Consider the following 88,980-nt stretch of genomic DNA (forward strand, 5'->3'; position numbering starts at 1 on the left):
TAGCATTGAGTTTCGGTATTGTCTGTACAGGATAGGTGGGAGGCTGAGAAGTAGCGTCGCCAGGCGCTATGGAGCCGCCGTTGGGATACCACCCTGATGATACTGAAGCTCTAACCGGAGGCCATGAAGCTGGTCACGGGACATTGTTAGGCGGGCAGTTTGACTGGGGCGGTCGCCTCCTAAAGAGTAACGGAGGCGCCCAAAGGTTCCCTCAGTGCGGTTGGAAATCGCGCGTAGAGTGCAAAGGCAGAAGGGAGCCTAACTGTGAGACTGACAAGTCGAGCAGTGACGAAAGTCGGGCTTAGTGATCCGGTGGTACCGAGTGGAAGGGCCATCGCTCAACGGATAAAAGCTACCTCGGGGATAACAGGCTGATCTCCCCCAAGAGTCCACATCGACGGGGAGGTTTGGCACCTCGATGTCGGCTCGTCGCATCCTGGGGCTGAAGTAGGTCCCAAGGGTTGGGCTGTTCGCCCATTAAAGCGGCACGCGAGCTGGGTTCAGAACGTCGTGAGACAATATAAAATATAATAGCTAGGGTGGGCGGAGGGTTTATGATTGAAAGGAGAAAGGAGCATTGAAGGAGGCAAAGCTTGTAGTATTATCACTGCTTACAGGAATGATTGTTGGATTTATATTCCAAAAGCTTTCCCTACCTGTGCCAGCACCACCAACTATTGATGCCTTCATGGGTATCTTTGGTGTATGGCTTGGTTCAGTTGTAATTGATAAGATTTCAAGATAATTAAAGGAGGGAAAGTGAAATGATGACAATACTATTAGCAACAGTTGCAGGTATGATATTAGGTGCTCTATTTAAGAAGATGAATTTACCACTACCAGCACCACCAACATTACCTGGTGTAGTAGGGGTACTTGGAGTGCTTCTTGGAAGTATGTTAGCAAAAATGCTATAAGAGAAAAGAGGGTAGAAATACCCTCTTTTTTAATTTATTTTGTGATATAATATTAAAAAAGATATTGGGGGTGATAGGATGAAGGAGCTTAAATTTCACGGAAAAAGTATTATAATTGGTGAAAATTCAATTGAATATATAAAGAATATAGATTTTAAAAGGGTGTTTATTGTAACTGGTGGTAGGTCAATGTTTGAAAATGGAGCTATAGATAAACTTATGAGTATATTAAAAGAAAAAAGTGCAGAAGTACACATTTTTAAAGGAGTTAATAAAAACCCTACAACAGAAGTTGTAAAATTAGGAGTAGAAGAAATGAAAAAATTTAACCCAGATACTGTAATTGGTATAGGGGGAGGCTCTCCTATAGATGCAGCAAAGTCTATGGCACTGTTTTATGAATATGATTTAGACATAGAAAAAGTAGAGGGAATAACTTTACCACAGGTAAGATATAAGACAAAGTTTATTGCAGTACCTTCAACTTCAGGAACAGGAACAGAGGTTACAAGGGCATCAGTTATAACGTATAAAGACAAGGATATAAAGATAGGTCTAAAATCAGATGCCTTTATACCTGATTATGCAATATTAGATTCTACTTTGACATATTCAATGCCAAAGGAAGTTGTTGCTGAAACAGGAATGGATGCATTAACACACGCTGTAGAATGTTACATAAACAAAAATATAGATGAGTTTACAGAGGTTTTAGCAGAGGGTGCAGTAAAGGGAATATTTAAATATTTAGTCCTATCTTACAACGGTGATAAAAAAGCACGAGATAAGGTACATAAATATCAGTGTATGGCTGGATGTGCCTTTTCAAATGTAGGGCTTGGTATGGCACACGGTATATCCCACGCAATAGGCGGAAAATATAATCTATCACACGGCCTTTTAAATGCAATATGCCTACCCTATGTTTTAAAGTATAATTCTAGGGATTTTGAGGTAGATCAAAGATTAAACTATTTAGCTAGCTTAATAGGTTCAGATAGTTTTATAAATAGTGTTATTGATTTAAATAAAAGCTTAAATATACCATTATCCTTTAAAGATTTAGGGATAGACGAAAATGATTTTTTTGAAAACATAGAAGAAATTACATCAAATTCATTAAAGGGATCTACAAGGGTAAACCCAGTAAAAGTTAGTTTTGATGAAATGAAAAATATATTAAAATGTATTTTTTATGGGGATATGGGTTTATAATGTTTAATAACAGGATTGTTAAAAAGTGCACAAATATAATATGGAGAAAAACAAAACTATAGTGAGATATATTATATATAACTATAATAGAACATAACAATTTATATAAATAGCGTTTTTTAATAGTTTGTCTAGTTTTTTAACCTCTTTTGGATGTGGCAATATTTTAAGATATATCATATAATCTCTTTGTTAAACTTAGAGAGAAGGAGATAGATATGGGGTATTTATACAGAGAAGTAGTTGAATACAAACAAAAGAGGTTTGCGAAAATTTTGTTACCATTAATTACTATTTTGTGTATACTTAACTTTGTGGTTATATTAAGTGATTTAAGAAAGTACTTAAATAATTTTCATTATGTTATTACTCTTTTGGTATCAGCACTAATATTTGTTCAATTTAAGATATGGAGAAAGTGTAAAAGACGCTATAGATATCAAATAATAGATGATGAACTTATTATAGAAAGATTTGATGGAGATAAAAGAAGAGTGGAGTTAAGCATAGATATAAAGCAAATAATAAAGGTTGAAAAAATTATAGATAAGATTTGTGACGACATAGAATATAAAGAATTCTGTTTTTCAAATAAACAAAACAATATATATAGAGTTATTTATAAAATGGATGGTAAGATGTATAGCTTTTGTTTTGAACCAAGTACAAAATTTATAAATAAGGTTAATAGCCTTTTGAAGAAAAAGCCACTAGCTAGCTAGTGGCTTATTATTTTTGTATTTTCAATTATATCTATTCCAGTAAGGGCAAGGGCACTTGCAGTTTTAACTAACTGTTCAATTGCAAAGTCCTTTATTGTTGCATCTGCAAATTCCTTGGAATAGAATTCAATGTTATCCTGTGTTATGCCAATGTATGGGTGTATACATGGTATCTTGTAGCTAAGATTAGCCATGTCTAAGCTTTGGCTCATAATCATAGGACCGTGTATATCAACAATTCCCTTTTCCTTAAGATTGTGGCAGAAAATCTTAGAAAGTTCTGAATGAGTTTTAAATGGTACATATCTTGCCAAAGTAGAGTATTCAAAGTCACATCTATATATTTTAGAATAAAGCCTTGCTATATCTAAAATATCGTCTTGAGCAAAGTCTATTAGTTTATCTTGATCAGACTTAATTAATATCTTTACGCAGCTTTTTTCTGCAACCTTGCATATATCATCCATACAATCAGTGATGGTATAGTTTATGTATATATGTTCTTTGTACTTAGATTTTATTGCTTCAATTGAGGAAATAGTAACTGCTGCAGGTGTTATTGGATTTATGCCTTTATCAAAATTAACAAGTGCAGATGAAGAATATCCCTTAAATTGCATATTGGATATAAGCATTGAAAGTGAAGAACCACTTTCAAGTGTTTTTGTGTATGGATGTGCACAAAGTGCTGCATCTATATTATTAAAATAATTATTCTCAAGAAGTTTTATTTTTGTTGGATTTTTTTCTTCTGACGGACAGCCAAATACTGTACAACTTCCACCAATTTCATTTATGGCCCTTTTTAAACCTATTGCACCTAAAACATTCATAGTACATTGTATATTATGTCCGTTTATGTAACCATGACCTTCAACTGTATCATATTCGCATAGATAAGCTATATTTGGAGCAGAACTACCATATTTTGCAACAAACCCATTTGGTATCTCAGGTATATCTGAAACTTCAAAACCTTCCTCCTTAAGCAGATTAACAAGTGATGTATATGCAATACCTTCACATTTTTGTGCGTCGCTACATTTATATAATTCAAGAACAATTGAGCGTATCCTTTCTTTAAGATTTTCAACATAACCTGTAACAAGTTCACGTATTACAGTTTTACTCATAATACCACTCCTCAAACTTTTTATATTATTTTTTGATATTTGTTAATAAATTATGTAAGAGTATTACTTTATTATATTTTGATATTTCTGCTATAATATAAATAATAATTTAAAGGAGGAATAGAGTTGTCTTTAATAGATGATTTAATTAAATATAAACAAGAAGTTGATGTAAGGTTTCACATGCCTGGACATAAAGGAAATACCTTTGAATTTGATGAACTTGAAAGGCTTAGAGAACATTTATTTTCAATAGATGTGACAGAGGTTGAGGGAACAGATAATCTTCATGTTCCAAATGGTATAATAAAAAATGCACAGGATAGAGCAAAGGAGTTTTATGGAGCAGAACACAGCTTTTTTTTAGTTAATGGCTCTACAGCAGGTATATATAGTATGATTTTAGGTCTTTTAAAGCCAAAAGATAAAATAATAGTACAGAGAAATTGTCATAGGTCTGTATATTCAGCCTGTATGTTAGGAGATTTAGATGTTGTATATGTTAATCCTGTTATAGATGAAGAATTTCATATACCTGTTTCATTGGATATTGAACAAATTTTAGATGTAATGGATAGCAACTTAGATGCAAAGGCTATTGTACTTACATATCCTACATATTATGGTACATGTTTTGATTTAAAGAGGGTTATACAAGAGGCTAAAAAAAGAGGGATGTACGTTTTAATAGATTCTGCCCATGGTGCTCATTTTAAATGTTCAAGCAAACTACCAGAGGATGCAATTGAACTTGGTGCAGATGCAGTAGTTTATAGCCTTCATAAGACAACTCCAGCACTTACGCAATGTTCAATTTTAAATGTGAATAATGTGGATATTACAGGAATAAAATTTATGCTTAGTATATTTCAAACAACAAGTCCTTCTTATGTACTTATGTCATCAATAGATGCAGCAGTTAATATTATGAACAAAAAAGGCACTGAACTTATAGAAAGGACAATTTTAAGTGCAAATAAATTAAGAGAACGATTAAAAATTATTGGTTTTGATTCAATTAATTTAGATAGAATAGGAAGATATAATATAAAAGATATAGACACAACAAGAATAGTTATATCATCAAATATAGGTGGATATTTGTTAGATGAGATATTAAGAAAAAAATATAAAATTCAAGTTGAGATGTCAGATAATAAAAACATTGTATTAATAGGAAGTATGTTTGATAAGGAAGACTATTATGAGTATCTATATAAGGCTCTTTGTGATATAAAAAATAAATATTTAGAAGGCAATAAACAAAATATAAATTACGCAGATGTTAAATATAAAATTCGCATGAACATGAGAAGTGCATATTACAGTAAAAAGGAGAGGGTTTTATTAAAGAATGCCAAGGGATTAGTTAGTGCAGAGATGATTGTACCATATCCGCCAGGGGTTCCAATATTAATGCCAGGAGAAGAAATAACAGAAGATATAATACATTTTATTAATGAAAATAGAGGGAAGATAGCTTTAAATGGGATTAGTGATAAAAATGCAGAGTATATTTATGTTGTTAAGGAGTGATTTGTTTGAAGGGACTTTTTATAACATTTGAGGGACCAGATGGTGCAGGAAAAACAACACAGATAAATATGCTTAAGGAGTATTTAACTTCTAAAGGTTATGATGTAGTTTTGACTAGAGAACCAGGGGGAACAGCTATAGGGGAGAAGATAAGGAATGTTATACTTGATGTAGAAAATAAAGAGATGGATGATATATGTGAAGCACTTTTATATGCAGCCTCAAGGGCGCAACATGTAAAGCAGTTAATTCTTCCAAGTATAGATCAAGGTAAGATTGTTATTTGTGATAGATTTGTAGAATCTTCTATTGTTTATCAAGGATATGCAAGAGGTTTAGGAGAAGATAAGATAGAAGCTATAAATAATATAGCAACTAGAGGATTAGTTCCAGATGTGGTATTTCTTCTTATGCTTACTCCAGAGGAAGGTATAAAGAGGAAAAAGAAGTCAGGAGAGCTTGATAGGTTAGAAATGGAAAAGTTAGAGTTTCACAATAGGGTGTATGAAGGATATAATAGATTAAAGGAGAGACGAAAAAACATATTTGAAATTGATGCTACTTTAGATATCGATGATATACATAATAGAATAGTTAGGGTAGTTGAGAGTTTATTGAGGGAGGAATAATTATGAAGCTTGTTATTGCTATTGTACATGATGAGGATGCTATGGAACTTATAGATAATTTAACTGAGGGAGGATTTAAGGTTACAAAGCTTGCAACAACAGGGGGATTTTTAAAGGCTGGTAATACTACTCTTTTAATAGGAGTTGAAAAGGAAAGTGTAGATAGTGTATTATCAATAATACAGGACGTATGCAAAACAAGAAAGGGAGTAGTTTCTATGCCATCTCCAATGGTTGGGGCAACAGGAGTATTTGTTCCAACGCCTGTTGAGGTAACAATTGGAGGTGCAACTGTTTTTGTTTTAGATGTTGAAAGATTTGAGAGAATATAATGGAGTGATTGTATGATAAAGGTTGTAGGGCAGGATGCTCAAATTGAACTTTTTTTAAAAACAGCTGATAAAGGCATGCTTGCCCATTCTTTTATAATAACAGGGCCAGATGGTGTGGGCAAAAGTGTATTTGCAAGGTTTATGGCTTCTTATATACTTTGTACTTCTAAAAATAAACCATGTGGTGTGTGTTCAAATTGTATCAGAGTAAAAAATAAAAATCATCCAGATGTAATTGAAATTGCACCTAAAAACAGTATAGGTGTTGATGATATAAGAGGTTTAAGTGAAAAGATAAATACTAAACCTTATGAAGGAGACAGAAAAGTTGTAATAATTAAAGGAGCTGACTTTATAACTATTCAAGGGCAGAATGCATTTTTAAAAACTTTAGAGGAACCACCATTAGATACAACTATTATAATGCTTGCAGAGAATATAAATTTAATATTAGACACAATAAAATCAAGATGCCAGATATATAAATTAAACAGAATTCCAATAGAGAAGGTTAAAAATTATTTAATTAGTATAAATGTTGAAGAAAAAAAGGCAGAGCTATTTTCAAATTTAAGTGATGGTATAATAGGAAATGCTCTTAAAATGCTTGATAACAGGTATCAAATTTTAAGAGATGAAACATGTAGTGTGTTTACCAAAATGGTTCAGTTTAATCCATTAGATTTTATGATGATAGAGGATTTTTTTACTGCAAACAAAGATAATATTGAGGCTGTGTTTGATATTATAATATCACTTATTAGGGATATATCTGTATTTAAAAACACTTTAAAAGAAACTCACTGTTTAAATATAGACAAGATTGATCTAATTAGAAACTTAAGTGAAGTTTTATCAAATGAAAAATTAAATAGACTATTAGAAATCATTTTAAATACAAAGGGTAACATAGATAAAAATGCAAATTTTCAAATGGCCATAACATCGCTACTTTTGTCAATGCAGGAGGTTTAATATGGTTACAGTAGTAGGAGTAAGATTTAAAAGAGCTGGTAAGATATATTATTTTGATCCAGATGGGCTTGACATAAATAAAGGTGATTTTGCAATTGTTGAAACAGCAAGAGGTATAGAATTTGGAGAAGTTGTTATAGGAAAAAGAGATGTTCCAGAAGAGGAAATAGTTGCACCATTAAAGAAGGTGATAAGGGTTGCAACAGAGGAGGATAAGCTTAAAAATCTTCAAAATAAAGCAAAGGAAGAGGATGCTTTTAATATTTGTCTTAAAAAAATACAAGAGCATGGCCTTCCAATGAAGTTAATTGATGTTGAGTATACCTTTGACAACAATAAAGTTATATTTTACTTTGTTGCAGACGGAAGAATTGACTTTAGAGAGCTTGTGAAGGATTTGGCTGCAATATTTAGAACAAGAATAGAATTAAGGCAGATTGGAGTAAGAGATGAATCAAAAATGGTAGGAGGACTTGGACCTTGTGGAAGGCCAATGTGCTGTGCAACATTTTTAGGAGAGTTTGAGCCAGTTTCTATAAAAATGGCAAAGGAACAAAACTTATCTTTAAATCCATCAAAGATATCTGGAGTATGTGGTAGATTGATGTGCTGTCTAAACTATGAACAGGAAACGTATGAAGAAATAAGAAAGATAACTCCTGTTGTAGGTTCTATAGTGAAAACTCCTGATGGAGAGGGAGAAGTTATAGAAAATAGCATAATTAGAGAAAGTGTAAAAGTTAAACTAAGGACACCTGATGATGTTGAAATTAAAACCTACTCTATCCACGATATAGAGTTAATAGAAGGACAGTATGAACATAGAGAAATATCTGATGATGAAATTAAGTCAGAAATTGAAGAATTAGATGAATCTGATGTAGATATTAATAGTCTTTTAGATGAATAATGCCAATAATTAGTGATATATGTACTTTTCAGATTTAAAAATTAGTGTTAAAATAGGAATAGAAGTTTGCGGGAGGTGAAACTTATGGCATACAAGATTACTGACGCTTGTGTTAACTGTGGAGCATGCGCTTCAGAATGCCCAGTTAACTGCATAAGCCAAGGAGATTCAATCTATGTAATTGATGCAGATGCTTGCATCGACTGCGGAAACTGTGCTAATGTTTGCCCAGTAGGAGCACCTGTTCAAGAATAATCTACATACTAAAAAAGGCCGAAAGGCCTTTTTTAATTTTATAGCAGGTATCTAAAAGATGCCTGCTATTTTTTTAATAAAATTAAAAGTTTTTACTATGATATGAATATGGATTTATAAATATAAATATGATAATATATAAATATACCGTACAAGGGTATATATAAATCTGATGGAGGTGTGTTATGGAAAGGCTGTCAACTTTAATTGTATTTTCACAGGGTTTACTATCATTTCTTTCCCCATGCTTTTTACCACTTATCCCTATTTATTTAAGCTACATTTCAGGAGAGGCAGCAAACAAAAAAAGAACTATTTACAATACAATGGCATTCATTTTAGGATTTACAATAATGTTTACAAGTTTAGGAGCTTTATCAGGATCTATAGGACGATTTTTGTTAATTAATAGAAGTATTATAAATAAAGTATTGGGTATTTTTATAATAATAATGGGATTATTTTACACAGGTATTATTAAATTTGAATTTCTTAACAGAGAATTTAAACTAGATTTTAATTACAAAAGAGGAAGTTTAGTTTCTTCCTTTTTATTAGGGGTAAGCCTTTCTGTTGGGTGGACTCCCTGTATAAGTCCTATACTTTCAAGTGTTTTAATGCTTGCAGCAAGTAGGCAGTCAAGTTTAATAGGGGCTTATTATCTTTTAGTTTATTCTTTAGGTCTTCTTGCACCATTTTTAATTTTTTCAATCTTTGCTGATAAATCTAAGAATTTTTCACGTTATATATTAAGAAGGGCTAATATTATAAAAATAATTACAGGAACAATATTAGTGTTAACAGGAGTATTGTTGTTTACTGGTAAACTATATATACTATCAAATATATTAGGAGGTTTTTAATTATGAAAAGGACAATAGCGATAATATTATCAATATTAGTTTTATTTTTAGCGGGATGTTCATATAAAGGAGATACTGATAATACAAACAAACAAGAGACAGAAAAAGTTGTAGTAGCAAAGGATAGTGCAAAAGATTTTAAACTTAAAGATATAGAAGGAAAAGAAATAAAGCTTTCCGATTATAAAGGAAAAGTTATAATACTAAATTTCTTTGCTACATGGTGTCCACCTTGTAGAGCGGAATTTCCAGGTTTTATACAAATGGTGGATGAATATAAAAATAATACTGATGTAGAATTTGTATTTGTTAATTTGGGAGAGGATAAAGATACGGTTATAAAGTTTTTAAATGAAAGAAACTATAATATAAAACCTCTTTTAGATTTACAGACAGATGTGGCAGCACTTTATGGTGTGACAGGAATACCAACAACTGTTATAATAGATAAGGAGTTTAAAATAGATACTATACATGTAGGATTTATGGAGAAGGGGGATTTAAAAAATCATATAGAAAATTTAAAATAAAGGAGGACATATGCTTAAAGCTGGTGAGAGACTGGATGATCTTGAATTAAAGGGACTTAAGATAATACAAAATCCTGACTGGTTTTGCTTTGGAATTGATGCAGTGCTTTTATCGTCCTATGCAGTTATAAGAAAAAAAGATAGAGTAGTAGATTTAGGAACAGGGACAGGGATTATACCTCTTCTTGTGTATGGGAAGTATGAACCTAAAGAAATTATAGGTGTTGAAATACAAAAAGATGTTGCCGACATGGCAAGAAGAAGTATTGAATTAAATGGATTAACAGATATAATTAAGATATATGAAGGAGATATTAAAGATTGCTTTAAATACATTGGAATAAACCAATTTGATGTTGTGGTATCAAATCCCCCATATAAAAAAGGAAGCTCTGGTATTTTAAATATGTCAGATACAAAGGCTATATCAAGGCATGAGGTATTAATAAATATAGATGAATTATGTTTTTCTGCTTCAAGGCTTTTAAAGGGCGGCGGTCGTTTCTATATGATACACAGACCAGAAAGACTAAAAGATATAATACTTGCACTAAATAATAATAAATTTACTCCAAAGAGGATAAGATTTGTGCATCCGAAGATAAATAAAGCGCCTAATATGGTTTTAATTGAATCTGTAAAGGCAGGGGGAGACTTTTTAAAGATAGAAGAGCCACTTTATGTTTATAACGATGATGGAACCTATACACAAGAAATTTTAAAGATTTATGGAAGGTGTTAAAAATGGCAGGTACTCTTTATTTAGTTGCAACACCAATAGGGAACTTAGACGACATAACCTTTAGAGCAATAAATACATTGAAGGAAGTGGATTTTATAGCTGCAGAGGATACAAGGCAGACACTAAAGCTTTTAAATCATTTTGAGATTAAAAAACCTCTCTTAAGCTATCATGAACACAATAAATATGAAGTTGGGCCTAAAATAATAGAAAGATTAATAAAGGGTGAAAGTGTAGCACTTGTAACTGATGCTGGAACTCCAGGCATTTCAGATCCTGGAGAAGATTTAGTAAAGCTTGCAATTGAGAATTTTATAAATGTAGTACACATTCCAGGTGCATCAGCCTTTTTATATGCACTTGTTGTTTCAGGACTTGCTACAAGAAGATTTGTTTTTGAAGGTTTTTTAGAAAGAGAAGGAAAACAAAGAAGAGAAAGACTAGAAGAATTAAAAAATGAAACAAGAACTATTGTATTTTACGAAGCACCACATAGATTAGTAAAAACACTGAATGATTTATATGAGTATTTTGGTAATAGAAAAATTGCTATATGTAGAGAATTAACCAAAAGATTTGAGGAGATTACAAGGTGTACGTTGCTTGAGGCAATAGAAATTTATAAAGAAAAAGAACCAAAGGGAGAGTATGTTTTGGTCTTAGAAGGAAAAAGCCAAGAGGAGATAGAAGAAGAAAAAAGACAGGAATTTAGCGACTTAGATATAAGAGAGCATATACAAAAATATGTTGATGAAGGATTAAGCAAAAAGGAAGCTATAAAAAGGGTTGCAAAGGAAAGGGGATTAAAGAAGTCTGAGGTTTATAAATACACAATAGAATAGAAAAAGTGCCACCCAGGTGAAATGTGACATTAGGAAATCAACTGGAAAATGTCACATTTCACCTGGGTGGCACCTATTTTATTATTCAGCCTTTATTTCAGCTAAGCAGTTTTTGCAAATGTTCTTACCCTTGAAGTTTACAACGTCTCTTGCGTCTCCGCAGAAGATGCAAGCTGGTTGGTATTTCTTAAGGATAATCATTTCTCCGTCTACGTAGATTTCAAGAGCGTCCTTTTCTGCTATATCTAGTGTTCTTCTTAGCTCGATTGGAATTACTACTCTACCTAGTTCGTCTACTCTTCTAACTACTCCTGTGGACTTCATATGTACTCCCTCCTTCAACAAACTTCGACATTTCTTAATTAGATAATAACAAAGTTACCAGTAAAAGTCAATAACAGGGTATAAGAATTTCTAATTAATTTAATAAAATAATTTAATTAACAAATAGGTAAGCTCTTACCTATATTTTCTCCCTTATTTTAAATATTATGAATATAGTGTAGAATATTTAAAGGGGTGAGTTAATATGTTTAATGATATTAAAAAGAAATTGGAGGATTTAAATGTTATATTGAAGGATAAAAATAAATCTTTAAATAAATTAGAAATAAGAGAGTATCTTATAAAAAATGATATTGCAAATATTAAAAGTGCGAAAAAGTTGAGTGATGAAGAAATAAAAGGTGTATCATGTGATAAAGGTATAGTTGCTGTTGATGGTAGTATAAACAATTTTGGAGGACTGTATCCACACTATATTTCTCTTATAAGGGCAGTTGCACTATGTACAAAGGGTTATAAGGCTGAGTATGAGGATGTTTATACACCTCTTTTAGAGGAGAAGATGACTCAGGAAGAGGATGCAATAAAAAGAAGATCAAGTATGTCTAAACTAGAGATAAAGGCTGCTGTTGATGCTATAAATAATTGTGAGGCAAATATTATATTAATGGATGGTTCACTTTTACACTATAAAATAGACTGTCCGTATGAATGGGAGGAGCTTAAAAAAATAGCTATAGAGAGTGGTAAGATAATAGTAGGGGTAACTGAAGAGGTAAAAACAAAGGATATTGCAGAAATATTAAAAACATCTGGAAAGATTAATGATGAGGTTGTTTACGATAGAGAAATATTATTTAACATGTTAAATATAGGCGAATATCTTTACTTTAAAAAAGAAATAAAAACAAGCAAAAAAGATAGTGGTATAAAGAGTTTTTATGCAAGATTTTCGGAAGATCCACAGGCAATTGGTGTTGATTTTTTAAAGGAACAGGAGCTTTACGCTGATAGTTTGCTTAGTTTAATATATACTATTACATTTTGTAAATCTAGAGGACTACCTTATATAATTGATTTGGTTGATGTTGAGGCAAAGATGACAGATGAAAAGGTGAAGGCTCTAGTAGAGGGATATTTAGACAAGGATGTAGTTGAAGTTTATTTTAATCCTAAGAGAAATAAAAGGGGGTATTAATTATGCAAGTTGTTGGAATCACAAATCAACAGGAAGTGTATGTTGTTTCAGATAAAAATCCTTTCAAGATAAACCAAATTTTAGTTATAAATGATGAAAGACAGGGGTTGTTAAGAGGTGAGGTAGTAGAAACAAGTGCATATAATAGGTTTATTCCGCTTGATATAAATGGGGATTTTGTTGATAAAAACGTTATAGCATCACTAAAGGCATTAGGATATAGTATTGATGATAATACCATATATATTGCAAAGGTAAGGCTTATGGTGGAAGCTGATTATCCAATTCAAGTTGGTTCAGAAGTAAGAGTACCAGAATTTTATGAGGTTAAGGATCTTCTTTTAAAATCAAAGTTAGATTCAGGACTTATATTAGGGGTTATTAAAAGTTCAGAAGAACTTTATGATTCTATGGATGATGAGTTAAAGGATAGATTTTTATTATACCAAGATGGAAAGATACTAAAACAAAATGGAGTTCCATTTATTTTTGATATTTCATCTATGCAGCAGTATCCTCATATAGGTATATTTGGAGGTTCAGGTTCAGGAAAGTCCTTTGGTCTTAGGGTTATATTAGAAGAATTAATGAAGAAAAATATACCAACTGTTGTATTAGATCCCCATTTTGAAATGAACTTTAAAGATAATCAACAGGGCATTGAAAAGGAATATCAATATAATTTTATAGGAAAATTTGAATGCTTAGAAATAGGTAAAGATGTTGGAGTAAAATTTGAAAATTTAACTACTAGAGATCTAATTAATTTAATTGGAGCAGCATCTGCAGGTACATTAACTGATTCTATGACAAATGTTATAGAGCAGATTCATAAAAATAGAGACACTTATTTTAGTTTTGAGAGAAAACTGTCATTATTAAAAGAGGCACAGGAGATTGGAAGCGAGAAGAAGATATTAGATAGAAAAGCTAAGTGCGACGAAGATATGGATGCAAGTAGATTTGATGAAATGCTAGATTTGTTTAGAGAGTATGGTAGCCTTCCAACTCAATCAATTAATGGTGTTCTATGGAGACTTCAAAGGCTTCAGAAGGATGGTATATTTACAAACGATATTACAAAAGTAGAAAAATGTTTACAGGCAGGTAAGCTTGCAGTTGTACAAGGTCCAATTAAGATATTAAATGTATTTTCAACATATTTAATTTCAAATCTTTACTATAAAAGAAGAGAGTATAGAGATGCTCTTCAAAGGGGAGATGCAAAGGACTTTTTCCCACCATTTATAATAGCCTTTGATGAGAGTCATAATTTTGCACCAAAGGGCTATGATACACCATCTAAGTCAATCATAAAGGAAATTGCACAAGAGGGTAGAAAATATGGAGTGTTTTTAATACTAGCAACACAGCGCCCAACTCTTTTAGATGAAACAGTTACAGCACAGTTAAATACAAAATTAGTATTTAGAACAGTAAGGGCATCTGATATTGCAACAATAAAGGAGGAGACCGACATAACAAACGAAGAAGCAAAAAGACTTCCATATTTAAGAAGTGGAGATGTATTTATATCCTCTGCATTATTTGGACGAACAGTACCAGTTAGAATTAGGCTTTCTCATACAACTACAAGTCATACTCAAAATCCTTTTGATGAGCTTTTAAGCTTTAGAGATCAAAAGTATGAAGAAATTTATAATGAGATAGAAAAGTTTTTACCAATATATTCAACTGATTTGATGAGTATATTATCTAATGTAAATAAGGAAAAAATAAAAGATATAGAGGATTTAAAAAGTTCATTAGATACTTTGGTAGAAAAGGGTTATATTGTAAAAGGAAGAGCACCGTTTGGAGATTACTATGATAGAAAGTAGGAGATGTGTATGAGGTATTTGGACGAAATAAAAGCATACAGCCTTAAAAATAATATTCCAATATATTTAGTTGGTGGTGCAGTTAGAGACATACTGTTACAAAGAGAAATTTCAGATTATGATTTTGTAAGTAAATACTTTAAAGATGTTTCTGAATATTTTAGTAAGTTAGTAGATGGCAATTTAATTAAACTGCATGATGATGTATACAGAGTGGTAGTAGATGGGGTTGTTTTTGACTTTACAAATTTTAAAGGTGATAGTATTGAAGAAGATTTAAAAAATAGGGATTTTACCATAAATGCAATAGCCTATGATTTTATAAAGGATGAATATATCGATATTTTAGGTGGAATGGATGATTTAAGGAGGGGAATTATAAAACACACATCCGATAATATAGTAAAGCAGGATGCCTTAAGAATATTGAGGGCCTATAGGTTAAAGGGTGAATTAAACTTTAATATACATGATGATACATTAAGATTATTTAAAAGGGATGTGGATTACCTAAACAATATAAAGGGCGAAAGGATTGTTGATGAGCTTTTTAAGATCTTAAAGTTTAAAAACAGCTATGATTATATACAGATGTTAGATGACATAGGTGTTATAGATAGTATTTTCCCTATAATGAAGGAAATGAAAAAGATAGGTAAATGCAAATACCATCTTGTTGATGCCTACACCCATTCTACACTTGCACTTAAATTTTTGGAGGACAGATATAAAGAACTATATAGTACAAAATGGGGAAATAAGATAGAGGAATATTTAGAAGAACAGGTTGGAACATCGAAAAGAATAGAAGTGTTGAAGCTTGCAATATTTTTACATGACATTGGAAAGGTAAAGGCCTTTAAAGAGATTGACGGAAAAATTACATTTAGAGGACATGATTTAACAGGGGTGGATGAATTTAATTTGATTTTAAAAAGGCTTCCTCTATCTAATGCAAAGGCATCCATAATTAAATCGGTTATAACAGGGCATATGAGAATACTTGGACTTTTTAAGCAGGGAGCAAGTGATAAAGCAGTATATAAACTTATAAAGGATTATAAAACAAACCTACCAAGCGTTTTAATTTCTTCGTTATATGATGTTCTTGCAACAAGAAGTCTACTGGATGAAAATGGAGAAAGCCAAAGGTACTTTGAATTCGTACTAAATCTATTTGATAGATATTATACTTTTTTAGAAAAAAGAGATAGTTTTATTTCAGGTGATGATGTCTGCAAAATATTAGATATTAGAGGGCCAAAGGTTGGGGAAGTTTTAGAGAATATACATGAGCTTATATTTAAGGGTAAGATAAACTCACGTGAAGAAGCAATAAAAATGCTGAGGAGTCAAGCGAAAGCTTGATTCCTCAGCTTACTTTCTTTATTTTTTCAAATGGCTCTTTAGAGATGTTTATAGTATAACCTTCCGAACTTGTTACAATTTGGAATTCGCATGTACATACATCTGAATAGGATGACCAAGTATAGTAATCTATCCTTTCACTATCTATGTTAATTGATTTTTTTAACTTAACTTCACCATAGTTGGAGAACCACTTTAGAAGAGATGGTAGATCTAATTTTTCTGCGACTATATAAATATCAAACCTCTGCTTTGATATGTTTATTAGAGGGAATTTTTTCACAAGTGTGCCGTATCTGATTTTGAATAGTTGTAGATCATTAAAGTATTCTACTTTTCTAGGGTTATCTTTTGAAAATAGTTCGTATACTCCACAGTAATTTCTTCTAAGTACACGCACGTCTCCTTCAGCAATCTCCACATCAATCCATTTTCCCTTTTTAAGATTTTTAACTTCCATTGGTCTAAAAATCATTTAAACCACCTCCAAGGTTTTCATGAGGTTTCTAGTAATATATTAACATGCTATATGTAAGTGGTGGTTAATGTTATGTTAATTTTAAGATAAGTCAAAATATTTGTCAATTAAATTTTATACTAAATTTGTTAATTTTAGTATATATTTTAGAGAGAGTAAAGTGTAAGGGGAGTCGTATGATTAATTTAATTTGGTTTTTTATGATTTTTATTGGTATAATAACAAGCTTTTTATACAATCCGATTGATTTTTCAACTATCATTGCACAGTCTGCTGAAAGTACAGTAAAGCTTTGTATTAGCTTATTAGGTATTATGGCAATATGGTCAGGTATAATGAAACTTTGTGAAAAATCAGGTCTTATTAAGATATTTTATGCTGTATTGAAACTACCTATGAAGATACTTTTCCCTAAACTTGAATATAAAAACGAGAGGGCTCTTTACTATATAGTAATGAATTTAGCTAGTAACATGCTTGGACTTTCTAATGCAGCTACTCCCTTTGGAATAAAGGCAATGGAGGAGTTGCAAAGGATAAACACTAATAAGGATACAGCATCGGATTATATGGTTAAATTTATTATAATCAACAGTGCATGTATTCAATTAATACCTGCAACGGTAATTTCAATAAGGGCTAATTTAGGTGCAACATCCCCCTCTAGCATAGTAATTCCAACAATAATAACAAGTGCAATAACACTTATAATAGCTTTGGTTCTTGAGAAAGTATTTAGAAGGTGGTTTATATGATTTCAAAATATTTTATACCCCTTTTTATTTTATTTGTTTTAATTTATTCAGTTTTTAAGGGAATAAAGGTATATGAAGTATTTGTTGAGGGTGCAAAGGAAGGTTTAAAAACAGTATTTAATATTGCACCATATCTTTTAACTATGCTGTTTGCTATAGATGTTTTTAGACGTTCAGGAGCATTGAATGGTTTTATAAATTTACTCGCTCCTGTTACTAAGTTTTTAAACATACCAGATGGTGTACTGCCTATGATTTTAATTAAGCCCCTATCTGGAAGTGGAGCAATTTCTGTTATGACAGATATTATGAAGACATATGGAGTTGATTCTACTGAGGGATTAATTGCTGCAATTATAATGGGTTCAAGTGAAACTATTTTCTATACCATATCCCTTTATTTTGGAAGTATAGGGGTGAAAAAAATAAGACATGCATTAATTGTTGCATTAATAGCACATTTTATAAGCAGTGTTATTGTATGTAACTTTATTTTAAATTTTTTATAATACAGATCTATTTACATTACAATCATGTAATATTTTGATATAATAAAATACGAAGGAGGAGTTAAAATGAGGGATTTAACTAAAGGAAATGAAGCAAAACAGATAGTATATTTTGCAATACCAATGCTTTTGGGCAATCTACTTCAAACACTCTATAATACAGTTGACAGTATTTGGGTTGGAAAAGGTGTTGGTGAAAAGGGGCTTGCAGCAGTTACAGTAAGTTTCCCAATAATGTTTATGTTGATTTCTTTAATTATGGGAATTACTATGGGAAGCAGTATTGTAATATCTCAGTATTTTGGAGCAAAAGACTATGAAAATGTTACAAAATCCATTAATACTACATTGTATTTTTTATTAATATCTTCGATTGTAGTTACAGTATTAGGTATTGCAGTTTCAAAACCTATTTTAATTTTGATAAATACTTCAAAGGATATATTAAATGAGGCTAATAACTATTTAGTTATTATGTTTTTGGGCATAATATTTATGTTTGGATATAACGGGGTTACAGCAATTTTAAGAGGATTAGGAGACTCTAAAACACCATTATATTTTCTTTTAATAGCAACAATAATTAATATAATACTTGATCCAATATTCATATTTGCATTTAAACTTGGTGTTGTAGGTGCTGCCGTAGCAACAGTTATAGCTCAGGCTGTATCTTTTATATTTAGCATAAATTACATAAATAGAAAGCATGAATTATTTAAAATTAAATTAAGTAAAATAAAAGAGGCCGATAAGGATTTATTAAAAAAGATAATTAAGATAGGAATTCCTATGGGTATACAACAAACTTTAGTTTCATTAGCTATGGTATTTTTAAATTCAATAATTAACTTATTTGGAGTTGATGCTATGGCTGCATATGGTGCAGCAGGAAGGATAGATTCCTTTATGTCAATGCCAATAATGAGTTTAAGTGCTGCAGTTTCATCCTTTACAGGTCAAAACTTGGGTGCTAACAAAAAAGATAGAGTGGTAAAGGGGTTTAGAGCAACTCTTGTAATTGCTGTAGGTATATCAATATTAATTGCAATGCTTGCGATAATATTTTCAAGTCAATTAATAAGCATATTTAATACAAAAAAAGAGGTTATAGATTACGGAATAGGTTACTTAAAAATTGTAGGCATGTTTTATTTTACATTTGCAATTATGTTTATAGTATCAGGTGTAATAAGAGGTTCGGGAGATACTATGGTACCAATGCTCACTACTCTAATTGGCCTTTGGGGAGTTAGAGTTCCACTTGCACAATATTTATCAAAAAAGATAGGTATAGAAGGAGTTTGGTGGTCTATAGGAATTGGATGGGTAATAGGAAGCACGCTTAATTATATTTATTATAAAACTGGTAGATGGGAGAAAAAGGTTGTAATAAAGAAACCTGCTAAAATATAAGCAGGTTTTTAAATTTTATGACACTTTTACTGTTTTTTTGTCAAAAAATTGCTATAATATACATAGGAGGCATTTTATAAAGGAGAGTAATTTATGAAGCGAAGTATAAGATTCTTTGTTATAATGCTTATTATGATTTCATCGTTAGTTCCTCTTTTAGTTTTTGCTTTGTTATTCTTTAATAATACCTTTAGCTTCTTTATAGCAAGTGATAGGAGAAATATTGAATCAGTATTAGAAAAGGAAAGAAAATATATTGAGAGATTTGTTGAAGTTAATATTAAAGATGTAAAATTAGTGGCTACATCAGATAATGTAAAAACACTAAAAAAGGAAGAAATAATAGATGTTTTTATAAGAGTTATGAAGGTTCGAGATGATTTTGAAAAGATGAAGTTTATTAAGACAAATGGGGAAGTTTTAGAGGTAAGTAGAGAAGGAAAGGTAAGGGAGTATAAAAAAACTCACCTTGATTATTTTGATAAATATGCACTAGAACATGGAGATATAGCCTTCTATACAAATGAAGAGGATAGTAAACAGTATCTTTGTTTTTCTTCAAATTTTATAAAGGACGGAGAAGTATTTGCAACTTGTATTGCCTATATGCCTACAGATACAGTAGATTTTTTTACAGATAATATAAATCTAGATGCTATAGCAGAAATATATATAACAGATAGTAGGGATAAATTCTTGATAAAGAAGATGGATGAAGATCTTCAAGAGAGTGCCGATATTACTCTACCTATTAAAAATTCTGATTGGACTTTAGTTGCAAATGTAAATAATAGATACTTTAAAGATATACTTTATAAAAACATTCTATTTAAAACATTTATATTTTTGATATTTATAATATTTTCTATAATACCAATAGCAAATTATATTGCTATACAGGTACAGGAGGCTTTTAGAGAAGTCTTAGATGCAATAGAAAATAAACAAAAAATAGAAGGGAAAAGCATATTTTTCGATAAGATTTATGAGCTAAGAAAACTAAAGGTTAATATAAACAAATTTATTGTTTATATTAGAAAAAACTAAGGGTGGGTTAAGATGTTCAAAAGGTTAAAGGTTGTTATAACAGTATTTCTTTTAATAATGTCCATAGTTCCTTTAATACTTTTTTCTTCTACATTCTTTTTTTCAGTAATTAATTACTTTACTAAAAATGATGAGAAAAACATTTTAGAGATTTTAACAAGAAATAAAAAGTACTTAGAAGTTTTTGTAGAGATGAATATAGATGATATGAGGCTTTTGGCTAATTCTGATGACTTGAAAAGTTATGAAATAGATGAAATAAAGGGAGTTTTAGAAAGATTTTTATCAACTAGAGATGAATATTCAAAGATTAAATATATCGATAAGGATGGCTGGTTTGTTGAAGTAGATAGAAGTAGATCCGTTTATGAAAAATACTTACAACTTAGCCAAAAGGAGAGGTTATTATTTGAAAAGGGGGATTTTTCTACAATAATATCTGAAGATGGCATAAATTATGTTGTATTTTCTTCACCTTATGAGGATGAAAACAGACATGGTATTGTTGTGGGATATATTGATTTAAATAGGTTTGACTATATTTTTAAAGATTTAACTTTAACAGGTTTAGGTAACATAATTATTAAAGATAGTTCAGGAAACTATTTGTTTAAAATGGATAATAATAAAAAATATGATGAGGATGTAAAGGAAGAGATAAAAAATACTGATTTTAGTATGATTGTTTCTATAAACAGAGAAGATATAAGAAATGTATTTTTAAACGATCTATTTAGAAAGCTTACCCTTTACTTCTTTTTAACAGTTGTTATGGCAATAGTTTTTGCATATATAATATCTGAAGCAATAAACAAATATATAACTCGAATTATAGTAAGTATAAATACTTTGACTAGAATTAAAAGTACCGATAGCCTTCTTGATAATATAAAAGAAATAGAAACTTTTAAAAATAAGTTTAATGAAATAATAGAAAAGCTAAATAAAGATAAGATAGACTTAAGTGATAAAGCTTATATTGATGCTTTAACAGGACTTTATAATAAAAGATTCTTATCAGAAAAGTTATCTGAGAAATTAAAAGAAGTAAATGAAAATGTATATTTTATGATGGCTGATATTGATTATTTTAAAAAGATAAATGATACTTATGGACATATTGTTGGAGATAGAGTTTTAAAATCCTTAGCAGAAATATTAAAACAAAACATTAGAGAAGGAGACTATGCAATTAGATTTGGTGGAGAAGAGTTTTTGATTGTTTTTAGAAATATAACAAAAAAGGAAGCTCTAAATATAGCGGAGAGACTAAGGGTTCAGGTTGAAAAATTTGTATATAGAGAGGAAAAGTTAAATATAAAGTTTACAATAAGCATAGGGGTTGCAAAATTTAAAAATGGAATTGAATATACAATAGACATAAGTGATGAAGCTCTTTATAGTGCCAAAAGTTTAGGGCGTAATAGGGTAGTTTACAAGGAAGTGTAAAAATACAAGAAGCGGGAAAAATAAGTATGAGGTGTTATTTATGGATAGACTTATACTTATTGTTTCTCGCTTTGCTGCTTTTATTATAGATTTAGTTGTATTTGGGGTAGTTTATATTATAGCTTCAGATTTAGGAGCATATGCTTATCTGTTAGGTTACATAGCTATATTTTTGTATAGGTTCATAATGCAGGGAAGATATGGTCAGACATTAGGAATGATGCTTTTAAAAATAAGGCTTAATAAATATTCATACAAAATTGCATTAAAAAGAGAAATATATAGAATTGCATCTAGTTTTTATTATATAGGTTATATCTATGCTATATTTGATAAGAAATTAAGGACGTTTCATGATATATCATCAGGAACCTATGTGGACTATGTGGATAAAGAATTAGAAGAAGTAAGAGATAATAAAATAATATTTTATATTTCAAGTTTTCTTCTTGTAATTTCAATAATAAAGGGTACTTCTAGATTTTTTATAAATGAAATAGGACTTTTTGGATTGAATAGATTTTTAACATCGGATGAATATTATCAAAGTTTTGAAGGAGACAATCTTTTAAGCCTATCACAGGATGAACTTTATCTTAAAACAGTTGGAAGAAAATATACAGCAGTAATTAAAGAAGGAGAAAAGAAGGTTATATATAGAATATCCAATAAGCTAAAATATACAGAAGTATATAGGCTAAATACAAATGGAAATGAACTTGTTGGAGAATATAAATTTAAAGTGGATTTTCCCATACAGTTCATAGATAGTGGGGATTTTAAAAGAGAAAGTTGTTTTTGTGCAATAACACCTAAGGGAGAGCTTATTTTATTTTCAAACTGGGGAGATATCTATGCAAAAACAAAAATTTTAAATAAGGATGTAATAAATCTAAAAACTGGTGATATAGACAGGGATGGATTGGATGAAATAGCAATTTTAAATAGAAATGCAGACATAGAAATTTATAAATTAATGGATGGTAAATTAAACTTGATATTCTCAGGAAAGATAGGTGAAGACATATTACCCTATGCCTTTTTAATTGATGATGGTATAATTGTTTTGTCTAAAGGCCAAAATAAAATTAATATATATAAATATGATTTTAAGGATTATAGTTTTAGATATGTCTTCAAAAAAGAGATAAAGATAAAAGAAATATCAAATATATTTAAGTTTGGAGAAGGTTATTTAATAAACTATATAGGAAGAAATAATATGACCTTTAAAGTTGGAAATATACAAGTATTTGAAGCTTTAGATAATAACTTTAAATTAAAATACAACTTTGGTGAAAGACCAGCAAGAAGATATTCATATATGGTTAGGATTGTGGAAAATGTGGTTGATTTAGACGATGATGGGAAAGAAGAAATAATAGTTAAGTCTGTTGGTAAGGATGATGTAATGGGTCACGCCTACAGGGTAGAAGTCTATAAACAAAATAATATTCTTCTTATGATTAACAAATTATTAAGCTGGTGGGCTTGACAAAAACTATCTAATTTTGTACATTAATCTTAATAATGAAAATGCTGTGAAGGAGAGAGTAGCATAATACCGTGTCTAAAAGAGAGCTGGGGTAGGTGAAAGCCAGTGGCACAGGGTTATGTGAAGATGGCTCTGGAGCACAACAGTCGATATGTAGGCTGTTGCGGCGTTGCCGTTATCTTAATTAAGGCCGTATGGCGAAGTAGGGTGGTACCGCGATGCCTCGCCCCTATATGGGGTGGGGCTTTTTAATTATAAAAGTTAAATATAACATCTTATATACACAAATAAAAAAGAAAGGAGAGAAGAGGATGGAAAATAAGAGATTTTATATTACAACCCCAATTTATTACCCAAGTGATAAGCTACATATAGGTAATACATATACAACAGTAGCAGCAGATGCACTGGCAAGATTTAAGAGACTTACAGGTTATGATGTAATGTTTTTAACTGGTACAGATGAACATGGACAAAAAATACAAAGAATAGCAGAAAAAAATGGAGTAACACCTAAAGAATATGTAGATAAAATAGTTGCATCAATAAAGGAACTATGGAAGACAATGAATATATCCTATGATAAATTTATAAGAACAACTGATGATTATCATGAAAAGGCTGTACAATACATATTTAAAAAGCTATATGAAAAGGGAGACATATATAAAGGATATTATGAAGGTTGGTATTGTACTCCTTGTGAATCCTTCTTTACAGAAACACAATTAAAGGATGGAAAGTGTCCAGACTGTGGAAGAGATGTAGAGTGGACAAAGGAAGAGGCATATTTCTTTAAATTATCAAAATACCAAGACAGACTTTTAAAATATATAGAAGAACATCCAGAATTTATACAGCCTGAAAGCAGAAAAAATGAAATGATTAACAACTTCTTAAAACCAGGTTTAGAAGATCTATGTGTTTCTAGAACTTCATTTACATGGGGTGTACCTGTTGAGTTTGATCCAAAGCATGTTGTATATGTTTGGATAGATGCACTTGCTAACTATATAACTGCATTAGGTTATGGAAGTGAAGATGATACATTATATAAGAAATACTGGCCAGCAGATGTACATCTTGTTGGAAAGGATATAATAAGATTCCATACAATTATTTGGCCAATCATGTTAATGGCACTTGATCTACCACTTCCAAAGCAAGTATTTGGACATGGATGGTTATTAGTTGATGGTGGAAAGATGTCAAAATCAAAGGGTAATGTAGTAGATCCAGTTGTTTTAACTGAACACTTTGGAGTGGATGCTGTTAGATATTATCTATTAAGAGAAATTCCTTTTGGTCAAGATGGTCAATTTACAAATGAAATGTTTATAAAGAGAATAAATTCAGACCTTGCTAATGACCTTGGTAATTTAGTGTCAAGAACTCTAACAATGATTGAAAAATACTTTGATGGAGAAATTTTAAGAGGAGAAGCAGGAGATTTTGATGACGAATTAAAGAATCTTGCTAAGGAAACTCCAGCTAAAGTTGAAGATTTAATGAACAAATATAGAATAAGTGATGCCATGGATGAAATATGGAGGCTGATCTCTAGGGCAAATAAGTATATAGATGAAACAATGCCATGGGTTCTTGCAAAGGATGAAGGTACTAAAAATAGATTAAAAGAGGTTCTATACAACCTTGCAGAAACAATAAGATTTATAACTGTTCTATTACAATCATTTATGCCTGAAACTGCAGAAAAAATTAAAAATCAATTTAACTTTACAGATTTAACTTGGGATTCAGTTAAGGACTTTGGATGCTTAAAAGAAGGTACTAAAGTTAAGAGAGGAGAGCTATTATTCCCAAGAATAGATGTAGAAAAGAAGTTAGAGGAGCTTGAAAAATTAAACAAAAATGAAGAAAAGAAGGAGGAAAAGAAGATGGAGCCAATTAAGAGTGAAATAACAATAGATGATTTTTCAAAGATAGATCTAAGAGTTGCTAAGGTTGTTGAATGTGAAAAAATTGAAGGTGCAGATAAATTGCTTAAATTAAAGGTTGATTTAGGTGGAGAACAAAGACAGGTTGTATCTGGAATTGCAAAACACTTTAAGCCAGAAGAACTAATTGGTAAAAATGTGATTTTAGTTGCAAACTTAAAACCTGTAAAGCTAAGAGGAGTAGACTCCTATGGTATGATTTTAGCTGCATCAACTTCAGATAAAGAAAAATTAGTTTTAGCAACAGTTGATGGAGATATTGAAACAGGTGCACAAGTTAAGTAAGGAGTGATAACTTGATATTTGATACACATGCTCATTATGATGACGATGCATTTGATAACGATAGAGAGGAAGTAATTGAAAAGCTAAAAAAGGCAAATGTTGGACGTGTTTTGAATTGTGGAGCAAGTATAGAAGGATGTTTTAAGACTGTTGAGCTTGTTCAAAAATATGATTTCTTCTTTGGAGCAGTTGGACTTCATCCTCATGAGGCAGAAAAAAAGAATGATTTAAATATAGTTGGTGATCTACTTTTAAAGGATAAAATTGTAGCTGTTGGAGAGATTGGATTAGATTACTACTATCCTCATGATAGAGAAAAGCAAAAGAGATTATTTAGAGAGCAGATGGATTTGGCAAAACAGCTAAACAAACCAGTAGTAATACATGATAGAGATGCCCATGAGGATACATTAAAGATATTAAAGGAATTTAAAGGAGTATCTGGTGTACTCCACTGCTTCTCAGGTAGTGTAGAGTTTGCAAAAGAGGTTGTAAAGCTTGGATATTATTTAGGTTTTACAGGAGTTGTAACCTTCAAAAATGCAAAAAAAGCGGTGGAGGTTGTGCAAAATATACCTCTTGATTACATTCTAGTAGAAACAGATTGTCCATACATGGCACCAGAACCCTATAGAGGTAAGAGAAATGATTCATCCTATTTAGTTTATGTAATAGATAAAATAGCACAAATTAAAGAACTAGATTATAAATACGTAGAAGAAGTCACATATAACAATGGTTTAAGGGCTTTTATGTTATAAAGCCCTTAAATTAATTTTTTGTAAATAACAAAGAAAAATGAAAAAAATGGTTTTACTTTTTTCATTTTTTGTATATAATATTAACAAGCTGCCTCCGTGCTGGAAAGGGATGTATAACCGCAATCATTTTTGTTTATAATTTTTTATATAAATGTATGCCAAGGTAGGCATTTTATAATTTTTCCAGCTTGGGAAGCTGGGACGTTTGACAAAATATGTCGAAATGTGTATAATACCATAGTTGTCCCTGGTCCCAAAAGGAGGTGTTAGTATGTCAAAGTTGACCTCTCAGGTAAAGACTAGGATTTACGGGAATCCCAGGTTTCTAGGCATTTTAACCGCTTGTATAGTAGCTTTTTTAATCATTTTTGTTCAAACAGAAAAGACAGTTACTATTGTAGATGGAAAGGAAACAGTAAAGGTAGCTACTTACAAGAAAAAGGTTAAGGATGTCTTATTATCTTGCAATGTAAACATCAAAGACAAAGATAGAGTTGCACCTGGGCTAGACAGCATAGTTGAAGATAACATGGTTATAAATATAAAAAGAGCAGTTCCAGTTACTATCCATGTGGATGGAAAAACTATAAATGTGGAAACTGCTCAAGACACAGTATTAGACGTTCTAAATGAAGAAGGAATAGTTTTAAATGAAAAGGATAAGGTTTCTCCATCGATTATGGCTAAGGTAAAGCAAGGAGATGTAATAAAAATAGTGAGGGTGGAGGAAAAGATATTAACATCCACCGAGAGAATTCCTTATACAATTGTAAGGAAGGCAGATAATAACCTTGCTAAAGGAACAACAAAGGTTCTTCAAGATGGCCAAGATGGAGAAAAGGAAATTGTGACAAAGGTAGTATATGAAGACGGTAAGGAAGTAGTAAGACAGGTTGTAGCACAAAATGTAAAAAAGGCTCCAGTAAATAAAGTTGTTGCATATGGTACACTTGCTTGGATATCAAGAGGTGATAGTAAGCTATACTATACTAAAAAAATAAGAATGAGGGCAACATGCTATACAGCAAGTTACCAAGATACAGGTAAGATGCCTGGAAGTCCTGGATTTGGAAGAACTGCAACAGGTACATTAGCACGAAGAAATGAGAATGGCTATAGTACAGTTGCAGTTGACCCTGATGTAATACCACTTGGTACAAAGTTATATATCCCTGGTTATGGTTTAGCCATAGCAGAGGATACAGGTGGTGCTATTAAGGGTAATAAGATTGACCTTTATTTTAATCCAGGAAGCTATGAATACAGGACCTGGGGAGTAAGATATGTAGATGTTTATATTTTAAAATAAGGTGGATTTCCACCTTATTTTTTTGTATAATTATTGGGTTGTGTAGAAGTATAATAAAAGAGGTGTTTTATGTGATAAAGGAAGTTATAGTTGTAGAAGGAAGAGATGATTTAATAAAGGTAAAACAGGCTGTTGATGCAGATGTAATTGTTACAAGTGGATTTGGTATAACTGAAAAAACAATAGAGAAAATAAGGGAGGCACAAAGAACAAGGGGAGTTATAATATTTACTGATCCAGATTATGCAGGTGAAAAAATAAGAAGAACAATATCAGAGAAGGTTAAGGGTTGTAAACATGCATATATGCCTAGGGATAAGGCTATAAAAAATGGAGATGTTGGTGTAGAGAATGCAACTATAGAAAGTATAAGAGAAGCCTTAAGTAAAGTTCAAACTGAAGTTGAAAACCCTAAAATTGAGTTTACAATGGAGGATTTAATTAAAGCTGGATTAGTAAATGTAGAAAACTCTTCAGAGTTAAGGGATGAAGTAGGTAAAATATTAGGAATAGGCTATGGAAATGCAAAGCAGTTCTTAAATAGATTAAATAGATATGGTATTAAAAGAGAGGATTTTGAAAGGGCCATAAAGTTGGCAAAGGAGGGAAAATAATGAGTCTTGCTTCTAAAACAAAGGAAATAGTGAAACACTTTGAATTTAAATTTAGTAAGAGCTTAGGACAAAACTTTCTAATTGATCAAAATATACTAAATAAAATAGTTGATGCAGCAGAGCTTGATGAAAACAGTACAGCAATTGAAATAGGACCTGGTATTGGGGTTTTAACTCAAGAGATGGCAAGAAGATGTAAAAAGGTAGTTGCCATAGAAATAGATGATACATTAATACCTATTTTAAATGAAACGCTTGCAAATTTTGAAAATATTAAGATAGTACATAATGATGCTCTAAAGGTTGATTTTAATAGATTAATTGAAGAGGAAGGGCTAGAGAACATAAAACTCGTAGCTAATTTACCATACTATGTTACAACACCTATATTAACTAAGGTATTAATGGAAAAGCTACCTTTAAAATCGATTATAGTCATGATACAAAAGGAAGTAGCAGATAGAATTGTTGCAAAGCCTGGATCAAAGGAATATGGATCGCTTTCAATTTTAGTTCAATATTATTGTGATGTACAAAAGGTATGTAGAGTTTCAAAGAATTGTTTTGTTCCACCACCAAAGGTTGAATCGAGTGTAATAAAAATGAATTTAAGGCCTCCAAAATATAATGTTGAAGATGAGGATCTATTCTTTAATGTTGTAAGACATGCATTTAATATGAGAAGAAAAACTCTTTGGAATGCACTAAAGCCAATAGGTTTAAGGGAAGAGGATTTAAAGGAAGTGTTTAAACTATCTGGTATTGATGAAACAAGAAGAGGTGAAACATTAAGTATAGAAGAATTTGCTAAGCTTTCTAATACAATTTACACAAAACTTAAAAAATAAAGGACAATTTTTCAGTTAATGTTCATATACTATAATGATGAACATTAACTGGGAGGTATAAAAGTGTCTGCTAAAAAAAGTTATAGTAGATATTTCATCATATTACAGGAAGATGACAAGGGATTTGGTATAGCTATAGACAAGCAACCAACAGGATATACTAAGATTGAAACCAAAAATGGAAAATGCAAAATAACAGTTTATGTACAAAACTTGGTTAAAGAAAAGGGACCGTATGTATGTTATCTTGTGGATACTACAAAAAACCCACTTTATACAGCAAGGCTTGGTGAAGTACCAGTAGATGATACAGGTAGAGGAGAAGTTTGGTGGGAGTATAGAGAAGACAACGTTGCAGATACTGGACTTAACGTAGATAAATTTAATGTTTCAACAATAGTTGTTGAAGGAGAAAGTGCAAGTTTTCCACTTGTAGGTTATGTGGGTAAGGACAGAACAAGTTTTAAGGACAGATTTGTGTTAAAGAAGAGAGAGGTTAAAGAGGTTAAAGAAGCTGTTAAAGTTAAAAATGAAGTTGAAGTTAAAGTAGAAGATGAAGTAGATGAAGAGGCAGCTAAATTTGATAAATATGAAGAGGAGATTAAGAAAGAAATATTAGGAAATATTGAAGAACCTCAAAGAGAAGAAGTTAAGGATGAGGATTTAAACGACTATAATGAAGCTGCTCAGGTTGAACTATTGAGAAATGCTGATATGAGTAGTAAAAGTAAAAACCACGCAATGTATTTCCATGAAATACTTAAGGATTTTGAAGAGGTAAAGGATATAACAGAGGAGTATTCAGATTGCAGATGGTGGAAGGTAAAGCTTGATTATGATATTAGGCTTAAAGAAAATAAATACTACCCATATTATTGTGCAGTATATCATCTAAAGATGGCATATCCTTATATTAACTATTTGAAGTATTGTAAAAACACAGGACATTATTACTTTGGAATAAAATATGATAAAGATGGAGAAGTAAAATATTTACTATATGGTATTGAGGGAGATAATGATATCAAATCACAACCTTACAGTGGCATGACAGGGTTTGTAAAATGGATAAAGTTTAAGGACAAAGGGCTTTGGATTATGGTTTATAATCCTTACAATGGATGTATAATGATACCAAAGCCTAAGGATAAGTGATAAATAAGCCCCAAAGAGTTATATACTCGAATGGGGCTTTTAAGTTTAAGGGGGGATTTTATGAAGCGTAAAAAATATCTTTTAATATCACTATTAGTTCTTATAATTTTGTTGCTTTCACTTAATTGGATGTGGATTTTTAAATTATATAGAGTAAGTTTGAATTTGCTATGTGAATATAAAGGTATAAAAATAAAGGATTATGGTATTACTTATTATCTACCTCAAAGTTTCAATTTAAATACAATAGATTTTAATGATAAAGTAGTACTATATCATGCTGATTTTATATCTAGTGATAAAAACATTAGAGGAATAGTTGAAGTATTGAATATAGGAGATTTGAAAACATATTTAGAAAAATCCAAAAAAAGTGCAACTGGAGCAGTTGATTTTAAATATTTTAATATTTACAATAAAAAAGTAGCCAATAAAAATGCATTTGTTATTGAATATTTAAGAAGGGGAAATGATAATAGATATTATAGGGCATATGAATACTTTATTCCTACAAGTCAAGGATATGTTTTTAGGATGAGCTTTTTTATTCCTGATGATATATTTAATAACAATTTTTATAATCTGTTTGAGGATATAGTAAATAAAACATTAATAAGCTGAGGTGTAGATATGAATAAACAAAAGATTAAATTTATCAAAAAGAAGTTGTTTTTTTCAATAAAGGCATCTATAATTACTATAATAGTTTTATCTATTATTACTTCAATTTATGCCTTGATAAAGCATAAAGACATATTGAGTAGTATTTATACCTTCTTATATTATTTTGGTGGATTTAGTATGATTTTAGCTGTACCTCAATTTTATAAAAGAAATGAGGATGCAAAATTAAGAAGAATTAGGCGACAAAGCCCACTTTATGGTTTCTATGATATAAAAGAAAATCCATACGTAGAAGAGGCTATGGAGGAGGCTTTTGAGGAGTTTAGAGAGGATGGATTTTATACAGGAATTGCCATTATTATTTATTCTATCTTAATTTTATTAGTTGCATTTTTAATGGAAAAGATTTATTTACTAAGGGGGTAAAATGGTATGCATCCAATATTGTTTAGAATAGGGAATATTACAATATACAGTTATGGTTTCATGATGGTTGTTGGCATATTATCAGCGATATTATTAACAATATATAGAGCTAAAAAACAAGGTATAAGTGAAGATGTTGTTATGGATATTGCAATATATGGAGTTATTGCAGGTATTATTGGTGCAAAGCTTTTATTTTTGATTGCAGAGGCTCCATATATATTTAAAAATCCAGCTGTACTTAAGGATATGATAACAGGAGGATTTGTTGTTTATGGAGCTTTAATTGGAGGTGTTTTAGCAGCCTATATTTACTGCAGAATAAAGAAAGTAGATTTTCTAAAGATGTTTGACATAGCTGCTCCTTCTATTGCAATTGCACAGGGATTTGGAAGAATTGGATGCCTATTTGCAGGTTGTTGCTATGGGAGAGAAACAACAAGTCCCTTTGGAATAGTTTTTAAAAATTCACCCTTTGCACCAAATGGAGTTAAACTTATTCCAACACAAATAATATCAAGTGTAGGTGATTTTTTAATTGGATTTATTCTTTTATACTTTTCTACTAAAACTAATAAAAAGGGGCAAGTAGCAGGTCTATATATGATTTTATACAGCGTAGGTAGATTTTTTGTTGAATTCTTAAGAAATGACCCAAGGGGAAATGTATTGTTTTTATCAACATCTCAATTTATTTGTATTTTTGTATTTATTATAGGAATATATGTATTTAATATTGACAAGTTGCGTAGAAGCTAAGGTGATGTATTATGATGATTTATGAGCTTAAAAATGGCAAGAGGTTAAGCATTAGACGTGCTCAGGAGAGGGATGCAAAAGAACTAGTTGAAATGTACAATAAATTAGGTATGGAATCAGATAATTTGACCTTTGGAGTAGATGACTATTATCTTAATGTAGATCAAGAAAAAAATTTAATTTATAACTTAAACAATAGAGATAACTGCATATATTTGGTTGCTCTAATTGATGGTAAAATAGTAGGGAATTTAACTTTTATAGCCTCCCAAAGAAAAAGGCTTATGCATAGGGGAGAAATGGGTATAGCTGTATTAAAGGACTACTGGAATTTAGGAATTGGAAATAGTCTAATGGACTATTTTTTCAAATGGGTTCAAAGTACAGAAAAAATAAAGAAGGTTGAACTTCAAGTAAGGGAAGACAATATTGCAGCAATTAACTTATATTTAAAGTGGGGATTTAAATTTGAGGGGAAGATATCAAAGGGAATAATGGTTAATGGAAAATATTACGATCTATACTATATGGGAAGAACAATAGGATGGTGAGAAAGTGAAAAAATTCCTTGTTTTAATTTGTACATTAATAGTATTATTTACAAGTTCATGTAATTTTTTTAAGCATTCTAATACTAAAATTGAATCCAAATTAAATAAGAACATAAAATATGAGAGAATTATAATAACAAGTACAAGACTTGCTGGTAGGTATACTATTTTTGACCAAACTTCAATAAAGAGATTTATGAATGAAATATATGGTGCAAAGAATGTTGAAGGTGATATAACACTTCAACCTGACTTTTTTATAGAGTTTTATGATTCAAATAAAAAGGTGGCAACTTTTAAATATATTGCAGGAATTACAGATGAAAATCAGCCAAATTTAATTGATGAAGAAGGTAATAAGTACTATGTAGATAGTAGTATTGAAGATGAGTTTATAAAAAGAATTATGAAAAAAGAAATGTTTAAAGGCGCTTCTGACTATTATATATCTTTATTAGAAGATGTATTAAATAGGATAAAGCAGGAAAGACAAGACAATATAAAGGTTTATATAGACATAAACAAAGACTATTTAGTTATAAAATATCTTACTTCGGTTGATATGAGGAATATATATGATTCAGTAAAGATACAGGGAATAGAAATAGTTGAAAATGAAAACCAAGCAGATTATGTTATAAATATTGTAACTAGCGAATACAAAGATACAAAAGTAGTTGCGAATGTATCAATAAAGGATAAAAGCAATTACACAAAAAAGCTGTTTTATGAAGGAAACAGGGTAGATGGGAAAATAACATCATACTTTATAAAGAATAAGTAGCTAAAAAGCTTCATATCTATTAGATATGAAGCTTTTTTTGTGGGGTGATATTGTGAAATACTTTAAAATCTTTGTTATAACAGTTATTTTAGCAGTTACTTTCTTTTCAATCTTATATCTTACAAAAATTGCAAAGGACATTGAGGAGTACACCTTTTCAAGGGGTGATAGTATTAATTTAATCGTTTATACAACTAGTAAGGAAAAGTTAATTGATGCAGATATAAAGAATTTGCTAGATTACATAGAGAAATCTCAGGAAAGTATAGGTATTAAGGTTAAAAATTTAGGAGCAGTAACAGATAAGAAGACTCTAGAAAATAAGCTTAATAAAACTATAAAGCCTTTAGGAAGATATATAGTAATAGATTTATCTTTAAATGATAAGATAATTAATAAAGAAACTATACTTATAAGAGTTGAAAAAAATGAAAAATATGATGAAAATGTAGGCTTTGCTAATAAAATAAAAACAACATTAAACAAAGATAGAGTAAATATTTTAGGTGAAAGCAAGTGCTATCTACAGGAGTTTGGAGATAGGGCCTTAAGAGTTGAACTAAGTAATAAGCTTACATTAAAAGAGGCAGAAAAATTAATTGATAAGCTTATGTATGCAATATATAAAAACATTACAGATGGAGAGTTTTAATATTAAATCTAAAGCCCCATGGAAGGATAAAATCCATCCATGGGGTTAATCTATGAATAAAGAATATTGATAATATTACATTTTATGGTAAAATAGATCATAAGCAATTTTTCTAGCGTAATTAATTTTAAAAGGAGTGAAAAGGGTATGAGAAGAAAGGGGATTATTATAACTCTTATAATATTTTTTATATTTGGTATTACAATTTATTCTCTAAAAAGAAGTGCACAAAAGCCTGTTGAAGTTAAAACACAGGAGGTTATAAAGGGGGATATTGTTGCAAGTTTTTCAACCAGTGGAACTGTTGAATCAAAAAATAAAAGGGAATATTATGCCCTAACTACTGGTAAAGTGTTAAAAGTTTATGTAAAGGAGTCAGATAGGGTAAAAAAAGGAGATATACTAGTTGAATTTGAAGTTCAAGATATGACAAATCAATTGAAAACTGCAAAGCTTCAATATGAAAATGCTAAACTGCAGCTTGAAAATCTAAAAAAGCAGAAGGAAAATGCTATAAACAATCTTCCTCAAAATCAAACAGCTTCAATAGATGATCAAATAAAGATGCAACAGAACCAAGTAGAAATAGCAAGGCTTAATGTAGAAAGTATTAAACAAACAATAGCAAAACAACAAAGGTACTTAAAGGCAGAATCAGATGGGGTTGTAACTCAGATAAATGTAAAAGAGGGAAGTCAAGTACCAGTGCAGCTTCCTGCAATTGTTGTTGAAGATATTTATAACCTCAGAGTAGTAGTTAACATAAATCAATATGATGTAAACAGAATAAAAGAAGGACAAGAGGCAGAGATTAAGTTTTTGGACAATACTTTAAAGGGTGTTGTATCTTCAATCAGCAAATCTGCAACTAAGACAATGTCAACTGCTGGTACAGATACTGTTGTTAAGGCCTATGTTGATGTACTTGAAAAATCTGATGTTATAAAACCTAATTTTGATGTAGATGTAGAAATTAAAACAGCATATAAAAACTCTGTATTAAAGGTACCAAATGAAGCAGTTATTCAAGAGAAGGATAATAGAGAAAGGGTATATATAGTTGAAAATGGTGTTGTAAAGTCAGTAGATGTAAAAATAGGACTACAAAATGACTTTGAATCTGAAGTTATAAGCGGATTAAAGGAAGGGGATAGGATAGTATTAAATCCCCCTGCAACATTAAAGGATGGAGTTAAAGTTGTAGATAAGGATGTGAAAAGATGATAGAAGTATTTGAACTTAGAAAATCCTATAAACTATTATCAGATGATATTGAAGTTTTAAGGGGAATAAACTTAAAAATAGAAAAGGGTGAATATGTAGCAATAATGGGTCCTTCAGGATCAGGAAAGTCTACCCTTATGAATATTTTAGGATGCCTTGATAGACCAACTAATGGTAAATATATATTAAATGGAAGTGATGTATCCAAATTAAATGATAATGAACTTGCAAAAATAAGAAATAGGGAAATAGGATTTGTTTTTCAAGCATTTAACCTACTTCCTAGGCTTTCAGCCCTTGAAAATGTTGAACTTCCACTTATATATGCAGGTATTAAAGCATCGGAGAGAAGAAAAAGGGCAGTTGAAGCACTTGAAAAGGTAGGGCTCTCTGATAGAATGCATCACAAACCTAACGAATTATCAGGTGGGCAAAGGCAGAGGGTAGCAATTGCAAGGGCCATTGTAACAAATCCATCGGTTTTAATGGCAGATGAGCCAACTGGAAATTTAGATTCAAGGTCAAGTGAGGAGATAATGAAGATATTTCAAAGCCTAAATGATGAAGGAGCAACTATAGTTATGGTTACTCATGAGATGGATATTGCAAACCATACAAAGAGAATAGTTAGAATTAAAGATGGCTTGATTTTAAATGATAAACCAGTAGAAAACAGAATATGCTACAGGTAGGTGTCTTTATGAATATTTTAGAAAGCTTTAAGGTTGCTATAGAAAGCATATTAGCTAATAAGCTTAGGTCTTTTCTTACGATGCTTGGGATAATAATTGGTATTTCATCAGTAATTACAATTGTAGCAATAGGAAAAGGCGGACAAAAAAGAATAACAGCAGAATTTGAAGATATTGGAGTTAATGTTTTAGAGGTAAAGGTAGATACAAATACTCAGCTTTCAACTAAGGATTATTTTACGTTAGATGATATTAAGGAGATCAAAAATAGAATAGATGAGGTGAAAAATGTTGCACCACTGGTACAGAGACCAGTTACAGCAAAGTTTGAAAAGGCAACAAAGAGGGCGATTTTATTAGGTACAACTAATGATTATTCTTCTATATTTTCTTTAGATATACTATATGGTAGATTTATTAATGAAAGGGACACACTTCTAGGTAAAAATGTTGTTGTGATTGACAATGTAAGTGCTAAAAATATATTTGGATATGAGGATTGTGTAGGCAAGACTGTTAAATTAGGCAGCAGGGATAACATGATTAATGCGGTGATAGTTGGTGTTTATAAGAATGAGGGTGGAACATTTGCAGCAGCCTTTGGTGGTAATATGCCAATATTTGCATATGTGCCAATAACATTCATGCAGAAGCTTATACCCAATGAGTTTAACATAACACAGATGCAGGTTTTAATTTCAAATTCTAAAAACTCAGAGGAAGTTGCAAGAAATATAATAAGGTTAGTTGAGTCAAGGCATTTTAATAAGGATAAGTACAAGGCAGAAAATTTAGTAAAGCAGCTTGATCAGGTAAATAACATAATAAATATTTTTACTATGATAATTGGTGCCATAGCTGGAATTTCTCTTATTGTTGGTGGAATAGGAGTTATGAATATTATGCTTGTTTCGGTAACAGAACGAACAAGAGAGATAGGTATAAGGAAGGCTATAGGTGCAACAAGAAGGGATATATTGATACAGTTTTTAATAGAATCATTAATTTTATCGTTAATTGGTGGAGTAATAGGTATGATGCTAGGAACCTTATTTGCCTATGCTATAGGAGTATTTTTAAAGATAGAGCCTACTGTTTCAATGTCGACAGTTTTAATTGCATTTCTTTTCTCATCTGCAGTTGGTATATTCTTTGGAATATATCCAGCAAACAAAGCAGCAAAACTAGATCCAATAGAGGCGTTAAGATATGAGTAAAATTTTTAGCCCCATGAATTTTAAGTTAAAATTCATGGGGTTTTTTATAAAAATTTATGTAACTTTAGAATAATTACCTTTTAAAAAATTTTTTTATAAAACTTAGTACATTTTTTTCTTTATTATCAAAGTATGATGAATACCACTCCAACACAACGTCTCTTAATACTGTTTCTCTTCCTTTATATAACTTTTTAAAGGATTCATCCCACATTGACTTTGGATCAATTGTTATTATTTTCTTTTTAAATTTTTCAACATCATCACAGTATGCAAATATTAGAGCATTTTTAACTAGTGTTTTAAATTCTTCTTCTATATCAAGTCTTTGACTTAGAAGAGTCTCTACTAGGCTCTTATCAACTGAATTTCCTGTATGTTCAATTCCATAAAGTATTCTTCCAATAAAAAACTTTTCGTGTGTTGATAACTTTCCCATATAAACCTCCTCATTGAGCGTACAATTTAAAATTGACTAATTATATTTTAGAACTTTTAGGGTAAAAAGTAAATTATGTGGTAATAATAAATAAAAAGGAGGGATGTTTTATGAAGGCAATAGTTGATAAGGAAACATGCATAGGATGTGGATTATGTCCATCTATCGCACCAGATGTTTTTGAGATGGGAGACGATGGTAAAGCCCATGTTATCACCTCAACAGTACCAGCAGGTTCAGAAGATGCTGCAAAGGAGTCAGAAGCAAGCTGCCCTGTAAATGCAATAAAAGTACAATAAGGTGGCAAGTGCCACCTTATATAATGTCAGCAAAATAATTTTTACTGTATTCTATTCTTCTTTGCAACTTTTGTTGATTTAGCATGGCCTTTTTATTTGGGAGCGTTATAGCATAACCAGTTAGGTTATCCTTATTTATTATTTTGATCTCACCCTCTAACATTTTAACAAATTCTCTTGCAATATAAAGTCCAATTCCTAAACCTTCTGTTGAAGGAAGATTTGAGTCTTTTGATTTATAGAATTTATCAAATATCCTATGCTTTTCATCCTCATTTATTGGGGGGCCATCATTTAGAATGCATAATTGTAATTTTTGATCAATTTGAAGATCTATATGAATATTTCCACCATAGTTTGTATATTTTATGGAATTAGATATAAGGTTTAAGAAAATATTTGTAAACATCTTTTTATCAGTTACAAAAGTTCTATTATTAGAGAATTCAAAAGTCACATCCAGCTTCTTTTTATCTAAAACCTCTTCAGCCGATTCTATTATTTCGTCTATTATGTAAACAATGTCTTCATCAGAATAGAATACTTCAACATTTCCATTTTCAATTTCATTAAATAATATCAGGTTATCTGAAAGTCTATTTAATCTGTGGGCATTATTTTCGATTGAGGATATATAACTTAAATATTTTTGAGGATTTTGGTATATTAACCTAGAGGCATTTAATATAATATTTACTGGTGTTCTAAGTTCATGGGATAGATTAATTAAAAAGTCTGTTTTTATTGTATTTGCTTCTTCTAGATTTTTATATGGTTTTTGAATGTTGCTCATTACAAAGGTTTTAATTAAAAATAAAAATGCTATTAACTTAAAAACATGAGTTGATGCTGCAAATATATCGTTTGGGTATTTATGAAAATAGGATACATATTTAGAGAAAAATGCAAAAGCAATGCTGTTTATAGAATTTATATTATAAATATCAGGCTTTAATTTATAGCGTTTTAGGGATGTTAAAAGAGCATAAAAATAAAGGGCAAAAACAGTAAAGTCAAGTACCCTGCAGTATTTAGTTGGCCCATTTGAATCAATAAAGATAACATATTGTTGGTTTTTAAAGGCATAGTGTACTAACAAAGAAAAGGCTGTAAAAACTAATGGAATATAAAAAAAATGCTTTCTATCTTTTGCTACATGATTTTCAGGTAATTTATTTAAAAGTATAATCGCTATGCTCAGTAGTGTATATGTAATATTAGCAAGCAGAATACTTATCCCCCAACTGTCCATTTGTAGAGCAAAGTGTATGTGAAGAATATTAATTAGCGAAATAGATAAAAAAATAGAAGAAGGGATAATATATTTTTGCTTCTTTTCATAGGGGAATGTGTACCATCCTATATAAAAGATAGTACATGATGCCATAGAAACAATTATTTCACTTGCTAAATGAAAAAAATCAAAGGTACGTCGATCTATAAGTATAGGTTTTTTTGTAGATAAAACTGCGAAAAAAATAAAAATGAAAAAAGAAATTAACAAATTTATGATAATAGTTATTTTTTTCTTCAATTTTATCCCCCCTTGGCAAAAAAACATTTTATCATACTTAAATGAATATTTCTACAATTTGTCGAATGAATTACAAATTTAGACAAAATATTACATAAATTATTTTATCATTGATTTATTATAAACAATAGTGTATTCTATTTAGAGGAAAGGGGGATGTGCTTTGATATTAAAGGCTATAATTTTAGGAATAATTGAAGGATTAACAGAATTTTTACCTGTATCATCAACAGGACATCTAATCATTGCAAACAAATACATAAGCTTTACAGGAAACTTTGCTAATGTATTTGATGTTGTTATTCAGGTTGGTGCAATACTTGCAGTAATGCTTTATTTTAAAGATAAGATATTCCCTAAATTTGAAGATAAAAGACAAGCAAGAAGGGTGTTTAGGCTTTGGTATAAGGTTGTAGTTGGATTTTTACCAGCTGCAGTCTTAGGATTTTTATTAGATGATTATATAGAAGAACACTTTTTTAATCCTAGAACAGTTGCCTATGCACTAATTTTTGGAGCATTGCTTTTACTATTTGCTGAAGCAAGGCTAAAGAGGGTTAAGGTTGATGATGTAGATGAAATGACCTATAAAGATGCATTAGGAGTAGGATTATTCCAATGTTTAGCTCTTTGGCCTGGTATGTCAAGATCTGCATCAACCATAATAGGAGGATTATTCCTAGGACTTTCAAGAGAAGTATCAGCAGAGTTTTCATTCTTCTTAGCACTTCCAACAATAATAGGGGCTTCAGTTTTAAAACTATTTAAATCAGGATTGATGTTTACTCCATATGAGTGGTTAGTTTTATTTGTTGGAACTTTTGTTTCCTTTGTTGTAGCATTAATAGTTATTGCTGCTTTTATGAGCTATATAAAGAAAAGAAAGTTGGCTCCATTTGCATATTATAGAATTATACTTGGAATAATAGTGTTGCTTTTATTATAAAGTAGCCCTATAATTGTGCTTAGTTATTTTTGTAATTAGCTTAATAAATGCAAATTATGTAGAATAAGCTGGTTATAACCAGCTTATTCTACTTTATAGTATCCTTTTGTTCTCATCATGTTGAATATAGTTTCTGCGTGTCCTTGTTCTTCCTGTTGGATATGTTGAAGTTGTTTTCTTATGTTAGTATCAACGGTTTCTAAAATTGCTGTATTGTAGTTTGAGGAAACATGTTTTTCAGTAGATAATGAATCATTCATAATTTGAGCATCTGAGAAGGAAAGATTTTGCTGATTTTGAGCTGCAGATGGCTTATTATAGCTCTCATAGATGCTAGTATAATTAACACCATTTTGAGTTAATATATTTTTCAGTGTTGTTGCATGCTGCCTTTCATATCCTGCAAGAGTGTTGAACATATTTTTTACATCTGCATCACTTGCTAATGCTGCATATTGTTCATATTTTCTAATACAAAGATATTCAGCATCAAGATTTTCCTTAAGGTAATTTATCTCTTTTTGAGTGAGCATATTAAACACCTCCAAAATTATTTTTTGCAAATATATGATTTATATCACATAAATTTTTTATATTTTATTTTATAATCAGTTTGAAAATAAATGGAGGTGGTATCATGGCAATAAGAAAGATAGTGCATATAGATGAAGAAAAGTGCAATGGATGTGGATTATGTATTCCAAACTGTGCAGAGGGAGCACTACAAATAGTAGATGGTAAAGCAAAGCTTGTTAAAGATATTTACTGTGATGGACTTGGAGCTTGTTTAGGACATTGTCCACAAGGAGCTATATCAATAATAGAAAGAGAAGCAGAAGAATTTGATGAAAGGGCTGTTGAGGAATATTTAAAATCAAAGAAGGATGATGATAATTTAAAAAACACAACAAAGCACCATATACATCATGGTGGTTGTCCAGGAAGTATGATAAGGCAATTTAATAATGCCTCTAACCAAGAGCAAAATATTAAGGTTTCATCAAGATTAAGACAATGGCCTGTTCAATTAAGTCTAGTTCCTGCTACAGCACCATATTTAAATGGAGCTGATCTACTAATTACGGCAGATTGCGTACCTTTTGCATATGGAAATTATCATAATGACTTTCTAAAGGACAGAGCAGTTGTGGTAGGTTGTCCAAAATTAGATGATATAGAATACTATATTGAAAAGCTAACAGATATAATAAAGCTCAATAATCTAGAGAGCATAACAGTTTTAAAGATGGAGGTTCCTTGTTGCAGCGGAATGATGTATGCAGCAAAGACAGCAAGAGATAGAGCAGGTTCTGATATTCCAATTAAAGTTGTAACTATTGGAATTGAAGGCGACATTTTAAAGAGAGAGTACGTGTAAAAAAATTCAAGGAATAAAAACATCACCTATACTAAGAATAATTAGTAGAGGTGATCTACTTGAAAAAGAAGATAACAATACTATATCTAATAACATTTATACTATTTACTTCAATAGTATTTGCACAGGACACATACTATACAGTACAGCCAGGAGATAGCATGTGGAAAATAGCACAAAAATATCAGGTTGGGGTATCAGAAATAGTTGCAGCAAACCCAGAAATCAAAGATCCAGCATTAATCTACCCAGGGCAGAAGATAAAGATACCTGTTGTTGAAACAAAGGCAATAGAAAGTGAAGTAGTAAGGCTTGTGAATATTGAAAGGGCAAAGGTAGGTTTACCAGCCCTTAAGGAAAATTGGCAGCTTTCAAGAATTGCAAGATATAAGTCTCAGGATATGATAAATAAAAACTACTTCTCACATTATTCACCAACTTATGGTTCACCCTTTGATATGATAGAATCCTTTGGATTGAAATTCTCAGCAGCAGGAGAAAACATAGCAATGGGTCAAAGAACTCCTCAAGAGGTTATGAATGCATGGATGAACTCTCCTGGCCATAGAAGTAACATCCTAAGCCCAACATATACGGAAATAGGAGTAGGACTTGCAAAGGACAAATATGGAAGGTGCTACTGGACACAGATGTTTATAAAACCTATTAGATAATTGAAATTAAAAAAATATTTTGTAGCCCCATGAATGTATAAAAATCGTTCATGGGGCTAAATTATGGCGTTTTTTGTTTAGAAAAATATAAATTTTGTATATAATTTATGCTTTTATTTTTGTAATCAAAGTAATATAATTAGTATGTATATTAAATTAAATTAATTAAGAAAGGGGATAACTATGTACATAGGTATAGATTTAGGTGGTACAAACATTGCAGCTGGACTAGTTGATGATAGCGGAAAAATATTATATACAAAATCAACTCCAACGCTTGCAACAAGAGGATATAAGGCAGTTATAGATGATATAAACAAGTTAGTTAAGGATATTATTGAAGAAGCAAAGGTTGAAAAGAATGAAATAAAAGCAATAGGTATAGGTATACCAGGGCTTGCTGATAAGGATGGAAATGTTATATTTTGCGTTAACTTAGGATGGGAAAACATTCCTTTAAGAAAAATGATGGAGGAAGAGTTAAATATTCCAGTATTTATAGACAACGATGCAACTGTTGCTGGCCTTGCTGAATATGAGTTTGGTTCAATGAAGGGATGCAAAAATGGAATTCTTCTAACATTAGGTACAGGTATAGGTGGAGGAATAATATTAAATGGAGAGGTTTATAGCGGAGTACATGGTGTAGGTTCGGAAATAGGACATATGATAATAGGAGAAAACTTTTATAATTGCAACTGTGGAAAGAATGGATGCTTTGAAACATTTGCATCTTCAACAGCAATAATTAAATATACTCAAAAATTAATTAGTGAGGGAAATACAGATACAATAATTCTACAAAAGGTAGAAGGGGATTTAGAAAAGATAAATGCAAAAGTAATTTTTGATAGCGCAAAAGAAGGCGATAGGGTTGCTAAGATGGCAGTGGATAGACTTGTAAAATACCTTGTTATAGGAATATTCAATATAGTAAACTTCATGGATCCAGAGGTTATAGCATTAGGCGGAGGAATTTCTAATGCAGGAGAGTACTTATTAAATTTAGTAAAAGAGGAATTTGAAAAATTTAAATACTACAAGACTCTTCCAGCAGCAAACATTGTACTTGCTCAGTTTAAAAATGATGCAGGAATACTTGGAGCTGCGATGCTTGGAAAACATGGTGTAAGATAAGTAAAAAATGTGATTTACTACTATTAAGTAGCAAATAAAGGCCACTCTGCATATTATAACAATATGCGGGGTGGTTATTTTATGATATATGCAGTAATTATGTCAGGTGGGCTTGGATCAAGATTTTGGCCAAAATCTAGAAAAGGACTCCCTAAACAGTTTTTGAAGATTATTGGGCAAAAAACAATGATAGAAAATACAGTTGACAGGATTTCAACAATCATCCCAAGGGAAAACATATATGTTGTGACAAATCAAAACTATGTAGGGATTATAAAAAAGCTTTTAGGGTTTGACAATAAAAATATATTTAAGGAGCCTTTAAACAAGGAAACTGCTTCATGTATAGGACTTGCAGCAGTTAAGCTATTAAAAAAGGACTTTGAAGCTACAATGGTGGTTTTGCCTTCGGATCATTTAATTATTGGTCAAGAGGAATTTGAACAGACTATAAAAAGGGCAATAGATGTGGCTCAAGATGGTGACTACTTAGTTACTATGGGTGTCGCTCCAACAAGGCCAGAGATTGGTTATGGATATATTGAAGTAGGGGATAAAATTCAGGATAACGTATTTAGGGTAAAAAGATTTATTGAAAAACCAAATTTAGATGTAGCAACATCTTTTATAGAAAAGGGAAACTTTTTATGGAATAGTGGGATGTTTGTTTGGAGGGCAGATAGGCTTCTTCGCGAAATAAAAAAATACCTTCCAGACCTATATAAAAACCTTATGAGAATATATGAGTATATTGGAACAGAGGATGAGGAGAAGGTAATAAAAGAAGAGTATGAAAAGATTGATGGAATATCAATAGACTTTGGAGTAATGCAGAGGACCCACAGGGCTGTTGTGATACCAACCAACTTTGTATGGGATGATATAGGAAGTTTTACATCCCTTGAAAGATTTTTAAGCAAAGATGAGAATGGAAATATAATTCAAAACTGTGAAGCTGCAGTAATGGATGTAAAGAATACAACAATAATGGGGGACAAGAGATTAGTTGCTGCAATAGGAATAAAGGATATGCTAATTATAGATACCGACGATGTAATTCTAGTGTGCCCAAAGGACAGAGCCCAAAGCATAAAGGATTTAGTAAAAAAGATTTCAAGCAGCGAAGAATTCGAAAAGTTCATATAGTGCCACCCAAGTGAAATGTGACATTTTCCATTGTTTGTAATAACAAAATATAACAAAAAAGCTCCTAGGATTAATAGGAGCTTTTTTGTTGCATTTATTGTGAATAAAATAACTAAAATTGTATTTTGTCTAAATTTATCTATTGATAAAGTATTTTGTCTAATTTAAAATATAATTAATAAAACTATTAAACTATAATTTTTTCGTAATCTTTGGAGGTAGAGCTATGGAAAAGAAAAATTTGTTTAAATCAATAAGATTTAAACTTGTAGGGCTTCCTTTATTAATTCTATTTTTATCATATACTCTATTTACTGTAGCTGCTGTCTATTTTACAAAACAGTCTGTTTTACATACTATGAGGGAAGATGGGCTTGAGCTTACAAGACAAATGGCAAAGAGAATAGAACAGAGTGGACTAGCCTATAATATGGTTAACGAACAGGTTGAGGATAAAATAAGGATAGCTGGTAAGATGGTTTTGAGTCAACCTAATGTCAATAATGATGTTTTAAAGAGAATTGCAAATACTTTAGGAGTTGATGAAATAAACTATACTGACTCAAAGGGAGTAATTATTTATTCAAACCTAGAGTCAAGTATTGGTGCTGTTTTTGATAGCAATCATATATCCTATCCTGTTTTATCAGGTAAGCAAAATGAACTTATGGAGAATATAAGAAAGAGTAGAGAGAATAATAATTATTACAAGTATGGATATGTAATTAATCCAAAAGGTGGAATGGTTCAAGTAGGAATACTTGCAAATAAAATTCAGTCAATGTATGATCAAACAAGCTATCAGGCAATAGTAGATGAATTAGCTAAGAATCCTAAAATTGTATATGCATTATTCATAGATAGAAATTTAAAGGCAACTGCCCACAGCATTAAAGAAAGAATAGGAATTGAACTTAAGGATGAAGGAAGTAAAACTGCTGCTGTTGATGGCAAGGAATATGCTTCAGAATATTACTATGATGTAAAGAAGGTCAATGTATACGATGTTTTAACACCTGTTTACATTAACGGAAAGCATGTTGGTGCTATAAACATTGGACTTTCAATGGAAGCAGTTTATGATGCAATAAATAGAACTATATTGATTTTAACTATAGTAGGTATAATTTCATTCTTACTAGTAGGCGTTGTATTATATATTTATTCTATGAATTCAATAAAGACAATTAATAAGATAAAAGAATATCTAGGCCTAATGGCTAATGGTGATCTAACTAAGGATGTTGATGAAAAGCTTATTAAAAACGAAGACGAATTTGGAGATATGGCAAAGGCAATTGCAGAATTAAACAATGCCTTTAAGATAATAATTGGAGATATTAAGTTAAGAGCAGAACAAATAGGCAAATCATCAGAAGGGCTTGCTGCAACATCACAGGAGATGGCAGCAGGTTCAGAAGAGGTTGCGGCAACAATTAATGAAGTTGCAAGGGGTACTCATACTCAAACAGAGGAAATTGCTGATGTTGTTAATTTAATGCAGGATCTTGCTCAAAATATGGACAACATATATGAAAAATTAAGAAGTGTTAAGGCATCAACTGATGATACTAAAGATAAAGTTAACATTGGAAAGAATGAATTAAATTTACTATTAAAGTCAATAGAGGACATAAAACAGTCCTTTGGTATGGTAAACAGCAAGGTTCAAAACCTTTCACAATCAGTTACAAGTGTAAGTAGCTTTACAGATGCAATAACAAATATAGCTGAACAAACAAATCTTTTAGCACTAAATGCAGCAATAGAGGCAGCACGTGCTGGTGAAGCTGGCCGTGGATTTGCAGTAGTTGCTGAAGAGGTTAGAAAGCTTGCAGAAGAATCAAAGCGTTCTGCAGATGAGATTAAGAATTTAATTACTTCAATAAATGAAGATACAAAGGAAGTTATAAATACTGTAAACAATGTTGATACTCATGTTAAAGCACAGATTGAAACAGTTGATAAAACTGTTAAGTCCTTTGAGGATATATTAAATTCAGTAGAAGCTATTGCACCTTCAATAGAGGATGTATATAGATCAGTAGATTTAACTGTTGAAGTAAAGGATGCAGTTTTATCTAAGACAGAAAATGTATCAAGCATTATTGAAGAAGCTTCAGCTTCAACAGAGGAGATATCAGCTTCAAGTGAACAGATGTCTGCTTCAGTTCAAGAGGTTGCAGAAGCTGTACAGGGACTTGCACAAATTGCCGAAGAACTTGTTAAATCGGTTGAAAAATTTAGAATATGATGTAAAATTTATGTAAAATAAAGGTCATCCTTCCATGTTGCTATGGAAGGATGACAATTTTTTTGCTATAATTTAAATGCAGATTTTACAAAGGGGGAATATCATGAAGGACCTAATTAAACTTATTATGATCTTTTTATTTGGGGGACTTATTTCAGCTGCTTTTTATTTTTTAAATTTAAATTTTTTAGTAACTATCCTAGTGCTTAGTATTTCCCTCCCTATTATCACCTATTTATCATGTAGACGAACTATTACAGTAGAAAAAGTAGTAAAAGACAGTGATGATGATTTTGTAGATATATCAAAAAAGCTTGCCCAAAGTAGCAGGGACATATATGTATCTACAAATAAGCTTTATGATATTTCAAAAGATATTTATAGTTTATCAGATGAAATTACAGTATTAACAGAAAAGGATAATAAAAATATAAGGTCTATTATAAATGAAATAGAAAATGTAATATCTAAGGTTTCAAATATAATAAAATCTGCAAAGGATGCTAAAAGCTTATCTAATTATTGTTTAGAAGATATAAAGAGAAATGAGTCTTCAATCAAAAACTCTAGAAGCACATTTGATGATCTAATTTATGTATATAAAAACTTTTCAAAAAGCAAAGATGAACTAATAGCGTCATCACAGAAGATTTATGAAATAGCAAATTATATAAATGAAATTGCAAATAGAACACACCTATTATCGCTTAATGCAAGTATTGAGGCTGCAAGAGCAGGTGAATCAGGAAGAGGATTTTTAGTTGTTGCAGGTGAGATAAAAAAATTAGCAGCACAGTCAAAGGAGTTTAGTGAAAACATTAAAAAGGTACTAGATGGAATTACAGAAAGCATAAATAAACTAGATGAAGTTTCAAATTTAAGCTCTATGAAGATGGAACAGACAAAGAAGGAGCTAGAGGAACTTTATAGTTCAATCTATAGATTTATCAACTCTACTGTAGAGTTAGATAATAATATAAACAATGTAATCTATCAGGCAGAAGCAATAGAAAATTCAACGAATTTAGCACTTGAAACAGCACAGGCTGTATATTCATCCCATGAAAATACTACATCTTTAGTTGAAAAATCCGCAGAATTTATACAAAATCAATGGAGTGTAGTTGAAAAGTTTAAGAGAATTTCCGATGAGATTTCAACTGTTTCAGATGAATTTTTAAAGAAGAGTATTGACGATAGTGTAGAACAAAAACTTTATGAAATAGGTAAGAGGATAATGGAATACAATGGAGATAAGACTGAACATGCTTTAAAGAAGTTATGTAGTGATTTAGGAGTAAGTGACGTTTATTATGCAAATTCTTTAGGTATATTTGAGTATGGCACAACCAAGGAAGCAATGGGACTTAATATATTTGAACTTGACAAAAGATATAGGGATTTTGTAAGAAGTGGAGAGGATGTTAGAATTTATCCTTTAACAAGAAGACTTGATACAGGAGAACTTTTTAAGTTCATGGCAGTTAAAAGAAGAGATAAAGAGGGAGTAATATCAGTTGGTATTTCAATTGATAAGCTTCTTAATTTAAAATAGTAAGGTGTTTTATAATATAAATGTAAAAAGTAGGAGTGCAAAGCATGCACTCCTATTTTTCTTCACTCTCTACTGCCTCTTTTATATTTTTAACATCAAATACACCACTTTCAACAGACTTTATAGCAGCACAAAGCCTCTTATCAAGTAAACACTGAAGATCCTCTGCAGAACGTCTTATGTCAAATACCAATTCTAAAAGTTCCTTAATCTGATGTTGTTCTGTTATATTTATATGTGAAACTGCATTAGCAGCAGATGCAAATCCATCAGCAGCAACTCCAAGTCTTGATATTGCATCAATTATAGGAAGTATTTCTGTATTAAAAAGTTCACCAACAGATTTATATTTAGTTGAAAACCCAATTTTTTCAACTGTCTCGCCCATATTATCACCCCTTTTATTTTATGGGGGCGTTATAAATTATTTTTTGCTTCTTTATATATATTTAAGGTTTCTTTTGCTGTTTTATTCCAGCTAAATTTAAGTGAGTGCTCATAGCCATGAATGGCGAGACTGTTTCTTTTATTTTCATCATGGATTAGTTCTTCTATAGAGTTTTTAAGCTGTTCTGCATCAAATGGATTAATTAAAAGTGCTGCATCTCCTACTATCTCTGGGATAGATGAAACATTTGATGTAATAACAGGTGTACAACAGCTCATAGCTTCAAGTGGTGGAAGGCCAAAACCTTCATAAAGTGATGGGTATAAAAATAAGGTTGCACCGCTATAAAAATACGGTAGATCCTCATAAGGAACATATCCAGTAAAAATTACATTTTCACTTATGTTTAAGCTGTTGGCAAGACTTATTAAAAAACTATGTTCATCTTTAGACGAACCTACTATAACTACTTTATATTTATCCTTAATATCTTTAATTAATCTTGAGTAGGCAAGAAGTATAGATTTTACGTTTTTTCTAGGACTAAATCCTCCTATATACAATAGATAGTCAAAATTTATATTGTATTTTTTATTAAGATAATCTTTACATACATTTTCTTCTATAGGCTTAAAGTAGTCATCGGCGGCAAGATATGTTACCTTAATTTTATTTTCATCCACATCAAAAATTCTCATTATATCCTTTTTAGAGTAGTTTGATACAGTAATTATAATATCTGAGTTTTGTACAATTTGTGGCATTTGAGAAATAAATTTTTTAAGATATCCTCTTCCCACAGTTTCAGGCATAACATAAGGGATTAGATCGTGTATTGTAGATATATAAATGCAGCTTTTTTTAGAAGGTAGGCCTATTCCATTTTGGGGAACATGATATATATCAATATTTTTAAGCTTTATATTTTCAGGAATAAAATATTCTTCAAAAAAATGATGGTGCTTTTTGGATGCAATGCTTATTGAAATGTTTTTATTAAAATTAAATTGTTTATAGTTACTTCCATACCAATAAAGTAGGTATTTGTTTTCTGAATCATGTTTATTTATATATTTTAATAGCTCTATTGTATAGGTTCCAATTCCTGTACCAGCATATAGATTTGCACCTCTAGCATCTATGGCTATATTCATCACATCACTCCGTAAAATAGCTGTATATATTATAAATATTACATTTATTAGTCAAATGTGCATATTTTTTTAAAACAATTTTGTATCACAAAAAGATGTTAAAAACATATTATAAAATAGAACTCTTAAATAGGAGATGAAGTATGTTTTTAGAAAAGGTTGAAAAAGCATATGGATTTAATGTTGAATCATATGAAAAAATAAAAAACATATATAAACTTATTACAGATAGAGGTATATACTGTCTTAAGGTTTCAAAATATGATTTAAAACAATATAATTTCATAATAAGTGCAATGAATTATTTAATCGATAAAGGATATGAGCATATACTTCCTATTTATAAAACAATAGAGGGAGAGAATTATTTAGCTATAGATGATGGATATGCTTACCTTACAGACTTTATAGATGCAAAAGAGGTTGATTTTAAGGATTTAACAGAACTTAAAATGTGTATTGAAGCTATTGCAAAGTTACACTTGGCATCAAGGGGATTTAAATATGAAATAAGAATAAGGGACTATTATGGTAGATGGATTGAAAAGTTTAAAAAGAGAAGTAGTGAACTTTTATATTTTAGAGCAATATGTGAGTCAAAAGATGAGAAGAGTGAATTTGATTCTATATTTCTTAAATATTTCGATTTACACTACAGACAGTCCTTAAAGTGTTTAAAGGATTTTGAAACATCAAACTACTTTAAAATAATGGAGTCCCACAAAAGATTACATGAAATATGTCATCACGATACAGCAAATCACAATTTCTTAATTACACATGAAAACATTGTTTTAATAGATTATGATTATGTAATCATGGATACACATCTACATGATTTAGCAAGTCTTTTAATCAGAAACTTAAGATACGGTAACTGGGACATAAAGTTGTTTAATTTTATACTTAATGAATATTCTAGGTACATCCCCATAACGCTTGAGGAAATATATTTAATATTTTGCTTTATGGAATTTCCACAGGATTATTGGCAGGTTGGACTACAATATTATGTCGAGAAGCAGCCTTGGACAGAAGAAAATTTTTTAAAAAGATTAAATAGAGTTGTGCTTGATGCTGAGGGTAGATTTAAATTTTTATCTGAGTTGGAGGGGTTATATGGAAAATATAGATAAATATTTAGAAAAGATAGAAAAAATGAGAGAGGAATTAAATCAAATTACATTAGAAATATTAAAAAGGTCAGATGATGAAAATGTAAGCATTACTGATTTAGAAGATAAAATTAAAGGCTTAAAGGAAGAAATAAAAAGGCTCAAAAAATTAAAGAAACAGCAGGAGAAGATGGAAGAGTTATTAGAGAAAAAAGAGGATATCATAAGGGAAATCCAAAGAACCAAGGAAAAGCACACAAAGAGAAGGCATAAAAGGAAACATTAGGAGTGATTTTATGGAATTAAAGGGTGATAAAATAAAAAAGGTTGAAAAGGTTGAGGATGGGTATGTAGTTTATATGCTAGATAAAATATATCATTTAAAGAAGGTAAATATCAAAGAGTCTGAATTGCTTTTTATTAATGAGGTTATTGAATATGTAAATAACAAGGGATTTGATAATATAATAAAATTCCAAAGATTATCTAACGGAAAACCCTATATGAAATATGAAGGGGATGTGTATGTAGTTATTGATAACTATAATTTAATTGATTTAAAGAAGGATATAAATGCCTTATGCTATGCTAGTTTATTATCAAAATTTCATGCAACAGCTAAAGGTTTTGTAGCAAAGTTTGAAATTAAACCTAGTGTTGTATGGGGGAAGCGATTAGAAAAATATAAGAATTTATATAGAGTTTTGGAAAAGTTCATAGATGAGGTAAGTAGTAAAAGTAAGCATAATGAATTTGAACAACAAGTAATTCCTTATTTGGATGAATTAAAATCAAGAAGCAAAAAATCGATGAAGGTACTAAGAAGTTTTAGTTATATAGATCTGCTTGAGACTAGCATGAAAAACAAAGAAATTGTGCTTTATGATATAGGGAAAAATTCACTAGCAGAAAAAGATAGTAGACATTTTATATATAATGTCTTTGACATTTCATATGGATTGATTGAGGAAGATTTAGCAGTGCTAATAAAAAAATGCAATAAAAATTTAAAAGAGAATATTATAGATATATACAAAGAGAACTCACCAAGAGAATTAAATATAGATGTTCTAGAGGCATATATTCTATTTCCAGAAAATACACTAAAGGTTATAAGGGATTACGTTAAACAAAGGGATTTAAGTTTAATTGATAAATTTAAAAAGGCCTCTATTAAGGATGGAGTGAGGTGAATATATGGAGTATAAATTTAGAGATAAGGTTTATTTATCAACTTATATGTTAGATGCTGAATTGTTTGATAAGTATAATTTTTTAGTTGAAGATGCTGTTCCAATAAGATCAGTTTTTATTTTAAAGACAAATGAAGGGCTAAAGATATTAAAGAAAGTGGATTATAAAATTGAAGAGATTGAGTATATATATGAGGTATTAAATCATATAAGAAGGAGCTACCCCTATATTATAAATTTTAAACAGAGTGTTGAAGGTAAACCTTATGTGGAGTATGAAGGCGGAGTTTATGTTGTGTTTGATTTAATAGAAGGACGTGAATGTATATATGAAAATCCTGTGGATTTACTTGGTGCCTCAAGATCACTTGCAAAGCTTCATAATGCTTCAAATGGAATAAAAGTTAAAGATATTAGAAACAATCTTTACAAAATGGATAGTAACATTATCAAAAAGATAAAGGAACTTAATATGTGTAGGGATTTTGCAGACCTCCACGTTAATAAGACTGATTTTGATAGGCTCTTTTTAGAGTATGCAGATTACTATATAGAACAAGCAAATCTTTCACTAAAAGAGCTTCAGGAATCAGACTATAGAAAGCTTTGTAGAGATAAATATGTTTTGTGCCATCATGATTTAGCACACCACAATATAATTGTGGACAATGAGGATAACTACTATTTTGTAGACTTTGATTACTGCATGATAGACTTACCATATCATGATTTGTGCAATTTTATTACAAAGGCAATAAAACATAATATGTGGAATGTTGATATGGCAGATACAATACTTCAAGGATATTCAATGATAAGAAAACTAGAACCAAATGAGTTAAAGGTTTTATATGCATATCTTTTATTTCCACAGGATTTTTACGATATAACAATAAGCTATTATATGAAAACAAGAGGTTGGGATGAAGATGAATTTTTTGAAAAGCTTAAGAGAAAGGCAGAATATAAAGAGGATAGAGAAAAGTTCCTAAAGGATTTTAAAGAGCTTATACAAATTTAAAAGTGCTGCTATAGGGCAGCACTTATTTTATGAATTCAAAATTTCAATTGTTTCTACAGCTGTTTTCTTCCATGAATACATGCTACTTCTTTTTAGGGACTTTAGAACCATTTTAAAATACAAGGTCTCATCATTTAATAGAAGGAGCATTTTTTCTTTTATATCATCCACATCATATGGATTAATATATAATGTATCTTCACCTAAAATTTCTGGTATAGATGTTTTATTTGAAGCTATAGTTGGTGTTCCACAGGCCATTGCTTCAAGAGGTGGAAGACCAAATCCCTCATAAAATGAAGGATAAACAAATATCTTTGCAGCGTTATAAAATATTGGTAGTTCCTCAACAGGAACATATCCTGTAAATATTACATCATCCTTTAGATTAAGCTTATATGATAGGTCCCTGTAATCATAGTAGGATCTGCCCTTTTTACCTAGTATAACAAGTTTAATAGGCTTTTTATATTTTTCCTTTAAAAGTGCAAAGGCCTGTATAAGTCCCTTTATGTTTTTTCTAGGGCTAAATCCACCAACATATAATATAAATTCTTCATCTATACCATAATTTCTTTTAACAAAGTTTTTGCATACTTCTTTATCCATCGGAACATAGAATTCTTCTGCTGCAAGGTAGGTTACATATATTTTATCTTCAGGAAAACCCAGCGTTTCTGAAATGTCCTTCTTTGAAAAGTTTGAAACGGTAATTATTCCATCAATCCTTTTTATTATTTGAGGAACTTCCTTAAGATAAATATCAAGATATTGTGGCCCTACAGTTTCAGGCATTTTATATGGAATGACATCATGAAGTGTTATAAAAAACTTGCACATCTTTTCAGAGGGTAGTCCTATACCGTTTTGTGGAACAAGATACACATCTATACCAGTGTTGCTTATTACATTAGGAATATATACATCTTCCCAGAAAGTATCTTTACTTCTATCATCAATAATATTTACTTTTATATTACTTGGAATATCCAAATCAGAGTTGTTTTCGTTTGGTAAAAAGAAGGTATAATTATTTATTTTGTCTAGCCTACAGATGTTATATATAAGCTGATATGTGTATGTGCCAATTCCAGTTCCACGATACCATCTTGCAGCACGTGCATCAATTCCTATTTTCATCTTTACACCTTTATAAATAATTTCTACTATATCATAATATGTATTAATTTATAAAATGTGAAAAAGGTATATAAGTAGTTTAATAAATTTATCTTTCTTTTGGAATAGTTGTATAAATTGTAACATAAAAATGAATAAAGGGGGTGGAAGTATGGTTAGAGAAACTGAAATATCAAATCAGTTTGGTTTTAGAATATATGATTGTATTCCTAAAAAGGGAGTGTACCTATTAAAAACTGATAAAGGAGATAAGTGTTTAAAGAAAATATCCTATGGAATACAAAAATTAAATTACATCTACAAAGCTAAAAACCATATAATTGAAAATGGTTTTGATAAGGTTGATAGATATAATCTTTCCCTTAATAATACACCTTATGCTTTAGTTAACGAAGACATCTATATTGTAACAGACTGGATTGATGGGAGAGAATGTGATTTTAAAGTATTAGATGATGTAAAGATTGCTGCAAGGACATTGGCAAAATTCCATATTGCAGCAAGGGGATTTGATTTAGAGGAAAATTTAAAGGTTAGATGCGACATAGGGAAATTACCTTATACTTTGGAAAAGAGGCTTAGAACATTAAAGAAAATGAAGGATATGGCACATAAAAATAAAAAGAAGACTGAGTTTGATATGCTCTATTTATCTAATGTTGATAGTTTTTATGAACTTGCAAAGCAGGCATATGAAGCATTAAACTTAGAGGTTTATAAAGCCCTTTGTGAAAAATCATTAAGTGAAAAGGTTTTGTGCCATCATGATTATACTTATCATAATATATTAATAAAGAGTCCAGAAGAGGTGTATATTGTTGACTTTGATTATTTAAAATCTGAAGTACAAGTTTATGATTTATCTACTCTTATTGTTAAGACTTTAAAGAGAGTAGATTGGAATTTAGATTACGCAAAAGATATTTTAAAGGAATATACAAGTATTAAGGAACTTACAAGTGAAGAAAAGCATGTTCTAAAGGTTTTATTAAGATTTCCTCAGAGATTTTGGAGGCTTGCAAATAGGTATTATTATAAAGAGGCAACTTGGACAGAGACAACTTTCCTAAAGAAGATGAAGGAAATAGTTGATGAAAAGGAAAAATATTTAGAGTTCTTAAGCAAGTTAGATGAGATATTGTAAGTATGTATAGAAAAACAAAAATGACATGAAGAAGGTTTAGATGTATTTTAAATACTTCTAACCTTATTCATGTCATTTATTTTTAACCTATTATTTAGTTATTTCATATTATATACAAAGGAGGTGAAGTTATGGAGGAATTCAAAGTGGGGGACATTGTGGTAAGAAAATCCTATGGCGGAGATGTGTATTTTAAAATTATGGAAATAGTAAAAAAGCAGGATGGAAGCAATCTCTATATTTTAAAGGGCACAAACTATAGACTAATTGCTGATGCTCAAGAAGAAGATTTAGAAAAACCTCCTATGTCAAAGATAACAAAGGATGAGGATGAAAGTTTAAAGAGGGTAAATACCCTTATAAAAAAAGCTGTACTTCAGAGGAGAAATCAAGGGACCTTTCAGCGAATAAACACCCCGAGTACTAATTCTAATATAACCTTTGGACGACCGGGGAAGGTCCTTCATATAGATGGAGATATGGAATATTTAAATATATGCCTTAAGGGTTATAAACAGCTAGGAATTGAGGCGTATGGAAGGTTTGTACCAGAGGTCAGACAACCTGATGTTGTGTTGGAACTTTTAAGTGAGATAAGGCCAGATATATTAGTTTTGACGGGGCATGATGCAATGCTAAAGGGAAGTCAGGATTATAAAAGTTTAGATAGCTACAGAAACTCAAGATATTTTGTAGAGGCTGTAAGAAGAGCAAGGGAATATGAGCCGTCTTATGATGATTTAGTTATATTTGCAGGTGCTTGTCAATCCTTCTATGAGGCATTAATTGAGGCTGGAGCAAACTTTGCAAGTTCTCCTAACAGAGTTTTTATTCATGCTATGGATCCAGTTTTTATATGTGAGAAGATAGCATTTTCAAGTATTTCCAAATTTTTAAATCCAAAGGAAATAGTTGATAGTACAATTACAGGAATAAAGGGTATAGGTGGGCTTGAAACTAGAGGTAAATACAGAGAAGGGCTACCTAAATCACCTTATGCATAGGTGGGGTGTTTATGAAAATAATGGGTGTACCATTAAGAAACTTGGTTTTAAATAGCATTCTTGTTTTAGATTTAGATATTTTTAATTTGCCCTTTGAGGTTTTAAAGGCTCTCATTACTCTAAAGAGAAGTGAACTTATAGTTCATGTAAAAAACTCAGGTTTTTATAAAAAAGAATATTCAGGTAGTATAAACACTGATAAGTTTGATGAATTAGATAGTGATAAAAAGAGCATATTAAATAGGGCTTATGATGAAACAGAAGGGATTGTTGTTATAAACAATTCCGAACCAGTAGCACTCTTTTTTACTAAATGTTGTTGTGGTGGAACTGCAAATTCAGAGGCTATATTGGGATATAAAATTAATTATTTAAGGAAGGTTCTATGTAAAAGATGTAGTCAAAGGTGTGAGGAGATAAAAGTAGACTGTAGCAAAATAGCTGAAACTTTAGGATGTAAAATTAACTACAAAGAACAAATTAGGGAAATGATTAAAGATGTATCAAGGGATGATACTGGAAGGATTAGAAAATTAAATTTACTTGGAAAGGAGATTACGGGAGATAAATTAGTTGAAATTTTAAATTTAAAGAGTAATAGGGTTTATTTTAAAGAAGACAGTATAGTATTTAAAGTATTAGGAGAAGGCCTAGGGCTTGGTATATGCATAGAAGGTGCATGTAGTATGGCCGGCGAAAATAAAGACTTTAAAGATATAATAGAATACTATTATACAGGAGTAGAATTTATTAAATTAGATGAGTATAAAATAATAAATACTCTTGAGGGAAGGAAAATAGTGATAGATGCAGGTCACGGTGGAAGAGATTTAGGACATGTAAATGGAGATTTTGTAGAGAAGGATTTGAATTTAAACATTGCACTTAAATTATGTGAGCTATTAAAACTTAAGGGTGCAGAGTGTATCTTAACAAGGGAAAAGGATGAGGATGTTACACTTTCGGATAGAGTAAAACTTATAAACAAAAGAAGGCCTGATATATTCATTAGCATACATCAAAATGGTTTTCCTCAAGAAAGCGTCAATGGAATTGAGGTCTACTGTTTTAAGGATGATAAGGATGCATTAAATTTAGCAAATAAAATATTAAAAAGAATTTCAGAGGATGTAAAAATTAAAAATAGAGGTTGTAGGGATGGAGATTATTTTATATTGAGGGAAAGTAAGAGTACAGGTATTGTGGTTGAATGCTTATATATTACAGGTAATGTGGATAGTAAATTAATAAATGACGACAATTTAGATAAAATAGCAGAGGCTATGTTTAAAGGAATTTGTGAATATTTTGAGGTTAGTATTTAGTTGTGGTAATGCCAAGATGTTTATAAAATGTCTTGGCATTACCACAACTTTTTGTCAAACTTAATAATAGCATATTTACATGAGTATTTAAGAGATTTAAAGAAGATAGAGGATGTTAATAAAAAATTTAAAAATAGTAAACATAAAATAATCGTTGACTTTAGGTAAAAATGCTGTTAAAATAAATTATTTTATTTGACAAAATAAAGTTGTTGGAGTAAAATTGTATTTGTGGAAAGAGGGTGTTTGTTATGAAGGGAAGAGAACTTTTAGAAGCCATCAAAAAAAATATCGATGAGCATGTAGGCGAAAAGGTTCTTTTAAAGGCAAACAACGGTAGAAAAAAGGTTTTAGTTAAAGAAGGAATATTAGAGCAAACATACCCAAATATATTCGTAGTTAGAGTTGAAGCAAGTGACAATACAACAAGAGTAATATCATACAGCTATTCCGACATATTAACTAAAAATGTTCAAATAGTTTTTGAAAACAACGAAGTGGCAATTTGACGTAAATATAAAAATTTAGGCTGCATTCTGCAGCCTAAATTTTTTTGACAAAAAACACAAAAACCACCGGGGTGGGTGGTTTTTGTGTGGGGTTATGGGTTTGGCAGCTTATTTTTAAAATAGGGGGATAAAAGATTAAGGTTTCTTTAGGGTATTGAGAATTTATGAGAGGTTATATGGTCATCAACAATTATTTATTTTAAACAAAATAAGAAAAATGTCAATATATATCGAAAAAAGAAGTAATATTAAAAAAATTCTTTAAATAATGTTTTAGTCATAAAAAAACTACAGGCATTATATACTATATTAGGTAATTTAGGGTGGGAGGGATATAATGTCATTAGAATTAATTAGAGATATGCTTAGCTACGAAAGAATAATTTCAGAAGGTTCAAGTCAAACAATGGTAAGTGGTGATATTGTAATTGACGAGATGAACCCAGAGATAGATAAGATACTAAGCGTTGATGGAGAAGTTACTTCAGTTGAAACTACTGTACTTGAGGATAAAGTTTTAGTAGATGGAAGAATGTCCTTTAAGATACTTTATGCATCAAGGGGTGAGAGAGCAGAAGTAAAGATTCAAAAGGCAGATACTAATTTTAAACATTATGTACAGGCACCAATGGCAGCTCCTAATATGGTTTGCAAAGTTGTTCCTTCAATTGAAACTCTTGAATATGAAATTGTATCGGATAAGAAATTAAAGGTTAATGCAGTTGTAGTTTTAAAGGCTGTTGTTTTTGAAAAATGTCAAGTAGAAACAATAGTAGATATTAAGGGGCAGGATCTTCAATCTCTTAAGGATACAATGAAGGTTTGCGAATTTGTATCTGATGATACATCAAAGGTTATAGTAAAGGGAAACCTAGAACTTCCTCAAGAAAAGGGAGAATTTGCAAACATACTTAAACTTTCAGCACATGTTCATAAGAAGGATATTTTAATTCAAGATGGCAAGCTTGTTGTAAATGCATGTGTTCTTTCAAGAGTTTTATTTGAAACTACAAATAATGTATTAATGTCTCAAGATGTTGATATTGCCTTTACTAATGAAGTGATGATAGAAAAATTAAAACCAAATATGAAGTGTGATGTATCCTTTAGAATAACAGATGTAGATTATAAAGTATTAGAAAATGAAGCAGGAGCAAAGCAGAATTTAGAAATTCAAATATCATTAGATGTAAATGTTAAGACATATAATGAAAGAACTATTGAAAGAACTGTTGATGCCTTTACATCAACTTCAAGATTTGAATTTATTAGAGATAATATAAACTCAATAGGATATTATGGTGAAGGCGTTGACAGTCAAACAATAAAAGAGAGAATTACAATAGATGATGAGCTTGATGGTATAAGAGATATTGTATATGTAGATGCAAAACCAATATTAACAGAGGTAAAGATTGTAGAGGACAAGGTAGTTTGTGATGGTGTTCTTGATGTTTGTGCAGTTTATAGAGCAGAAAAGGAAGAAGAGGAGCTTGTAAGCTACAGAGAAGAGATACCATTTAAAGCAGCTGTTTCAATAGATGGTGCAAAGATAGATATGATTGAGGATGCTGTTGTTAATTTAGAATATCTATCCTTTGACAAGGCATCCCAAAGAGAAATAGATATTAAGGCAATAGTTGAGGTAGTTGCAAAGCTATATAGTAAGATGGGATTTGATATTGTTAAGAATATAGAAGAGATAGATATAGAAGATAGTCTAAAGAACATGCCAAGCTTAGTTTTATATGTAGTTCAGCCAAAGGATACATTGTGGAAGATTGCTAAGAAATATTGTACTTCAGTTGATGATATAGTAAAGCTTAATGATATAGAAAATCCTGATTTGATTATGCCAGGAATGAAGCTATTAATTCCAAAGAAGGGATTTATGAAATAGTGTTTTATAGCCTTGTCACCTTAAACTAGATGACAAGGCTTTTATTATATATTTGCAGGAATTTTTAACCTTATGTATAATTGTATATACGAAGGGAGGATTTTTATGATTATAGAATGTCCTGCAAAGATTAACCTTTCACTTGATGTGGTTGGTAAAAGAGAAGATGGGTATCATCTGCTTCAGATGATAATGCAGACTATAGCTTTATATGATAGGGTAAAAATAACTAAAAATAATGAGATGGTTATAACGTGTAATAAAATAGATGTACCATGTGATAGAAGTAATATAGCCTATAGAGCAGTAGAGGTAATGAAGGAAAAATTTAATATAGAGGATAACTTCAAAATAGAAATAGAAAAAAACATTCCTGTTGCAGCAGGACTAGCAGGTGGAAGCACAAATGCTGCAGCAGTAATTAAAGGATTAAATGATATGTATTCTTTAAATCTTTCAATTGATCAAATGAAGGAAATAGGTTTAAAACTGGGTGCAGATGTTCCCTTCTTTTTTGAAGGGGGAACATGTCTTGCAGAGGGAATAGGTGAAAAGCTAACAAAGTTAAATGATGTATCATGTCACCTTGTGGTTGCAAAGCCTCCAATAAATGTTTCAACAAAATATGTATATCAAAATCTAAAATTAGATGAAATAGCAGTTCATCCAGATACCAAAAGAATAATACAGTATATTAACTCAAACGATATAAGGTCGCTGGCTGAATCAATGGTAAATGTTTTAGAAACAGTAACTGTAAGAGAATATCCAGTTATTTTTGAGATTAAAAATATAATGATGGAATTTGGAGCATTAGGAAGCCTTATGAGTGGAAGTGGACCATCGGTATTTGGTATTTTTGAGGATAAGGCTGATGCTCTAAAATGCCACAATAGATTGAGAGATTATATAAAGGAAGTTTTTGTTGTAAGTACTATAAATAGAGGGGTGTAAAATATGGTAAATGCTTTAATTCTTGCTGGTGATAGGGGAGAGGATGGGGTTTCTAAGGCTCTCTTGAGGATAGGTCAAAAATATATGATAGAATATATAATAGATGCACTTAATGGGTGTGCTAATGTTAAGGATATATATATAGTTTGTGATGAAAATGTTGAAAACAAGATATCAAGTAAGGTTAAAGGGTGTATAAGGCCAAGAGAGGGTATAATAGAAAATATACAATCCGCATCTGAATATATAAAGGATAAAAATACTCCACTTATTATTTGTACTGCAGATATTCCACTTGTAAGTTCAGAGGCAGTGGATGATTTTATAATTGAATGTGAAAGCAAAAACATAGATGTGGGTTATCCTATAATTGATAAAAGGTTAAACGATGTAAAATACCCAGATGTAAAAAGAACCTATGTAAAGATGAAGGAAGGAACATACACAGGCGGAAATATTATATATATAAAGATGGAAGTAATAGATAAGTTTACAGATAAGGCTAAACAGTTAGTTCAATATAGAAAAAAACCTCTTAAAATGAGCAGAATTTTAGGACTTACATTTTTATTAAGATTAGCTTTAGGGAAATTAACAATTCCTGCTGTTGAAAGTAAAATTGGTAGGATGTTTGATGTAAATGGCAAAGCAATACTCACAAAATACCCAGAAATAGGAAATGACGTCGATAAACAAGAGGATATAGATTTTGTAAAGAAGTATTTAAATATTGTATAGTTAGATCCACTTTGGTTTTACCAAAGTGGATCTTTTTTTGAATAAATATCTTTTAGTGTAGTAAAACTAATTTAAAGAGGTGGTGCTATGTTTATATTGAAGTTTTTTAAGAACTATTTTGACTTTAATGTAATGCTATTATTTTTAATAACAGTATTATTTTTATACATCGATTCAAAGGAATACAAACAAAATGGAAAACAAAAGGAGTATAAGTTCTGCAGGTTCTTTATGTATCTATATACGATAATTGCAATAATAGGGTACATACTTTATTTAAAACTAGAAATATAGGGGTGATTAAATGAAGAGGGAGATTTTATATGAATATATACCAAATAAAAAAACTCCTATAAGCAATATGATAGATGATAATATTGTTTCGGTGAAAAATTTACTTAAGGACTGTGATGATGTAGTATATAGGCAGTTTAAAATAGGTGGGGATAAAGGAAGAGATGTTTTTCTTTTTTATGTTGATGGAATGGCTGAAAAGGATCTATTAAATAATTTTGTTTTAAAACCCCTTATGCTTATGGCAAGGATGGTGGATCCTACCTTTGAGGAAATAAAGGACGAAATATATGAGGCTTCAAAGGTTGCAGCTATGTCTGTTACAGATTTTAAAGAGAGCGATAATATAGAGGATTCAGTATTAGCTGTTTTATCTGGAGATACTGCAATTTTTGTAGATGGAGAAAATAAAGCTCTAGTTATAGCTACAAAGTTTTTCCCAGTAAGAGGAGTACAGGAGCCAACGGCTGAAACAGTAATTAGAGGTTCTAGAGATGGATTTACAGAAACAATAAGAATGAATACAGCACTAGTTAGAAGAAGGATAAGGGATCCAAGATTTAAGATAAAGCAGAAACAGATAGGAGTTCGCTCCAAAACTGACATAGCAATAATGTACATAGATGATATAGTTGATAAGCAGATAGTTGATGAGGTAATTAAAAAGTTAGATTCAATAAACATAGATGCTATTTTAGATAGTGGATATATACAGCAGTACCTAGAGGATAGGCCCTTAAGTTTATTTCCACAGGTTCAAACAACAGAGAGACCTGATGTTGTTGCGGCGGCTGTATATGAGGGAAGAGTTGGAATACTAGTTGATAATTCACCTTTTGCATTAATTGTTCCTGTTACATTGACAGCTTTTTTCCAATCTCCAGAGGATTACTATTCAAGAAGTATTGTTGTTAGCTTTGTAAGGGTACTAAGGGTTTTATGTGGAGCTATTGCAATACTTGCACCATCTTTATATATAGCAATAACCTCCTTCAGTCCTGGTATTATCCCCACAAAGCTTGCACTCTCAATTGCAGCAACAAGAGAAGGTGTACCTTTCCCTGCCTTTATTGAAGCAATAATTATGGAGCTTACACTTGAGCTTTTAAGAGAGGCAGGAGTAAGACTACCAAGACCTATAGGTTCCACCATAGGTATAGTTGGAGGTCTTGTAATAGGTCAGGCAGCGGTGTCTGCAGGTATTGTAAGTCCTATTATGGTAATTGTTGTTGCAATTACTGCAATTGCTTCATTTTCAATTCCAAACTATGAAGTGTCTGCAGCTTTTAGATTGGTAAGGTTTATTTTAATGGTTTTAGCTTCTATATATGGATTATATGGAATAGTTTTAGGTTCAATTATGGTACTAATACATCTATGCAATTTAAAGAGTTTTGGAGTACCATTTTTAGCTCCTATTGCACCATTTGAATTTAGTGACATAAAGGACTCTCTAATTGTAAGAATGCCTTGGAAGTATATGATTAAAAGGCCTAAACATATAAAACCTAAGGATGAGATAAGGCAGGTAGGTGATGAAAATGCAGAAGGGCAATGATAAGATTTCAACTTATCAAGTAGGAGTTTTAATATATTTAACAATTTTAGGAGTAGGAATACTAACCCTTCCAGCTTCCATGGCAAAAGAGGTTGAAAATGATGGTTGGATACTTTCAATAATTGCAGGTTTAATATGTATTGGTATTGTGTACATAATGTGCAAGGTTGGTGAAAAGTTTCCTCAAAATGGTTTTGTAGGTACATTAAAGCTTTTATTTGGAAATATATTAGGCACAATTCTTGCAATACCAACATTTTTATACTTCCTCCTATTTGCAGCACTTGAGGTTAGAATATTTGGAGAAACAGCAAAGATATTTCTTTTAAATAGAACTCCACTCGAACAGATAATGCTTCCGCTTATAGTATTATCTGTTATATTGGCAAGGCTTGGGATTGAACCCATTGTTAGATTTTTTGAGACAGTAACTCCTGTTATTGTATTTGTTCTTTTTATATTATTTTTAATAGGATTGAATGGTGCTGATTTTTCCAATTTAAAACCTTTTTTGTCCCACGATATATTAAGCTTTGCAAAGGGAATCAAATCTGCTCTATTTGCATATGCAGGATTTGAAGCACTGCTTATAATATTTCCATTTATAAAGGAACCTAACAAAGCCTTTAAGGCTTCCTTAGGAGCTATGGTATTTTTAATCATTGCCTATGTTATTACAATAATTGAATGTTATTCAGTATTTGGAGCACAGCTTACAACAAAGCTTATGTATCCTACCATGAGTATGATAAAGGCATCAGATATACCGGGGGCTTTTATTGAAAGGGTTGAAGGTATATTAGAGGCCCTTTGGGTTTTATTTGTATATACAACAATTGTTTCTCTTTTATATTCATTAAGTGTAGTTGCTAAAGATGTAATTGGGCATTCTGAGGCAAAACACATTTTAGTTATATTTTTACCATTTATATATTTAGCTTCACTAATTGGTGAAAGCATAATAGATATGATGAAGTATGGAGACTTACTTACAACAACTATAGGCTTATATACAATATTTATACTTCCTATACTAATGTATATATTATCAAGGTTTAAAAAGGCAGGTGGCAGCAGATGAAGAGGATGCCATTGGTTTTAGTGTTGATATTTAGTTTTATTTTTCAAGGATGTTGGGATAAGGTTGAAATAGATGAGAGGGCATTTGTTGGAGGAATATTTATAGATGCATTAGAAGCAGAAAAATCTAAGGGTGGAGGAACAATTGAACCATTTTATGAAGAAAAAATGGATAGCACTCTAAAGGTTATATTCACACTTGCAAATCCAGGTGAGGTTTTAAAGGGTGGTGAAAAGGGGTTTGTAACCGTTGAAGCAGAGGCAGAATCCATTCCTGATGCAATAAGAAAAATAGGTATTAGGCTTAATAGAACTCCCTTTTTTGCCCATATGAAGGTTGTTGTATTAACTGAAAAGGTGTTAAAAGATGAGAATTTATTTAAAGAAATATTAGACTTTTTAGAGAGGGACCCAGATATAAATGCTCAAGTTAATATAATGATGTTGAAAGGAGATATTGAAAAACTTACAAATATAAAACCTAAGCTTGATATTTATCTTGTTACATATATACAGGGAGTATTTAATAATGCAAGTAAATTATCATATGTGGTACCAATTAAATTGTTTAAATTCATATCACAGTTAAACTCAAGTAATAAGGCTATACTTCCAATTATTACTGTAAATGAAGATGAAGTAGAAGTAAAGGGACTTGCGCTTGTAAAGGATAATAAATTATACAAAGAGGTTGATGAAAAATATTTAAGAGCATTTCAATTTATAAATGGCAATTTTAAAGGTGGTAGGAAGTTTATAAATTTTAAAGGAGTAGATTTATCTTATTTTATTCAAGACAGCTTTAGAAACATATATGTTAAGGAGGAAGAGGGAAAACTGAAATTTACAATAAAGGCAGAAATTGAGGGTTTATTGGAAAACAATGTATTTAGCAAAGAAGAATTAGATAAAAAACAAATAGACGAAATTGAAGCAATAATATCAAAATCCTTTGAACTAGAGTTAAAGGAGGCTATAAAGTATTTTCAGAATGTTGTTGAGTTAGATTATTTAGGTTTAGAAGATTATACTAGAAAAAATTATTATAGGATATTTAAAAAATATGAAGATAACTGGGACGAAGCCTTTAGGGAGGCAGATTTTGAAGTTGAAGCAAAGGCCTTTATAAGAAGAATAGGTTCTAGTAGATAATTTAAAAAAATCCCTTCTTTTGTTGTTTAAAAAATATAAAATTGGAAATATTAATAGTAGGTTCTTAAAGAGGGGGTTTTTAGAATGAAAAAATACTTAAGTATCTTAATCTTGTTGGCTTTGCTTGTATCCTTTATGTATGCAAATAAAAAAACAAATACTTTAACTTATAAAGATAAGTTAATTAGATTTCATGTAATAGCAAATAGCGATTCTAAAGGGGATCAAAATGTAAAACTTAAGGTTAGAGATGCTGTTTTAAAGGAGTTAGGTCCTAAATTACAGAGTGCAAAGAATAAAGATGAAGCTATTAAAATAATTACTGACAATATAGATAAAATCGAAGAAATATCAAACAAAGTTTTGAAGGAAAATAAATACAAATATACTGCAAAGGCAAGTTTAGGAACATACACATTCCCTATAAAAAGCTATGGAGACATAACTTTATCTGAAGGAGAATATACAGCACTTAGGATTGTTCTTGGAGAAGGTGGAGGTAAAAACTGGTGGTGTGTAATGTTTCCTCCTCTATGCTTTATAGATATAACAAGAGGACTTACTACAGAAGAAACAGAAAAGGAACTTTATAAAGTTTTAGATGGTGATGAAGTAGTTGAAGTGATGAATGTATCAGAAACTAAAGAGGATAAGCATGAAAATGTAGTATTTAGATTTAAAATAGTAGAAATAATACAACAATTATTAAAATAAAGTCAGCCTAATTTATTTTAAGGCTGACTCTTTATTTGCAAGATCTATTATAAGGTTACAAATGTCCCTTGTGGCATTTGGTTTTGCCTTTTCTCTACAGCATTCCTTCATATGCTTTAATCTAACTTTACTATTCATAATCTGCATCAATATGCTAATGACACTATCTTCTGAATATATTCTTGCTGCAATACCGTTATTTAAAAGATAGTCTGCATTTTTTTCTTCTTGACCTGGTATAACAGAGTTTATAACAATTGGTAGTTCCTTTATCAAGGCTTCTGTAATTGTAAGTCCACCAGGTTTTGAGATTAAAAGATCAGATGCAGACATTAAAAGATTTATGTTATCTGTGTAGTCAAAAATTACGGTCTTTTTATAGCTTCTTGATGAAATCTCTAAAAGTTGATTTTTAAGTTTTACATTTTGTCCTGCACAGGCAATTATTTGTATATCTAGTTTTGAAAATGCTAGCTTTTCAAATATGTCTTTAATATTTCCAATACCAAGTCCTCCACCCATAAGAAGAATTGTGAATTTATCATCTAATTCTAATGTTGATTTAGCTTCCTTTTTATCTATGGTTATTAAAAATTCTTCAGAGACAGGTATTCCTAAAGGATATATAGTGTCCCTTGAAATGCCCTTTTCTATCAAATCTTGTATAAAGTCTTCATTTGGTATTACATAAGCATCTATATGGCTGTAAAACCAAAAGGAATGTGGAGCATAATCAGTAAGTATTGCAATACAGGGCACTTCAACTTTATTTTTCTTTTTAAGTTTTGAAACCATTTCAATAGGGAAGGGATGAGTACAAACTATTACATCAGGATTTAGTTCTTCAATTAGTCCTTTAATTTTTATTGATAGAAGTTCATTAACTAAACTAGATAGGTTTGATAGAGCATCTTCAGTTTCAGCAAACTTATATAATTTACCATAAAGAGAAGGTGTTCTTTTTAAGCTTTTTAAATAACCACCTACAATTATTTTATCAATTATTGGGTTTATATACTTTAGAGTATCTACAGTTTCAAAATGTATGTTTTCATAGTGACTTAGAAAATATTTTTCTAAGGCTTCTGCTGCTTTAATGTGGCCACTACCTGCAGATACTGTAAGACATAAAATCTTCATAACAACACCTCACTTAGTCTTATTATAAACAAAAAATATTAAAAAATCCTTTTATTAACACAAAATTAACAACAAATTAAATGTATAAAGTAACCTAAAATACAAAAAATATGTTTAGAAATTTTTATGTAAAGGGTGGTAATATGTTTAACAAAAGGTCATTTTTAGCTATAGTTGTTTCCATAATAATTGTCTTTACCACTACATTTGGCATGTTAATGTATCTTGATAGGCGTGATTATAGAATTTTTCTTGGAAACCAGTATCAAAAGGATTTATATGAAATAGTTTCAAACGTTGAAGCCCTACAAGCTAGTTTATCCAAAGTTCCAGTTACTATGTCAGAAAAACAGGGAATTATATTATTTAGTGAAATATGGAGGCAGGCAGGAGCTGCACAGGATAAGCTAAATAGCCTTCCAATTTCCCATGAAGCCTTATCACAAACATCTAAATTTTTATCTCAAGTAGGAGACTTTTCCTATACCCTTCTTAAAAGAAGTAGTAGTGGTCAAAGTTTAAATGAAGTTGAACTAAAAACTCTTGAAAAGCTAAATGATTATGCAGGTTTTTTAAATGTAAAACTTCATGAATTACAGCAGGAAGTATCCCAAGGGAAAATAGACTGGACTGAAATTAAATTAAAGGGAAAGGTATTATTTTCACAACAGCTTCAAAATCCAGTTGATGTTAAATTTGAACAAATATCAAAAGAACTGCAACAGTATCCTACTTTGATTTATGATGGACCATTTTCAGAGAATGTTTTAAATATAAAGCCTAAAGTTTTATCAGAACCAAAAATAAGTATTGATGAAGCAAAGAGGATAGTAAAAGATATACTAGGAAATGATAAGGTTCAATCAATAGATACATATAGTAACAAGCAGGGTGGTAAGATACCAGTCTATCCATTTAAGGTAAAAATGAAGGGAAATAAGGAAGCAACAGTAGATGTTGATATAAGTCAAAATGGAGGAAAGGTTGTTTATCTACTTGATACAAGAGAAGTCAAGGGAAGTAAAATTAGCATGAAGCAGGCAGTAGAAAAAGGTATGAAGTTTTTAGATAGTATAGGATATAGAGATATGATACCTTCTTATACTTTAAAGTATGATAACATAGCTCTTATAAACTATGTCTATGTTCAGGATAAGGTTGTAGTTTATCCTGATCAAATAAAATTAAAAATTGCACTTGATAATGGAGATATAATTGGTGTTGAAGCTCAGCACTATCTTGTTGCACATACAGAAAGAAAAATACCAAAACCTAGGATTACACCACAAGAGGCAAGAAATAATGTAAGTAGAAATTTAAATATAAAAAATGTAAGGTTAACATTAATACCTATGGAATCTCTAAGGGAAGTTTTGTGTTATGAGTTCTATGGAGAATATAAGGGAGAAAAATTTATTGTGTATATAAATGCTATGGATGGAGTTGAGGAAAGGATACTAAAGATAATGGATACACCAAATGGAGAGCTTACCATGTAGTTTATAACATATAAAATTTAATTGGGGGAAAATTATATAGTAGAAGGGGGGATTAAAGATGTCAAGACATAGAAGTATTATGTCCGAAGAGCTAAAGTATGAGCTTGCGAAGGAACTTGGTGTCTATGACATCGTAAAGGAAAAAGGCTGGGGAGACGTTCCATCAAGAGAGTGTGGAAACCTTGTAGCTGCAGCAATTCAATATGCTCAAAAGATGTATGAGCAGACTCATAATCACAGCTAAAAATAGCCTCAGAGAAGGGACTCCTTCTTTGAGGCTTTAAAAATAAAAAACATATTTACATATTATTATGTTTAATTTATTATAATATAGATGACTCATAAAAGGAGTTGATAATATGGCGAGAGCACTTGCATTAATTTCAGGCGGACTAGACAGTGGGCTTGCTGCAAAGCTTGTAAAAGATCAGGGAATAGAAGTTATTGGAATTTGCTTTAAATCTGCTTTCTTTGGATGTGATAGAGCAATTAAGATGTGTGAACAAATTGATATACCTTTAAAGGTTATAGATTTTTCAGAGGAACATCTAGAAATGGTTAAAAATCCAAAGCATGGATACGGAAAGAACATGAATCCATGTATAGACTGCCATGCTATGATGTTAAATTATGCTGGAAAATTAATGAAGGAATTAAATGCTGATTTTATTGTAACAGGTGAAGTTTTAAATCAACGACCTATGTCTCAAAATAGACAGGCACTTGATATTGTAAAGAGAGAATCTGGATATGAGGAGTACATATTAAGACCACTTTGTGCAAAGAACTTGCCAGAAACGTGGATGGAAAAGGAAGGACTTGTAGATAGAGAGAAGCTTTTAGGAATTTCAGGAAGAGGAAGAAAGGTTCAGATGGAACTTGCTGAAAAGTGGGGTATAAAGGAATATCCTTCTCCAGCAGGTGGTTGTAAACTCACTGATCCTGGTTTTTCAAAAAGGCTAAAGGATCTGTTAACTTATAATAAAGATGCAAAGGTTGATGATGTAGATATATTAAACATAGGAAGACATTTTAGAATAAATGAAAACGTTAAGATAATTTCCACAAGAACACAGGATGAATTTAAAATGTTAAAGCCTATGATTAAAGAAGGAGATTATGTGTTTGACACTCTAGATGTTCATGGTTCAACAGTAGTATTACGTGGAAATCCTAGGGAAGAGGATATAGTTCTTGCAGCAAGAATTGCAGCAAGATACAGTAAAGCTAGGGAAGAAAAAAATGTACGTGTTAAGTATAGAATTTATAATCAAAATAAATATAATATATTAACAGTAGAACCAGCGAAGGATGAAGAAATTTCAAAGTATATGATTTAATAATATAAAAAGGTGGGAGAAAATTGGATACAAGGCCTATTGGTGTATTTGATTCAGGGATAGGTGGGCTTACTGTAGTTAAAGAAATTATGAGGATATTGCCATATGAGGACATAGTGTATTTTGGAGATACAGCTAGGGTTCCCTATGGAAGTAAGTCACAAGAAACTATTACAAAATTTGCAAAACAAAATTCAAGATTTCTTTTAAGCAAAGATGTAAAGGCTATTGTAATTGCGTGTAATACAGCTTCAGCTTTGGCTCTTGATGAATTAAATTCAGAATTTGATGTACCAATTATAGGTGTAATAAAACCAGGAGCAAATGCAGCAGTTCGTGCCACAAAGACAGGTAGGATAGGAATAATAGGTACAGAAGGAACCGTAAATAGTAGAGCATATGAAAGGGCAATTAGGAAGCTCTTTAAGGAAGTAGAAATATTTTCATTACCTTGTCCATTATTTGTTCCTCTTGTGGAGGAGGGATGGGCAGAAAAGGAAGTTTCCTACATGATTGCCAAGGATTATCTTGAACCTTTTAAGAAATTTGAAATAGATACGTTGGTTTTAGGTTGCACCCACTATCCTATATTAACAAATGTTATCGGAAAGATTATGGGTGAAGATGTTACTTTGATTAATCCAGCGGAAGAAACAGCCATTGAGTTAAAGAGTATTTTATTTGAAAATGGACTTCAAAATACATCAAAGAGAAAGCCAGAATATACTTATTATGTAAGTGATAACCCTGATAAGTTTAAAAAGGTTGGAGGAAACTTTTTAAATAGAGAAATAGAAAATATAACTAAAATAGATATAGAAAAATTTTAAAAAGTGAGGATGAGAGCGTGGAAAATAAACGATTAATTTCAGTTAAGACAAAGCAGCTGATTGATGGACAAGAAGAAACAATTGAACTAATCTCGGAAGGTATTTATTATAAAGATAATGATGTTTATATAGCAGAGTACGATGAATCAGAAATATCTGGGATGGAAGGTACAAGAACTACCCTAGTTATTGGAAGAGATAGTCTAAATATAATTAGAAGGGGTACAACCACTTCAGACTTGAGGTTTAAAAAAGGGGAGAGCCATACAGCCTTTTATACAACTCCCTATGGAGCATTAGAGATTACAATTTCAACAAACCAAGTAAACATTGAAGCAGATGAAAAAGGAGCTAAAGTTTATTTAGAATATAAGATGCATGCAACAGGTCTTGATCCAATAATAAATAAGCTTGAGTTAAATATAAAATAGTAAAATTACCCCCATGAATGTAGTGTATTCATGGGGGGTTACTATTTTATATTACTACCAAAATATTTCTTTATTTTATACTGAAGTGTCTGTCTAGGTATATTTAGCTTTTTTGCAGTCAGACTAACGTTATTATCACAAATTTTCAATGTGTCTTCTATTAATTTTTTTTCATACTGTTCAATGCAGTTTTGAAGTGAAAAATCTTTACATGCCTTAATATGTTCAGGTAGATCATTTAATGTAATTAGATTATCTTCTTTTAAGTTCATTATACTTTCTATAGTATGTTCAAGTTCTCTAATATTACCAGGCCAACTGTAGTTTATAAGGCTTTCCATTGCATCATCAGATATTCCTAGATTGCTTTTACCTAACTTAATGCTGTATTTTTCTATAAAATGTTTTACTAGAAGTGGAATATCCGATTTTCTTTTTTTAAGTTCAGGTATTTCTATAGATATTACATTTAATCTATAGTATAGGTCCTTTCTAATAAGGCCCCTTTTTAAACACTCTTCTGGATGTAGATTTGTGGATGCTATAAATCTAACATCTACCTTCTTTTCTTTAATATCTCCCACTCTTCTTATAACTCCATCCTGTATTACCCTTAAAAGTTTTGCTTGAAGGCTTAGGGGCATTGAATTTAGTTCATCTAGATAAAGAGTTCCCCCATCGGCAAGTTCTAAAAGTCCAGGTCTATCTTCAGATCCTGTAAAGCTTCCCTTAACAGTTCCAAATAAAATTCCTTCAAGTAGCTGCTCAGGTACTGCAGCACAGTTTTGAGCAATGAATGGATTATTTCTTCTGCTGCTTGATGTATGAATGGCCTGTACAAAAAGTTCCTTACCAACTCCAGTTTCACCATATATAAAAACAGGTGAAGAAGAATTAGATGCCTTTATAGCAATATTTTTTACACTTAATATTTCATTACTTTCACCTATTATGTCCATAAAGGTGTATAGTTTTCTTTCAATATCTTTTGAATCCTTTTTTATTGTGAGTTGATTTTTTAAGTTTATTAGTTCATCTGTAATTTTTTTTACGCTAGTTAAATCTCTTGAAATTTCAATTGCACCAACTACTTTATCATTTTTTATAATAGGAAGAGTAGTATTTACTGTTGTTATTTTTTCACCTTTAAAATTTATAAAGCTTTGTGTATTGTCCTTTATTGAGTTTCCAGTTTCTAACACATTAAGCAGGGTGCTTGTCCTTTGTGAAAGTGAAGGGTAAACCTCAAGAACATGTCTTCCAACTACTTCATTTAAATCTATGTTATCAAGCTTTTGAGCTTTTTTATTTAAGAAAACAATTCTCCCCTTTACATCAATTATTGTTATACCATCTTCTAAACTGTCAAAAATCTCGTATATATTGCTGTCAAACATAATAAAACTCCCCCTATAGATGATTAAAAATCGGCACAAAATGCAGAATTTTCTGCAATTTTTATTTTACCATAAATTTAACTCAAATTCTATAACTTAATTATTAAATTTTAAAGGGGTTATTGAAATTGATAGATGCCAAAAATTCATCATGATAGTTAGAATTTTATCAAAAGTTAATTATTATTAATAAAAAAGCTTCTATGTAGTTACTGAATTTTCAGTTTTTTTAGTTGATGAATTTTAAAATTTTTTTGGCATGTATTTTGCATTATATTATGCAAATAAACATAGGGGGGTTTTTTATGAGAGGTTGTCCATACGGAACACACAGAGTAATTGAACCAAAGGGAGTATTACCACAAACTGCAGTTAAAATTGATAATACTATGGAGATTTATGACAATGAAATCCTAATAGATGTAAAAACATTAAATATAGACTCTGCAAGCTTTACACAGATTAAAGAACAAGCAGGTGGAGATGTAGAAAAGATTAAGGAGATTATGCTAAACATCGTAAAGGAAAGGGGAAAACACCAAAACCCAGTTACAGGTTCAGGTGGAATGTTAATTGGGGTTGTTGAAAAAATAGGTAAGGATCTAGAGGGCAAGATTGATCTTAAAGTAGGAGATAAAATAGCAACATTAGTTTCACTTTCATTAACTCCACTTAGAATAGATAAAATTTTAAATGTAAAGAAGGATATTGACCAAGTTGATATAGAAGGAAAGGCTATTTTGTTTGAAAGTGGCATATATGCAAAGCTACCAGATGATATGCCAGAAACTCTAGCACTTGCTGCTCTTGATGTTGCGGGTGCTCCAGCTCAAACTGCAAAGCTAGTAAAACCAGGGGATTATGTTTTAATTCTTGGTGCAGCAGGAAAGAGTGGATTATTATGCTGCTATGAAGCTAAAAAGCGTGCAGGAGTAACAGGAAAGGTAATCGGATTTGCAAGACCAGGTGAAGCAGCAGAAAGACTAAAGAAAACAAATTTCTGTGATGTGGTAATAGAAGGGGATGCAACTCAACCAGTTGAAGTTTTAAATAAAGTTTTAGAGTACACAGGTGGAAGATATGTGGACATTGCAATCAATGTGGTAAATGTTCCAAATACAGAAATGGCTACAATATTACCAGTAAGAGATAATGGAATAGTTTATTTCTTCAGCATGGCAACTAGCTTTACAAAGGCGGCTCTTGGAGCAGAAGGAGTAGGAAAGGATGTAAACATGATAATTGGTAATGGTTATACAAAAGGTCATGCAGAAATAACACTTCAAGTTTTAAGAGAGAGCCAAATTTTAAGAGAGATATTTGAAAGCATTTATGCATAAAAAGGGGGATAAAGATGAGGGATTATAGGGATATTGAACTATTTAAAAATGTTAAAGAAGAAGAGTGGAATGATTGGAAATGGCAGGTTAGAAATAGAATTACTACTGTTGAGGAGTTAAAGAAGATTATAAACTTACTTCCAGAAGAGGAACAGGCTATTGAAAAGTGTCTTAAAACTTTAAGAATGGGTATAACACCATACTATGCAACATTGATGGATCCTAATGATCCACATGATCCAGTAAGAAAACAAGCAGTTCCAACTATAGCTGAACTTAATTTTTCAAGCTGTGATATGAGTGACCCTCTTCATGAAGATGGTGATTCACCAGTACCTGGATTAACTCATAGATATCCTGATAGAGTACTTCTTCTTATAACTGATATGTGTGCAATGTATTGTAGACATTGTACTAGAAGAAGATTTGCAGGACAGACAGATTCCTCATTACCTATGGAAAAGATAGAAAAGGCAATTGAATATATTAGAAATACTCCACAGGTAAGGGATGTATTATTATCAGGTGGAGATGCGCTATTGGTTGATGATGATAAACTTGAATATATTATTAGAAAGCTAAGAGAAATCCCTCATGTTGAAATAGTAAGAATAGGTTCTAGAACACCAGTTGTAAATCCAATGAGAATAACAGAAGATTTATGCAAGATGCTAAGAAAATATCATCCAATTTGGTTAAATACACATTTTAATCATCCAAAGGAAATAACAGAGTATTCAAAGAGAGCTTGTGAAATGTTAGCAGATGCAGGAATACCTCTTGGTAATCAATCAGTTTTATTAAGAGGAGTAAATGACTGTGTTCACATTCAAAGAGAACTTGTTCATGGGCTTGTTAAAATGAGGGTAAGACCATACTACCTATATCAATGTGACCTATCACAAGGAATTGAGCACTTTAGAACAAGAGTATCAAAGGGAATTGAAATAATAGAGGGATTAAGAGGACATACTTCAGGTTTCTGTGTACCAACATTTGTTGTGGATGCTCCAGGAGGAGGAGGAAAGACTCCTGTTATGCCACAATATATAATTAGCCAATCTCCTAAGAGGGTTGTTTTAAGAAACTTTGAAGGAGTAATTACAACATACACAGAACCAGAATATGTAGAAGAAAAGTGTACTTGTGATGTATGTAGTGGCAAGGTAAAGGATGAAGTAACAGGTGTTTCAATGCTTTTAAGTGGAGATAAGCTAAACTTTGAACCTGATGTATTGTTAAGACGTGAAAGGGCAAAGAACTATCACAATAAATAGAAGGTGAATAGATGAATTTAGCTTGTGCTTTAGATACCTATAAAAAGATTTCAATAATAGGTATGAGTAAAAATACTGGAAAGACAGTTGTATTAAATGAGCTTATAAATATATGTAATTTAAATAAAAAGATAGTCTCCCTGACCTCAATAGGCGTAGATGGGGAAGGAAAGGATATAGTATATAAAACAAGGAAGCCAAAAATCTACGCCTATGAGGGCACACTCATTGCAACAGCAGAGGAGACACTAAAAAGTTTTACAGCTAAATATGAGATTTTAGATATATTACCCTTTTCAACGTCCTTAGGAAGAATAGTTATAGTTAGAATAATAAGAGATGGTTTTGTTCTTATTGCAGGGCCAGACAGTAACAAAGAGATTAAGGACGTTTCAGATATGATGCTAAATATTGGGGCAGAGGTTGTACTAGTTGATGGGGCACTTAATAGAAAAACCCAAGGATCACCTTCTATAACTGATGCTTGCATACTTTCAACTGGTGCAAGTCTTTCAAGGGATATGAATATAACAATTAAAAAGACAAAGCATGTTGTAGATATGTTAAGCTTAAAGTGTGTAGATGAATTAATAAAGAGTAGGTTAGGGGATTTTGAACTTAATAATGTTATTTTAATAGGAGAGGATGTAATAGATACAGGTATTAAGACATCTTTAGGTAGAGAAGATGAAATATTAGATAAAGTGGATGAATATACAAAATATATATTTATTCCAGGAAGTTTAACAAGTAGTTTTTTAAACAAGCTAAAGGGACTTAAGGTGGATGTAATTGTTAAAGATGGGACAAAGTTATTTTGTCAAAGGGAGGATTATGAAAGTTTCATAAGAACAGGAAACAATATATATGTTTTAGATAAGATAAATTTGATATGTGTCACCCAAAATCCAGTTTCACCCTTTGGGTATTATTATGATCCTAAGAAGTTTTTAAATGAATTGAAAAATGCACTATTTCCTATTGAAGTGTTTGATGTTTTATATGAAGGAGGGGGGCTATGATTTTAAACAATACATTTAAAAATGTAGGAATGGACTATTGTCTATCTCTTCTTGATATAAAGACCCCCTATGCAAGAGAGAAGTTAAATAATCTAAAGTTATTTAAAGATGTTGAAGAGTTAAATAGGCAATATGATTATATTGAATTTTTGATTTCTTTCATTAAAAACAACTCTTCCCATTACAACAACATATTATCTCTTTTAGAATGTACAAAAGAAATAAGAACATCAATAAAAAGAGCACAAGCTGGTGCTGTACTTGAGGTATCGGAGCTGTTTGAAATAAAAAATTTTTTAATTAATATAAGAGAAATATATAAGATACAAGTTGATAATAACTTTTTAGAGGACTTAAAACTATTTAGGATAAAGGATATAGAAGATCTTTTAGACATAGAGGGCCAGAATAGTAGAAGTTTTTATATATATGATAGCTATAGTGAAAAATTAAAAAAAATAAGATTTGAGATAAAGGAATGCAAGCAGAAATTAAATAGGTTAAGACAAGAAAAGATAAGGTATATTGAAAATAAATATGCTGTTAAGGTAAAGCAGAATAATGAACTTGTTATTTCAAAAGAAGATAAGTTAATTGATGAAGCTTTAAAGGATCAAAATTTAAAAAAGGTTCTATCAACACCCTATTATGTTATTTTCTCTATTGAACTTAGGGATGAGGGAGAGAGGATTGAACAGTATATACAAACCTTAATTTCAGAAGAGGAAAGGGAAGAGTATAGTATAAGGCAATATATTTCAGAAAGGATTAAAGATAGAGCAGAAGATTTTTATAAACTAACCAATTTAGTTGGTGAGTTTGAAATTCTATTAGAAAAGGCAAGTTTGGCGATTAAAACGTCATCTGTAAGGCCAGTAATAGTTGAGGATACTGAAGTTAATATATTAAATGGAAGACATATAAAGGTTGAGCATGAACTTTTAAAGAAAGGATTAAAATATACTCCCATCTCAATAAATTTAAAAAAGGGATCCACTGTTATAACTGGAGTAAATATGGGTGGAAAGACTGTATCGTTAAAACTTATAGGGCTTTTATGCATGATGGCTCAGATGGGATTCTTTGTGCCATGTGAAGAATTAAAAACTTGTCTTTTTGATTACTATTTTTGTGAGGCAGGAGATATGCAGTCCCTAGATACGGGCCTTTCAACCTTTGGTGCTGAAATTGTTGCTTTAAATGAAGCTGTAAAATATAAGGATTTAAGGGGATTAGTTTTAATTGATGAAATAGCAAGAGGAACAAATCCAAAGGAAGGACGAGCAATTTTAAAGGCAATATTATCATACTTTAATAAAACAAAATCGATTGCAGTTGTTACAACCCATTTTGATGGGGTAGATGATGAGGCAAGACACTATGAAGTTGTAGGACTTAAGATAAATAGTTCTTTAGAGAGTATATCATTAAAAGAATTAAATTTATATATGGACTATTCCTTAAGGGAAGTTTATGGTAAGTATGAAGTGCCAAAGGATGCAATCAAGGTTGCAAGGCTTTTAGGGTTTGATAGTGACATTTTAAATTTGGCAGAAAAATATTTAGATTAGGGGGGATAATATGGCATATATACATTTAAATGAAGAGCTTATAAAAAGGGCAAGAGAAGCAGCAAGAAATATAGCAGTGGATACTCAGAAGTTTATAGATGTGCACTCAACTGTAGCAATAGAGAGAACTATTGCTAGATTATATGGAATTGATGGAGTGGATGAAAATGGAGTACCACTTCCAAATAGAATAGTGGAGCATATAAAGGAAAATGGGGCACTTGAGGACGGATTAACCTATTATTTGGTTAACGCTGTTCTTGAAACAAATCTTTCACCACAGGAGATTGCAGAAGAGGTAGCAAAGGGGAATTTAAACATTGTAAAATTGAATAAACACAGTATAGAAGAGATTCAAAAGAAGGCTTATGAATTAGCCTATCCAATGGTTGAAAGAATAAAGTCAAATAGAAGAACAAGAGAAGAAATGATTAATAAAATTGGAGAAGGAGATAAACCATATCTTTATGTAATTGTTGCTACAGGAAATATATATGAGGATGTAGTGCAGGCACAATCTGCTGCAAAACAAGGTGCAGACATAATAGCTGTAATTAGAACTACAGGACAAAGCCTTCTTGACTATGTACCATATGGTGCAACAACTGAAGGTTTTGGAGGAACATATGCTACACAAGAAAACTTTAGAATAATGAGAAAGGCACTAGATGAAGTTTCCTATGAAGTTGGAAGATATATTAGATTGTGTAACTACTGCTCTGGTCTTTGCATGCCAGAAATTGCAGCAATGGGTGCAATGGAAAGATTAGATGTAATGTTAAATGATGCACTATATGGAATATTGTTTAGAGATATAAACATGCAAAGAACAATAGTAGACCAATTCTTCTCAAGAGTTATAAATGGTTTTGCAGGCGTTATAATAAACACAGGTGAAGACAACTATCTAACTACTGCAGATGCAGTGGAGGCTGCTCATACAGTGTTGGCTTCACAGTTTATAAATGAACAGTTTGCAAAGATGGCAGGAATACCAGAAGAACAAATGGGACTTGGACATGCATTTGAGATGAATCCAGATCTAAAGGATGGGTTCTTGCTTGAACTTGCACAAGCCCAAATGGCAAGACAGATATTCCCTAAGGCACCACTTAAGTATATGCCACCTACTAAGTTTATGACAGGAAACATATTTAAAGGGCATATACAGGATGCACTATTTAATGTTGTATCAATATGGACGCATCAAGGAATACAGCTTCTTGGAATGCTTACTGAAGCAATTCATACACCATTTATATCAGATAGAGCACTTTCAATTGAAAATGCTAGATATATATTCAACAACATGAAGTCAATAGGAGATGAAATAGAATTTAAACGTGGAGGCATTGTTGAAAGAAGAGCAAATGAGGTATTAAATAAAGCAACAATGCTTCTTGAAGAAATTGAACGTGAGGGCTTATTTACAACATTGGAAAAGGGAATTTTTGCTGATATTAAACGTTCAAGATATGCTGGAAGAGGTTTAGATGGAGTATTTACAAAGGGAGAAAATTATATAAATGCATTTATACCTCTAATGTTAGGAGGTGCTGACAATGAGTAGTGGTCTTTATTCAATGGAAAAGAAGGATTTTGACAAAACCTTTGATAAGACAAGAGTAAAAGCCTATGGAGATACAATGAATGATGGAAAGGTTCAGCTATCCTTTACGCTTCCTCTTCCATATTCAGATGAGGCAAAGGAGGCAGCAAGACAGCTTGCTCTTAAGATGGGTATAGAGGAACCAAATGTAACCTATATGATGGATTTAGGTGTTGGATATACTTTCTTTGTTGTATATGGTTCCTGCATACATTCAGTTGATGCAACAAAGATTGTTGTTCCTAAGGTTGAAACAAACACTATGTCCATGGATGAAGTTGATGAATATATAAGAAAGAATATAGGAAGAAAGGTTGTTGTAGTTGGAGCTTGTACAGGTACAGATGCCCACACAGTTGGTATAGATGCAATAATGAATATGAAGGGGTATGCGGGACACTATGGACTTGAAAGATATCAAATGATAGAGGTATATAATTTAGGTAGTCAAGTTCCAAATGAGGTGCTTGTTGCAAAGGCTATAGAAGTAAATGCAGATGCTATTTTAGTATCACAGGTAGTAACTCAAAAGAATGTTCATATACCAAACATGACAGAACTTGTAGAACTTGTTGAAGCAGAAGGTATTAGAGATAGAGTGATACTTGTAGCTGGAGGACCAAGAATAAGCCATGAACTTGCAAAGGAATTAGGATATGATGCAGGCTTTGGTGCAGGATCCTTTGCAGAGGATGTAGCTTCCTTTATAGTACAGGAGATGGTGGCAAGAGGAATTAAATAAAATATTTTTAAGACCCTATGGAAGATTAGAGAAAGCACAATTAATCTTTCATAGGGTTTAAATATTATAAACTACAAAAATAATATACCCAATTATGAAATTTTTTAAAATTTTTGCATAAAACCAGTCCATTTATGATATTATATATACAAATAAAGATAGAATTATTTGGGAGGGGTTTTATGCGAATTAAATGGTTAGGCCATGCCTGTTTTAAGATATCATCAAAAAGCGGAATAAGAATAGTAACAGATCCATTTGATGATAATGTTGGATATAAACTTCCTAAGGTAAGTTGCGATATAGTTACAACTAGCCACAATCACTATGACCATAATTTCATAGATTGTTTAAGTGGAGATTTTACTGTTGTAAATAAAGTCGGAAACTTTTATATTAAAGATATTGCAATAAGGGGAGTACATACATATCACGATGAAGAGCAGGGGGCAAAAAGAGGAGATAACATTGTTTATGTATTTGAGGTAGATGGGAAAAGGGTTTGTCACCTTGGTGACTTAGGACATAGGCTAACAAAGGCCCAAATTGAGATGATAGGAGATGTTGATGTGCTCCTAGTTCCAGTTGGAGGTATTTATACAATTGATGCAGAAGCTGCTAAAGATGTATGTGAGAGCCTAAATGCAAAAGTAATAATACCTATGCATTATAAGACTAAAGCATTGAAATTTGAACTAAATCCAGTGGATAAATTTTTAGAATATTATCCTCATACTAAACTAGATAAGTCTTTTATAGAGATTACAGATGATATGCTAAAGGAAAGACATGTTTATGTGCTACACTATGAATAGGCTATAATTTAAAACATATGTTGTAATTAGCCCTATGAAGATTTATTATACTTCATGGGGCTAAATAGCTTTAATTTCCTCTTGCACAAAATAAAAACATGAAGTAAAATATAAAAGTTAAATAAATTGAATACAAAGGAGGCTTATCATGGCAACCAAATACATATTTATAACAGGTGGTGTAGCTTCTTCTCTTGGTAAAGGAATAACCGCAGCATCCCTCGGAAGACTACTTAAGTCCCGCGGGCTAAAGGTGTCCATACAGAAGTTCGACCCTTATATCAATATCGATCCAGGAACCATGAGTCCATATCAGCATGGTGAAGTTTTCGTCACTGATGACGGAGCAGAAACAGATCTTGATCTTGGTCACTATGAAAGATTTATCGATGAGAACTTGTCTAAAAACAGCAACGTCACAACAGGAAAAATCTACTGGTCAGTCATCCAAAAAGAACGTAAAGGTGAATATCTAGGCGGAACAGTTCAAGTTATCCCACACATTACAAATGAAATTAAATCAAGAGTATATAAGGTTGCAAAGGAAAATGATGTAGATGTAGTAATAACTGAAATAGGTGGAACAGTTGGAGATATAGAAAGTTTACCTTTCCTTGAAGCAATAAGACAAATTAAGTATGAAGTTGGGCGTGAAAATGTATTATTTATTCATGTAACTTTAGTGCCATACCTTGGAAAAGCAGGAGAGCTAAAGACAAAGCCAACACAACATTCAGTTAAGGAATTAAGAAGTATAGGTATTCAGCCTGACATAATAGTTTGCCGTTCAGAAAGGCCACTATCACGTGAAATGAAGGACAAGATAGGACTTTTCTGTAATATCGATGGAGAATCAGTAATTCAAAACTTAGATGCTCCAACACTTTATGAAGTTCCTCTTATGCTACATGAAGAGGGATTAGATGATTTAGTAATTAAGAAGCTAAATATAGATGCAAAGGAGATAGACCTTTCAGAGTGGAAGGCTATTGTTGAAAGATTAAAGAACCTAAAACACAAGGTGAGAATAGCCCTTGTAGGTAAATATGTTGAACTTCATGATGCATATATGTCAGTTGTTGAAGCACTAAGACATGCAGGAATTTATAACGATGCACAGGTTGAAATAGATTGGATAAATGCATGTGATGTAGATGAAAAAAATTATGAAGAAATATTAAAGGATGCAGATGGAATATTAGTTCCTGGTGGATTTGGAGATAGAGGAATAGAAGGAAAGATACTTGCTATAAAATATGCACGTGAAAATAACGTTCCTTTCCTTGGAATATGCCTTGGAATGCAGTGTGCTGTAATTGAATTTGCAAGAAATGTTGTGGGACTAAAGGGAGCAAACAGCTCTGAGATAGATCCAAATACTCCATATCCAGTTATTGACTTAATGGATGAACAAAGGGATATTGATGAAAAGGGCGGTACAATGAGACTTGGACTTTATCCATGTAAGCTAAAGGAAGGTACCTTCTCATTTGAGGCTTATAAGGATGAGATAATATATGAAAGACATAGACATAGATATGAATTTAATAATGAATTTAGAAGTCAAATTACAAAGATGGGAATGGTACTTGCAGGAACAAGCCCAGATGATAAGCTTGTTGAAATTGTAGAAATACCAAATCATAAGTGGTTTGTTGGTGCACAGTTCCACCCAGAATTTAAATCAAGGCCAAATAGACCACATCCACTATTTAGAGACTTTGTAAAGGCAGCGCTAAATAGATAAGAACTGCAAAAAAAAGCAGTTCTTTTTTTATTTTACTTTTTTAATTAACATGTCATAAATAAATATAATTCTAACAAATAAGTAAAATATGGAATATATAATTAACCAATAACAATATAATATACCATCATATAAATCAATTTCAAATATAAGAAACTTTATATAATTATGGACAATATTTCCCTCAAAATCCTGTTGACGCTGGTAATGATGGTAAATATAATCAAAGTATAAGGATAAATTTTCTTATAAAACATATGCATTACCAATATGGTTTGTACAATGGTAAAATAAAAAGATAAATCTAGTATTGACATAATTTACACATTGTGCTAACATTATAAAAAGGTAAGTATATTTTTCTAAAAGTACCAGTAAAAAAGATGAACAATAAAATTTAACAATTGAGCTTGTTATATATTTATATAAATATATAAAAAGCTACAATATTAAAATTTTTCAGGGGGTGTCAATTTTGAACGACAAGGTAAAGAGAGTGTTAAGTACTTTAACACTATCAGCTTTAGTTGCTACGAATGCATCAGCATTAATGCCAAAGGTTGCAAAGGCAGCAGAAGCTGAAGTGGAACAACTTGCAGGAGAAACTAGATATCAAACATCAGATGCGATAGCAAACAAACTTGGGACAGCTTTTGATAATGTTGTTTTAGCATCCGGTTATGAGGCTGATAATGTAGATAATACAGTAGATGCATTAACAGCTGCTCCACTTGCAAGTGCTCTTAATGCACCAATAATTCTTTTAAATCATAAGACAGTAACACCAGAAGAAGTTGTTGCTAAGATGAAAGGATTAAAGGCTAAGAATGTTTACATAGCAACTGGTGTGTTCGGTAGTGAAGTTTTATCAGCTCTTGAGGCTGAAGGAATTAAGGTTGTTAAATTAGGTGGAAAGAACAGATTTGAGACTGCTTACAATATTGCAAAACAAATTGAGGCAATAAAAGGAAAACCTGAGGTGGCTGTTATAGTTAATGGTTATAAAAAGGCAGATGCAATATCAATTGCACCTGTTGCAGCTGCAAAAGGTTGGCCAATAATACTAGCGTCACAAGATGATGTAAATGACGAATATAAAGGAAATTACAAAAAGTATTATGTTATAGGTGGTAAAGGAGTATTATCAGATTCAGTTTTAAATGAAGTAAATGGTGAAAGATTAGCTGGTGAAGATAGATATGGAACTAACCTTGAAATTATAAAGAAGTTTAAAGAAGAATTAAAGTTTGATAATATCTATGTTGCAAAGGGTTCAGACAGAAATCTTATAGATTCATTAGTTGGTGCAGTTCTTGCAGCAAGAAGTAATTCAGCAATAGTTCTTGTAAGAGAAACTATATCAAACGAAATTAAAAATGAATTAGTTAAGGTAGAAGGTATTGAAAAGGCAAAATATACTGTATTTGGAAAGGTTGTTTCAAAGGAATCAGTGAAAGAAGTAGCAAATGCAATAGCAAAAGAAGTAATTGCAAATAAAAATAAAGTTGCTTCTGTAAAGGCTTTAGATGATAAGACATTAGAAGTAACTTTTGAAAAGGATGCAAAGGTAACAGAAGAGGTACTTCTTAACTCAGAACTAGTACTAAAGGCTGGAGAAGCAGAATTAAAGGCTAAATATGAAGCTGATACTCTATTAAATGGAGTAGCTAAGTTTAAATTAGTTGGAGATAGTAAATTAGTAGATGCTATTACTTACAAAGTAAATGCAAATTGGGCAGTGTTTACTAAGGATACTTTCCAAGCAAGAATAGCAAATGCATACATAAAGAATGTTGAATTTGTAACAAAGTCTGTTCCTGCAATTTCAAATGCAAAAGTATATTTTACTGCAAAGAATCAATATGGTGAAGATATAGCTCTTAAAGACAATGTTACAAACCTAAAAGTATCAGCAACTTTAAATGGTGTTCCATTAACAAGTAGTGAACTTGCTGAAAGTGTTACAGCTGATGGATATGTAACAATAAATAAAGCTCTCAAAGAGGGAGATAAACTGGTTGTAAAATTTACTAATAAAGTTGGAGAAAACACTATAGAAGTTGGAACTAAAGAGTTTACAGTAGTTAAGGCAGCAGATTCAGTAGCTACAACTATTGAAAATCTAAAGGCTGTTTATATTGGTGGAGAAAATGATAACAAGGAAGTAACTTCACTAGCAGCAAATGACCAAGTTAAGTTAACTGTTGCAGTTAAGGATCAGTTTGGAAATCCAATGGAAGACCATTCAGTAAGATGGGTTGTTGAAGAAGGAAAGGATAATATAGTGGCAGATTCAACTCCTGTTGATGCAACTGTGTTTAATTTTACAGCAAAGAAGGCTGGAAATATTAAGATTTCTGCATATTTAGCAAATGGACAAAAGGTAACATATACTTCTACAATAGGTGCTGCAAAACTATCAGCTTTAACTGTTACTTCAGAATCATACACTGCAGCATACAACAATGAAGAAGTTGTTGTTGCAAAGATTACTCCAAATGATGGTGCTGCTCTAACACCAGATATGTTAAAATTTGATGTAAAGGCAGAAAAGACAAGTGTAGATGTTTCTAAAAATGATGTGGTTGTAACAGCAAGATTAAGAGGTGGAGACGACAAAAATAAGGCTAATGATATAGTAGTTGTTGTTAAGTCAACTAAGGTTGGTAAGTTTACAATAACTCCATATGTAGGTGAATCACTAGATAAGGCAACTGTTAAGGCTGATAAAAATATTGAAGTTATAACAGAACTTAATCCAACAGTAGCATCAATTGAAGTTGATTCAATAAAAACTAATGAGTTAACAGCAAATGCTGAACTTAAGAAGGCGGTTACATTTAAGAATAAGCATGGTGAAGTAATTAAAGTCTTAGCAAAGAATTTAATAAAAGTAGCTACAGCTGGAATGGAAGTTAAATATTATGATAAGGATGGAAACGAATTAGCACCTGCAGCAGAAACAGAAGTTGCTAAGATTGGTTTTAAGGCAGCAAATAAGGGTAACTATACAGTTACATTAGTTTCAGGTGCTGTTTCTAAGCAAATAAATCTAACAGTTGTTGATGAAGCAAAGCTAACTACTTTAAGCCTTGGAAATAACATAACAACTGGTCTGATCGCTGGTAAAATAAATGGTGAAGATGCAAAACCATTTACAAGAATTCTAACAGTTAAGGATCAATATGGAAATGATTATATACCAACAATTAATGATGATAATAAAGAAGTTACTGTATCAACTTCAGGTGTAGAAGGATTAAAAGCTGAATTAAAATATTATAAACTAAATGATAAGAAAGAGATAGTTATTGTTGAAGATAAGAATGAAGCACAAGGTGTTGTACTAGTTGTTGATGCAAATGCATGTACAAATGATGTAGATAAGATAGCAACTATTACAGCTAAAGCTGGAGATAAGACTCTAAGCACAATTAATGCAACAGTTAAGGCAGTTAGAAAGGTAAGCTCAGTTACATTAACTCCAGAAGCTAAGTATTTTGCACTTGGAGCAACTGCTAAGGTTAAGGTTGAAGTAAAAGACCAATATGGAGACTTATATAATGTAGATATTGAAACGCTTAATAAGTCAACTGTTAACATAGTAAAACTAGGTGATTTTGTAAAAGTACAAAAGGATGGTAAGGACGTACCAGGAACATATGAATTGACAGTTACTGCTGATAAGATTGGAACTCAAGAAGTAACAATAAGTGTTAAAGATGGAGAAAAAGTTCTAGCAACTGCTAAGGAAACATTTACAGTTAAGGCTGCTGGTGAAATAATAGGAAGCATAGCAATTGATAATAGTAAACCTGCATCATTATATTCAACAATAGATGAGTTAGCAACTATTGTACTAAAAGCTGTTGCAAAGGATTCAAATGGTAATATAGTTGCTGTGCCAGAAACAGATTTAGCATGGTCAGTAGCCCAAATTAAGAACGCTGAAGGTAAGATAGTAACAGAAGGTGTAACTGTTAATGGCAATGAAGTAACAGCAAATAAAGGTTTTGTTGGTAGTGCAACAATTAAGGTTGTAACATCAAATCTTAAGGAAGCAACAATTACTCTAAACTTTGATAATAAAGTTCCTCAGGCAGTTCTATCAACATTAAAAGTATGTAAGCTAGATAATGAAAAAGTAGTTGCAGTTGAGTCACCAGTAAAAATAGAAAAAGGCAAAAAATTAGAGGTATTCTTATTTGGTAAAGATCAATACGAACAAGACTTCAGGGTAGTAGGTGGAGTAACTCCATTTAGTGAAAATACTGCAGTTGCTACTGTAGCAGGTAATGGAAATGTAGAAATAACAGCAGTAGAATTAGGAACTACAAAGGTTAATTTCATATATAATGGAACAGCATATTCAATAACTGTTGAGGTTGTGGCACCACAAAATTAATATACAAAAAAGGCAAACACAATATGTGTTTGCCTTTTTTATGGTTTATTGAAAATAATTGCTGAGATTTGATTTTAGGCTCTTTGTCAATAGTTGGGGCGGGTATTCGCTTAGAATGCCTGTCTTTTCTTATTTGAGAAGGATTTCAGAAAGATAGATTGATTTTGATGGAGTTTGTCTAAAAGTTTGCATCACAAAAAGACCAACGGTAGTTGTTTTTTTAAATAGGTTCTTTGTCAATAGTTGGGGCGGGTATTCATTTAGAATGCCTATCCTTTCTTATTTGAGAGGAATTTTAGAAAGATAAATTGGTTTTGAGGGAGTTTGCCTAAAAGTTTGCATGACAAAAAGACCAACGGTAGTTGGGTTCTTTTAAATATAATATTTTATAAAATTTAGTTACAACAATGAAGTATTCTATTTCTAAACCTATCAAAATTTTTAAAGCCGAAGGCATTTCTTTTAATAACTTTAATCTTGTTATTAAATCCTTCTATACAAGCATTTGTGTAAGGAATATCAAAAGAATTAACTATTCCATCGAAATATCTAATATAAGTATCAGCACATTTTTTGAATTCTTTAAGACCACTATTTTGAGCAAGTTTTATCCATTCCTTTAATAAAGTACGAGCTTCCTTAGAAGAAGATGCAGTTTCAGTAATTTTTAATAACTTTTCTTTTAATGCATGAGCAATAGCTAAATCGCTATTATAAGAAAGCATAACATGTAAAGCAGCTTTTGATTCATTATTAAGCAATTCAAATC

The 88,980-nt window shown here is 31.2% G+C and carries 88 protein-coding genes, 1 rRNA gene and 1 other annotated feature; of the genes, 77 read left to right on the plus strand and 12 right to left on the minus strand.

Annotation, left to right across the window (positions count from 1 at the left end; genetic code table 11):
• The 5 genes from TCEL_RS13085 to TCEL_RS00625 all read left to right on the plus strand — a co-directional run.
• A 23S ribosomal RNA gene (locus TCEL_RS13085) occupies positions 1-559 on the plus strand; the annotation flags it as partial.
• An 18-nt stretch (positions 560-577) separates the two neighbouring features.
• On the plus strand, positions 578-745 hold the full coding sequence (locus TCEL_RS13090; RefSeq protein WP_084739252.1) for a XapX domain-containing protein: 168 nt from the start codon (positions 578-580) through the stop codon (positions 743-745).
• A gap of 19 nt (positions 746-764) precedes the next feature.
• A complete protein-coding gene (locus TCEL_RS00615) occupies positions 765-917 on the plus strand; it encodes a XapX domain-containing protein (RefSeq protein ID WP_040683698.1) in 153 nt (50 codons plus the stop codon).
• Between the two features lie 78 nt (positions 918-995).
• Positions 996-2,132, plus strand: a complete 1,137-nt coding sequence (locus tag TCEL_RS00620) for an iron-containing alcohol dehydrogenase (protein ID WP_018660088.1) — start codon at positions 996-998, stop codon at positions 2,130-2,132.
• Between the two features lie 218 nt (positions 2,133-2,350).
• Positions 2,351-2,854 (plus strand): hypothetical protein, encoded by a 504-nt coding sequence (locus tag TCEL_RS00625; RefSeq protein ID WP_018660090.1) that lies wholly within the window; start codon positions 2,351-2,353, stop codon positions 2,852-2,854.
• Here the strand turns inward: TCEL_RS00625 and TCEL_RS00630 are convergent.
• Complete coding sequence (locus tag TCEL_RS00630) at positions 2,851-3,987, minus strand: zinc-binding metallopeptidase family protein (protein WP_018660091.1); 1,137 nt, start codon at positions 3,985-3,987, stop codon at positions 2,851-2,853. The two genes, TCEL_RS00625 and TCEL_RS00630, sit on opposite strands and share 4 nt — an antisense overlap.
• Before the next feature lie 126 nt (positions 3,988-4,113).
• Here TCEL_RS00630 and TCEL_RS00635 point away from each other — a divergent pair, with 126 nt between their 5' ends.
• The 10 genes from TCEL_RS00635 to rsmI all read left to right on the plus strand — a co-directional run bounded on the left by TCEL_RS00635 (position 4,114) and on the right by rsmI (position 11,601).
• A complete protein-coding gene (locus TCEL_RS00635; RefSeq protein ID WP_018660094.1) occupies positions 4,114-5,523 on the plus strand; it encodes an aminotransferase class I/II-fold pyridoxal phosphate-dependent enzyme in 1,410 nt (469 codons plus the stop codon).
• A gap of 5 nt (positions 5,524-5,528) precedes the next feature.
• The gene (gene tmk, locus TCEL_RS00640; protein WP_018660096.1) at positions 5,529-6,152 is read left to right on the plus strand and encodes a dTMP kinase; all 624 of its coding nucleotides are present in this window, start codon (positions 5,529-5,531) and stop codon (positions 6,150-6,152) included.
• Positions 6,153-6,154: 2 nt separating this feature from the next.
• Positions 6,155-6,484, plus strand: coding sequence for a cyclic-di-AMP receptor (locus TCEL_RS00645; RefSeq protein ID WP_018660098.1), 330 nt, complete (start codon positions 6,155-6,157; stop codon positions 6,482-6,484).
• A gap of 12 nt (positions 6,485-6,496) precedes the next feature.
• Positions 6,497-7,459, plus strand: a complete 963-nt coding sequence (locus TCEL_RS00650; protein WP_018660100.1) for a DNA polymerase III subunit — start codon at positions 6,497-6,499, stop codon at positions 7,457-7,459.
• 1 nt (position 7,460) lies between these two features.
• Positions 7,461-8,369, plus strand: a complete 909-nt coding sequence (locus TCEL_RS00655) for a PSP1 domain-containing protein (protein WP_018660102.1) — start codon at positions 7,461-7,463, stop codon at positions 8,367-8,369.
• Between the two features lie 84 nt (positions 8,370-8,453).
• Positions 8,454-8,624 (plus strand): DUF362 domain-containing protein, encoded by a 171-nt coding sequence (locus TCEL_RS00660; protein ID WP_018660104.1) that lies wholly within the window; start codon positions 8,454-8,456, stop codon positions 8,622-8,624.
• A gap of 185 nt (positions 8,625-8,809) precedes the next feature.
• Entirely contained in the window at positions 8,810-9,487 is a 678-nt protein-coding gene (locus TCEL_RS00665; RefSeq protein WP_018660105.1) for a cytochrome c biogenesis CcdA family protein, read from the plus strand.
• A gap of 2 nt (positions 9,488-9,489) precedes the next feature.
• Positions 9,490-10,017: a TlpA family protein disulfide reductase gene (locus tag TCEL_RS00670; RefSeq protein ID WP_018660106.1), complete on the plus strand. Its 528-nt coding sequence runs from the start codon at positions 9,490-9,492 to the stop codon at positions 10,015-10,017.
• Between the two features lie 10 nt (positions 10,018-10,027).
• A complete protein-coding gene (locus tag TCEL_RS00675; protein ID WP_018660107.1) occupies positions 10,028-10,759 on the plus strand; it encodes a tRNA1(Val) (adenine(37)-N6)-methyltransferase in 732 nt (243 codons plus the stop codon).
• A gap of 2 nt (positions 10,760-10,761) precedes the next feature.
• Entirely contained in the window at positions 10,762-11,601 is an 840-nt protein-coding gene (gene rsmI / locus TCEL_RS00680; RefSeq protein WP_018660108.1) for a 16S rRNA (cytidine(1402)-2'-O)-methyltransferase, read from the plus strand.
• An 81-nt stretch (positions 11,602-11,682) separates the two neighbouring features.
• On the opposite strand, the gene TCEL_RS00685 is transcribed toward rsmI, so the two are convergent.
• Positions 11,683-11,925 (minus strand): AbrB/MazE/SpoVT family DNA-binding domain-containing protein, encoded by a 243-nt coding sequence (locus TCEL_RS00685; protein ID WP_018660109.1) that lies wholly within the window; start codon positions 11,923-11,925, stop codon positions 11,683-11,685.
• Positions 11,926-12,130: 205 nt separating this feature from the next.
• Here TCEL_RS00685 and TCEL_RS00690 point away from each other — a divergent pair, with 205 nt between their 5' ends.
• Genes TCEL_RS00690 through TCEL_RS00700 form a run of 3 tightly spaced genes read left to right on the plus strand, consistent with a single transcriptional unit; the run spans position 12,131 to position 16,293 of the window.
• On the plus strand, positions 12,131-13,084 hold the full coding sequence (locus TCEL_RS00690; protein WP_018660111.1) for a DNA double-strand break repair nuclease NurA: 954 nt from the start codon (positions 12,131-12,133) through the stop codon (positions 13,082-13,084).
• 2 nt (positions 13,085-13,086) lie between these two features.
• On the plus strand, positions 13,087-14,925 hold the full coding sequence (locus TCEL_RS00695) for an ATP-binding protein (protein ID WP_018660113.1): 1,839 nt from the start codon (positions 13,087-13,089) through the stop codon (positions 14,923-14,925).
• 9 nt (positions 14,926-14,934) lie between these two features.
• On the plus strand, positions 14,935-16,293 hold the full coding sequence (locus TCEL_RS00700; protein ID WP_018660115.1) for a tRNA nucleotidyltransferase/poly(A) polymerase-related protein: 1,359 nt from the start codon (positions 14,935-14,937) through the stop codon (positions 16,291-16,293).
• A 4-nt stretch (positions 16,294-16,297) separates the two neighbouring features.
• On the opposite strand, the gene TCEL_RS00705 is transcribed toward TCEL_RS00700, so the two are convergent.
• Positions 16,298-16,768: a hypothetical protein gene (locus TCEL_RS00705; protein ID WP_018660117.1), complete on the minus strand. Its 471-nt coding sequence runs from the start codon at positions 16,766-16,768 to the stop codon at positions 16,298-16,300.
• Positions 16,769-16,947: 179 nt separating this feature from the next.
• Here TCEL_RS00705 and TCEL_RS00710 point away from each other — a divergent pair, with 179 nt between their 5' ends.
• From TCEL_RS00710 to TCEL_RS00810, 21 genes are all read left to right on the plus strand, one after another.
• Positions 16,948-17,526, plus strand: a complete 579-nt coding sequence (locus TCEL_RS00710; protein ID WP_018660119.1) for a nucleoside recognition domain-containing protein — start codon at positions 16,948-16,950, stop codon at positions 17,524-17,526.
• Positions 17,523-18,035, plus strand: a complete 513-nt coding sequence (locus TCEL_RS00715; RefSeq protein WP_018660121.1) for a spore maturation protein — start codon at positions 17,523-17,525, stop codon at positions 18,033-18,035. Before TCEL_RS00710 ends, TCEL_RS00715 begins: the two co-directional genes overlap by 4 nt.
• Before the next feature lie 66 nt (positions 18,036-18,101).
• Positions 18,102-19,451, plus strand: coding sequence for an MATE family efflux transporter (locus TCEL_RS00720; protein WP_018660123.1), 1,350 nt, complete (start codon positions 18,102-18,104; stop codon positions 19,449-19,451).
• A gap of 93 nt (positions 19,452-19,544) precedes the next feature.
• The gene (locus TCEL_RS00725; RefSeq protein ID WP_018660125.1) at positions 19,545-20,498 is read left to right on the plus strand and encodes a hypothetical protein; all 954 of its coding nucleotides are present in this window, start codon (positions 19,545-19,547) and stop codon (positions 20,496-20,498) included.
• Positions 20,499-20,510: 12 nt separating this feature from the next.
• Positions 20,511-21,947: a sensor domain-containing diguanylate cyclase gene (locus tag TCEL_RS12670; RefSeq protein WP_018660127.1), complete on the plus strand. Its 1,437-nt coding sequence runs from the start codon at positions 20,511-20,513 to the stop codon at positions 21,945-21,947.
• A gap of 40 nt (positions 21,948-21,987) precedes the next feature.
• Positions 21,988-23,442 carry an RDD family protein gene (locus TCEL_RS00735; RefSeq protein ID WP_018660129.1) on the plus strand — a complete coding sequence of 485 codons (1,455 nt, stop codon included), beginning with the start codon at positions 21,988-21,990 and terminating at the stop codon, positions 23,440-23,442.
• A 37-nt stretch (positions 23,443-23,479) separates the two neighbouring features.
• Positions 23,480-23,676 (plus strand) — a binding site (T-box leader).
• Positions 23,676-25,685 (plus strand): methionine--tRNA ligase, encoded by a 2,010-nt coding sequence (gene metG / locus TCEL_RS00740; RefSeq protein WP_084739346.1) that lies wholly within the window; start codon positions 23,676-23,678, stop codon positions 25,683-25,685. Its footprint overlaps the feature before it by 1 nt.
• Positions 25,686-25,696: 11 nt before the next feature.
• Complete coding sequence (locus TCEL_RS00745) at positions 25,697-26,446, plus strand: TatD family hydrolase (protein WP_018660135.1); 750 nt, start codon at positions 25,697-25,699, stop codon at positions 26,444-26,446.
• Positions 26,447-26,717: 271 nt separating this feature from the next.
• Positions 26,718-27,755 carry a 3D domain-containing protein gene (locus TCEL_RS14170; RefSeq protein ID WP_018660137.1) on the plus strand — a complete coding sequence of 346 codons (1,038 nt, stop codon included), beginning with the start codon at positions 26,718-26,720 and terminating at the stop codon, positions 27,753-27,755.
• A 71-nt stretch (positions 27,756-27,826) separates the two neighbouring features.
• On the plus strand, positions 27,827-28,369 hold the full coding sequence (gene rnmV, locus TCEL_RS00755) for a ribonuclease M5 (protein ID WP_018660139.1): 543 nt from the start codon (positions 27,827-27,829) through the stop codon (positions 28,367-28,369).
• Positions 28,369-29,217: a 16S rRNA (adenine(1518)-N(6)/adenine(1519)-N(6))-dimethyltransferase RsmA gene (gene rsmA / locus TCEL_RS00760; RefSeq protein WP_018660141.1), complete on the plus strand. Its 849-nt coding sequence runs from the start codon at positions 28,369-28,371 to the stop codon at positions 29,215-29,217. The genes rnmV and rsmA overlap by 1 nt, the downstream gene beginning before the upstream one ends.
• Before the next feature lie 63 nt (positions 29,218-29,280).
• Complete coding sequence (locus TCEL_RS00765) at positions 29,281-30,372, plus strand: DUF7922 domain-containing protein (protein ID WP_018660143.1); 1,092 nt, start codon at positions 29,281-29,283, stop codon at positions 30,370-30,372.
• 60 nt (positions 30,373-30,432) lie between these two features.
• On the plus strand, positions 30,433-30,993 hold the full coding sequence (locus tag TCEL_RS00770) for a hypothetical protein (RefSeq protein WP_018660145.1): 561 nt from the start codon (positions 30,433-30,435) through the stop codon (positions 30,991-30,993).
• A 9-nt stretch (positions 30,994-31,002) separates the two neighbouring features.
• Positions 31,003-31,422, plus strand: a complete 420-nt coding sequence (locus tag TCEL_RS00775) for a hypothetical protein (protein WP_018660146.1) — start codon at positions 31,003-31,005, stop codon at positions 31,420-31,422.
• Positions 31,423-31,428: 6 nt separating this feature from the next.
• Positions 31,429-32,181 (plus strand): prolipoprotein diacylglyceryl transferase, encoded by a 753-nt coding sequence (locus TCEL_RS00780; protein WP_018660147.1) that lies wholly within the window; start codon positions 31,429-31,431, stop codon positions 32,179-32,181.
• A gap of 11 nt (positions 32,182-32,192) precedes the next feature.
• Positions 32,193-32,732, plus strand: a complete 540-nt coding sequence (locus TCEL_RS00785; protein WP_018660148.1) for a GNAT family N-acetyltransferase — start codon at positions 32,193-32,195, stop codon at positions 32,730-32,732.
• 4 nt (positions 32,733-32,736) lie between these two features.
• Positions 32,737-33,516, plus strand: coding sequence for a YhfM domain-containing protein (locus tag TCEL_RS00790; RefSeq protein WP_018660149.1), 780 nt, complete (start codon positions 32,737-32,739; stop codon positions 33,514-33,516).
• A gap of 52 nt (positions 33,517-33,568) precedes the next feature.
• Positions 33,569-34,168 (plus strand): hypothetical protein, encoded by a 600-nt coding sequence (locus TCEL_RS00795; protein WP_018660150.1) that lies wholly within the window; start codon positions 33,569-33,571, stop codon positions 34,166-34,168.
• Between the two features lie 147 nt (positions 34,169-34,315).
• The gene (locus tag TCEL_RS00800) at positions 34,316-35,392 is read left to right on the plus strand and encodes an efflux RND transporter periplasmic adaptor subunit (RefSeq protein WP_018660152.1); all 1,077 of its coding nucleotides are present in this window, start codon (positions 34,316-34,318) and stop codon (positions 35,390-35,392) included.
• A complete protein-coding gene (locus tag TCEL_RS00805; protein ID WP_018660154.1) occupies positions 35,389-36,084 on the plus strand; it encodes an ABC transporter ATP-binding protein in 696 nt (231 codons plus the stop codon). The genes TCEL_RS00800 and TCEL_RS00805 overlap by 4 nt, the downstream gene beginning before the upstream one ends.
• A gap of 8 nt (positions 36,085-36,092) precedes the next feature.
• Positions 36,093-37,301 (plus strand): ABC transporter permease, encoded by a 1,209-nt coding sequence (locus TCEL_RS00810; protein WP_018660156.1) that lies wholly within the window; start codon positions 36,093-36,095, stop codon positions 37,299-37,301.
• A gap of 73 nt (positions 37,302-37,374) precedes the next feature.
• Here TCEL_RS00810 and TCEL_RS00815 read toward each other — a convergent pair whose 3' ends face one another.
• Complete coding sequence (locus TCEL_RS00815; RefSeq protein ID WP_018660158.1) at positions 37,375-37,740, minus strand: hypothetical protein; 366 nt, start codon at positions 37,738-37,740, stop codon at positions 37,375-37,377.
• A gap of 110 nt (positions 37,741-37,850) precedes the next feature.
• On the opposite strand from TCEL_RS00815, the gene TCEL_RS00820 reads away from it, so the two are divergent.
• Complete coding sequence (locus TCEL_RS00820) at positions 37,851-38,039, plus strand: ferredoxin (RefSeq protein ID WP_018660160.1); 189 nt, start codon at positions 37,851-37,853, stop codon at positions 38,037-38,039.
• A gap of 16 nt (positions 38,040-38,055) precedes the next feature.
• Here the strand turns inward: TCEL_RS00820 and TCEL_RS00825 are convergent, their stop codons facing one another.
• On the minus strand, positions 38,056-39,573 hold the full coding sequence (locus TCEL_RS00825; protein WP_040683699.1) for a sensor histidine kinase: 1,518 nt from the start codon (positions 39,571-39,573) through the stop codon (positions 38,056-38,058).
• A 163-nt stretch (positions 39,574-39,736) separates the two neighbouring features.
• On the opposite strand from TCEL_RS00825, the gene TCEL_RS00830 reads away from it, so the two are divergent.
• Positions 39,737-40,519, plus strand: a complete 783-nt coding sequence (locus TCEL_RS00830; RefSeq protein ID WP_018660164.1) for an undecaprenyl-diphosphate phosphatase — start codon at positions 39,737-39,739, stop codon at positions 40,517-40,519.
• Between the two features lie 83 nt (positions 40,520-40,602).
• Here TCEL_RS00830 and TCEL_RS00835 read toward each other — a convergent pair whose 3' ends face one another.
• Positions 40,603-41,052, minus strand: a complete 450-nt coding sequence (locus tag TCEL_RS00835; RefSeq protein WP_018660166.1) for a DUF3231 family protein — start codon at positions 41,050-41,052, stop codon at positions 40,603-40,605.
• 104 nt (positions 41,053-41,156) lie between these two features.
• On the opposite strand from TCEL_RS00835, the gene TCEL_RS00840 reads away from it, so the two are divergent.
• The 6 genes from TCEL_RS00840 (at position 41,157) to TCEL_RS00865 (ending at position 48,663) form a co-directional block, all read left to right on the plus strand.
• Entirely contained in the window at positions 41,157-41,897 is a 741-nt protein-coding gene (locus TCEL_RS00840; RefSeq protein ID WP_018660167.1) for an ATP-binding protein, read from the plus strand.
• A gap of 59 nt (positions 41,898-41,956) precedes the next feature.
• Positions 41,957-42,571: a SafA/ExsA family spore coat assembly protein gene (gene safA, locus TCEL_RS00845; protein WP_018660169.1), complete on the plus strand. Its 615-nt coding sequence runs from the start codon at positions 41,957-41,959 to the stop codon at positions 42,569-42,571.
• Positions 42,572-42,754: 183 nt separating this feature from the next.
• Entirely contained in the window at positions 42,755-43,708 is a 954-nt protein-coding gene (locus TCEL_RS00850) for an ROK family protein (RefSeq protein WP_018660171.1), read from the plus strand.
• A gap of 81 nt (positions 43,709-43,789) precedes the next feature.
• Positions 43,790-44,854, plus strand: a complete 1,065-nt coding sequence (locus TCEL_RS00855) for a mannose-1-phosphate guanylyltransferase (protein ID WP_018660174.1) — start codon at positions 43,790-43,792, stop codon at positions 44,852-44,854.
• Between the two features lie 226 nt (positions 44,855-45,080).
• Positions 45,081-47,108 carry a methyl-accepting chemotaxis protein gene (locus TCEL_RS00860; RefSeq protein WP_018660177.1) on the plus strand — a complete coding sequence of 676 codons (2,028 nt, stop codon included), beginning with the start codon at positions 45,081-45,083 and terminating at the stop codon, positions 47,106-47,108.
• Positions 47,109-47,211: 103 nt separating this feature from the next.
• Positions 47,212-48,663: a methyl-accepting chemotaxis protein gene (locus TCEL_RS00865; RefSeq protein WP_018660179.1), complete on the plus strand. Its 1,452-nt coding sequence runs from the start codon at positions 47,212-47,214 to the stop codon at positions 48,661-48,663.
• Between the two features lie 52 nt (positions 48,664-48,715).
• Here the strand turns inward: TCEL_RS00865 and TCEL_RS00870 are convergent, their stop codons facing one another.
• Complete coding sequence (locus TCEL_RS00870; RefSeq protein ID WP_018660181.1) at positions 48,716-49,051, minus strand: hypothetical protein; 336 nt, start codon at positions 49,049-49,051, stop codon at positions 48,716-48,718.
• Positions 49,052-49,080: 29 nt separating this feature from the next.
• Positions 49,081-50,205, minus strand: a complete 1,125-nt coding sequence (locus TCEL_RS00875) for a glycosyltransferase family 4 protein (RefSeq protein ID WP_018660183.1) — start codon at positions 50,203-50,205, stop codon at positions 49,081-49,083.
• A 143-nt stretch (positions 50,206-50,348) separates the two neighbouring features.
• Here TCEL_RS00875 and TCEL_RS00880 point away from each other — a divergent pair, with 143 nt between their 5' ends.
• The 4 genes from TCEL_RS00880 to TCEL_RS00895 are packed head-to-tail and all read left to right on the plus strand — an operon-like array spanning position 50,349 to position 53,534.
• The gene (locus TCEL_RS00880) at positions 50,349-51,341 is read left to right on the plus strand and encodes a CotS family spore coat protein (protein WP_018660185.1); all 993 of its coding nucleotides are present in this window, start codon (positions 50,349-50,351) and stop codon (positions 51,339-51,341) included.
• Positions 51,325-51,606 (plus strand): hypothetical protein, encoded by a 282-nt coding sequence (locus TCEL_RS00885; RefSeq protein ID WP_018660187.1) that lies wholly within the window; start codon positions 51,325-51,327, stop codon positions 51,604-51,606. The genes TCEL_RS00880 and TCEL_RS00885 overlap by 17 nt, the downstream gene beginning before the upstream one ends.
• 10 nt (positions 51,607-51,616) lie before the next feature.
• The gene (locus TCEL_RS00890) at positions 51,617-52,513 is read left to right on the plus strand and encodes a protein kinase family protein (RefSeq protein ID WP_018660189.1); all 897 of its coding nucleotides are present in this window, start codon (positions 51,617-51,619) and stop codon (positions 52,511-52,513) included.
• A 4-nt stretch (positions 52,514-52,517) separates the two neighbouring features.
• Positions 52,518-53,534: a CotS family spore coat protein gene (locus TCEL_RS00895; protein WP_018660191.1), complete on the plus strand. Its 1,017-nt coding sequence runs from the start codon at positions 52,518-52,520 to the stop codon at positions 53,532-53,534.
• Positions 53,535-53,561: 27 nt separating this feature from the next.
• Here TCEL_RS00895 and TCEL_RS00900 read toward each other — a convergent pair whose 3' ends face one another.
• Positions 53,562-54,674 (minus strand): glycosyltransferase family 4 protein, encoded by a 1,113-nt coding sequence (locus TCEL_RS00900; protein WP_018660192.1) that lies wholly within the window; start codon positions 54,672-54,674, stop codon positions 53,562-53,564.
• 151 nt (positions 54,675-54,825) lie between these two features.
• Here TCEL_RS00900 and TCEL_RS00905 point away from each other — a divergent pair, with 151 nt between their 5' ends.
• The 12 genes from TCEL_RS00905 to spoIIR all read left to right on the plus strand — a co-directional run bounded on the left by TCEL_RS00905 (position 54,826) and on the right by spoIIR (position 67,046).
• Positions 54,826-55,818, plus strand: coding sequence for a CotS family spore coat protein (locus TCEL_RS00905; RefSeq protein ID WP_018660195.1), 993 nt, complete (start codon positions 54,826-54,828; stop codon positions 55,816-55,818).
• 131 nt (positions 55,819-55,949) lie between these two features.
• Complete coding sequence (gene yabG, locus TCEL_RS00910) at positions 55,950-56,822, plus strand: sporulation peptidase YabG (RefSeq protein WP_018660197.1); 873 nt, start codon at positions 55,950-55,952, stop codon at positions 56,820-56,822.
• A gap of 11 nt (positions 56,823-56,833) precedes the next feature.
• Complete coding sequence (locus TCEL_RS12675; protein WP_018660199.1) at positions 56,834-58,147, plus strand: N-acetylmuramoyl-L-alanine amidase; 1,314 nt, start codon at positions 56,834-56,836, stop codon at positions 58,145-58,147.
• A gap of 251 nt (positions 58,148-58,398) precedes the next feature.
• A complete protein-coding gene (locus tag TCEL_RS00920) occupies positions 58,399-58,656 on the plus strand; it encodes a Veg family protein (protein ID WP_018660202.1) in 258 nt (85 codons plus the stop codon).
• Positions 58,657-58,993: 337 nt separating this feature from the next.
• A complete protein-coding gene (locus tag TCEL_RS00925) occupies positions 58,994-60,556 on the plus strand; it encodes a DUF3794 and LysM peptidoglycan-binding domain-containing protein (protein ID WP_018660203.1) in 1,563 nt (520 codons plus the stop codon).
• A 105-nt stretch (positions 60,557-60,661) separates the two neighbouring features.
• A complete protein-coding gene (ispE, locus tag TCEL_RS00930; RefSeq protein WP_018660205.1) occupies positions 60,662-61,510 on the plus strand; it encodes a 4-(cytidine 5'-diphospho)-2-C-methyl-D-erythritol kinase in 849 nt (282 codons plus the stop codon).
• Between the two features lie 3 nt (positions 61,511-61,513).
• Entirely contained in the window at positions 61,514-62,248 is a 735-nt protein-coding gene (locus TCEL_RS00935) for a nucleotidyltransferase family protein (protein ID WP_018660207.1), read from the plus strand.
• An 87-nt stretch (positions 62,249-62,335) separates the two neighbouring features.
• Entirely contained in the window at positions 62,336-62,542 is a 207-nt protein-coding gene (locus TCEL_RS00940; protein ID WP_018660210.1) for a CLC_0170 family protein, read from the plus strand.
• 10 nt (positions 62,543-62,552) lie between these two features.
• Positions 62,553-64,100 carry a spore germination protein gene (locus TCEL_RS00945; protein WP_018660212.1) on the plus strand — a complete coding sequence of 516 codons (1,548 nt, stop codon included), beginning with the start codon at positions 62,553-62,555 and terminating at the stop codon, positions 64,098-64,100.
• On the plus strand, positions 64,078-65,181 hold the full coding sequence (locus TCEL_RS00950; protein ID WP_018660214.1) for a GerAB/ArcD/ProY family transporter: 1,104 nt from the start codon (positions 64,078-64,080) through the stop codon (positions 65,179-65,181). The genes TCEL_RS00945 and TCEL_RS00950 overlap by 23 nt, the downstream gene beginning before the upstream one ends.
• Entirely contained in the window at positions 65,178-66,332 is a 1,155-nt protein-coding gene (locus TCEL_RS00955; RefSeq protein ID WP_018660215.1) for a Ger(x)C family spore germination protein, read from the plus strand. Before TCEL_RS00950 ends, TCEL_RS00955 begins: the two co-directional genes overlap by 4 nt.
• Positions 66,333-66,416: 84 nt before the next feature.
• Positions 66,417-67,046, plus strand: a complete 630-nt coding sequence (gene spoIIR, locus TCEL_RS00960) for a stage II sporulation protein R (protein WP_018660217.1) — start codon at positions 66,417-66,419, stop codon at positions 67,044-67,046.
• Between the two features lie 12 nt (positions 67,047-67,058).
• Here the strand turns inward: spoIIR and TCEL_RS00965 are convergent, their stop codons facing one another.
• The gene (locus TCEL_RS00965; RefSeq protein WP_018660219.1) at positions 67,059-68,186 is read right to left on the minus strand and encodes an MGDG synthase family glycosyltransferase; all 1,128 of its coding nucleotides are present in this window, start codon (positions 68,184-68,186) and stop codon (positions 67,059-67,061) included.
• 143 nt (positions 68,187-68,329) lie between these two features.
• On the opposite strand from TCEL_RS00965, the gene ypeB reads away from it, so the two are divergent.
• The 5 genes from ypeB (at position 68,330) to TCEL_RS00990 (ending at position 72,286) form a co-directional block, all read left to right on the plus strand.
• Positions 68,330-69,685, plus strand: coding sequence for a germination protein YpeB (ypeB, locus tag TCEL_RS00970; protein ID WP_018660221.1), 1,356 nt, complete (start codon positions 68,330-68,332; stop codon positions 69,683-69,685).
• 58 nt (positions 69,686-69,743) lie between these two features.
• Complete coding sequence (locus tag TCEL_RS00975) at positions 69,744-69,929, plus strand: small, acid-soluble spore protein, alpha/beta type (protein WP_018660222.1); 186 nt, start codon at positions 69,744-69,746, stop codon at positions 69,927-69,929.
• Between the two features lie 115 nt (positions 69,930-70,044).
• Positions 70,045-71,025 (plus strand): DUF814 domain-containing protein, encoded by a 981-nt coding sequence (locus TCEL_RS00980; protein WP_018660224.1) that lies wholly within the window; start codon positions 70,045-70,047, stop codon positions 71,023-71,025.
• 23 nt (positions 71,026-71,048) lie between these two features.
• A complete protein-coding gene (gene murI / locus TCEL_RS00985) occupies positions 71,049-71,855 on the plus strand; it encodes a glutamate racemase (protein WP_018660226.1) in 807 nt (268 codons plus the stop codon).
• 17 nt (positions 71,856-71,872) lie between these two features.
• Positions 71,873-72,286 carry a YwiB family protein gene (locus TCEL_RS00990; RefSeq protein ID WP_018660228.1) on the plus strand — a complete coding sequence of 138 codons (414 nt, stop codon included), beginning with the start codon at positions 71,873-71,875 and terminating at the stop codon, positions 72,284-72,286.
• 41 nt (positions 72,287-72,327) lie between these two features.
• Here the strand turns inward: TCEL_RS00990 and TCEL_RS00995 are convergent, their stop codons facing one another.
• Positions 72,328-73,683 carry a sigma-54 interaction domain-containing protein gene (locus TCEL_RS00995; protein WP_018660229.1) on the minus strand — a complete coding sequence of 452 codons (1,356 nt, stop codon included), beginning with the start codon at positions 73,681-73,683 and terminating at the stop codon, positions 72,328-72,330.
• Between the two features lie 305 nt (positions 73,684-73,988).
• On the opposite strand from TCEL_RS00995, the gene kdd reads away from it, so the two are divergent.
• The 9 genes from kdd (at position 73,989) to TCEL_RS01040 (ending at position 88,211) form a co-directional block, all read left to right on the plus strand.
• Positions 73,989-75,023 (plus strand): L-erythro-3,5-diaminohexanoate dehydrogenase, encoded by a 1,035-nt coding sequence (gene kdd, locus TCEL_RS01000; protein WP_018660231.1) that lies wholly within the window; start codon positions 73,989-73,991, stop codon positions 75,021-75,023.
• 14 nt (positions 75,024-75,037) lie between these two features.
• Positions 75,038-76,300 (plus strand): lysine 2,3-aminomutase, encoded by a 1,263-nt coding sequence (kamA, locus tag TCEL_RS01005; protein WP_018660233.1) that lies wholly within the window; start codon positions 75,038-75,040, stop codon positions 76,298-76,300.
• 11 nt (positions 76,301-76,311) lie between these two features.
• Positions 76,312-77,322, plus strand: coding sequence for a lysine 5,6-aminomutase reactivase subunit KamB (gene kamB / locus TCEL_RS01010; RefSeq protein WP_018660235.1), 1,011 nt, complete (start codon positions 76,312-76,314; stop codon positions 77,320-77,322).
• A complete protein-coding gene (gene kamC / locus TCEL_RS01015; protein WP_018660237.1) occupies positions 77,319-78,893 on the plus strand; it encodes a lysine 5,6-aminomutase reactivase ATPase KamC in 1,575 nt (524 codons plus the stop codon). The genes kamB and kamC overlap by 4 nt, the downstream gene beginning before the upstream one ends.
• A 10-nt stretch (positions 78,894-78,903) precedes the next feature.
• On the plus strand, positions 78,904-80,463 hold the full coding sequence (kamD, locus tag TCEL_RS01020) for a lysine 5,6-aminomutase subunit alpha (protein WP_018660239.1): 1,560 nt from the start codon (positions 78,904-78,906) through the stop codon (positions 80,461-80,463).
• Complete coding sequence (gene kamE / locus TCEL_RS01025) at positions 80,456-81,244, plus strand: lysine 5,6-aminomutase subunit beta (protein ID WP_018660242.1); 789 nt, start codon at positions 80,456-80,458, stop codon at positions 81,242-81,244. Before kamD ends, kamE begins: the two co-directional genes overlap by 8 nt.
• Positions 81,245-81,426: 182 nt before the next feature.
• Positions 81,427-82,059, plus strand: a complete 633-nt coding sequence (locus TCEL_RS01030) for an MBL fold metallo-hydrolase (protein ID WP_018660244.1) — start codon at positions 81,427-81,429, stop codon at positions 82,057-82,059.
• A 148-nt stretch (positions 82,060-82,207) separates the two neighbouring features.
• Positions 82,208-83,806, plus strand: coding sequence for a CTP synthase (locus TCEL_RS01035; RefSeq protein WP_018660246.1), 1,599 nt, complete (start codon positions 82,208-82,210; stop codon positions 83,804-83,806).
• A 475-nt stretch (positions 83,807-84,281) separates the two neighbouring features.
• The gene (locus TCEL_RS01040; protein ID WP_018660248.1) at positions 84,282-88,211 is read left to right on the plus strand and encodes a cell wall-binding repeat-containing protein; all 3,930 of its coding nucleotides are present in this window, start codon (positions 84,282-84,284) and stop codon (positions 88,209-88,211) included.
• Between the two features lie 395 nt (positions 88,212-88,606).
• Here the strand turns inward: TCEL_RS01040 and TCEL_RS12680 are convergent.
• A partial coding sequence (locus tag TCEL_RS12680; protein ID WP_040683700.1) for a transposase occupies positions 88,607-88,980 on the minus strand: 374 nt, incomplete at its 5' end.

The sequence above is a fragment of the Thermobrachium celere DSM 8682 genome, from assembly GCF_000430995.1.
Classification (GTDB): Bacteria; Bacillota; Clostridia; order Clostridiales; family Caloramatoraceae; genus Thermobrachium; species Thermobrachium celere.

What these genes read in the sequence shown, in the direction of transcription:
- TCEL_RS00815 (WP_018660158.1), bottom strand. Translation starts at nt 37,740, where the DNA reads ATGGGAAAGTTATCAACACACGAAAAGTTTTTTATTGGAAGAATACTT.
- rsmI (WP_018660108.1), top strand. Translation starts at nt 10,762, where the DNA reads ATGGCAGGTACTCTTTATTTAGTTGCAACACCAATAGGGAACTTAGAC.
- TCEL_RS00900 (WP_018660192.1), bottom strand. Translation starts at nt 54,674, where the DNA reads ATGAAAATAGGAATTGATGCACGTGCTGCAAGATGGTATCGTGGAACT.
- TCEL_RS00975 (WP_018660222.1), top strand. Translation starts at nt 69,744, where the DNA reads ATGTCAAGACATAGAAGTATTATGTCCGAAGAGCTAAAGTATGAGCTT.
- TCEL_RS00675 (WP_018660107.1), top strand. Translation starts at nt 10,028, where the DNA reads ATGCTTAAAGCTGGTGAGAGACTGGATGATCTTGAATTAAAGGGACTT.
- rsmA (WP_018660141.1), top strand. Translation starts at nt 28,369, where the DNA reads ATGAGTCTTGCTTCTAAAACAAAGGAAATAGTGAAACACTTTGAATTT.
- TCEL_RS00940 (WP_018660210.1), top strand. Translation starts at nt 62,336, where the DNA reads ATGTTTATATTGAAGTTTTTTAAGAACTATTTTGACTTTAATGTAATG.
- TCEL_RS00800 (WP_018660152.1), top strand. Translation starts at nt 34,316, where the DNA reads ATGAGAAGAAAGGGGATTATTATAACTCTTATAATATTTTTTATATTT.
- TCEL_RS00775 (WP_018660146.1), top strand. Translation starts at nt 31,003, where the DNA reads ATGAATAAACAAAAGATTAAATTTATCAAAAAGAAGTTGTTTTTTTCA.
- TCEL_RS00925 (WP_018660203.1), top strand. Translation starts at nt 58,994, where the DNA reads ATGTCATTAGAATTAATTAGAGATATGCTTAGCTACGAAAGAATAATT.
- kamE (WP_018660242.1), top strand. Translation starts at nt 80,456, where the DNA reads ATGAGTAGTGGTCTTTATTCAATGGAAAAGAAGGATTTTGACAAAACC.
- TCEL_RS00860 (WP_018660177.1), top strand. Translation starts at nt 45,081, where the DNA reads ATGGAAAAGAAAAATTTGTTTAAATCAATAAGATTTAAACTTGTAGGG.
- TCEL_RS00945 (WP_018660212.1), top strand. Translation starts at nt 62,553, where the DNA reads ATGAAGAGGGAGATTTTATATGAATATATACCAAATAAAAAAACTCCT.
- TCEL_RS00645 (WP_018660098.1), top strand. Translation starts at nt 6,155, where the DNA reads ATGAAGCTTGTTATTGCTATTGTACATGATGAGGATGCTATGGAACTT.
- kamD (WP_018660239.1), top strand. Translation starts at nt 78,904, where the DNA reads ATGGCATATATACATTTAAATGAAGAGCTTATAAAAAGGGCAAGAGAA.
- TCEL_RS00715 (WP_018660121.1), top strand. Translation starts at nt 17,523, where the DNA reads ATGATTTCAAAATATTTTATACCCCTTTTTATTTTATTTGTTTTAATT.
- TCEL_RS00820 (WP_018660160.1), top strand. Translation starts at nt 37,851, where the DNA reads ATGAAGGCAATAGTTGATAAGGAAACATGCATAGGATGTGGATTATGT.
- TCEL_RS00855 (WP_018660174.1), top strand. Translation starts at nt 43,790, where the DNA reads ATGATATATGCAGTAATTATGTCAGGTGGGCTTGGATCAAGATTTTGG.
- TCEL_RS00655 (WP_018660102.1), top strand. Translation starts at nt 7,461, where the DNA reads ATGGTTACAGTAGTAGGAGTAAGATTTAAAAGAGCTGGTAAGATATAT.
- TCEL_RS00780 (WP_018660147.1), top strand. Translation starts at nt 31,429, where the DNA reads ATGCATCCAATATTGTTTAGAATAGGGAATATTACAATATACAGTTAT.
- TCEL_RS00850 (WP_018660171.1), top strand. Translation starts at nt 42,755, where the DNA reads ATGTACATAGGTATAGATTTAGGTGGTACAAACATTGCAGCTGGACTA.
- TCEL_RS00620 (WP_018660088.1), top strand. Translation starts at nt 996, where the DNA reads ATGAAGGAGCTTAAATTTCACGGAAAAAGTATTATAATTGGTGAAAAT.
- TCEL_RS00890 (WP_018660189.1), top strand. Translation starts at nt 51,617, where the DNA reads ATGGAATTAAAGGGTGATAAAATAAAAAAGGTTGAAAAGGTTGAGGAT.
- TCEL_RS00770 (WP_018660145.1), top strand. Translation starts at nt 30,433, where the DNA reads ATGAAGCGTAAAAAATATCTTTTAATATCACTATTAGTTCTTATAATT.
- TCEL_RS00710 (WP_018660119.1), top strand. Translation starts at nt 16,948, where the DNA reads ATGATTAATTTAATTTGGTTTTTTATGATTTTTATTGGTATAATAACA.
- TCEL_RS00980 (WP_018660224.1), top strand. Translation starts at nt 70,045, where the DNA reads ATGGCGAGAGCACTTGCATTAATTTCAGGCGGACTAGACAGTGGGCTT.
- TCEL_RS12670 (WP_018660127.1), top strand. Translation starts at nt 20,511, where the DNA reads ATGTTCAAAAGGTTAAAGGTTGTTATAACAGTATTTCTTTTAATAATG.
- metG (WP_084739346.1), top strand. Translation starts at nt 23,676, where the DNA reads ATGGGGTGGGGCTTTTTAATTATAAAAGTTAAATATAACATCTTATAT.
- TCEL_RS01035 (WP_018660246.1), top strand. Translation starts at nt 82,208, where the DNA reads ATGGCAACCAAATACATATTTATAACAGGTGGTGTAGCTTCTTCTCTT.
- TCEL_RS00725 (WP_018660125.1), top strand. Translation starts at nt 19,545, where the DNA reads ATGAAGCGAAGTATAAGATTCTTTGTTATAATGCTTATTATGATTTCA.
- kamC (WP_018660237.1), top strand. Translation starts at nt 77,319, where the DNA reads ATGATTTTAAACAATACATTTAAAAATGTAGGAATGGACTATTGTCTA.
- TCEL_RS00880 (WP_018660185.1), top strand. Translation starts at nt 50,349, where the DNA reads ATGTTTTTAGAAAAGGTTGAAAAAGCATATGGATTTAATGTTGAATCA.
- TCEL_RS00705 (WP_018660117.1), bottom strand. Translation starts at nt 16,768, where the DNA reads ATGATTTTTAGACCAATGGAAGTTAAAAATCTTAAAAAGGGAAAATGG.
- TCEL_RS00805 (WP_018660154.1), top strand. Translation starts at nt 35,389, where the DNA reads ATGATAGAAGTATTTGAACTTAGAAAATCCTATAAACTATTATCAGAT.
- kamB (WP_018660235.1), top strand. Translation starts at nt 76,312, where the DNA reads ATGAATTTAGCTTGTGCTTTAGATACCTATAAAAAGATTTCAATAATA.
- TCEL_RS00665 (WP_018660105.1), top strand. Translation starts at nt 8,810, where the DNA reads ATGGAAAGGCTGTCAACTTTAATTGTATTTTCACAGGGTTTACTATCA.
- TCEL_RS00905 (WP_018660195.1), top strand. Translation starts at nt 54,826, where the DNA reads ATGGTTAGAGAAACTGAAATATCAAATCAGTTTGGTTTTAGAATATAT.
- TCEL_RS14170 (WP_018660137.1), top strand. Translation starts at nt 26,718, where the DNA reads ATGTCAAAGTTGACCTCTCAGGTAAAGACTAGGATTTACGGGAATCCC.
- TCEL_RS00735 (WP_018660129.1), top strand. Translation starts at nt 21,988, where the DNA reads ATGGATAGACTTATACTTATTGTTTCTCGCTTTGCTGCTTTTATTATA.
- TCEL_RS00720 (WP_018660123.1), top strand. Translation starts at nt 18,102, where the DNA reads ATGAGGGATTTAACTAAAGGAAATGAAGCAAAACAGATAGTATATTTT.
- TCEL_RS00685 (WP_018660109.1), bottom strand. Translation starts at nt 11,925, where the DNA reads ATGAAGTCCACAGGAGTAGTTAGAAGAGTAGACGAACTAGGTAGAGTA.
- TCEL_RS00920 (WP_018660202.1), top strand. Translation starts at nt 58,399, where the DNA reads ATGAAGGGAAGAGAACTTTTAGAAGCCATCAAAAAAAATATCGATGAG.
- TCEL_RS00650 (WP_018660100.1), top strand. Translation starts at nt 6,497, where the DNA reads ATGATAAAGGTTGTAGGGCAGGATGCTCAAATTGAACTTTTTTTAAAA.
- TCEL_RS00835 (WP_018660166.1), bottom strand. Translation starts at nt 41,052, where the DNA reads ATGCTCACTCAAAAAGAGATAAATTACCTTAAGGAAAATCTTGATGCT.
- TCEL_RS01030 (WP_018660244.1), top strand. Translation starts at nt 81,427, where the DNA reads ATGCGAATTAAATGGTTAGGCCATGCCTGTTTTAAGATATCATCAAAA.
- TCEL_RS00965 (WP_018660219.1), bottom strand. Translation starts at nt 68,186, where the DNA reads ATGAAGATTTTATGTCTTACAGTATCTGCAGGTAGTGGCCACATTAAA.
- TCEL_RS00615 (WP_040683698.1), top strand. Translation starts at nt 765, where the DNA reads ATGATGACAATACTATTAGCAACAGTTGCAGGTATGATATTAGGTGCT.
- TCEL_RS00660 (WP_018660104.1), top strand. Translation starts at nt 8,454, where the DNA reads ATGGCATACAAGATTACTGACGCTTGTGTTAACTGTGGAGCATGCGCT.
- TCEL_RS00865 (WP_018660179.1), top strand. Translation starts at nt 47,212, where the DNA reads ATGAAGGACCTAATTAAACTTATTATGATCTTTTTATTTGGGGGACTT.
- TCEL_RS00625 (WP_018660090.1), top strand. Translation starts at nt 2,351, where the DNA reads ATGGGGTATTTATACAGAGAAGTAGTTGAATACAAACAAAAGAGGTTT.
- TCEL_RS00670 (WP_018660106.1), top strand. Translation starts at nt 9,490, where the DNA reads ATGAAAAGGACAATAGCGATAATATTATCAATATTAGTTTTATTTTTA.
- TCEL_RS00700 (WP_018660115.1), top strand. Translation starts at nt 14,935, where the DNA reads ATGAGGTATTTGGACGAAATAAAAGCATACAGCCTTAAAAATAATATT.
- TCEL_RS00935 (WP_018660207.1), top strand. Translation starts at nt 61,514, where the DNA reads ATGGTAAATGCTTTAATTCTTGCTGGTGATAGGGGAGAGGATGGGGTT.
- TCEL_RS00895 (WP_018660191.1), top strand. Translation starts at nt 52,518, where the DNA reads ATGGAGTATAAATTTAGAGATAAGGTTTATTTATCAACTTATATGTTA.
- kdd (WP_018660231.1), top strand. Translation starts at nt 73,989, where the DNA reads ATGAGAGGTTGTCCATACGGAACACACAGAGTAATTGAACCAAAGGGA.
- kamA (WP_018660233.1), top strand. Translation starts at nt 75,038, where the DNA reads ATGAGGGATTATAGGGATATTGAACTATTTAAAAATGTTAAAGAAGAA.
- TCEL_RS00995 (WP_018660229.1), bottom strand. Translation starts at nt 73,683, where the DNA reads ATGTTTGACAGCAATATATACGAGATTTTTGACAGTTTAGAAGATGGT.
- TCEL_RS00840 (WP_018660167.1), top strand. Translation starts at nt 41,157, where the DNA reads ATGGCAATAAGAAAGATAGTGCATATAGATGAAGAAAAGTGCAATGGA.
- TCEL_RS00870 (WP_018660181.1), bottom strand. Translation starts at nt 49,051, where the DNA reads ATGGGCGAGACAGTTGAAAAAATTGGGTTTTCAACTAAATATAAATCT.
- TCEL_RS00810 (WP_018660156.1), top strand. Translation starts at nt 36,093, where the DNA reads ATGAATATTTTAGAAAGCTTTAAGGTTGCTATAGAAAGCATATTAGCT.
- TCEL_RS00950 (WP_018660214.1), top strand. Translation starts at nt 64,078, where the DNA reads ATGAAAATGCAGAAGGGCAATGATAAGATTTCAACTTATCAAGTAGGA.
- TCEL_RS00785 (WP_018660148.1), top strand. Translation starts at nt 32,193, where the DNA reads ATGATGATTTATGAGCTTAAAAATGGCAAGAGGTTAAGCATTAGACGT.
- ypeB (WP_018660221.1), top strand. Translation starts at nt 68,330, where the DNA reads ATGTTTAACAAAAGGTCATTTTTAGCTATAGTTGTTTCCATAATAATT.
- TCEL_RS00695 (WP_018660113.1), top strand. Translation starts at nt 13,087, where the DNA reads ATGCAAGTTGTTGGAATCACAAATCAACAGGAAGTGTATGTTGTTTCA.
- ispE (WP_018660205.1), top strand. Translation starts at nt 60,662, where the DNA reads ATGATTATAGAATGTCCTGCAAAGATTAACCTTTCACTTGATGTGGTT.
- spoIIR (WP_018660217.1), top strand. Translation starts at nt 66,417, where the DNA reads ATGAAAAAATACTTAAGTATCTTAATCTTGTTGGCTTTGCTTGTATCC.
- TCEL_RS00955 (WP_018660215.1), top strand. Translation starts at nt 65,178, where the DNA reads ATGAAGAGGATGCCATTGGTTTTAGTGTTGATATTTAGTTTTATTTTT.
- TCEL_RS00875 (WP_018660183.1), bottom strand. Translation starts at nt 50,205, where the DNA reads ATGAATATAGCCATAGATGCTAGAGGTGCAAATCTATATGCTGGTACA.
- TCEL_RS00690 (WP_018660111.1), top strand. Translation starts at nt 12,131, where the DNA reads ATGTTTAATGATATTAAAAAGAAATTGGAGGATTTAAATGTTATATTG.
- TCEL_RS12675 (WP_018660199.1), top strand. Translation starts at nt 56,834, where the DNA reads ATGAAAATAATGGGTGTACCATTAAGAAACTTGGTTTTAAATAGCATT.
- TCEL_RS00630 (WP_018660091.1), bottom strand. Translation starts at nt 3,987, where the DNA reads ATGAGTAAAACTGTAATACGTGAACTTGTTACAGGTTATGTTGAAAAT.
- yabG (WP_018660197.1), top strand. Translation starts at nt 55,950, where the DNA reads ATGGAGGAATTCAAAGTGGGGGACATTGTGGTAAGAAAATCCTATGGC.
- TCEL_RS00885 (WP_018660187.1), top strand. Translation starts at nt 51,325, where the DNA reads ATGGAAAATATAGATAAATATTTAGAAAAGATAGAAAAAATGAGAGAG.